The 83426-nt window shown below is 44.2% G+C and carries 79 protein-coding genes and 2 pseudogenes; 42 read left to right on the plus strand and 39 right to left on the minus strand.

Annotation, left to right across the window (positions count from 1 at the left end):
- Nucleotides 1–348: 348 nt before the first annotated feature.
- The gene (locus J7529_RS13960) at nt 349–1146 is read right to left on the minus strand and encodes a DUF2993 domain-containing protein (protein WP_318729460.1); all 798 of its coding nucleotides are present in this window, start codon (nt 1144–1146) and stop codon (nt 349–351) included.
- Nucleotides 1147–1507: 361 nt separating this feature from the next.
- Here J7529_RS13960 and J7529_RS13965 point away from each other — a divergent pair, with 361 nt between their 5' ends.
- From J7529_RS13965 to tadA, 6 genes are all read left to right on the plus strand, one after another.
- On the plus strand, nt 1508–1981 hold the full coding sequence (locus tag J7529_RS13965) for a hypothetical protein (RefSeq protein ID WP_318729461.1): 474 nt from the start codon (nt 1508–1510) through the stop codon (nt 1979–1981).
- 35 nt (nt 1982–2016) lie between these two features.
- A complete protein-coding gene (locus J7529_RS13970) occupies nt 2017–2733 on the plus strand; it encodes a phycobilisome rod-core linker polypeptide (RefSeq protein WP_318729462.1) in 717 nt (238 codons plus the stop codon).
- A gap of 138 nt (nt 2734–2871) precedes the next feature.
- Nucleotides 2872–4251 carry a CHAT domain-containing protein gene (locus tag J7529_RS13975; RefSeq protein WP_318729463.1) on the plus strand — a complete coding sequence of 460 codons (1380 nt, stop codon included), beginning with the start codon at nt 2872–2874 and terminating at the stop codon, nt 4249–4251.
- Between the two features lie 69 nt (nt 4252–4320).
- A complete protein-coding gene (locus J7529_RS13980; RefSeq protein ID WP_318729464.1) occupies nt 4321–4908 on the plus strand; it encodes a hypothetical protein in 588 nt (195 codons plus the stop codon).
- Nucleotides 4909–4993: 85 nt separating this feature from the next.
- Complete coding sequence (gene grxC / locus J7529_RS13985; protein ID WP_318729465.1) at nt 4994–5299, plus strand: glutaredoxin 3; 306 nt, start codon at nt 4994–4996, stop codon at nt 5297–5299.
- Nucleotides 5300–5342: 43 nt separating this feature from the next.
- Nucleotides 5343–5831: a tRNA adenosine(34) deaminase TadA gene (gene tadA / locus J7529_RS13990; protein WP_318729466.1), complete on the plus strand. Its 489-nt coding sequence runs from the start codon at nt 5343–5345 to the stop codon at nt 5829–5831.
- A gap of 80 nt (nt 5832–5911) precedes the next feature.
- Here the strand turns inward: tadA and J7529_RS13995 are convergent, their stop codons facing one another.
- Nucleotides 5912–7321 carry a HAMP domain-containing sensor histidine kinase gene (locus J7529_RS13995; protein WP_318729467.1) on the minus strand — a complete coding sequence of 470 codons (1410 nt, stop codon included), beginning with the start codon at nt 7319–7321 and terminating at the stop codon, nt 5912–5914.
- A 464-nt stretch (nt 7322–7785) separates the two neighbouring features.
- Between J7529_RS13995 and J7529_RS14000 the strand changes: the two genes are divergently transcribed.
- On the plus strand, nt 7786–7977 hold the full coding sequence (locus J7529_RS14000) for a hypothetical protein (RefSeq protein WP_271943807.1): 192 nt from the start codon (nt 7786–7788) through the stop codon (nt 7975–7977).
- Nucleotides 7978–8022: 45 nt separating this feature from the next.
- Here J7529_RS14000 and J7529_RS14005 read toward each other — a convergent pair whose 3' ends face one another.
- Together J7529_RS14005 and J7529_RS14010 are read right to left on the minus strand one after the other, a co-directional pair.
- The gene (locus J7529_RS14005) at nt 8023–8679 is read right to left on the minus strand and encodes a response regulator transcription factor (protein ID WP_318729468.1); all 657 of its coding nucleotides are present in this window, start codon (nt 8677–8679) and stop codon (nt 8023–8025) included.
- A gap of 49 nt (nt 8680–8728) precedes the next feature.
- Nucleotides 8729–9430, minus strand: a complete 702-nt coding sequence (locus J7529_RS14010; protein ID WP_271943800.1) for a ComF family protein — start codon at nt 9428–9430, stop codon at nt 8729–8731.
- A gap of 33 nt (nt 9431–9463) precedes the next feature.
- On the opposite strand from J7529_RS14010, the gene J7529_RS14015 reads away from it, so the two are divergent.
- Nucleotides 9464–9763 (plus strand): hypothetical protein, encoded by a 300-nt coding sequence (locus J7529_RS14015; protein WP_318729469.1) that lies wholly within the window; start codon nt 9464–9466, stop codon nt 9761–9763.
- Between the two features lie 26 nt (nt 9764–9789).
- Here J7529_RS14015 and J7529_RS14020 read toward each other — a convergent pair whose 3' ends face one another.
- The 3 genes from J7529_RS14020 to J7529_RS14030 form a co-directional block, all read right to left on the minus strand.
- Entirely contained in the window at nt 9790–10677 is an 888-nt protein-coding gene (locus J7529_RS14020; protein ID WP_318729470.1) for an oxaloacetate decarboxylase, read from the minus strand.
- Nucleotides 10678–10725: 48 nt separating this feature from the next.
- Nucleotides 10726–10911, minus strand: coding sequence for a hypothetical protein (locus tag J7529_RS14025; RefSeq protein ID WP_318729471.1), 186 nt, complete (start codon nt 10909–10911; stop codon nt 10726–10728).
- 220 nt (nt 10912–11131) lie between these two features.
- Nucleotides 11132–11347 carry a hypothetical protein gene (locus tag J7529_RS14030; protein WP_318729472.1) on the minus strand — a complete coding sequence of 72 codons (216 nt, stop codon included), beginning with the start codon at nt 11345–11347 and terminating at the stop codon, nt 11132–11134.
- Nucleotides 11348–11410: 63 nt separating this feature from the next.
- Between J7529_RS14030 and recF the strand changes: the two genes are divergently transcribed.
- The 8 genes and pseudogenes from recF (at nt 11411) to J7529_RS14070 (ending at nt 20498) form a co-directional block, all read left to right on the plus strand.
- Nucleotides 11411–12556, plus strand: coding sequence for a DNA replication/repair protein RecF (recF, locus tag J7529_RS14035; RefSeq protein WP_318729473.1), 1146 nt, complete (start codon nt 11411–11413; stop codon nt 12554–12556).
- Nucleotides 12557–12685: 129 nt separating this feature from the next.
- On the plus strand, nt 12686–13282 hold the full coding sequence (locus tag J7529_RS14040) for a hypothetical protein (RefSeq protein ID WP_318729474.1): 597 nt from the start codon (nt 12686–12688) through the stop codon (nt 13280–13282).
- Nucleotides 13283–13324: 42 nt separating this feature from the next.
- A complete protein-coding gene (locus J7529_RS14045; protein ID WP_318729475.1) occupies nt 13325–15706 on the plus strand; it encodes an OmpA family protein in 2382 nt (793 codons plus the stop codon).
- A 1-nt stretch (nt 15707) separates the two neighbouring features.
- A complete protein-coding gene (locus J7529_RS14050) occupies nt 15708–16223 on the plus strand; it encodes a Rab family GTPase (protein WP_271938037.1) in 516 nt (171 codons plus the stop codon).
- A gap of 396 nt (nt 16224–16619) precedes the next feature.
- Nucleotides 16620–17462: pseudogene (locus J7529_RS14055) on the plus strand (PP2C family protein-serine/threonine phosphatase); the annotation flags it as partial.
- Between the two features lie 79 nt (nt 17463–17541).
- Complete coding sequence (locus J7529_RS14060) at nt 17542–18123, plus strand: DUF6272 family protein (RefSeq protein ID WP_318729477.1); 582 nt, start codon at nt 17542–17544, stop codon at nt 18121–18123.
- Between the two features lie 38 nt (nt 18124–18161).
- Entirely contained in the window at nt 18162–18515 is a 354-nt protein-coding gene (locus J7529_RS14065) for a slr1659 superfamily regulator (RefSeq protein WP_318729479.1), read from the plus strand.
- A gap of 30 nt (nt 18516–18545) precedes the next feature.
- Nucleotides 18546–20498, plus strand: coding sequence for an adenylate/guanylate cyclase domain-containing protein (locus J7529_RS14070; protein WP_318729480.1), 1953 nt, complete (start codon nt 18546–18548; stop codon nt 20496–20498).
- 40 nt (nt 20499–20538) lie between these two features.
- Here J7529_RS14070 and J7529_RS14075 read toward each other — a convergent pair whose 3' ends face one another.
- The gene (locus J7529_RS14075) at nt 20539–20958 is read right to left on the minus strand and encodes a DUF2809 domain-containing protein (protein ID WP_271938027.1); all 420 of its coding nucleotides are present in this window, start codon (nt 20956–20958) and stop codon (nt 20539–20541) included.
- Nucleotides 20959–21540: 582 nt separating this feature from the next.
- Between J7529_RS14075 and ahcY the strand changes: the two genes are divergently transcribed.
- From ahcY to J7529_RS14115, 9 genes and pseudogenes are all read left to right on the plus strand, one after another.
- Nucleotides 21541–22818, plus strand: a complete 1278-nt coding sequence (ahcY, locus tag J7529_RS14080) for an adenosylhomocysteinase (RefSeq protein ID WP_271938023.1) — start codon at nt 21541–21543, stop codon at nt 22816–22818.
- A gap of 168 nt (nt 22819–22986) precedes the next feature.
- Nucleotides 22987–23595: an exopolysaccharide biosynthesis protein gene (locus J7529_RS14085; protein WP_318729482.1), complete on the plus strand. Its 609-nt coding sequence runs from the start codon at nt 22987–22989 to the stop codon at nt 23593–23595.
- A gap of 117 nt (nt 23596–23712) precedes the next feature.
- On the plus strand, nt 23713–24357 hold the full coding sequence (locus tag J7529_RS14090) for a hypothetical protein (RefSeq protein ID WP_318729483.1): 645 nt from the start codon (nt 23713–23715) through the stop codon (nt 24355–24357).
- Between the two features lie 94 nt (nt 24358–24451).
- Entirely contained in the window at nt 24452–26161 is a 1710-nt protein-coding gene (ureC, locus tag J7529_RS14095; RefSeq protein WP_318729484.1) for an urease subunit alpha, read from the plus strand.
- Between the two features lie 64 nt (nt 26162–26225).
- Nucleotides 26226–26519: a nucleotidyltransferase family protein gene (locus J7529_RS14100; RefSeq protein ID WP_318729485.1), complete on the plus strand. Its 294-nt coding sequence runs from the start codon at nt 26226–26228 to the stop codon at nt 26517–26519.
- 92 nt (nt 26520–26611) lie between these two features.
- A pseudogene (locus J7529_RS24740) lies at nt 26612–26728 on the plus strand (hypothetical protein); the annotation flags it as partial.
- A gap of 13 nt (nt 26729–26741) precedes the next feature.
- The gene (locus tag J7529_RS14105; protein ID WP_318729486.1) at nt 26742–27035 is read left to right on the plus strand and encodes a nucleotidyltransferase family protein; all 294 of its coding nucleotides are present in this window, start codon (nt 26742–26744) and stop codon (nt 27033–27035) included.
- Entirely contained in the window at nt 27032–27328 is a 297-nt protein-coding gene (locus J7529_RS14110) for a DUF86 domain-containing protein (RefSeq protein WP_318729487.1), read from the plus strand. The genes J7529_RS14105 and J7529_RS14110 overlap by 4 nt, the downstream gene beginning before the upstream one ends.
- 111 nt (nt 27329–27439) lie before the next feature.
- Nucleotides 27440–27976: a hypothetical protein gene (locus J7529_RS14115; RefSeq protein WP_318729488.1), complete on the plus strand. Its 537-nt coding sequence runs from the start codon at nt 27440–27442 to the stop codon at nt 27974–27976.
- A gap of 272 nt (nt 27977–28248) precedes the next feature.
- Here the strand turns inward: J7529_RS14115 and J7529_RS14120 are convergent, their stop codons facing one another.
- The 8 genes from J7529_RS14120 to J7529_RS14155 form a co-directional block, all read right to left on the minus strand.
- Nucleotides 28249–29562 (minus strand): aminopeptidase P N-terminal domain-containing protein, encoded by a 1314-nt coding sequence (locus tag J7529_RS14120; RefSeq protein ID WP_413038891.1) that lies wholly within the window; start codon nt 29560–29562, stop codon nt 28249–28251.
- Nucleotides 29563–29661: 99 nt separating this feature from the next.
- Nucleotides 29662–29877 (minus strand): hypothetical protein, encoded by a 216-nt coding sequence (locus tag J7529_RS14125; protein WP_318729490.1) that lies wholly within the window; start codon nt 29875–29877, stop codon nt 29662–29664.
- Nucleotides 29874–30287: a PIN domain-containing protein gene (locus J7529_RS14130; RefSeq protein ID WP_318729491.1), complete on the minus strand. Its 414-nt coding sequence runs from the start codon at nt 30285–30287 to the stop codon at nt 29874–29876. Before J7529_RS14130 ends, J7529_RS14125 begins: the two co-directional genes overlap by 4 nt.
- Nucleotides 30288–30393: 106 nt before the next feature.
- Entirely contained in the window at nt 30394–31158 is a 765-nt protein-coding gene (locus J7529_RS14135; RefSeq protein ID WP_318729492.1) for an MBL fold metallo-hydrolase, read from the minus strand.
- A gap of 53 nt (nt 31159–31211) precedes the next feature.
- Nucleotides 31212–31805: an anthranilate synthase component II gene (locus J7529_RS14140; protein ID WP_271937995.1), complete on the minus strand. Its 594-nt coding sequence runs from the start codon at nt 31803–31805 to the stop codon at nt 31212–31214.
- An 8-nt stretch (nt 31806–31813) separates the two neighbouring features.
- On the minus strand, nt 31814–32257 hold the full coding sequence (locus J7529_RS14145) for a diacylglycerol kinase family protein (protein ID WP_271937992.1): 444 nt from the start codon (nt 32255–32257) through the stop codon (nt 31814–31816).
- 124 nt (nt 32258–32381) lie between these two features.
- On the minus strand, nt 32382–32882 hold the full coding sequence (gene ybeY, locus J7529_RS14150; protein WP_271937990.1) for an rRNA maturation RNase YbeY: 501 nt from the start codon (nt 32880–32882) through the stop codon (nt 32382–32384).
- A 25-nt stretch (nt 32883–32907) separates the two neighbouring features.
- Nucleotides 32908–33117, minus strand: a complete 210-nt coding sequence (locus tag J7529_RS14155) for a DUF3285 domain-containing protein (protein ID WP_318729493.1) — start codon at nt 33115–33117, stop codon at nt 32908–32910.
- A gap of 575 nt (nt 33118–33692) precedes the next feature.
- On the opposite strand from J7529_RS14155, the gene J7529_RS14160 reads away from it, so the two are divergent.
- Complete coding sequence (locus J7529_RS14160; protein WP_318729494.1) at nt 33693–34601, plus strand: sulfotransferase family protein; 909 nt, start codon at nt 33693–33695, stop codon at nt 34599–34601.
- Here the strand turns inward: J7529_RS14160 and J7529_RS14165 are convergent.
- Nucleotides 34598–36652, minus strand: coding sequence for a DUF2264 domain-containing protein (locus J7529_RS14165; RefSeq protein WP_318729495.1), 2055 nt, complete (start codon nt 36650–36652; stop codon nt 34598–34600). The two genes, J7529_RS14160 and J7529_RS14165, sit on opposite strands and share 4 nt — an antisense overlap.
- A 69-nt stretch (nt 36653–36721) precedes the next feature.
- On the opposite strand from J7529_RS14165, the gene J7529_RS14170 reads away from it, so the two are divergent.
- On the plus strand, nt 36722–37705 hold the full coding sequence (locus J7529_RS14170) for a glycosyltransferase (protein WP_318729496.1): 984 nt from the start codon (nt 36722–36724) through the stop codon (nt 37703–37705).
- A 22-nt stretch (nt 37706–37727) separates the two neighbouring features.
- Here the strand turns inward: J7529_RS14170 and J7529_RS14175 are convergent, their stop codons facing one another.
- The 5 genes from J7529_RS14175 to J7529_RS14195 are packed head-to-tail and all read right to left on the minus strand — an operon-like array spanning nt 37728 to nt 45781.
- Complete coding sequence (locus tag J7529_RS14175) at nt 37728–38900, minus strand: glycosyltransferase family 4 protein (protein WP_318729497.1); 1173 nt, start codon at nt 38898–38900, stop codon at nt 37728–37730.
- Nucleotides 38897–40069 carry a glycosyltransferase family 4 protein gene (locus J7529_RS14180; RefSeq protein WP_318729498.1) on the minus strand — a complete coding sequence of 391 codons (1173 nt, stop codon included), beginning with the start codon at nt 40067–40069 and terminating at the stop codon, nt 38897–38899. Before J7529_RS14180 ends, J7529_RS14175 begins: the two co-directional genes overlap by 4 nt.
- Nucleotides 40070–40077: 8 nt before the next feature.
- Complete coding sequence (locus J7529_RS14185) at nt 40078–41244, minus strand: aminotransferase class V-fold PLP-dependent enzyme (protein WP_318729499.1); 1167 nt, start codon at nt 41242–41244, stop codon at nt 40078–40080.
- Between the two features lie 21 nt (nt 41245–41265).
- Nucleotides 41266–42915, minus strand: coding sequence for a class I SAM-dependent methyltransferase (locus tag J7529_RS14190; protein ID WP_318729501.1), 1650 nt, complete (start codon nt 42913–42915; stop codon nt 41266–41268).
- A gap of 16 nt (nt 42916–42931) precedes the next feature.
- Complete coding sequence (locus J7529_RS14195) at nt 42932–45781, minus strand: response regulator (RefSeq protein WP_318729502.1); 2850 nt, start codon at nt 45779–45781, stop codon at nt 42932–42934.
- Between the two features lie 153 nt (nt 45782–45934).
- Between J7529_RS14195 and J7529_RS14200 the strand changes: the two genes are divergently transcribed.
- The gene (locus J7529_RS14200; protein WP_318729503.1) at nt 45935–47497 is read left to right on the plus strand and encodes a TM0106 family RecB-like putative nuclease; all 1563 of its coding nucleotides are present in this window, start codon (nt 45935–45937) and stop codon (nt 47495–47497) included.
- On the opposite strand, the gene J7529_RS14205 is transcribed toward J7529_RS14200, so the two are convergent.
- Nucleotides 47381–47887, minus strand: a complete 507-nt coding sequence (locus J7529_RS14205) for a GNAT family N-acetyltransferase (RefSeq protein ID WP_318729504.1) — start codon at nt 47885–47887, stop codon at nt 47381–47383. The genes J7529_RS14200 and J7529_RS14205 overlap by 117 nt on opposite strands.
- 188 nt (nt 47888–48075) lie before the next feature.
- Between J7529_RS14205 and J7529_RS14210 the strand changes: the two genes are divergently transcribed.
- The 5 genes from J7529_RS14210 to murJ all read left to right on the plus strand — a co-directional run bounded on the left by J7529_RS14210 (nt 48076) and on the right by murJ (nt 56404).
- Nucleotides 48076–48399 carry a phasin family protein gene (locus J7529_RS14210; protein ID WP_271937968.1) on the plus strand — a complete coding sequence of 108 codons (324 nt, stop codon included), beginning with the start codon at nt 48076–48078 and terminating at the stop codon, nt 48397–48399.
- Nucleotides 48400–48439: 40 nt separating this feature from the next.
- The gene (locus tag J7529_RS14215; protein WP_318729505.1) at nt 48440–48988 is read left to right on the plus strand and encodes an FKBP-type peptidyl-prolyl cis-trans isomerase; all 549 of its coding nucleotides are present in this window, start codon (nt 48440–48442) and stop codon (nt 48986–48988) included.
- A gap of 192 nt (nt 48989–49180) precedes the next feature.
- Nucleotides 49181–53641, plus strand: a complete 4461-nt coding sequence (locus J7529_RS14220; protein WP_318729506.1) for a pentapeptide repeat-containing protein — start codon at nt 49181–49183, stop codon at nt 53639–53641.
- A gap of 87 nt (nt 53642–53728) precedes the next feature.
- Nucleotides 53729–54688, plus strand: a complete 960-nt coding sequence (locus tag J7529_RS14225; RefSeq protein WP_318729507.1) for a hypothetical protein — start codon at nt 53729–53731, stop codon at nt 54686–54688.
- A gap of 102 nt (nt 54689–54790) precedes the next feature.
- Nucleotides 54791–56404, plus strand: a complete 1614-nt coding sequence (gene murJ / locus J7529_RS14230) for a murein biosynthesis integral membrane protein MurJ (protein ID WP_318729509.1) — start codon at nt 54791–54793, stop codon at nt 56402–56404.
- A gap of 36 nt (nt 56405–56440) precedes the next feature.
- Here the strand turns inward: murJ and J7529_RS14235 are convergent, their stop codons facing one another.
- Nucleotides 56441–57526, minus strand: a complete 1086-nt coding sequence (locus J7529_RS14235) for a helix-turn-helix domain-containing protein (protein ID WP_318729510.1) — start codon at nt 57524–57526, stop codon at nt 56441–56443.
- A 321-nt stretch (nt 57527–57847) separates the two neighbouring features.
- Between J7529_RS14235 and J7529_RS24745 the strand changes: the two genes are divergently transcribed.
- Nucleotides 57848–58045 carry a tetratricopeptide repeat protein gene (locus J7529_RS24745; RefSeq protein WP_413038892.1) on the plus strand — a complete coding sequence of 66 codons (198 nt, stop codon included), beginning with the start codon at nt 57848–57850 and terminating at the stop codon, nt 58043–58045.
- A 307-nt stretch (nt 58046–58352) separates the two neighbouring features.
- Here the strand turns inward: J7529_RS24745 and J7529_RS14240 are convergent, their stop codons facing one another.
- From J7529_RS14240 to J7529_RS14265, 6 genes are all read right to left on the minus strand, one after another.
- Nucleotides 58353–59483, minus strand: a complete 1131-nt coding sequence (locus J7529_RS14240) for a glycosyltransferase family 1 protein (protein WP_318729512.1) — start codon at nt 59481–59483, stop codon at nt 58353–58355.
- 217 nt (nt 59484–59700) lie between these two features.
- On the minus strand, nt 59701–60855 hold the full coding sequence (locus J7529_RS14245; RefSeq protein WP_318729513.1) for a UDP-sulfoquinovose synthase: 1155 nt from the start codon (nt 60853–60855) through the stop codon (nt 59701–59703).
- A gap of 122 nt (nt 60856–60977) precedes the next feature.
- Nucleotides 60978–62750 (minus strand): N-acetylmuramoyl-L-alanine amidase, encoded by a 1773-nt coding sequence (locus J7529_RS14250; protein ID WP_318729514.1) that lies wholly within the window; start codon nt 62748–62750, stop codon nt 60978–60980.
- A 20-nt stretch (nt 62751–62770) separates the two neighbouring features.
- Nucleotides 62771–63499: a Uma2 family endonuclease gene (locus tag J7529_RS14255; protein ID WP_318729515.1), complete on the minus strand. Its 729-nt coding sequence runs from the start codon at nt 63497–63499 to the stop codon at nt 62771–62773.
- A gap of 158 nt (nt 63500–63657) precedes the next feature.
- Nucleotides 63658–68346, minus strand: a complete 4689-nt coding sequence (locus J7529_RS14260; protein WP_318729516.1) for an eIF2A-related protein — start codon at nt 68344–68346, stop codon at nt 63658–63660.
- A 94-nt stretch (nt 68347–68440) separates the two neighbouring features.
- A complete protein-coding gene (locus tag J7529_RS14265; protein WP_271937943.1) occupies nt 68441–69832 on the minus strand; it encodes a P-loop NTPase fold protein in 1392 nt (463 codons plus the stop codon).
- A 141-nt stretch (nt 69833–69973) separates the two neighbouring features.
- On the opposite strand from J7529_RS14265, the gene J7529_RS14270 reads away from it, so the two are divergent.
- Nucleotides 69974–70246 carry a hypothetical protein gene (locus J7529_RS14270; protein WP_318729517.1) on the plus strand — a complete coding sequence of 91 codons (273 nt, stop codon included), beginning with the start codon at nt 69974–69976 and terminating at the stop codon, nt 70244–70246.
- Nucleotides 70247–70462: 216 nt separating this feature from the next.
- On the opposite strand, the gene leuB is transcribed toward J7529_RS14270, so the two are convergent.
- The 3 genes from leuB to J7529_RS14285 all read right to left on the minus strand — a co-directional run bounded on the left by leuB (nt 70463) and on the right by J7529_RS14285 (nt 72927).
- Nucleotides 70463–71545, minus strand: coding sequence for a 3-isopropylmalate dehydrogenase (leuB, locus tag J7529_RS14275; protein WP_318729518.1), 1083 nt, complete (start codon nt 71543–71545; stop codon nt 70463–70465).
- A 161-nt stretch (nt 71546–71706) separates the two neighbouring features.
- The gene (locus tag J7529_RS14280; RefSeq protein WP_271937934.1) at nt 71707–72069 is read right to left on the minus strand and encodes a thioredoxin family protein; all 363 of its coding nucleotides are present in this window, start codon (nt 72067–72069) and stop codon (nt 71707–71709) included.
- A gap of 141 nt (nt 72070–72210) precedes the next feature.
- Nucleotides 72211–72927 (minus strand): NnrU family protein, encoded by a 717-nt coding sequence (locus J7529_RS14285; RefSeq protein WP_318729519.1) that lies wholly within the window; start codon nt 72925–72927, stop codon nt 72211–72213.
- 193 nt (nt 72928–73120) lie between these two features.
- Between J7529_RS14285 and J7529_RS14290 the strand changes: the two genes are divergently transcribed.
- The 3 genes from J7529_RS14290 to J7529_RS14300 all read left to right on the plus strand — a co-directional run bounded on the left by J7529_RS14290 (nt 73121) and on the right by J7529_RS14300 (nt 75087).
- Nucleotides 73121–73837: a Crp/Fnr family transcriptional regulator gene (locus J7529_RS14290; RefSeq protein ID WP_283766109.1), complete on the plus strand. Its 717-nt coding sequence runs from the start codon at nt 73121–73123 to the stop codon at nt 73835–73837.
- A gap of 384 nt (nt 73838–74221) precedes the next feature.
- Nucleotides 74222–74647 carry a thiol-disulfide oxidoreductase DCC family protein gene (locus J7529_RS14295; RefSeq protein WP_318729520.1) on the plus strand — a complete coding sequence of 142 codons (426 nt, stop codon included), beginning with the start codon at nt 74222–74224 and terminating at the stop codon, nt 74645–74647.
- A 53-nt stretch (nt 74648–74700) separates the two neighbouring features.
- A complete protein-coding gene (locus J7529_RS14300) occupies nt 74701–75087 on the plus strand; it encodes a histidine kinase (protein WP_271937926.1) in 387 nt (128 codons plus the stop codon).
- 71 nt (nt 75088–75158) lie between these two features.
- On the opposite strand, the gene apcD is transcribed toward J7529_RS14300, so the two are convergent.
- The gene (apcD, locus tag J7529_RS14305) at nt 75159–75644 is read right to left on the minus strand and encodes an allophycocyanin subunit alpha-B (protein ID WP_318729521.1); all 486 of its coding nucleotides are present in this window, start codon (nt 75642–75644) and stop codon (nt 75159–75161) included.
- 91 nt (nt 75645–75735) lie between these two features.
- Between apcD and rlmD the strand changes: the two genes are divergently transcribed.
- Together rlmD and argC are read left to right on the plus strand one after the other, a co-directional pair.
- Nucleotides 75736–77106 carry a 23S rRNA (uracil(1939)-C(5))-methyltransferase RlmD gene (gene rlmD / locus J7529_RS14310; protein WP_318729522.1) on the plus strand — a complete coding sequence of 457 codons (1371 nt, stop codon included), beginning with the start codon at nt 75736–75738 and terminating at the stop codon, nt 77104–77106.
- Between the two features lie 409 nt (nt 77107–77515).
- The gene (argC, locus tag J7529_RS14315; RefSeq protein ID WP_318729523.1) at nt 77516–78577 is read left to right on the plus strand and encodes an N-acetyl-gamma-glutamyl-phosphate reductase; all 1062 of its coding nucleotides are present in this window, start codon (nt 77516–77518) and stop codon (nt 78575–78577) included.
- A 149-nt stretch (nt 78578–78726) separates the two neighbouring features.
- On the opposite strand, the gene J7529_RS14320 is transcribed toward argC, so the two are convergent.
- The 3 genes from J7529_RS14320 to J7529_RS14330 all read right to left on the minus strand — a co-directional run bounded on the left by J7529_RS14320 (nt 78727) and on the right by J7529_RS14330 (nt 80217).
- A complete protein-coding gene (locus J7529_RS14320; protein ID WP_318729524.1) occupies nt 78727–78921 on the minus strand; it encodes a hypothetical protein in 195 nt (64 codons plus the stop codon).
- A gap of 106 nt (nt 78922–79027) precedes the next feature.
- Nucleotides 79028–79195: a hypothetical protein gene (locus J7529_RS14325; protein WP_318729525.1), complete on the minus strand. Its 168-nt coding sequence runs from the start codon at nt 79193–79195 to the stop codon at nt 79028–79030.
- 167 nt (nt 79196–79362) lie between these two features.
- Complete coding sequence (locus tag J7529_RS14330; RefSeq protein ID WP_318729527.1) at nt 79363–80217, minus strand: Uma2 family endonuclease; 855 nt, start codon at nt 80215–80217, stop codon at nt 79363–79365.
- A 73-nt stretch (nt 80218–80290) separates the two neighbouring features.
- On the opposite strand from J7529_RS14330, the gene J7529_RS14335 reads away from it, so the two are divergent.
- Entirely contained in the window at nt 80291–81064 is a 774-nt protein-coding gene (locus J7529_RS14335; RefSeq protein WP_318729528.1) for a class III extradiol ring-cleavage dioxygenase, read from the plus strand.
- 145 nt (nt 81065–81209) lie between these two features.
- Nucleotides 81210–81842 carry a YdcF family protein gene (locus tag J7529_RS14340; protein WP_318729529.1) on the plus strand — a complete coding sequence of 211 codons (633 nt, stop codon included), beginning with the start codon at nt 81210–81212 and terminating at the stop codon, nt 81840–81842.
- A gap of 10 nt (nt 81843–81852) precedes the next feature.
- On the opposite strand, the gene J7529_RS14345 is transcribed toward J7529_RS14340, so the two are convergent.
- Nucleotides 81853–82320 (minus strand): cupin domain-containing protein, encoded by a 468-nt coding sequence (locus J7529_RS14345; RefSeq protein ID WP_271943293.1) that lies wholly within the window; start codon nt 82318–82320, stop codon nt 81853–81855.
- 42 nt (nt 82321–82362) lie between these two features.
- Nucleotides 82363–83136: an isochorismatase family cysteine hydrolase gene (locus tag J7529_RS14350; protein WP_318729530.1), complete on the minus strand. Its 774-nt coding sequence runs from the start codon at nt 83134–83136 to the stop codon at nt 82363–82365.
- Between the last annotated feature and the right edge of the window lie 290 nt (nt 83137–83426).

Here is an 83426-nt window from a genome sequence, read left to right on the forward strand (position 1 = left end):
AGATGCCTACCTTTCCCTTTGTCCTTTTGGACGCAGTGCAGTCAGCCATTTTCACTGCTCTATAGTCATGAGGGTTCAACCGATAAGTTCGCTTTCGCTCACCATTGTTAGTTGGCTTGGGGAGCGACTTAACACTTTGGCTAGTGTTGGGTTCCCCTTTATACCCCGCTTCAATCCTGTGGTTATGAGTCACAAGATTGGGGGTATTGCCGTTGTCTACCCATGCAATTATGGGTGAAGTCCAGATATTCCAACCGATTTGGAACAGTCTCTCAGTTATCAAGGGGTATGAAACCCTTGCCAGTTCTACGCTTCAAGGTTTCCCTGTCCACTTTTGAACTGAACGAATCACACAGTATCGGGAAAATGATCGATTTGAGCATAGCCACTAAAGAGTAGGTTTTTGCCTTGAGTTTCCAGGCGATTAATCCGCAAGGTTACCCCATCTAGGTTAAATCGATCTAAATCAACCATATCATTCAAGATGTCAGCCAGCGCTTGGGTAAAGCTTTGAGCGCGATCGCACAATTCTGGGGGAATATTATCCGGTTCAAATTGAGCGTCACTAAACAGGATGCGCCGCCGACGTTCCACCACCAACGTTGCTCTCATGGCGATCGGAATTAAATCAGCATTGCCCACATCTGTTATCGCAAACAGTCGAATTTGGTTGTTGGGGAGCAACTCAACCGATACCTCCTTAAACGAAACAGGGTGTCCTCCAGATAACTCCGTCAAAGCCGGCTGCGTCAAATTCTCCAACCGTTTCGTCACCAATTTTGCCTGGAAGGACTGGTTAATACCAGACTCAGACAAGGTAATTTGGGCAACTGCTTGAGTCGGTTGCTTCAAGCGCAATTTCCCCCCCAGCAGAGCGCCAAAATCAAGGGCTACAGCATCTGTCTGAAAAGACATCTCTTCCATGGGAAAATCATTACGAATGACCAACCCCCGCCCTTGCATTTGCAAACCATCGATCGCCCCTTGTAGAAGTTTGCTGGATGGATAACAGCGAATAGACACCTCAATCGATTCACTACGGGTGAACAGATGACGAAGAGACTGGCTCGCCACGCTATTGAGGAGTTTCTCTCCCATATCTGTATTTCCAGGACTACCAAAGAAACCGGTGACACCAGTAAACATGCTGTTTTTGGGTTAGATACAAGTTCTACACTCGATTAATGTAACAAACTGTAAAGCAACCGACAACAGGCCACCCCTGAAGAAGGAGCAATCTGACTGAGAGGACAGGTTTTAGGATCGGGGAATACAGAACGTTGCACTCTGGTGACAAAGGAGTACAGCTTGAAGGCTTAGCTCCTAACCCATACAAGTCCCTATTATTGCCATAGATCAAAACAGGTCAAACATTTTATTAAGAATCAATTCAACAGCTTGAGAATAGTTTAAGGTTAAGGCAACCTAGTATAAGAGAAGTACGCAAGACTTCAGAAATTAATAGATAAGTCAAGCTTGATTCTAAGCATCTTCCGAGGTTATAACTATGCATACTTTAAATCACGATCTAGATACTAAATTGATAGAGGCAGATGGCCGATACCTCAATACGCAAGAACTTTATCCCTTAGAGCAGTATTTACAAAGCTATCAACTCCGGCTACAAACCTATCAGCTTCTGAGTGAAAACAGTGAAAAGCTGATTGTGAATACCCTCCGTAAATTTGCCCAAGCCTATCCAGAGTTGATTAAAAACCATGGCGCTCGATGCAAATATGATATGGGGTCTGTAATCCGTTATATTGCCTTGTCAATTTTGCGTAATGACGAGTTGTTCTTCAAAGAACAAATGATGTTTTGGTTAGACACTATTTTAGTGGCCTACAAGCGCACCAGTCATTGCACGAGGGTTTATGACTATTTGCACAAAGAAGTCGATCGTCTGTTACCCCCTAACTGTAGTAGTTTAGTGCATCCTTATATAAAACTTATTACGGTGATGTTGAACTCCCATGTTTAAGTAAATCTATCCTACTTGTGGAGGAGAATAAACCCATGAACTGCCCCCTTAAATCCATAACTGTCAGTCGCACTTCATCGCTTGAAGAACGGCAGCAGGCACTTGTTTCTATCTACTACCAAGTGTTGGAACGTCAGCCTTATCAATATGAGAACAAGGTTTTGAAGAAGGCAGAACATCAGTTTTTGCATGATAAAATTGGAGTCCGTCGATTTTTGAAAGAGCTAGGTCATTCTTCAGTTTATCTAGATTCTTTTTATCACCGTTACTCCAACGTGAAGTTCTTAGAAATCTGCTTAAAGCACTTCCTGGGGCGTGCGCCAAAAGATCAGGTAGAAATTCAACGCTATTCGCAGATTTTAACGACGAGAGGGGTCGATCAGTTAATCACCTCAATTCTTGATTCAGAAGAATACCGGAAGGTGTTTGGGTGTTTTACCATTCCCTATGCGCGATCGCTAAAATATTACGACTCTCCTAAATCTTACCTAGAAACCCAGTGGTTGAACGCCGAGCATATTGGACAACGGGGAACCTCCATACCGACTCGGTATTGGCATGACTTAGGCTTGGTGTGTGAAGCAGGGGTTTGTCATCCTGAAGCCGGTGAAATCCTCCATCCTCCAATTTCCAACGAGGTTGAACTCGCCGTTCAGCAGCTCGTTAGACTCATTGAATCTGAACAAGGAAAACAAGCGTTAGCCTCGATGGCACCTCAAAAACTGGAAAAACTACGGGCAGTGATTGGTTAATGATTCAGCCCTATTCGTTCTGTCTCCATAACTCAAACCTGCTTCAGCAGGTTTTTTGTTGTCTAGAGCAATTATGCCGTAGGAATCTTAAATTTGTTATCACAAAGGAGATTCTGTCCTATCTTAAAGATCAACCTTATGTTTGATCGTCATCTTATGCGTAAACGAGCAACCCGCTGGATCTCTCGCCTGCTCTTATTTGCGGTTGTATTCAGTTTCATCGTAGTCAACAACCATTTAAGCTGGAGTCTATCCCCTAAGACAAAAGAGTCTTCAGATCGACAAGAGTTAATCAAGCTCGTTAACCATATCGAGCAGGTATGGAAACAAGATTTTACCAATTACTTCCAATCCGATCCTAGAGATATCGAAGACCTACAAGCACCAGAAATTGCCCAATTTCTAGCTCAAAAGGAGAAAGAAACAGGACAAACTCCAGCCCTTGTGTATATCCATCCGATGCCGGATAACCTAGAATTACTGTTGATCACGCCGGAGGGTAATCTGACGTATCATCAGGTTCCAGAAGCATCGAGGAGTAACCTGGTGACTATAATGAATGAATTTCGCTCTACGGTTACGAATCCCCGATATCTCCGCACGACGCGATATAAAGCTTCAGCGCAACAACTCTATGAGTGGATTATCAGTCCGATAGAAGCCCAATTAGAGACAGAAGGGATTGACACCTTGTTGTTATGTACAGGAGTGGGATTAAGATCGGTTCCCTTTGCTGCTTTGTTTGATGGTGAGCAGTTTTTAGTGGAAAAATATAGTTTGGTGATGATCCCAGCGTTTAACTTAATGACGGTAGGTACAGAAAATACCCAAAAGACCCAACTTTTGGCTATGGGAGCTTCTGAATTTCAGGAGTTAGAACCTCTCCCCGCTGTTGCTCTAGAATTGGAATTGCTCCGTGATGGTGGGGTACAAGGGGAGAGAGCTTGGGAAAGTCGAGCCTTTTTCAATGAAGAATTTACCTTAGATAACTTACAAACCCAATTGCAATCCCAGGATTTTGATATTGTTCATTTAGCCACCCATGCTGAATTTCAACCAGGACAACCGCAGCAATCCTATATTCAATTTTGGGATAGTCAGCTCACGCTGGATCAGATTCGCCAACTGCCGTTGGACGATCCACCTTTGGATTTGCTGGTGCTGAGTGCTTGTCGAACAGCTATTGGCGATCCAGAGGCGGAGTTAGGATTTGCCGGGTTGGCGTTTGAAAGTGGGGTACAATCGGCATTAGCGAGTCTTTGGTATGTCAGTGATGGGGGAACGTTGGCGCTGATGAGTGAATTTTATCAGCAGTTACCCCGATCGCCGATTAAAGCGGAAGCCTTGCGCCAAGCGCAAATTTCCCTCCTGCGAGGACAGGTGAGTTTAAGAGATCGGCAATTACGGGGAAGTCGGGGAGCGGTAGACTTGCCTTCAGAGTTGGGGAATTTGGCGATCGAAAATTTGGCAGCCCCGTTTTATTGGGCGGCATTTACCCTAATTGGTTCTCCTTGGTAGAGGATAGGGGGATGGGGAGTGCAATACGCCAGAATGGGAAAAAATGAATCTGAATTGGAGGATATGCTGATGAGAGTTAGCTCTCAACGCAGACAATGGGTTGCGGTTGCTCTGGCAACCGTGCTGTTGGTATCCGGTTGTGCCGGTGGTACAGGAACATCGTCTTCAAGCAGTAGCCAGCGGAATACACCCACCCAAACGCAGCCCCAGAAGACTTCAGAAGATACCACTCAATCGTGGCAAAATACCCAACGGGAAACCACCCAACGCAATACTGCACCAGCAGTGAAGAAAGAAGCACTTCCGGGTTCTAGTTTTAACCGCTTTTTCCCGAAGTCTGGGGATGGGTATCAGGTGGTTGCGGCTCAGGAGAAAAAGGGATTTGCTGAGTATAAGCTCAAGAAGGGGGGCACGGATATGGCGGTTTTGTCGATTTCCGATACGATCAGTTTGCCTGCGGCTCGGAAAAAATATGAAAACACTACCCAGAGGATTGGAGGATTTCCGGCGGCGAGTCAGGGTAGCAATATTACGGGAGTTCTGGTGGCAGATCGGTTTCAAGTGAAGGCACAATCTCGCGATCAGTCGTTTACACAAAGCGATCGCCAAGCTTGGCTGCAAAAGTTTGATTTACAAGGGTTATCGAGACTACAATAAACTGAATTGTTGAAGACAAGAGGCTGGGCCCCTTGTCTTTCAAGACTTAATGGATACAAACTTTTAAGGATTATTTGATATTATCATGCTCGATTTTCTCAAGCCTTGGTTAGGTCGTTCTTCAGAGCCGATTAAAGCGAACGTTGAAATTTACACTTGGCAAACCTGCCCATTCTGTATCCGAGCCAAATTATTATTGTGGTGGAAAGGCATTTCCTATACAGAATATAAGATCGATGGAGATGAAGAGGCTCGAAACCAAATGGCAGAACGGGCACAAGGACGGCGCTCCGTTCCACAAATCTTTATTAACGATCGCCACATCGGAGGCTGTGATGAGCTGTATGCTTTAGACGAACAAGGAGAACTCAATCCTTTACTGATCCAATAAATCTGGGGGATGGGGGGATGGGGAGATAGGGGGTTTTAATCAAATGAAACAGCCTTGTTTAAATCACCCATTATATCAACACCATCACTACTGGATGACTCGCGCTCTGGAGCTGGCACAAACCGCAGGTGAAGCAGGGGAAGTGCCTGTGGGAGCGGTAATTGTGGATAGTGAGGGACATTTAATTGCAGAAGGAGCCAATCATAAAGAGTGCGATCGCGATCCGACTGCCCATGCTGAGATCTGTGCCATTCGTGCTGCGGGAGATCGCCTCAAATCTTCTTATTTAGAAGGCTGTACCCTCTATGTTACCTTGGAGCCTTGCCCCATGTGCGCTGGGGCTATTATTCATGCTCGTTTACAGCAGTTGGTTTATGGGGTTGATGACCCCAAAACCGGTGCGATTCGCACCGTATTAAATCTTCCTGATAGTCCCGCGTCTAACCATCGTCTTCAAGTCTTATCGGGTGTACTTGAATCTCCCTGTCGTCAGCAATTACAATCCTGGTTTGCTCAACGTAGAAGGGGGTAGGGCGAAGCACTAGAGAATAGGGAAGAAGGGACTAACGAAATAGTTAAGATGGCTTGATTCCCCTATTCCTACCCGTTTTATCAACCTTTTAACATCTGCATGGGTAACACAATAGTAAACGCAACAAACGGGATATCATTACCACTATTGACCTCAATTTTTCCGCCTAAACGCTCAGTCAATTTTTTCACTAAAGCCAGCCCTAAACCCGTTCCCCCTTGTTTCCAAGGATCGGCACTCGGAATCCGATAAAACTTATCGAAAATCCGATCTAATTCAGCTTGGGCAATTTCTACACCTGTATTTTTGACCTCAATCCATAGCTTAGGACGACTCATAATACCATCCTGATTGGCCGGTAAAAACTCTAGGGGTTCCTCTAACCAAGCCTTAAATTGAATCGATTCTTCTGGGGGCGTATATTTACAGGCATTATTCAATAACTCCGCAATGACTCGCTCTAAACTAAAGGTTTCCGAGAGAAAATCAGGAATATCATCCGCAATTTCAATCACAAGGTGTTGTTGACGATGGTGGGAACGATCGCGGAAAGAGGGTAGAACTTTTTCCATAAAGTCAACCAAATTAATCCGATCCAGTTCACTGGGAGCTTCCTGATTTTCCAATCGCTGGAGATCGAGCAAATCATTAATTAGATTGATTTCCCGCTCACATTCAGCCCCCAAAATTTGTAAGTAATGGGTCAATTTTTTCTCTAACCCTTCCCGTTGGGGATGGGGAGTTTCCGGTGGAGGATTAATTTCAGAAGTCATATATCGCTCTAAGGAGATATTGAGCATCCGAATCGCCATTTTCATATTTGAAACCGGAGTGCGCAGTTCATGGGAAACAGTACTGAGAAAATCATCCTTGAGATGATTGAGTTTTTCCAATTCCTTCACTTGAGCTTGTGAGGATTGAAACAAACGGGCTTGACGGATGGCGATCGCACATTGATTCGCCACTTGCTGCACCAATCGAAGTTCTAGCTCACTAAACTGATACTCCGCATGGTGGACCAGCCACAAATCCCCCAGCACTCCTTGATTGTCAAAAATAGGACAAGCTAACATTGCCGATCGCCCCCGTTCCGGATTGGGCAACAAGGAGCAAAATTGAAAATACTGCCCACGAAGCAGTTGTTGATACAACTCAGGAAACTTAGCTAATTTTGCCACCCGGCCATGAATTGCCGGAATAGTCGCCGCATATTCCGAGCAAATGGTAGACGTTCCCTTCTCTAAGTCATACAGAGAAGCATTACATCCCTTAATTCCCAACACTAACGTCAATTCGCGGACAGCAGTTTGCCAAATTTGGGTTTCATCTAAACTATCTCGAACTTTATCCGTAATCCGCTTGAGCATGGCCTCAAACTTTAGTGCTTGCTCAAGTTGACTGGTTCGCTGCTCAACCATAGAGTCAAGCTTGGGAGAGTCTGTTGTCGAAGGTAAGGAAGATGGATGGGAATTAGGAGGCTGAATGCTCATAGCTGTGGCTCAGTGCAAGTCGTTTAGAATCAAGATCGGTTTTAGCACAAGGTCTAAGAACTATTCCTTATCAGGGTATCGAACTTAAAGCGAGTAATCCGTTTAATCGAGGTCAAAATCCGATAAACTGGGGAATTTCTAATCAAACCTATAATGAAATTTAATATTTGTTAGGGCCATTTACACCGGAGTGGTAGAATTACCGAGAGTAAACCCCATATAGGTTAGGAGATGGCTCAGTTGCCCTCAAGTGACCCTTGGCAAACAGTTGGCCCACAGCTTACCCTCCGCCCATTTCCGCCTTTGTACTCTCTTCTGTGTCCCTCTACCGAGCTTATGCGTTCTATTGATTCTCATCAATGTTAATTCGCCTATCAGATGACAACATGCTGAAAAAGGCTTATCATTACTTAACATTAGATCCGTCACAATCCAATAGAATCGACAAAAAACTTAAAACCCTTATGAAACCCGAACTCCAAACCAAAGTTGCCCAAGGATTAGTTACTGGTGGTGCTGCCCTATTTTTAATTGGCGGTGTCTGCGTTGCTTCTGGACTGCTCTCTCTGAAAAGTGTCCCTCCTGGATTACCCGGTACAGCCCTACTGATGGAAGTAGCTGGCTTAGGATTAACGGAAAAAAACCGAGAAGCTTAGACTTAACTCAGATGGAAACAGACCAAGCAATAGGGACTCGCATCGCTACACCAGCCCTTCTCGCAGGGCTTTTACCGCTACTTGTACCCGGTCATCGACTGCTAACTTATTCATAATTCCCCGTACATGGGTTTTGACCGTATTCGGACTGAGGTAGAGTTGCTCGGCAATCTGAGGATTGCTATATCCTTCCACCATTAACTTCAGCACTTCTGATTCACGCTCTGATAAATTGGCAATATTGCCTTGGGGAGTGGGGGGTTTGAGATGACTAATCACTTGACGGGCAATTTGGGGATCGAGATAGGTTGCTCCTTCCTGAGCAGCAGAAATCGCGGCCAAGAGTCGGTCTACATTAGCCCCTTTAATACAATAGGCATCTGCTCCACTAGAGAGGGCGGCAATAATTTCATTTTCCGTGGTATGAGAGGTGAGCATGACGACCCGTGTATGGGGGAGTTCAGCTTTAATTTGTTGGGTGGCAGCAATACCATCTAGGCGAGGCAGACCAATATCCATGACAACTAAATCGGGTTTGAGTTGTTTGGCGGCTTGAACGCCAAGGTAACCATCTTCCGCTTGGCCGATAATTTCCAAGTGAGGGAATTCGGTTAGGGTTTGTTCTAAGCCCAGTTGCATCATGGGGTCATCTTCAACAATGAGAACCCTTAAGGGAGTCGGGTGTTCTGGGGAAGGAAACATAAAGTAATTGCGCTATGGAATTGGCGCTCATGAATAAACTTAGGAAAGATTAATTGGGAGGTTGGGTGGTGGAAGTCGTCGCGATCGCGACTACACCATAAACAGATATTCCCTGATAACGCAAGGCTTGGGTTGCAGATTGCACCGTTGCCCCTGTGGTATAGATATCGTCCAACAATAGCACAGGGGAGTGAGGATCACGGGAAATCCGAGCCGTGTTCACAGTAAAGGCATTTTTGAGATTTGCACGACGTTCGTCGGCTCTTTTACCAAATTGGGCTTCGGTTTCACGGGAGCGAATCAGACCATTGGTAGATAAGGGAAAACCTGTAACTTGGCAAAAACTGGCGGCTAGGCGTTCGGCTTGGTTAAATCCCCGTTGTTTGAGTTTTTCCGGATGGAGGGGAATGGGAATCACCAGAGGTGAAACTGGTTTGGTCGTATGGGTAGCGATCCAAGCTTCTCCTAACCATTGTCCCAGGGGGCGGGCAATTTCGGGATGGTTATCATATTTTAGGCGGGCGATCGCCCCTTTGAGCTGTCCTTGATATTTTCCCCAAACCCAAACGGGCATAGATTTTGACGCGCAAGTATAGAGTCGGCGATGGGAGGGGCAAAATTGCAATTGACGCAAGGCTCTCGAACAAGTTGAACACAACACCTCCTCATCCGTTGGGCGATCGCACATGGGGCAATTCGAGCGCAAAAACAGATTCAGAATACTATCCGTGACTTGAGTCCAAAATCCCATAATAATGAGTAATGAATCATTGAATTAATCTATATGATGCCTGTGACCCTTTCCTCGACTGCCATCCAAGTTATTAAAATTGGAGCAACCTTGCTCATGAGTGGGGCGATCGCCCTAGAATCCTATAATCTCATCCACCCCTTCATCAATGCATCCCTTCCCAGCCTCATTTTCGGGTTCATTATTCTAGCGCGAGTCGCTCTCATCATTCATGGGCTAGAGGCGATCGCTGCTGCCTATTTAGCCCGCTCTCACCAACAAAACCCCCTCAAAACCGCCATCTACACCTTTTTTGTTGGCACCATCGGGTTATGGGAAATCTTAAGGGAATAGGCAATAGGGAGTTGGAAGTGGGTCATTTAACTTGTAGTGGATTCCCTAGGGGTTTTAAACTGCTCTTCCAACTGGCGATATCGATCCACCTCAATAATTTCCTCAAATTCGGGGAACGAGAGATCCGCTTCTGTTCTTCCCGTAGTTCCCTCTGCCCTTAAGCGCTCGAAGCACTCTCGCATCGCCTGAGTAGCTGCAAACAAACCCGACAGCGCATACACCCCAACCTTAAAACCCAACGCCTGCAACTCAGAGCGCCTTAAACAAGGAGTTTTACCTCCCTCAATCAAATTGGCAAACAAATGGACATCCGTTCCAGCAAACGAATTAGAAATCTTCACCAACTCTTTCACAGACTGGGGCGCTTCAATAAAGATAATATCTGCTCCCGCTTCGGCATATAACCGCCCCCGATCGATCGCCTCATCTAACCCTAACGGCGCTCTCGCATCCGTGCGCCCCACAATCACCAAACCACTCTCGCCCCTTGCATGAACAGCCGCCTTAATTTTCTCCACCTGTTCAGCAGCCGAAATGACTTGTTTTCCCTGAAAATGACCGCACTTTTTCGGCCAAACTTGATCTTCAAGAATAATGCCAGATACGCCCGACCGAAGTGCCTCAGTCACCGTGCGCATCACATTGAGCGGATTGCCATAACCCGTATCGAGATCCGCCACCAAAGGAATAGAAATCGATTCAGCCATTTTGCCCACACTCTGGAGGGTTTCTGTCGCGGTGAGTAACCCATAATCCGGTAATCCCAGGGTAGAAGCAGAAATCCCAAACCCACTGGTAAACACAGCTTCAAAGCCCACTTGGGCAGCTAACTTCGCTCCCAGGCAGTCATAGACTCCAGGTAAAATAAGGGTTCCCGGTTGGTTCAGAAGGTATCGTAACTGATGCCCTGACATAAGACTTTAGATAAGCTTTCAATAGGTCTAGCCTAGCATTAGCAGCGCTCAGGAGTGACTTGACCAAGAGGTTTCCAGTTCTAGAGATTGGGGAGGAACAGAAAAGGTAGATTGAGGAGTCCGATCTTGGACTTGTAAAAGATGAATCCCCATAAATAAGAGGATAGGAAAGCTTAACCAGTTAACCCAATTCCAAATCGGGTGAATGTTGGAGGAGTGTTTTTTGGGATTCATGGAAGTTTCCTCAGTACGATCAAGGTTAGGAACCAATGGGAAGGGGATGATTGTTCTTAGAATGGCATAGATGGGATCAAAGCAGTGTGAGGGTTAATGCCAATTTTAAATTGAGTTGGGATCTATAATCGCAGAACCGATGAATTTCAGTAGCGGTTGAGTCAGGGGTAGAGTACGGTTAAGAAACTGGACGAGGGGAGATTGATGGCAGAGACGGAAGTTAGCCAGAGATCCAATTGAGGATAATTTGGGGTAAGTTAAGGATTTGTTGCCAAAGTTGGTTGGGGTTAACTCCAAAGAGTAGTTGCAGGATGAGGATAATTCCGGCAACAGTTAGGGCTGTGCCAACGGTTAACTTAACAATTTTCACTAGCCAGATAAAGACCAGCCAGGAAATGATCAAAGCAGCGATGAGTAGAATGAGGTCTGTGGGCATGAGTTTAATACTCTCGATAGAGTATTTTGAACGGTGGCGAAGGACGGTTAAGCAAGGGAACTGATGTATTTGAAGCACCTCTATCTTAAGCAATTTCGCAATTATGTGGAGCAGGCAGTGACGTTTAGCGCTCCGAAAATTATTTTGCTGGGGAATAATGCCCAGGGGAAGTCAAATTTATTAGAGGCGGTGGAACTGTTGTCTACATTACGATCGCATCGAGCAAAGGGCGATCGCGATTTGGTGTTTCAGTCTCCGGATCATCCTCCGTCTATCGGTCAAGTGAGCGCTCTTTTGGAGCGACAAACCGGCGAAATTGACCTGAAACTGGTTTTGCGAGCGAGTGGGAACCGGACATTAGTACTCAATCAGGAAGTCCAGCGACGACGGAGGGATTTTTTAGGGGCGCTCAATGTGGTGCAGTTTTCCAGTTTAGATTTAGATTTGGTGCGCGGATCTCCGGAAAACCGACGTTTGTGGCTCGATACACTCCTGACGCAACTCGAACCGGTCTACGATCCGATGTTACGCCAATATCAGCAGGTTTTGCGTCAACGCAATGCTCTACTGCGGCACTTTCAAGAGGCCGAGGGGCACGAAAATCCCCAAGAGTTAGCCCTCTGGGATGCCCAGTTAGTCTCTGTGGGCGTGCGTTTAATTCGCCGACGCGCTCGGGTGTTAGAGCGGCTTACGCCGATTGCCCAGGCATGGCATGACAGTATCAGTGGATCGACCGAAAAATTATCGATCGCCTATAATCCGAGTGTATTTTGGGATGGGGATTCTCGATCGCCGGTAGACGCTATTGAGGGGGCATTTTTCCAGAAACTAGCAGATCGAGCGATCGCTGAGAGCGCCCAAGGAAGCACTTTGGTTGGTCCCCATCGAGATGAGGTAGACTTCTATATTAACGGGACTCCTGCCCGTCAGTATGGCTCCCAAGGGCAACAGCGAACGCTCGTTTTAGCCTTGAAGTTAGCCGAATTAAAATTAATTTCTGAGGTAGTAGGAGAATCGCCTTTGTTATTGTTGGATGATGTCTTAGCGGAATTGGACTTAACGCGCCAAAATCAGCTTTTAGACGCGATCGCTGACCGGTTCCAAACCCTGATTACTACCACCCATTTAAGCGCATTTGAGCAAAATTGGTTACATTCTTCTCAGGTTTTTCGGGTTCAAGAAGGTCACATTTACTCTCAGCAAGATTAAAATTTTTAGTCTAAGCTTGTATCCGCTAAAAATTCCAGTAAGATCAAAGAGATTTGTTAAAGCACCAAGTTATGAGTTTTTAGCGCTCATAAGACATCTATTTCACACGAGTGTGAGAGGAAAACGACGATGAACGATCCAGGACAACCCAAAGATATGCGCGATCGCCTGGGAAATGTAGAGCAGATCCGGGACTTACTCTTTGGCGAACAGCAACGGGAACTCGATACCCGACTGGAGGTATTGGAGAGTACGATCAAGGATCTCAGGCAAGAGATGGGAGATCGTCTCAATCAGCTCAAAGAGCAGTTCTCGAATGAACTGCGATCGAATTCCTATGCCCTAGAGAAAAAAATTCAGTATGTGACCGTAACCCATACGGAAGACTTCACCGAATTCAAACAAGACCTAGAACGGACGCAGAAAAACTTTAATGAGCAAGTTAAAGGGTTAGATAAAATCTTACATAACCAGACAGAAAGTTTAGAGCAAAATATTCGCCATACCAAAGAATCTTTGCAAAAAGAACTGCATGACCTCACCGGGCAAATCCAAAACGAATTAAATAAATATGTCAATGGACTGCAAGATAACAAGATTTCCCGTGATGAATTCGCAGAAGTATTATTTGACCTGTGTATGAAAGTCAAGAAAACCGATTTGGTTCGAGAAATTGAAGGATCGGAAGTCAAGGCAGATTTGTTATTGCCTGAACAACACTCTTAGCAGTGTAAGTGCAAATGAGGGGATCGGAGATCGGGGTATACTATGGTTTTATCAGATCGACAGTCACAAGAGAAGCGTTCTCAATCCTCTTCTGAGCCTAGATTAGAATCGACGCTGGAGAGAGAGAACATCTTTAATTGGTTGAGTCCAGATCAGCCCGTTATAGAAATGGAGCCAACTAGACCAAACGCTTCTGTTTCATCTAGGCTCCCTGAAGCTCGACAGGGATGGGAGGATACCCTCGATTTATTATCCGATCTGCTGCTCGATCCGCAACCGGAATCTCGATCATCATCTGGATTTTCAGGAGAAAATTTACCTCCTTTAATCTTGAAAGCAGAATTGGAGGAAGAAAAAACTTCCCTCGATTCTGCCCTTCCTCAGAGTCCCCTTGAACCCAAAATTACCAACAGTCCATCCAAATCTGAACACAAAGACCAACACCAACAGGACGATATCTCTCTCCAAGTTATTCAAAGTCTATTGTTGCCTTCAGAATCTCCTGCGTCTAGCCAATCTTTGGCTGAATCTCGCTCATTATCCACTAATCTCTCGACCTTAAGCCCTGTATCTGATCTGAGTTTAGAGGAGCGATTAACCCAACTTGAACAGCAAACAGCACTGATTAATCCCCTACTGCCTTTAATCTCTGAACTCTTAGGGTTTGATTTAACGGTTTCTCATGAGCAAAGTATTCGGGTGCTAACTCCGATTATTGACAAAATTATTGAAAATCGCGCCCAACAGGATTCCGAAGCCATGAGTGGAGTATTGGCGGATTTGATTCCCGCGGCTATTGCCGAAGAAATCCGGCGATCGCCCCGTGAAGTCGCTAAAGCCTTAGCTCCAGAAGTGAGTCTAGCCATTGAAGAGCAAATTCGGATTGACCGCCACGCGATCGCCAAAGCCCTTGGTCCGGAAATGGGCCCCGCCATTAAAGAACAAATAGAATGTGAACGGGAAGCCATGGTTGATGCCCTCTATCCGGTTATTGGCAATACCATTGCTAAATATATGGGTGATGTCATCAAATCCATTAATCAAAAGGTAGAAAGTACCTTTACCTTAAAGGGAATTAAACGAAAAATTAAAGCCAGAGTGCAAGGAATTTCTGAAGCAGAACTGATTTTCCAAGAATCAATGCCCTTTACTATCCGAGCTATTCTTCTCATTCATAAAGCCTCGGGTCTAGTCATTAGTGAATACCAACCCTCAGAAGCCAACCCACTAGAATCGGACATGCTAGCTGGAATGCTCACCGCTATTCGGAGTTTTGTCAATGACTGTATCTCTTCTGATGAAATGGCCTCAGAAGTCAATGAAATTGAATATGATGATTGCAAAATCATGCTAGAAGTTGCTGGCTATTCCTATCTGGCTGTGATCATCAAAGGAGAACCCTCTAAAGCCTTCTTACAAAAAATCAGAGAAACCTATGCTTTCCTTTTGCAAAAATTTGGAGACCCCATCAGTGAATTTGATGGCGACCCCGACACCATCCCCGAACAAATCCCTGAACATTTAGAACAACTCTTTGCCCAGAGCGAGAAAAAACAGGAGGATGACTTCCCTTGGGCCTTAATCATCCTCATTTTAGGGGTGATCGGAGCAATTTCTATCCCTTGGATTTGGACTTCTCACCAATGGCAGAAAGCACATAACTTAGAAGTTCAAACCCGTCAAGCCTTGCTTTCATCTCCAGAACTCTCTGTTTATGCCATTACTCCCAATGTCAATCGGGAAACGATCCAATTAAACGGCAGAGTTCCCAATGAATATTTACGCTTAAAAGCCGGACAGATTGTATCAGAAATCATTCCAGATCTCACCTTAGATAACGATATTGTAGCGGTTAATCTTCCTCCTGATTTAGATGCAGCCGCTACAGAAGTGAATCGGATCGTTGAAATACTCAATCAACTCGATGGAGTCAGTATTACAGCTACCTATAGCCAAGGAAATGTCACTCTTTCAGGAACAGTCGTTGAAATTGCCGATCTAGAGAAAATATTAGACTCTTTAGAGGGGATTACCGGAGTAAGTAGTGTGTTTAGTCGCATTCAACTCCAAGCCTCTCCGTTGGAAACGAAGTTTTACTTTGAATCGGGTTCCAACAAACTGCATCCAGCGGATCGGACTGAAGGCATACCCAAGATTGCTCAATTTTTAAACCAATATCCAGAATTTGATTTAATGATTATAGGACATAGCGATAAGATCGGTGGTTGGGGTGAAAATCAAAAGCTCTCTTGGCAACGAGCAGAAGCGGTGAAAATGGCTTTACAACAACAAGGCATTTCAGCCCAACGCCTCAAAATCCAAGGAACGACAGAACCCCCACCCGGGATCAACTCTACGGATGCGCTGGCTTTAAGTCGCTGTGTTCGGTTTGAGTTATTTCGTCCGATTAAAGTAGGAAATTAAAATGGCTAAAATTTCTAAAAAAATTTGTATGGTTGGGGACTTCAGTGTGGGTAAAACCAGTCTGATTCGCCGCTTTGTTGACGGTCAATTTGATGATAAATATTTATCTACCGTGGGGGTGAAAATTTCCCGTAAAGAGGTGAATCTTCCTGAAGGAGCAGAGTTGCAATTGCTCATTTGGGATATTGAAGGACAAACTAAATTTAAGGCGATCGCTCCCAGCTATCTGCAAGGAGCAAAAGGAGCGATTATTGTCGGCGATGTTAGCCGACAAGAAACGATAGAGAACATCCCCACTCATCTCAATTTGTTCACGAAAGTTAACCCCAAGGGTAAAATGGTTGTTGCGCTCAATAAAGCGGACTTAGTCGATGACCAAAAACTAGAAGCCCTCTTGAAAAACAATCAATATCCTGACCAACCCGTGATTAAAATCTATGGAACGTCAGCCAAAAGTGGAGATAATGTTAATCAACTCTTCCAAGATTTAGCTCAGGCAATTCTGGCAATCAAGTAATTCATGTGTCAACTGATTGTTCCCCATCATATTGAATATTTAATTTTAAACCAAGAGTTGATTGTTCAGGACTATTCCGTGGGCGCAGAACGCTTTATTGGAGAGGAAACAGCATTAAGAACTGGGGAAATATTACATCAGTATTTTCCCGAAACCGTTGGTTTAGAAGATATCTTAGATTCAGTGCTGACTGGAGAACTCGATAGCTTTGATCTGAAGGCGATCGCGCGTTCTCCGAATTCAGACACTCAGTTGTATATCGACCTCTATTTTATCCCTAATCCTAAGCCTAGTGAGCATCACCGTCTCATTTTATTCCTCGAAGACGTGACGGCACAGATGGAATTGGAGCAGAGATTGGTGCAAGCGACGAATGAAAACGCGATCGTTATCTATCGACTACAAGAGAGAACCACAGAATTAGCCGCAGCGAACCAAGAAATTGATCACCTCAATCAACAACTTAAATCAGAAAATATACGCCTATCCGCAGAATTAGAAATTCTTGAGGAAATGCAGCAATTAATTCTGCCTAAACCCGAAGATTTAGCCAGTATCCCAGAACTGGATATTGCCGGATATATGCAACCGGCTGATGAAGTGGGAGGCGACTATTATGATGTCATTTCCATAGATGGCGTGATCACAATTGCCATTGGCGATGTTACTGGGCATGGCTTAGAAAGTGGTATTCTGATGCTCATGGCTCAAAGTGCTGTTCGTACTCTCAAGGAGATCCAAGAAAATGACCCCATTCCCTTTTTAGACTTCCTTAACCGAACCATTTATAAGAATGTAGAACGCATGGGGATAGATAAAAATTTAACCTTATGTCTGTTAAATTATGCCGATGGAGAATTAACGATCAGTGGACAACATGAAGAAGTAATTATTGTACGTCAAGGAGGAAAAATTGAACGGATTGATACAATAGACTTAGGGTTGCCGATTGGCTTAGATTACAACATTGCTGAATTTATTAGTTATACTAGAGTTACGCTAAATGCAGGAGATGGTGTGGTTCTATACACAGATGGTATTACAGAAGCAAGAAATAGGAGTAAGAAGCGTTATGGAATAGAAAGATTATGTCAAATAATTAGCCAGAACTGGCAAAATAACTCTAATCAAATCAAAGAAGCTATTATTGAAGATTTACATCAGTTTATTGGATCGGAGAAAATATGGGATGATATCACTTTCGTCATATTGAAACAAAAAGTTCAATCGGATTTGTGAAATAAAAACTAAGCTTCTTCTATCGGTTACTCATTAAATATAATTGGACGACTTATAACTCAGTATATAAACTCAGGATATGGAAAAAATTTTAGGTGATTTTATTAAAGAATTTCCCCCAGAACATGATTCTTTAGAATTGACATTTACTCCCAGTTCACAACCGCAAAAAAAACGATGGAAGAATAATCGGTTATCAGCATATTTTCTAGCTGACTATTTTTCCAGTTTTTTGCCTCTAGATGACGATCAGCGTCGAGTGACAGAAAGTAAAGCATCTGTGAGCTATATTGCCAATGAACTGCTGGAAAATGCCATTAAATTTCACGATCCATCTGTGAACTGTAAGGTGATGTTTGGAATTCATTTTATTCAACAGCAAGACCAGAGTATTGTTGCGGCCATTTTTGCTACTAATACAGTTCAGTCCCAAACTCTGATCTCTTTTGAAGAGTTTATCAATCAATTGTTGAACGCAGACTTAGAAGAATTGTATGTTGATCAAGTAGAAAAAAGTCTTGAAGAGGATAGTAATGCATCAGGCTTGGGATTAATTAGTATGATGAAAGATTATGGAGCTACTCTAGGATGGAAAATAACAGATTCTCGTGCAGGGAATAATTTTGTTAGCATTACTACTATGGCTAAAGTCAAAGTTTAAGTGCTTATAAATGTCAAAGAAGATTGAATGAGGTGAACATGGATTTTCAGCAGATCGATACTAAGGAATATCAGGTTTATTATGATCCAGAATCAACGACGATTGATTTTACAGGTGAACTGAGTCTGAATGGAGCATCCGAATACGATCCGATTAAGGCTTTTTTGGAGCAAATAGCGGATTCTGAACCTCCCCATTTAACTTTAAATTTAAAAGAGTTGAGTTTTTTGAATAGTTCAGGAATCAGCTTGATTACTAAATTCGTGATTGGATTACGAAAAAAACCAAAGATTCAATTGACGGTGAAAGGTTCTTTAGATGTTGCTTGGCAAAGTAAATCGCTCAAGAACTTGCAAAAGTTTTTGCCTAACTTGGAGTTAATTGTGGAATGAGAAACATAGTGATTTAACCCTAATAAAGATATGTCAAAAACCATGGTTCCCAAACATCTAGAATATGTGATATTAGATCGAGAGTTGATCATTTTAGACTTCTCCGATGATGCTGATCGATTGGTTGGTGGTGAAGACCCGTTAAAGACTGGGGAATCCTTTCAATTTTATTTTCCTGAAACCTATGGAATAGAAGAAATTCTAGAGTTGATTGTGTTGGGGGAACAAGATGGTTTTGATATTAAGGCAATTTCTCGTTCGTCTGATGTAGACTATCCTTTATACGTCGATCTCTATTTTATTGCCAATCCCCACAGTGAGGATTTTCAGGAATTAATTGTGTTCCTGGAAGATGTGACGGAACGGATGAATCTAGAGCAAAGTTTGGTGCAGGCAACGAATGAAAATAGCATTGTAATTAATGCTTTAGCAAAGTCTGAGAATTATATCCAGCAGCTTATTCACTCCATGGCAGAAGCGTTAATTGTGACGAATCATTTGGGAGAAATAAAAACGGTTAATCCTGCGGTATATGATTTGCTAGAATATAGTAAGGACGAGCTGATTGGTCAACCCATTCGAGATCTTTTGGGAGACCACCCGTTAAGTCATGAGTGGGTTTCCAATGAAGAGTTTTTGCAAGGGGAAGTTTTAACGGATATTGAGGTATTAATTCCCAATAAACGGGGGGAAAAACTCTCAATTGCCTTTTCTTGTGCGGCTTTGGATACGGATGTCCCGACTTTAAAGGATATCTTGTATGTGGGACGAGATATTACCAAAACTAAACAGGCGCAAAAACGGCTCTATATTCAGTATAGTGTGGCACGGGTATTGTCGCGATCGCTGATGCTTGATGAAGCCTTACCCAATATCCTGCGTGTGTTGGTGGAAAATTTAGAGTGGGATATGGGAGTTTATTGGATTCCCAAACAAATTAAGGATCGTAATGATAACTTGATCCCGACTAATAAACTGTTGCGCCAAACCCTATGGAAAATGCCTGAGGCTGAATTCCCCAGGTTATCTAAACTCACAGAAGCGACTCTCACTCTAGGGGAGGGATGGTTAGGGAAGATTTACCGAGATAATCAACCCCGATGGATTACCCATCTAGAATTGGAGAGAGAAACACTACAGAAAGAATTAGGGGCGATCGAGAAGGTTAACGCGATCGTGGGTTTTCCGGTTTCTAGTGATGAAGATAAGTTGGGAATGATTACTCTATTTAGTCAAGCAACGCAACCAATGGATGAAGAGTTGGTACAAATGTTGGCAGGGATCGGGAATCAACTGTGCCAATTTATTAAGCGTAAGAAAATAGAGATTTCTTTATTTTATCAGAAGAAACAAACGGAAAAACTGCTCCATAATATTCTGCCTGTGAGAATTGCGGAATTATTGAAACAGACGGCTGGAGCGATCGCCGAATATTTTGAAGAAGTAACGGTTCTGTTTGCCGATATTGTCGGCTTTACCAAACTCTCAGAAGAGAAAACTGCCTCTGAATTGGTCGCCTTACTCAATCGCATCTTTTCTAAATTCGACCAATTGACCGAAGACTATCGCCTAGAGAAAATCAAAACGATTGGTGATGCGTATATGGTGGTGGGGGGACTGCCAACACCGCGCCACGATCATGCTGAGGCGATCGCCAATATGGCTCTGAAGATGCAAGAGGCAATGGCTGAACTCAACCAAGATATGAACACCAATTTCCAAATCCGCATTGGCGTAAATAGCGGCCCTGTGGTCGCTGGAGTGATTGGTAAAAAGAAATTCAGCTATGATTTATGGGGCGATACGGTCAATACTGCTAGCCGCATGGAGTCCCATGGCATTCCCGGACAAATTCAGGTTACCCGCACGACCTATGAAGCGCTGAAGTTAACCTACTATCTTCAACATCGCGGCAAGATCAACATTAAAGGTAAAGGAGAAATGGACACTTATATGCTGACTGGGAAGCGACTGAATCCCTGATCGGGAACGATCGGTTTCTGATTTGAACATGCTATATAGATTAAGAATGAGTTAAGGCTTTTTGCAACCGATAGAGAGCGAGCCAACCGAGACCACAACCGATGGCATAGTGGGGAAAGTCCCACCCAACAAATGTGGTTCCTAGAATCAGTTTACCCAGAAGAGTTGAGCGCAGGGCTTGAAGTAGGGGAGGATGCCACAGTTGCAGGATTTCCAGAAACGACGTGAACAAAAAAACGGCGATCGCCACTTTCCAAAGCCGTAATTTTGGCCAAGCTAGGGCGACTAAAATCATCCACAGAATCTCATAGAGAATACCACCGGCATAATCATTAATCCACCATTCTCCCCAACCGCGATAAAACTTCGTGGCCATTCCCAACGGAACAATAACGATTAAACTCCCATAGAGCCAATACCGATAGACTTTGATATTCAATTGCATACTGGAACTTGACATTACCTAATTCCTTATTCCCTAGCACGAAGTACTACAGAGCTTCCGGGAAAAGCAATTTCCACACTGAAGCCCTACATACTCTCGAAAAAAGATCTGTAGCGGGTCAATCGAGATGATAGACTATTATATGGGAAATTTGCGCCTTGTACTTCAGTGTAGACTCAAGACAAGACTCGCAACATCACAATCCTGAGTAAGACCTGATCTTAAACGATCAGTCGAGGTATGGGTGGTAACAACTCAGACCCAAAACTGTATGCTTGCCATCAGTCTCAGGTCAATGATGCCCACCTAGCACTTTGCGCGTTCATACGATCCTAGTTAAGGAGAAATGCCTGCCCTTCTCGAACCGTAAACAGTCAGGCTTCCCGAAGGGCAAGTAATCGCAGGACGTTGAGCGTATAGAAGTCGATTGGTAGTACCTAAACAGCCAAAAAACAGTAGTCTGAAGTGAAAGCAACAGTGTAGAGGGTCGGTAGTAGAAATACTCTTTGACAGACCCTTTCAGGTACAGCCTGAAGAATCTGCGTGTATTCAGAGCGCAAAGTGTCAATTGTGAACCATTTATTTTCAGTAGATCTTATGATTGCAACAGCCGAAAAGCTCAATTACGACATCAAAGACATTTCCTTAGCCCCTTTAGGCAAACAGCGCATTGAATGGGCTGGACGGGAAATGCCAGTTCTCAAGCAAATTCGGGAGCGCTTTGCCAAAGAAAAACCCTTAGACGGAATTCGGCTAGTTGCCTGCTGTCACGTTACCACTGAAACTGCAAATTTGGCGATCGCCCTTCAAGCAGCCGGCGCAGACGCAATTTTAATTGCCAGTAACCCCCTCTCTACCCAAGATGATGTTGCCGCTTGCTTAGTGAAAGACTATGGCATTCGGGTTTATGCCCTTAAAGGGGAAGACACCGAAACCTACAAACGCCATGTACAAGTAGCCCTTGACCATCATCCCCAAATTATCATCGATGATGGTAGCGATGTAGTCGCTGAACTGGTTAAAGAACGTCAAGAACAAGTTCCTGAAATTATTGGTACAACCGAAGAAACCACCACCGGTATCGTGCGCTTGAAAGCCATGTTCAAAGATGGGGTATTAACCTTCCCCGCGATGAACGTGAATGATGCAGACACCAAGCACTTCTTTGATAACCGCTACGGAACCGGTCAATCTACCCTTGATGGTATCATCCGCGCCACCAACGTCCTGTTAGCGGGTAAAAACGTGGTTGTCGTGGGTTATGGCTGGTGTGGTAAAGGTGCCGCTCTGCGTGCCAAAGGTCTCGGTGCAAATGTAATTGTTACCGAAGTAGACTCTGTACGTGCCATTGAAGCCACCATGGACGGCTTCCGGGTCATGCCCATGGCAGAAGCTGCTCCCCAAGCTGACCTGTTTATTACCGTAACCGGGAATAAGCACGTGATCCGCAAAGAGCATTTTGAAGCCATGAAAGACGGAGCCATGGTATGTAACTCCGGTCACTTCGATATCGAAATTGACCTCGCTACCTTGGGTGAAATGGCCACCGAAGTTAAGGATGTGCGCCCCTTCACTCAACAATATGTTCTGCCCAGCGGCAAATCTGTAGTTGTTCTTGGTGAAGGTCGCTTAATTAACCTAGCTGCTGCGGAAGGTCACCCCAGTGCGGTAATGGATATGAGTTTCGCGAACCAAGCCATGGCTTGCGAATATCTGGTGAAAAACCACGGTAAACTCGAAGCCGGTATGCATTCTATTCCCCAAGAAATTGACCATGAAATTGCTCGCCTGAAGTTGGAAGCGATGGGTATTAGCATTGATACTCTGACCGAAGAGCAAGTGGAATACATGAATAGCTGGACGGTCGGAACCTAAGATTGTTAGGTTAGGGTAGCGTTCTCAATCATCCCTGAGAAAGAGCTGAGATGTTTGATTCTTGGCTCCAAAATGGATAGACGCGGGGACAGGAAGATAGAGGCTTTTAATCTTATATTGAAACCCCCATCCCCCCATCCCCCCATCCCCCTAACCTTTTCCCCCTTTATGGCTCAACTTTCGGTAGAATTCAAACGTTATTTTTGGCAAGAAAACCGCTCTTCTGAGGTGACTTTAGCAGAAATGCTGGAACTAGCAGGAGAGCGGGTTTTTGGTTTTTTATTTGTGTTGTTGTCGTTGCCTTCCGCTATACCCATCCCTGCACCGGGGTATTCGATTCCGTTTGGCATTGTAATGTTTTTACTTGCCATGCAGCTTATTTGGGGCGCGAAGCAGCCTTGGTTTCCAAAACGAGTTTTGAATGGAAAAATGCCGCTACAGAAGGTTCAGGGTGTTCTAGATGCAGGGATTCCGTGGCTTCAGAAGATTGAAGGGTTGACCAAACCTCGTCTGAGTGCAGTCTGTACCAGTTTACCGGGGCGAGTGGTTTTAGGGGTGGCGATCGCCCTGATGTCGATGTCGATGATGATTCCCATTCCTGGAACGAATACCTTACCGGCGATCGCCATTTTTGTCATCGGCTTTGGCTTATCGGAAGATGATGGCTTCATCAGTTTAGCCGGACTCGGACTCTCTCTAGCCGGAGCAACGGTTTCCGTGGGGATTATTTTCTTTGGTGTGAGTATTTTAAGTTGGCTCAAAGATCTAATATTCTAGCGGAACCCAGACTTTCTGTCTGGATTCCACTTGTGTATAGCTGTGAAATTTCAGTTCACAGCCTAGAGATTTAATTAGGGTTGAGTATAAGCTAAAGTAAGATTCTGGAGAATGCACATGAAACCTATTTACATTTTACTTAGTGTTATTGCACTAACAACGATCTCTTTGATTTTACCAGTCAAAGCAGAAGAAGAGCTAGATTGTCCAGATGATTTTTCGGGGATTGAGCTTACCAATCAACAACAATCAAAAATATGGCAACTAGAGGAACAATTAGATAATAAAATCGAGACTATTGTCCCTATTTCAGATGAACAAGAAGCCCAAATCGAGCAATTGGAAGAAGATTTCGAGCGTCAAGTTGAAGGATTGTTTTCATCAGAACAAAAACAAAAGATTGAGCAACTCGATCGCTGGGGAGAGGAACAAGTGAAAAAAATTGCACCTCAACTTTTTGAAGAAATTGATATTGAACCCAATCTCACGGTAGAACAAGAAGCAGAGTTAGAAGTAGTTGAGATAGAATATGAACGGCGTTTTGAAAATATATTAACTTCTCAACAGCGGCAAAAAATTGAAGAAATTGAGCACCAATTTGAGGATAATATAGAAGCTTTAATTCCTGAAATTAGTGCAAAACAAGAAGCCGAAATTGAGAGTGCAGAGGAAGAATTCGAGGCAAAAGTGATGCAAGTCCTTACTCCAGAACAACGCCAGCGATTGCAACAGAATATGGCTTGCGAGGTTCCAGACATTTAATGCTACGGGTTACCATAGAGACTTATAGTTACAGAAAAACCCAATATCTACAGTATCATAGGCTCTGTATGGGTAAGCTAGTCTGGAAAAGATTATGGGTTATCGGATGGATCGCCTCGCGTATGCACAAACCTATGGGCCGACAGTAGGCGATCGCCTGCGCTTGGCGGATACAGAGTTAATTATTGAAGTGGAACAGGATTACACCACTTACGGCGATGAAGTAAAATTTGGAGGTGGCAAGGTAATCCGGGATGGTATGGGCCAGTCTCCTATTGCCAATGCTGATGGCGCGGTAGATATGGTGATTACCAATGCACTCATTTTAGACTGGTGGGGAATTGTCAAAGCCGATATTGGTATCAAAGACGGCAAGATCGCCAAGATTGGGAAAGCTGGGAATCCCAATATTCAGAATAATGTGGATATTATTATCGGCCCCGGTACGGAAGCAGTGGCTGGAGAAGGCATGATTCTCACGGCTGGAGGCATTGATTCCCACATTCATTTTATCTGTCCCCAGCAAATCGAAACGGCGATCGCCTCCGGCATCACCACTATGATTGGCGGAGGAACTGGCCCCGCAACCGGAACCAATGCCACCACCTGCACCCCCGGCCCCTGGAATATGTACCGCATGTTACAAGCGGCTGAAGCATTTCCCATGAACTTGGGCTTTTTAGGTAAAGGCAATAGCTCCCAACCCGAAGCACTGCGGGAACAAGTGCTTGCAGGAGCTATGGGTTTAAAACTCCATGAAGATTGGGGCACTACTCCAGCGACCATTGATACCTGTTTATCCGTTGCCGATGAATATGATGTGCAAGTCGCCATTCACACCGATACCCTGAATGAAGCAGGATTTGTCGAAACCACCATTGAAGCGTTTAAAAATCGTGCCATTCATACCTATCACACCGAAGGCGCAGGAGGAGGACATGCACCGGATATTATTCGAGTTTGTGGTCTAGCTAATGTTCTCCCTTCCTCCACCAACCCCACCAGACCCTATACCCTCAATACCCTAGAAGAGCATCTCGATATGCTGATGGTTTGCCATCACCTTGACCGTTCTATTCCCGAAGATGTGGCCTTTGCCGAGTCCCGTATCCGTCGGGAAACGATCGCCGCCGAGGATATTCTGCACGATCTGGGCGCATTTAGCATGATCGCCTCCGACTCCCAAGCCATGGGCCGAGTTGGTGAAGTGATTATTCGCACCTGGCAAACCGGTCATAAAATGAAGGTACAGCGCGGTCCTTTACCGGAAGATAGCAGCCGCAATGATAATACCCGTGCCAAGCGCTATGTTGCTAAATATACAATCAATCCCGCCATCACCCATGGTATTGCCGAGCAAGTGGGGTCAGTGGAAGAAGGGAAATTAGCTGATTTATGTCTGTGGAAGGCGGCATTTTTCGGCGTAAAGCCGGAAATTGTCATCAAGGGGGGCGCGATCGCCTATGCTCAAATGGGAGATGCAAACGCCAGTATCCCCACCCCTCAACCCGTACATATGCGTCCCATGTTTGCCAGCTTTGGGTCTGCGCTCTCGGCAACCTCATTAACCTTTGTCTCGCAAGCATCCTTAGAGCGCGATATTGCTACCCAACTTGGTTTGCAAAAACCCACCATAGCCGTTGCTAATACCCGTCAACTGACCAAACAGGATCTCAAACTCAATGATGCCCTACCTGAAATTGAAGTTGACCCTCAAACCTACGAAGTCCGCGCAGACGGCGAACTGCTCACCTGCGAACCTGCCACCGTTTTACCCATGGCCCAACGGTATTTCCTGTTTTAACCTAGACAGGACTTACCCATTCACTCTATCTATAGTTTAAAGGAATAGAAGGGAGAATAGAAGAATGTCTTTACAGGGTTTATTAGTGGAAAAACGGGAACAAATTCTAGAAATTACTGCCAAGCATGGCGCTTTTAATGTCCGGGTGTTTGGCTCAGTAGCACGAGGAGAAGAGACAGAGGAGAGTGATATAGATTTTTTGATTGATTATGACCCAACCAGGACTACAGCTTGGTTTCCAGGAGGATTATTGATGGATTTACAGGATTTGTTAGGGCGGCGAGTTGATGTACTTACTGAAGATGGCGTTAGTGCTTTGATTAAGGATCGGATTTTGGCAGAGGCACAACCTTTATGAGTGGTGATAGGGATTTAATTTATTTGACTCATATTTTGGAATGTATCGAAGCAGTCGAGACATACACCGCTCAAGGATAGAATGTTTTAGTTCATGATTATTTGGGTGGGATTAATTTACAACGGGTTTGGGATGCTATTGAAAATAATTTGCCTGCTTTAAAGGGGCAAGTGGAACTAATGTTAAAAGATTTTGAAGAAGAAGATTGACTCTTGAATTGATATGTATCTAAAGAATTTATTACAAGAAAAACGAGAACAAATATTAGAACTCGCAGAAAAACATGGCGCGTTTAATGTGCGCGTGTTTGGCTCAGTAGCACGAGGAGAAGAGACAGAGGAAAGTGATATTGATTTCTTAATTGATTATGACCTAGAGCGGATTTCATCTTGGTTTCCTGTAGGTTTAATTCATGATTTACAGGATTTGTTGGGGTGTAAGATAGATGTAGTCACAGAAAGTGGCTTAAAACCTAGGGTTCGAGACAATGTGTTACAAGACTGTATTCAGCTATGAGAAGTGACTTAGAACGGATAAAGGATATGCACGAAAGTGTTGCCAATATTGAGCGATATGCTGCCAGGGGTAAGGATGCTTTCTTTGAGGATGAGTTGATACAAACATGGATGTTGTACCACTTACAAATTTTGGGTGAGGCAGCTAGAGCAATGTCTCAAGATCTGAAAGATCGATATCCCAATATTGAGTGGCACAAAATTATTGCTTTTCGTAACTTGGCAGTACATGAATATTTTCAGGTTGACTTGAATATCGTTTGCGCATTGTTGAACAAGAATTATCGCTTTTGAAACGGGATATTGAATCGATCCTTCTCTATTTTTCAGAGCATACAGAATGATTTTTTGAGCTTTGATTAAATTTCCCCTGACACACCCTACGATGATTTGTGAGCCAGAGCTATGTTGAAACGTAAGTATCGCTATTCCCTATTCCCTAGTCTAAAGCGGCGATCGCCCGTAATCCTCGTTACCCTCATTTTCCTCTGGTCGGTAACATTAGGATGGGGATTATCTACCCTCAATCAACCTGCCTTTTCCCAATCTTCCCTTAAATCAGTCGATCTTGTCCCCGAACAACATCAACTGGGAGAAGAACTTTATCAAGAAAAGTGTGGCAGTTGTCACCTCGCCCTTCCTCCTGCGGTGATGCCGACTGAAACCTGGCGACAACTGATTCAAGATGAACAGCATTATGGCATATTAATTGACCCTATCCTCAACCCCGGTCGGTTATTGGTTTGGAAATATATTCAAGTCTTTTCTCGTCCCTTACTTAAGGATGAATCAACTCCCTATCGCCTACGGAATTCCCGCTATTTTAAGGCCCTTCATCCACAAGTTGAGTTTCAAGAGAGAATTGAGTTGAGTCAATGTGTTTCTTGTCATCCTAGCGCCCAAGCGTTTAACTTTCGAGAATTAACCCCAGAGTGGGAATAATATCAAGTCCGGTTAATTGGCTATGATGATGCTTTATGTTGGGCAACAGGCAATGGTCTACCGGAACAATGTAGGACTGGAAATGCACTGTATAGTTGTTGTAATTAAGGATGGGACATGGTTGTAGGGGCAAACGGCCGTTCGCCCCTACAGATACCGTTGTTGTAGAGACTATACATAATAAAAGTGGAAAATGCTGTATCCGAAAGGATAAAAGGATTGAAATTGATTGACGGTGTTTATCAATAATCACAACCCGTTATCCTATCTCTCTATTTACTTTCTAATTCTTCGGGCATTTTAGGAATGCCAGCCGTCAGTACTTCATAGCCATTTTCGGTAACTAAAACATCATCTTCAATCCGCACGCCAATCCCTCGCCATTGGGGAGGGACTTCGGGTTGCTCTTCTGCGGGTTTGACCAAAGGAGCAATGTACATGCCCGGTTCTACGGTTAATACCTGACCCGGTTGTAGCACTTGCGACTCTTCCTCATTTTGTTTATAGGCTCCCACATCATGAACATCCAGACCGAGCCAATGACTGGTGCGATGCATATAATAGGGTTTATATTTTTCTTCTTTGATGAGTTCTTCTGGTTCTCCGACTAAAAACCCTAATTCGATCATGCCTTCGACGAGGACTTGAACAGCGGTATCATGAACAGCGCTAAAGGGATTACCGGGTTTGATTTGGGCGATCGCCTGCCGTTGGGCTTCGAGGACAATCTCATAAATCACCCGTTGTTCCATTCCATACTTTCCACCAACCGGATAAGTACGGGTAATATCACCATTGTAATAGCCATAGGAACACCCCGCATCAATGAGTAATAAATCTCCCGCTTCTAAGGCGCGGGAGTTCTCAATGTAGTGAAGAACACAGGCATTCGCACCAGAAGCAACAATCGAAGGATAAGCTGGGCCAACCCCTCCCCGACGACGGAAAAGGTACTCCATTTCTGCTTGAATTTCGTACTCATAAATTCCGGGTTTCGCCATATCCCAAGCTAAATGATGGGCTTCGACAGAAATAGCGATCGCCTTACGCATCAGCTCTAATTCCGTCTCACTCTTCACCAAGCGTAGCGGATGTAACAGAGTCATCGGGTCTTCCAGAGCCGTAGGGCCAAAGCCTTTTTTTGCGTATTGTCTGAGCAGAGACTGCCACTGCTTCAAAATCGTCTGATTAAACAGTTCATCAATACCAAAGTGATAATATAGGCGTTCGGCCTTCGACAAATACTGAGGTAATTTTTCTTCTAACTCGGCAATAGGATAGGCTTCATCCGCACCATAGATAGCCTTAGCATCTTCCACCCCTACCCGATAACCACTCCAAACTTCCTTCTCCCACTCCTTCGGTTGCACAAACAAAATAAACCGGTGTTCTTCATGGTGAGGTGCTAACACTGCCACCGCTTCCGGTTCATTAAACCCTGTCAGATAGAAAAAATCGCTATCCTGGCGAAAGGGATGCTCCACATCACGGTGCATAACTGCTAAGGAAGCGCTACGAAAAATCGCCGTACTTTTTGCCATTTTCGCCATTAATCTTTCCCGACGTTGGCGATATTCGTCTTTCAGTTGCCCCGAAACGGCCTTGGAGAGGGATGAAACCACGCTAATTGAACCTCCTTTGATAATTACATCAAATATTAATACTATGTTTTTGGCAGATATGGGCTAGTTGGTTTTGGACTGCTCAAAGACTTTGATTTTCTCAGCTAGGCTATCGATGTTTTCGTTGGCAAACCAGCCTTCTTTCTGGTCTAAATAGTTGCCACCATCTGACCACCAACGAGCAATCAAAACAACCATCTCCGATGGTTTCATCGCTTTATGAAGAATCTGGATCGCATCTTGGATAACTGCTTGTTCGTTAGGTAGACTGATTTTCATTCGGGGGACTCCGTTAGTTCTAGGATAAAATTTACTGGATTTATGGCTTTGATTGGCCCTTGATAACGTCGTAGCAGTCGATCATCACAGGTAAGGAAAACGTCACAACAGGCTTGTTCTGCTGATGCTAGATGAAGAGCATCAATAGGTTTGACTCCTGTTTGTTCTATAATGTCACCTCTCTCAATAATGTTGGGTTGAATAATTTGGTATTCTATGGCAAGTTCTAGGCACTGGTTAACCCAGTCCTGCCTAATGACATTGTTGTTTTTGTTGTTTTCATAATCCAGAATTGATGAGCTGATAAGGATTAATTGCTGGTTTTCGATCAGTTGTAAAATGGTTCGTAATGCTTGGGTTTGGTCATCAAATGGGCGGTTTAAAACGCTACTGTCTAAGTAAACTTTCATGGTTATTATATAAAATCCTTAAAGGTTTGCTATAGATAGAGCGGATAATATCAAGTCCCATCCGGCGATCAAAGCAATCTCTGTTATGAAAACTCATGAAAAAATTTTAGAGTGAGAGCACTTTAATTTGTGAACCTTCATTGGGCAGGCCATTGGCTTGAAGGGTCAGGCGATCGCCAGCTATTCTTTGCACAGCAGTACCATTCATCAGGGCTAGAAATTCATCCACCCTAGCCAAATCACAGACTTGAGGATCGGCCTGTTGGGTCTGGTAATGGGTAGGAATGACAATTTTAGCGTTCAGTATTTCTAGGGCAGCTTGTGCCTCTTCGGGGCTATAGGCCTTAGGGCCACCTCCAACGGGAATGAAGACGACATCCGGTCTACCGATGAGGATTTTCTGCTCTACGGTAATGGGAGAAGCCATCCCCCCTAAATGCAAAAGTTTTATTCCGGCTTGTTTCCAAACCCAAGACACATTACTCGGAAAGCGGCTTCCTGGCTGTTTCTCTAGCCGCTCGGCTACCATTCCCCGCACCTGCAAGCCACCATTGAGTTGATAATCTCCAGGTTCAAACAGAAGTCTGGGTTGGCCAGGAAGGTCTTCTACATAGCCTTCATCCAACAGTTGAGAACTGATTAATACCAGATCGGCTTCCACGTTGGGGGCGGGGTATTGGGCGGTGCAACCTAGGGGACGAAAGGGGTTGACTAAAATCTGATGGCCGCCCCCAGTAAACAGGAAGCAAGTATGACCAAGGCTCTGTATGGTTAATCCACTGGGGGTTTGGGCTGTTGCAGAATAGGCAGACGTGACGATAGTGGCGATCGCCATTGCCCCTGTAGTGCTGATAAAGTTGCGCCGTTTCATTGCTCAATTATTGGGTGATTCAGTCTTTATTATCCAGGGTTAGGGTTCGCTTCTCAAGAAGGGAGCGATCGCAGAAAGTTCCGCAATAGGTCTTTGCCTTTGCTGGTGAGAATACTTTCGGGATGGAATTGAACGCCTTGGATGTGGGGATATTGGCGATGGCGAACCCCCATAATTGTCCCATCTTCAACCCAAGCTGTAATTTCCAACTCTTCTGGACAACTGCTGCGGTCAATGGCCAAACTATGATAGCGAGTCGCATTTAAAGGATTATCCAGACCGGCAAAAATGCCCACACCGCTATGGTGAATGGGTGAAGTTTTACCATGCATGAGGACAGAGGCAGAGACAATTTTACCACCAAACACTTGACCAATACCTTGGTGGCCCAGACAAACCCCCAGAATGGGTAAGTTTGGGCCTAACTTCGCGATCGCCTCTAGGGAGACTCCGGAATCTTCCGGTCGTCCCGGCCCAGGAGAGATCACGATTCCATCCGGTTTAAGCTCTTGAATTTCTTCCCAGGAGATGCGATCGTTTCGATACACCTGAATGTCTTTGGCTTGGGGGAACTCTTGTCCTAATTCTGCCAAATACTGAACTAAATTGTAAGTAAAACTATCGTAGTTATCAATAACAATGATCATGGGAGCCGTTAGGAGAACAGGATAACCAGCTTAGGCAACAGCAGAATGATTCCTACTATAATGGAGGCGATCGCCGAGATCAACACCGCTCCAGCCGCGCAATCTTTAGCAATTTTGGCCAATTCATGATAGTTCTGTTCTACCGTTAAATCCACCACAGCTTCTAAAGCCGTATTCAGCAACTCTAGCACCAAAACCAAAGAAATCATCACCGCCAAAATCGCCGCTTCCACCGCATTAACCTGCAACAGAGATCCAACGACCATCACCAAACTTCCCGCAATTACATGGATGCGAAAATTCCGTTGCGTTCTAAACGCATAAGTTACTCCAGCCCAAGCATACTTAAAACTGGTGGGCAAATTCTCTGCTACCTGCCAAGAGCAGTTACGATGAGTAACCCTTGAGGAATGGGTTGATTCAACGGTTGAAATCGAAAGTTTACTAGACATAAGGTTCACCATAATTGAGAGCAAAGGTGGGGATCTATTGATATGAGCGTTCGTCGTCTTCCATTGTCTGTAGAGCAACCCAGACCATAAGCAGAAATTGAATTCACCATGAGGGTAACTCATATCATAGGATCTGACATCCCCCCGAGGTCCCCAACTCTAAACCCACTTGCACCAGTAGGGATTCTTGTTTGATCCACATCGCCTGTAAGCTCTCTTCATCGGGATGATCCCAACCCAACAAATGCAGTAAACCATGGGCACTGAGCCAAGCCAATTCCACAATTTCTGAATGACCTTGTTCTTTAGCTTGATCCCTAGCAATCTCCACTGAAATCATTAGATCTCCTAAATATAAGGGGTCTTCAGTCCCTGGCAGAAGAGGGGTTTCCGTCTCTAGAGCAGCAAAGGCTAAAACATCTGTCGGTCTGTCTTGTTGGCGATATTGGGCATTGAAGCTCTGAATCTCTTGGTTATCTGTTAAGCGTAAGCTCAATTCATAAGCAGACGCTGGAGGCAGATCGATACTCTTTAACCAAGTACAAAACCATTGATGTAATAGTTCTGATGTTACCGGAGGTTGAGCAATAGACGGGCTAATCTCAATATTGACTTCAACATCCATTGTGAATATCTCCTATCGAGTGAGGTTATCGAGTGAGGTAGGAAAGTCCCACCAGTACCCCCAAAAGACCGATAACGGTAAGGGTAAAGTGGATTAAGGATTTTCTCCCTTTACGCACCATGTTCCTCATCGCTAGTTTCACGTAACTCGCTTGCGGTTCTTGTGAAGCCGTTTGGGGCGTTTCAGGCGTTTCAGGTAGTTCAGAAGGGATAGGAGAGGTTTCAGATTCAGTCATAATTCATTAGGCAAAAGGCACTCTAGCAATAGGCAATAGACAATAGCTTGAATTACTTAGAGTCTAAGCCTTCAAGCTGCACTCCTCCAGAAGAGAGAATCGCTATAATTGCTTTTTGCAAGTGTAACAGAAATGTTACACTTTTATTTCAATCTTTTGGGTTGTCATTTCAGTTCTCTGTAAATCTACAGACTGACCGTATCGGGCTTTGAGCAAAGCTTTACAAAATCTTGTTGTAAATTGCATTAATCCTTACTGATTTTTTATATCCAATAGGATACCTGGAGAGGAGAGCAGAGTCTATCGCCTAGAGGAAGCCAGTACCATGAAGTCCCAACAATTTATCCTGGCTCTAATCCTGTTCTGTTTGCGATTATTGCTCACTGGTTGTACCGTTCGACCCGTAGTAAAGAACACTGGTATAACACCCGGACGACGTAAGTCTGCTCAGAAAATTTGTTTACCTGTTTTACAACCGTGCGCGATCACCTCTCAAAAAAACCTCATTAACCTACAAAATTGATAATCTGCTAAAATCCGAACGACCGTCCTAATCAAGTCATGGAGAAATAGCAATGACTATGCCCAATTTTCTACTTATCGGTGCGGCTAAATCAGGGACTAGCTCTGTTTACAGATATCTCTATGAACACCCTGAAATTTATATGAGCAAAAATAAAGAACCCAATTTTTTTGCTTATGAAGGATGGCAACCGGATTTCTGCGGCCCTGGAGATGCCGAAGCTACAACCAATGTCAAAACAGTCCCCTACTTAAAAGAGTATCAAGCTCTTTTTAAGAATATAAAAGATGAAAAATCAATTGGAGAAGCCTCGACTTTTTATCTTTATATTCCCGAAACAGCAGCACGGATTAAACACTATATTCCAGAGGTAAAGTTAATCGCTATTTTACGCCATCCTGTGGATCGAGCGTATTCTTTTTATTCCCACTTACGTCGAGATGGACGAGAGCCACTTAAAGATTTTCATCAAGCTTTTAAGGAAGAAGAACAGCGTAGAAAAAAACATTGGTCTCCTGTGTGGCGTTATCAAGATTTTGGTTTCTATGGTTTGCAACTGCAACGATATTTCGAGCGATTCGATCCCAAGCAAATCAAAGTCTATCTTTATGAAGATCTGCAAAAAGATGCTCAAAACATGATTAAAGATATTTTTCAGTTTCTAGAAGTGGATGATACTTTTACACCTAATTGTTCGGTTCGCTACAATAAATCAGAAGTCCCCAAAAATAGGATTTTACATAGTTTTATTAGCAATCAGAATATTGTCAAGAGCCTCATCCGACATTTGATTCCGGCAAAAATTCGTCAGCCGATGGCGGCAAAAGCCTACCGGAAAAATCTGGCAAGGCTGAAGCCACTGTCTCCAGAACTGCGACAAGAATTAATTCCCATCTTTCAAGCAGATATCTTAAAGCTACAAGATTTAATTGGGCGCGATCTGTCCCATTGGCTAGTCTAGTGTTGAACGATTTGACAAGTTTTTCCATCCCCCGAAACTCTAGCCATAATGATTTTACCCTCGATCGTCTTTCCATTAAGGGTAAGATTAAGGCGCTTGATTTTACCTAATTGCATCACGACTTGTTCGCCATCATAAAAGTGGAAGTTGATCAAGCCGTCAGCAATTTGAAAATTATGGACGAGTTGCATCAATTGATCGATGCTCTCATGGCCAATTTTTCCATAAACCATATTGGCCAAATAAAAAGACTTTTGGTTTTGATTTTCAAAGCCTAAAGCGGGAACCACACTTGATTTATATCTAATATTATTCTCAATCTCCTTAGAGATTAAAGCGTGGGCTGGAAATTGGCGATCGTAGCCATACAAGTTGCGAATAAAACTGATTTTACCGTCTTTATAGGCGACTTCTGCACCTTCTGTTGAGATAATCTCTGGTACACCTTCGTCAAACCCTAATGGATATCCCCCTTCTTTGAATTTCAAAAATTTCCGAGTGTTAATGTAATGGACATTAATCATAAAGTCATCTTTAACTAGAGTGTAAGTCCATCCCCAACCGAGGTTAGTATAGATTCGAGGTAACCAGTTAGTGGCCTGGCGTTTGAGAATTCGCAATGGATATTTAGACGCAATAAAGTTGGGTTTGCAATAGAGGGGTTGAATCTGCGATCGCTGCACATATCTACCGCCATCAGAAAAGGTCAGAGCATTGTCACACAGAGAACTGTCGCTATCGTATTTTTTTCTCATGGGGCCGATATCATAACCGAACACAGAAGAATAGGCAAAATTGGTATATTTGCTACTCAGCTCGGGATAACTATGATGAGATTTATGGTTCAGGAGCTGAACATGACCCGATGCGCGATCGCCAACAACCAAACAACCGGCTGACTCAATGGAAATGGAAAAGCTTTCTCTATCAATAGCTAGAGGCTTTTCCTCTGCTTGCCAAAAAGAGTGAGAGGCCGGTAATAAGAGTAGATTGAAGGCTTTTGCGGCCCAGTACGGAGACGCGGCACAGGAGTAAAATTCTAGTAGTCTGGGGGAATGACGGAGATATCCAGGAGTGAGAAGATTATCTTCTGTAAAGATTGCTCCACGGAGAAAAAATTTCAGGGAACGATTGCAAATACTCTTGAGTTCCCCCAAATCTTGCTCTAGACCATCCAAATATAACCCCAACGCAATGGGAGCAAGATAGGCAAACCGATAGGTGACCGATCGCCCGAAACATGGTACATTCCCTTCCCCAGAGAAGAAGTAGCGGAAAGTGTGCATATACTCTCGCATCCTTTGGAGATGCAGTTGGGCCATTTCCGGATGGCGATCGCCATCTAAAATAACCCATATCAAAAAATAGTAATGGAATCCCCAGGCATTGTAATAATCAATTTGCTTCGTCTTTCCATCTCGATACCAACCCTCTCCAAGGTACATCTTTTTACAAATCTCTAGATTTTTAAAGATCTCTTTTTTAGAAAAAGGCATCCCCAATTTTCCCAATACCGTATTAATAATAACCTTAAATAACAGCCAATTATTAGGATGGGCCTTAACCCCATTGCATTGCAGCAAATAATCAGCCACCTGTTGTTTTTCTCTGTCTGAATACTTATCCCAGATATGAGCTTGTGAAAGATACAGAGACCATGCCAGAGATCCGCATTCCACAATATTCTGAGAATAGTTCCCTATCTTACCCCAATATTCAGGATGCCCAGGATTCGTTCCCGCCAAAATGCCTTCCCGATAAAAATCAGCAACATCCACCGTTTGATTAGCAACGGAAACTTGAAAATCAGTATGACTTTTGAGCAATGGTGCAGCCATAATTAAAGACCGGGAAAATCCTTCCAATTCATCAGCCACTAAACCATTAGTACTCTCTACTCCTGGAATTTTAATCCTTGCTTTTCCCGGAGACGCATAGGCAAGAATTCCTTTAAGTAAAATTAAAACCACTTCTTCCCAGTGTCTTCTCGTTAATCCAGTTAAGGAAGCAGTTTGATAATCAAATGGGGTTGTCCATTGGAAATTTTTCATGATTGGATTGGCTTGCAGAAAGACTCCACACAGTATATACTAGGCGTGGTTCTACCTGGTTGACCAGATATGCCACTCATTTCCGTCATTATTCCAGCTTACAATAGCGAAAAAACTATTGGTGAAACGCTTGAATCTGTTCTCAAACAAACCTTTACAGATTTTGAGTTAATTGTTATTAATGATGGCTCAACAGACGGAACGCTAGAAGTATTATCGAGTATACAAGATCCTAGACTAAGGGTTTTCTCTTATCCTAATGCTGGATCTAACCCTAGTCGGAATCGCGGTTTCACACAGTCTTCTGGGGAATATATTGCCTTTCTAGATGCAGATGACTTGTGGACACCTGATAAGCTAGAGGCTCAATTCAATGCTTTACAAGATAATCCTGAAGCTGCTGTTGCCTATAGTTGGTGCGATCGCATTAATGAATCGAGTCAATTTGTTCGTCAAGGAGGTTATTTTACAGCTCATGGAGATATTTATCCCCAACTTTTACTGACCGATATTTTAGAAAATGGTTCTAACCCCTTGATCCGCCGAGAAGCATTGAGTCATGTAGGGGGATTTGATGAATCTCTACCGGCTGGACAAGATTGGGATTTATATCTACGGTTAGCCGCTCACTACAATTTTGTTAATGTACAACGTCCACAGATTTTGTATCGAATTTCTACAAATTCTCTCTCCTCAAATGTAGCAAAACTCGAATCAGGATGTTTGCAAGTGATTACGACAGCTTTTAATCACGCTCCTGAGTCTCTTCAATATCTTAAGCGAGATAGTCTGGCTAATCTCTATAAGTACCTCACTTACAAATCCCTCTTAGGAATCCCCGATAGCTCAAAATCTTTCTTCACCGCTAAGTTGATTCTGTTAGCCATTAACTATGATTACTCTCTTTTACGAAGACGAATTCTATGGAAGGCTTTATTAAAAATTACAATATCAGTTGTTTTGCCTCACAAACAGGCTCAGAATGTCATGACAAAAATGAAAAACCTAACTGATGTTACTACTTTAATGAGACTTTTACGATACGATCCTTAGATGGCACGATATGTAGATTGACTCACTGTATCAACTCCCTTAATAACTGATTCACGGTTTGACCCGCAACTGTCCAGTTTAAGCGAGTTTGATATTCGTTAAAGGAAGAAAGAGCTAGTTTTTCATATTTTTCGTAATTCGTCATTAACGAGATGATATAATCACAGTATTCTTCTATATCTGCATCTAAAGCAAACGTTTTGCCATTGGCATTATCTCTAATCACAGTAGGAATGCCTCCTACTTTCGTCGCTAAACAAGGAACTCCAAAGGAATTAGCCTCACAAAAAACGTGACCAAAGCATTCTGCTCGTGACGGTAAAATTAGAAAGTGCGATTCAGCTAATAACTGATTTAACTTGGCTAATCCTTCAGGTTTCGATTTATCGACAAATCCCACAGAATTGACATAATCAGGTAAAGGTTCGTCAGAAACTGGCTTGACTCCAACTACGTTTAATTCAGCCGATAGTCCAGTACGATTAAGTGATTTAACCACTTCCAAGGCAACATTCCCACCTTTGCGTATCCAATCTACTCCCAAAAAGAGTAATTTACAGTGGTTTGAAGGTCTGGATTTTATGATTGTATTGATATCATCTACTGTCCGATCGCACTCCAAATTTGCTCCATGAGGAACAACTTTAACTTTCGAGGGATCGATTTGATAGTGTTCAATGACAGTTTGAGCAGCCCATTCAGAGGCTAAGATAATAAGGCTACAGTTATTCAAGGCTAATGTATCTAGAGTTCTCAAATGCCGCAGGGATTCTTGACAGACATTGAAATAGGTGGGATAAAAATTAATCAACCCTGCATATATGGTATCAGTCCACAGCACAATAGGTTGTTTACACTTCACATAAGCAATAAGGTTAAGATCTGAAGTAAAAAGGATATCTACACCTAGATTAGATATCTTATTTTTAATTTGATCGGCATAATTTATACTAATAGCAGGTTCAGCCCAAGAATGGTAAATTTGCTTTAGTAGATTTTGATATATTTTGCGTTTTAATGGAGAAAGTATAATTTTTGTTTGCGTGAGAGTCTCTATGTACTGTACAGTTGTAGATTCAGTTTCAAGAGAATTTGCTATATACTCACAGTGACCCCAGTGACCAATTTCTTTTTTTGGACGGTTCCCCTTCCGAAAACTATCTAGATCAAAGTCCGTAATATATGCTATTTTCATGAGCTTATTATCTCCACCATCATTCTTTTTAAAGTCTGAGCTGCCATTGTCCAATTTAACCGAGATTCATATTCCTGGAAAGATGAAAAAGCTAGCTTTTTGTATTCTTCATAGTTATCCATTAGCGTGGTAATAAACTGGCAATAATCTGATATTTGGGCAGATAGAGAAAACTTCTTGCCATTTGAGCCATCTTGAATGACGGTGGTAATACCGCCAATATCTGATGCTATACAAGGGACTCCAAAGGAGTTGGCTTCACAAAAAACAAGACCATAAGTTTCAGCTTTGGTAGGTAAAATCAAAAAATGAGAGTTTGCTAAGATTTGATCGAGCTTATGTTTTCCTTCTGGGTGAGATTTGTCTATTTTTCCAATAATTTTAACAAAATCTGGGAGTTGCTCTTGATGAGGAGGTTTCGCGCCTACAACAATCAATTCTGTTTTGAAGCCATTTTTATTAAGCTGCTTGGTGACTTCTAAGGCAATATCACCTCCTTTTCTATGCCAATCAAATCCCAAGAATAGTAATTTACAAGGAGAAGGAGGTCTAGATTCTATAATTTTTTGAATATCATTCTTAGTGCGCTCGCACTCGATAGTGGCACCCCAAGGAACCACCTTAACTTTGGCTGGATTGATATTGTATAATTTAATTACTTGTTGAGCTGCCCAGTCGGAGGTGTAAATGACTAGCTCACAGTTATCAATCGCTTTCTTTTCCAAATCATACAGTTTATCGATGGTTTCTTGACACAGGTTACTCAGATAAGGATAAAAATTAAGTAAATTTCCAATACCGGCATCAGTGTAAAGGACAATGGGCTGTTTGGCTTTCAGATAAGCAATGGGAATGACGTTTTCAGGGGTTAATATGAGGTCTATATTGAGGGTAGATAGCTTTTTCTCGATTTGTTGGGCATAGTGTTTGAGGATAAAGGGTTCAGTCCAACTGTAGTAATCTTGATGATAGAGGTTACGATAATAAAGCCACTTGGCTCTGGTTATGGGCGATCGCTTTTTCTGTAGCGGGCCAATATAGTCTAAGGATAAGGATGCTGACTCTAACGACTTGGCCAAATAACGCCCTGCCGTAAACAATCCTGTATGTTCCTGATTCCATTGAGAAGAATCAAAAACATCATAGGTGGTAACGTAACCGATCCGCATTATGTTTCTTAAACCTTCGATGTAATGGTCACGATCGCCTCCACCAGTCGCTCGATTTCCCCAACTTCGGTAAAATAGTGAACACAAGCACGAATACAGTTGGGATGGCAGATGGTTCTCACCATCAGGTTTTGCGCTTCTAAAGCATTGACGAGTTGCCCGTGTTTACCACTTTCGAGTTGGAATGAAACTAAACCTGATTCCGGTGGTGTTGCTCGCAGTTGATGAACTTGGGGGATGTCTCCCAACTTGTCCCAAAGTATAGCACTGAGTTTACAGATGCGATCGTATCGCTGTTCAATCGTTCCCCAGGATTGATGAAAGGAAATAGCTTCTCGCAGTCCTGCCAGTAAAGGATAGGCAGAGGTGGCGACTTCATAGCGCTGGCCATCGGGTTTCCATCCTTTGGGTTGTCCGGTCATGGTCGTCAGAATGCCACGCCAACCAATATAGGTGGGATGCAGGGTTTCTAAGGCTTCGGGACGCACGTATAAGCCACCTAACCCTTCCGGACCGCACCACCATTTATGACCGGTAAAAGCATAAAAGTCAATGCCATCGTCGGTTAAGGTGAGGGGTAAAGAGCCGACCGATTGGGCAGCATCGACTAGGATTTGAGTATTGGGGTTTTGCGATCGCACTTGCTCCACAATTTCTTTTTGGCGTAGAACTTGACCCGTATTCCAGAGGATATGGCTGATAATCACCAATTTAGTGTTGGGTTGGACTCGACTGGCGATCGCCTCTACCGGATTGCCTTCGTTTAAAGTTTCTAAAATCGGACAAGTAGAAAGCTGAACGCCAAACCGACGACTAATTTCCTGTACTGTAGCAATAATACTGGGATGTTCGCAATCGGTTAATAAGAGTCCATCTCCAGCTTGCCAGGGAATTCCCCATAGGGCAATATTACATCCCGCAGACACATTTTCGGTGAGGCTAATTGTGCTGGCAGAAACCTTAAGTTCAGCAGCAATAACTTCCCGTGTTTGCTGCAATTCCTCAGTCACCCAATCCTTGGCACTCTGGGAAAAGGGGCCTAAATTTTGAATGTGGCGATAAGAATTGAAAATAGCTTGCAGTGCTAATTCCGGGAGAGGCCCTTGACCTCCATAATTAAAATACATTTTATTCTTCAGAGCAGTAAGTTGTTGCCGGTGTTGAGTGAGATTCATAGATGAATTGATTTTCTGCGCCTACTTTGATAATAGGGTAGCCAGGAGCCGATCGCAAACGGTATGGATTTCTCCTTGAGAATCGATGATTTTAATTTGCAGCCGATAAGGCTCTGCATCGCTGACGCGATCGCGCTCCGGTTGAATTTCTTCTTGTTGATAACACTCGGCAATCCACCCACTATAAATATAATTTGCTTTTCCCCAATATTGGGCGACATCGGGACGCACACAAGTGGGTAAACATCGCTGTTTGAGTATGCCATTGAGGGAAATTTGGATATCTTCAATGGTGATATCAGAATGTAAGACAACCACCCATCCTTCCAATTCTAAAATCACACCTTTGGAATTGGGAGCTGGTTTAAGGGTGGCACGGTCGAGATTGGCTTGAATATTATTAGACCAAATATTATCTAAAATTTTAGCTCGCCACCAATTCGATTGAGATTGAATCACCTGTTTCCAAGAGGTTTCGGCCACACCTTGGGTAGGGATTCCCTCTGGCAACAAAGTTTTCATCCAGTTTAAGACAATAATTCGTTCTTTCTGGCGATCGCTCACCGCCTTAATCATAATTACTGCTGTTTCTAAATCCACGTCTTCCGGTAAACTAAACACACACGACCAGCCGGATTTTTCCGTCCATTGAGGATCGATTCCCAAAACTTGCGCTGCTTTCTGGGAAGGAGTGGAAGGAATACATCTTTGTAGCAATCGGTTACCCCGTTTCCCTTTACACCACACTTGAATTTCTGCTACTCCATGATCCGGTTGTACGATCGCACTCCACCCCCGCAGAAAAAATCGCCCCCTATCATCCATAAAATAGTCCTCTAGAGCGCCTTTGGGAGTAAAATCGATTTTTAAATCAGAAAAATCGCAATTGGGGGTTTTAACCACCCCGTATAAATCTTGGAGTGTAAATGCTCTCGGAAAGCGAGTATAAGAGACTTCATCCCCCATAGAAGTGGCGATCGCTCTTTTGACAAAATCCTCCGTTACCCAACTTGAACCATATTCTGCCCGATCTAAAGATTGACTCTCGCTTTGCTCCACAAATAAAATCCCAGATTCCGGCATGGTATAACCTGGAGGTTGGACAGCTTGATCGTGAACACTAAAGAGCAATAACCCACCAGGTAGGAGTAAATCATATAAGCGACTTAACCATTGTCCAAACCGATCTTCTGGCAAATGGCTAAACAAAGAATAAACCAAAATACAATTAAATTTTTCATCACAGTGATAACGCTTCGGATCGACCACAGAATTAATCCCGTGAACGCCTAATTCTTTGGTCACAAAATTGACTGCATTAGGATAAATATCCGAAGCCCAAACTTTATCAGGAGCAAGTTTTTCCACCCAGAATCGAGTTAATCGTCCATACCCACAGGCAAACTCTAAAAAACGGTCTATATTCGTCCAACTCTTCTGATGCCATGCGATCGCCTGATCTACCCGATCCAGGATCTCCTGTGCTGATTTAAAATAGGCTAAAACTGCCTGCTCTTTTTTCCCTTGATAACTCTGTGCATCCAGTAAAAAAAGCAACATCTCATCTTGGAGATGAATCTGGGTATTCAGAGACGAAAGTCCCGAAAATCCATCGGTCAAGTAGTCCCGAACCAAAGGATAGGTAAATGCATCAATCGTTTGATCGTTCATTGATCCAACACCCGACTTATTGTTTCTGTTGTTCTAACACAGATTTAACTTGATTAAATTCTAATTCAATTTGGGCAATTCTCTGACCGATTTGTACCAAACTAGCCGTTTGAGCTTCTGCTTCTAAATCTCGACATAAATTCGCCAAAGCATTGGCACCAAATGTTCGAGAGCTACCCTTGAGCGTATGAGCTTTAATGGTTAAAGTTTCCGTATCTTCGGTTTGGGCAGACTGCTTCATGGCTTCTAGGATTTTTGGCACATCTCCCAAGAACTGATCGATTAAATCGGTAAAAAATTCTGGATCGTCATCACTTTCTAGCTCATCCCGTAGGCGATTAAAAATTTGCCAATCTAAACTTTCTTCTCTTCCAGGATTAATTGATAAATTCAACTTCACTGGAGCCGATACAGTGTGCAGTTCTTGTAATTTAGTTTTTGCCCTTTCTAGAGCAGCTTGCAGTGCTTCTACTTTCACTGGTTTACTCACATAATCATCCATCCCTGCTTCTAGACATTGCCACTGATTGCCATCGGCGGCTCCGGCAGTCATCGCGATAATATGGGGGCGCTGAGAACTTTGCCAAGTTTGACAGATATATCGAGTGGCTTCTAAGCCATCCATTTCTGGCATTTGCACATCCATTAAAATGATATGATAAACTTGCCTTTGCAGCGCCTCAATCACTTCTAAGCCATTGCTGACGACATCAACTCGATAGCCTAAACGGTCTAACATTCTAATCGCAACTTTTTGATTGACACTATTATCTTCAGCTAGAAGAATACGCAGAGAGTAAACTGAGGAATCTTCACTATGATTTTCCTGATTTACAGGTGGGGAACCTATACTTAAACATTCAGATTCACTCACAGGAGAGGGTGAAAATCGGGGTTGATGAGTAGAGTCTGAATCTTCTGCCTGATGAGTATCAGGAAGATTGGGCATCCATTCTGTTGTTGGTGAATGGGTTTCCACTGTCCGTCCAGCACAAAGACCCATTAAAATTCGGTAGAGTTGGGAGAGTTTAATGGGTTTAGAGAGGGTGGAATCAAATTTTTCTTGGCAGGATTTGTTTACTGTACCGCTAAAGGCGAGTAAAATTAAAGGTAGAGAGTCGCGATCGCAGTATTGGCGAATCCGATCGACTAAATCCTCTAAGGATTCATCCCCAGGTAGCGCTCCAATAATTCCCACATCAAAGGGGATAGAGCGTTTCATCCAGTTGGTAACCTCTTCTGCTGTACTCAACTCTAAACTATTCATTCCCCATCTTTGGGCATGATCTTTGAGAATTTTGCGATTCGTAGCGGATTGATCGACAATGAAAATCCTTTTTTCTCGTAACTGGGGCTGGCTATTACGTAAATGAATTGGAATCGGCGATCGCGCCCCTTCAGCGACAATGGTAAAATGAAACGCTGCCCCCTGTCCTTCTTCACTCTCCACCCACATTTTACCGCCCATTAATTCACTTAAGCGCTTGCAAATCGATAATCCTAAACCCGTTCCTCCATAGCGACGAGTGGTAGAGGTATCCACCTGGGAAAAAGACTGAAAGAGCTTATTTTGTAGATGCTTGGGAATCCCAATCCCCGTATCTTGAACCGTAAATTGGACTTCATAAGAGACGGCCTGTTCCGGATGAGGAAGGGGACTCGGAGAACCTCCCAGACGTGTTGATTTGACCGTTACCGAAACTTCCCCTTCTTTGGTGAATTTAATTCCATTACCAATTAAGTTCACCAGGATTTGCCGCAACCGGGTAATATCCCCAATTAAGCCATGGGGAGTTTGGGAATCGATTTCATAGGCTAAATTCAGACCTTTTTCAGAGGCATGGGCGCTTAGTAAATCTAAAGACTCTTCCACACATTCATAGAGGTCAAAGGGTTGAGTTTCTAACTCGAGTTTACCCGCTTCAATTTTCGAGAAATCTAAAATATCATTAATAATCGTCAATAAAGATTGACCGCTACTGCGGATAGTTTCCACATATTCTAATTGTTCTTCATCGAGTTCCGTATCAAATAATAAGCCACTCATGCCTAATACACCATTCATCGGAGTACGGATTTCATGACTCATGACGGCTAAAAAGTCAGATTTAAGCCGGGTGGCGGATTGGGCTTCTTGCAATGCTATATCGAGGGCCTTATTTTTGGCCTTGAGTTCATGGGTAATCTTGGTTTTTTCCTGTTCGACTAATTTGAGTGCTTTGATGTAATCTCGGATTTGGTGAAGTCCGGGATAAAAAATCAAGGCTCCTTCTAGGAAGAGAACAATTAGGGTTAATCCAAATAGGGCGAGTTGAACTTGGCTAGCCGTATTTAAATAGACGGGACTGAGATCGTACTCTTGGGTGAATATCTCTTCAATCTGGCGATCGCAACTTTTCCCTTGCTGCCATAACTGTTCCTCGGACACACCAGAGGGGTTTCCTACACTCACCAGACGTTCTGTCAGGCTCCACATCTTCCCATCACAGTCCTCTATCCCTTCCCAGGTTGTCTGTAAACTCTCAATCGATAACCCAAGCTGTAACTGTTTTTGTCTGAGCTTCTCGTAAAGACTTTTCCATTCTTGACGAACTCGAACTAAATCCTCCACTTCAGGGACTCGATCTGAAACTCTAGACTCCTGAGTAACAGCAACTGCTTCTTCGACAACCGTTGTAGTTAAGTGGCGATAATTCTCCATTAACTCCAAAAACCGGCTAGAGCGAATCTGTTGCTTTAGGGTTCGCTGAATCAAAATTTGACTTGACATCGACAATAGAGCCACAATCCCCAAAGACGCTAAGGAGAGAATGGCTAAACGCCGAATCGAAGGGCGAGAAATTTCCGAGCGTGAAGAATCATCCATGTTGGGATTCAAGAGATTTCAGAGTTAACCTAGGGCAATCTTTCAAGATCGAGGGACAATAGAAGGGAACTCTACCATGGGAGAACTTGATCCAACTGAGTCCTCTTTTCACCCCTTCCCACAATATGACAGGTTTTTGTTAGTCTAATCATTATGCTGCTGACTGCCCAATTATTACTAGATTACCAACGCTGTCATCGTCGAGCGTTTCTGGATATGTACGGAAACGATCGCCAACGAGACCCTCCGAGTGACTATCTGTTGAAATTAAGACAGGATAGTTCCGCCTACCAAAAAACGATCCTTGCCCATCATTCCTATGATAAACCAGAGTATGCCCACGGCAATTGGCAAGAAGGCACTTTAGCGACTCTAGCCCTCATGCAAGAAGGGGTAGAGACGATCTATCATGGGGTTCTTTGGCTTGGGGAAATGGATTTAGAGTTTCTGGATCTACCCCATTTTCTGCCTCAGCATTGGGCAAAATTCTCTTATCTGAGTCATCCGACCTTATGGGTAAAAACCCCTGGAGAGTCGAAATTTGGCCCCTGGAAATATACTCCGGTGGATATAAAATGGGGCAAACGCCCTAAGCGAGAATATCAAATGGTCTCGGTATTCCATGCTTGGATTTTAAGTCAGATCCAAGGAGAATGGCCCGATAAAGGAGAATTGGTGTTAAGGGAGCGATCGCCCTATACAGTAGATTTAGCCCGTCTTTGGCCAGACTTCCAAAGTCTGTTGACCGAAATGCTGACCATGCTCCTAGAATCGAACGAACCGGAAGTGTTCATCAGTCGGCAAAAATGCAGCCTTTGTCAATGGTTAACCGGTTGTCATCAAGTAGCTCAACAACAAAACCATCTCTCTTTGATTCCAGGAATTACCCCTAAACGCTATGAACGCCTCCAGGAATTGGGGTTAACGTCCCTAGAATCCTTAACTGCTGAACAGTTGCCCGATTTAGCTCCAGAATTTGGACAGCAGGTGAGTGTACAAATTATTCGCCAAGCTCAATCGAGTTTAGAACAACGGGCGATCCCACTCCACCCCTGGACTCCAGAAGATTTTCCCGTTACTCCCGTTGAACTCTATTTTGATATTGAAACAGAACCCGACTTAAATCTAGAATATCTGTTGGGGGTTTTGGTGATCGATCGCACGGCGCAACGCTCCCGCTTTTATCCCTTTTTAGCGCGATCGCCAGATGACCAAGAACGGATGTGGCAAGCTTTTCTGGAACTGGTCAACCGCTATCACCCAATGCCCATTTTCCATTTTTGCGAATATGAAGTCAAAGCCGTCAATACCTTAGGGCAACGGTTTGGTACACCCGCATCGGAATTAAAACCCCTGATCCGTCGGTTTGTCGATATCCACGAACGAGTCACCCGCTTTGTCACCCTACCCATTGAAAGTTATGCCCTCAAAACCATTGCCCGATGGATGGGGTTTGAATGGCGAGATGAGAATGCTAGTGGAGCGCAAACCGTCTATTGGTATGACCAATGGCTCAAAAGTGGCGATCACACCTTCTTAGACCGGATTATCTACTATAACGAAGATGACTGCCGAGCAACCTACCATGTCAAAGAATGGTTAGTGTCCTTTCTCCAACAAATGCCGCCCCCAAATCAACAAATCCCGCTTCAGTCCGTCCATATTGGCGATTTCGGGCAAATGACCCCAACAGTTAAATCCCTGTTTCTCGAATAGGGATATACTGGGTTCATTATGGGAGAAAATTAAGGCCACTAAGGTCGTTACGCCCAAACCCGGCCCGGAAGAGATCGCCTGGGTCAACAACTCCCGGCCAATCCCTTTACGGTGAAACCCCGGATCGATATAAATACTCACTTCTGCCGTAGCTTGATAGGCAGGACGACCATTTAAGAAATCATTCAAACTCAGCCACCCCACAATCTGGTCATTGATTTCCTTAACCCAAAGGGGTCGGGAATGAGGAGAATGGTCTTGATACCAAGGCAGACGACTTTCAACGGAAATCGGTCGCAGATCTGCCGTAGCCAAACGACAAGGAACAGAAGCATTATAAATTTCAACTATTTTCGTTAGATCGGCTTCACGGGAATATCTGATGGTCATGCCAAACAAGAATTTATATGAAATCCTTAAAGGTTTACTACGATTGAAGACAGGTGAAATGAGCAGTATAACCGATGGAGGGAAGTTCAAGGTTAAGATCAATACAGAATTAAATCCCAGGAGTCAGATCCAGACAACATCTAGGAACTGACCCCGTGTCAAACCATTCAATCCAACAACCCAACCCTATGGATAACAATAATTTGATTAATCAATTACTCATGCTTGGAGTCGGAACAACCTCAATTGTCGCTGAAAAGCTCAAAGAAGCCAGTGAAGAATGGGTGAAAAACGGCACGATCAACCCAGATCAGGCCAAAGACATGATGGATGACTTGGTAGACCAGCTTAAAACCGAGCAAGGCAGCTTCGATGAACACTTGCAACGCCAACTGCGGAATTTGTTGATGGACTGGGGGGTTCCCCGTCAGTCTGAGATGGATGAGTTGCGCGGAAGGCTAGACCGATTGGAGCGACAAGTGCGAGACTTGGAAAATAAACTGTGGCGTTAATGACGCTCTTGAATCGACGATCGCATTGAGGAAAAGTTACGTGAAAGAAATTTGGATTACCTTTGGGGTTATGGTGACCTGTGCCGTGATTTTGGTGGCCGCACAATTATTGGGTTCGCCCAGTGAGGCTAATGCTGCTAAGGTATCAGAGGTTTCCCCTGCGGAAATCACTCAAGTGACCAATCAAGGAGCAACTCAACTGATGGCTAGTGCCGAAAATAGCAGTGAAAATTTAGCCCCAGCAGAAGCAACAATGACCCCATCGGGTCTCAAGTATGTTGATGTGGTAGTGGGAGAAGGAAAAAGCCCAGAAAAAGGCAATAAAGTGACGGTTCACTATACGGGAACCTTAGAAGAAAATGGGAAAAAATTCGATAGTTCCCGCGATCGTAATCGCCCCTTTACCTTTACCATTGGCGTTGGCCAAGTGATCAAAGGCTGGGATGAGGGCGTAATGTCTATGAAAGTCGGCGGACGCAGAAAACTGACCATTCCCCCAAATTTAGGTTATGGCGAAAGAGGGGCAGGCGGTGTCATCCCCCCCAATGCGACCTTGGTTTTTGATGTGGAACTCTTGGATGTTAAATAACTCCCTAGTGGGCTGTATTAGGGCAAGTGTTTAGAAAATCTGTAGGGGCGAACGGCTGTTCGCCCCTACATGCCATTTGTTTCAGCGATGCTCCCCCCATTCCGCCACCTCCCTTGGACTTACTCACTCAACTGGCTGCTAATCTAAAGCGATTAAAATAAAAAGAGGAGATTCCAAGGGAAGAAAGCTGCCATGTCGGAACGGAAAAATACTGAAAATCCACGCCGTCGCCGCCGTCGCCGGAGTAGTCAGGAACCACAGAATCAGAACACTCAACCGAAGCGGAATCGCAGGTTTAGCAGTAGTCGCCCACCCGTCACCGAAGAACAACTCAAACCGGGGGCAAATTTATCGAGCGCGATTTTGAGCGATCGCAACCTAACAGGAAAAAATTTACAAAATGTTTCTTTCACTCATGCCGTTTTGCGAGGGGCAAACCTGGAAGATGCCGATTTGACGGGTGCAGATCTCAAGTGGGCACACCTTCACGACAGTCAAATTAACGAAAATACCCGCCTCGATCCGAAGTGGAAATTAGTTTGGGAATTGGTAAATTTGAGACATGAAAATCGGGACTGTTCCGGTGCTGATTTGTCATTCGCAATTTTAGACGAATCCGATTTACAAAGCATTAATTTTTCCGGTGCAAATTTATCCCAATGTCGCCTCAGTGATTCAAATTTGAGTGAAGCTAACTTTCAGGATACCAATTTGACTCAAGTTTTTGGCCGACAAGCCAATTTTAAATCGGCTAACTTTAACGAAGCCAAATTACATCGGCTTAACTGCGATCGCTGTGACTTTTCGGGGGCGAACTTTCAAGATGCCGATTTATCGGACGCATCCTTGCAAAACTCCAATTTTAAAGGGGCAGACTTTCGGGGCGCAAATTTGAGCCGCACTCGTTTGGAAAATTCTTGTTTGGAAGGGGTTGCGATCGACGATCGCACCCGTTTAGATGCGCGGAATTTGGTGCTGTGGAAACTCTTCAACCCCACCCATGCGGACGGCAATTTACAGGGTTTGTGGTTCCAAAAGGGAGAGCTGCGCGATCGCGACTTTCGAGGCTACAATTTCAGCAATGCTGTTCTCGGAAAAACCGATCTCAGAAATTGCGATTTTAGCGGTGCAAACTTAGCCAATGTCAGCTTGAACCGTGCAGATTTGCGGGGCGCTAATTTTCTCGGCGCGAACCTGACAGGAGCCGATCTACGACTCAGTATTATTGATGAAAATACCCAACTCGATCCGAAATGGAAATTATTTTGGCAGTTAGCGAATCAAGACACTCAATCCTTGCAACTCCAGGGGCGAGATTTGCAAGGATTGAAATTGATTGCTCTCGAATTAACCGATATTAACTTCAGGGGGGCTAATCTTAAAAATGGCAGTTTTAACAGCTCAACTTTAACTCGGATTGATTTTAGTCAAGCCGATCTAGAATCGGTGGATTTTACGGGGACAAAATTTGATTCGATTAATTTTTCGGGGGCAAACTTGACGGATGCCAAGATGTTTGATGCAGATTTGCATGACATGAACTTGCAGGGAGCAACATTGATTAAAGTCTCTCTTTGTAAAGGTAATCTCAGTTGCCAAAATTTACAAAATCAGAATCTCAGCCAAGCCAATTTTCGAGAAGCAAATTTGAGCAATGCAGGTTTATCGGGGGCTAATTTAAGCCAAGCTAACCTGAATCGCAGCGATCTCACGGGGGCTAATGTACGGGATGCCAATTTAGAAATGGCAGTCATTTCGGGAGCGGTTTGGGAGGGGACAACGTGCGATCGCGCCAATTTTTCGCTCATCTCCTGTACTCAAGTGAATTTGAGTCAAATTAGCTTGCAAGATGCGAATTTCCAAGCCGTTAACTTGCCAGATGCGAACTTTAGCCAAGCCAACCTATCCGGCGCAAACTGCGATCGCGCCAAACTGCCGAAGGGAAATTTTCAAGCGGCAATGTGTAACGGTGTTAATTTCCAAAATGCCGATTTAGAACACTCGGATTTCAGCCATTCGAGCTTGTGCGGTGCCGATCTCCGGGGGGCGAATCTGTGTGGAACTAACCTCAAAGATGCAGCGATCGATCGTTCAACTCAATTTGATCGCACGGGACGGATTTTGTGGGAATTGCAAAACCGAAGTTATGCGGGACAAGATCTCCAAGAAATGGATTTGAGGGATCTGGATTTCCAAGGGGTTAACTGGGATGGTGCAAACTTAGAAAATGCCAATTTGAGCAACTGTAATTTTGCCGCAGCGAGTTTGGTTGGGGCAAACTTAAAAGGGACAGCTCTATTTAAAACCAACTTCGATCGCGCCAATCTCAGCCATGCCAATTTAGAGGAAATGAGGAGCGATCATATGCTGTCATTTCGGCAAGCAAACCTCAGCCATGCCAATCTCCAACATCTCAATTTGTTGAATTTATCCGGTGCAAATCTCAGCCACGCAAACCTCACAGATACCAACTTAGCAGGAGCAAATTTGAATGATGCCGATCTGCGAAATGCCAATCTTAATCAAGCCAATTTAACCAGAACCGAAATTAATCAAAATACCCAACTCGATCCGAAATGGCGGTTGGTTTGGCAACTTCTCAATCAAGAAGATTTTGCCACAGAGTTGACGGATGTCGATCTGAGTCAAGCCTACTTAGCTAGAAGTGAATTTGTCGGGAAAAATTTAACAGGTGTCAATTTTACTCATACGAATTTAGAACAAGCCAATTTAAACCATGCCAATTTAGACGGCGCGAATTTGGATGGCGTGAATTTGGACGAAGCTAACTTAATTGGAACGGTGATTTCCAGAGCATTAAATGTGAGCGATCGCGTCCGAGAACTTTGGGAGATTGCCAACCCATCTTCGGATCGAAAAAATTACCAAAATGCCAATTTAGAAAATGCCAATTTTGCCGGGATGGATTTGCGGGAATGCAATTTCAGTTATGCCAACCTGACAGCCGCAAATCTGGAAAACGCAAACTTAGAGAATGCAAACCTGGAAGGGGCAAATTTAGAAGAAGCGAATCTAGAGAATGCCAATTTAAACGGCGCAAATTTAAAACAGCTTCAAGGCAACTATGCTAACTTTAACTGTGCCAGTTTTATCGGTGCAGATCTGAGTCATGCGGAATTTGACGATGCCAGCTTTTCCGAAGCCAATTTAGCTGGTGCAAACCTCAGTCATGCTACATTTCACGGTGCATATTTACATCAAGCCTGTCTGCGGGATGCGACACTCTGTCACGTTACATTTGATTGGAGTGATGATGGAACAAATTTAGAACACGCAGATTTAGAAAATGCCGATTTGGAAGGGGCAAATTTATTGGGTTCTTATCTGAGTAATGCCAATCTCCAAAATATCAATTGGACGGGGGCAAATTTAGAAAACTTACAGTTTCAAAGGGCAAACTTACAAGGTGCGGATTGGTCTCAAGTGGCACAGTGTGTCGAAGTAGAATTGCGGGATGCCAATTTGCAGAATGCCAACTTCCAGGGATTAAATTTATACCGAATAATTTTGCAAGGTGTCAATCTCAGTGGCGTTGATTTACGAGGGGCTAATTTACAGGGAGCCAATTTCAAAGAGTGTCAGATTGATGATTCGACTCAGTGGGACGAAAAATGGCAGGTGATTTGGGAAATTGTCAATCAAAACCGTCGGGTTGACTTACAGGGACAAGATTTGGAAGGTGCATATTTGGTGGGGGTGGATTGGCATGGTGTTAATTTACAAGCGACTAATTTGGCGGGAGCGATGTTACACAATGCCAATTTGGAAGGCGCTAATTTAGAGAACGCGAACTTGAATCGGGCGCATTTGGTACAGGCAAATTTGACGCAAGCGAACTTGAATGGTGCGGATTTACGAAATGCCAATTTAACCCAGGCGAATTTAACCCAGGCGCAGTTATTGGGGGCGCAGTTGGAAGGGGCAAATTTGAGTTCGGCAAAAACGCGAGATGCCAATTTTGGCGATCGCACTTCTGCTTCCATTGAACAAATCATCCAAACCGTCCGAGAATCGCGATCGCCCGGTTTATTAGAACAGTTAAAATTAGCGGGTTGGAATCCAAAAACTGATTTAGCCGGACAAGATTTGAGCAGACTGCAATTAAACAATATCAATTTATCCGGTTTTGACTTGCGGGGAGCAAAATTGATTCAAGCCAATTTAAGTGAAACTAATCTCAGTCAGTCAGACTTGACGGATGCAGATTTAACTGGAGCATTTTTAAGCCGAACCAATCTCGATCGCACCAATTTTACCCGTGCTAACTTCCAGGATGCTTCATTGCAAAATATCACAAAAATTTCAGAAGCAAACTTTACTGATGCCAATCTTTCTAAGGCATTAATCCAGAATGTTGATTTTCACAATAGCATGATGAGAAATGCGAATTTTACATCAGCTCGGTTGTATATGAGTCGGTTTAGCACTGCTGATCTGACGGGGGCAGATTTACGCAAAATGCAGATGAATTCTGGAAGTTTAGGTTCTCCAAATCTGACGGATGCGGACTTGCGGGGTGCTAAATTAAGTGTTTGTGGAAATGACATTAATTTAACCGGAACAAAAATTGATCAAAAGACTCAAACTGACGATCGCTTTATGGCATTGTGGAATCGAATGAATTCCAATTAAAGGTTATTATCGGAGGTGAATCAATAACCCACTCCTCTTGCTAACCTTACGAGGGTTGGCAACTACAATCGTTGAATCGGACTGGATATGACGCGCCAACCCCACGATCAATTCGCCAAACAATACCTCAAAGAACTCCTAGAACCCCTGGGAACCGTAGAAATTAGTCGAGAAATTCCCGGCGAAACCTTACAAATCGATCTATTTTTTCAGCCTGCACCTGAACCGCCAAGCAACCCACCTGCTTTGGGTTTGCTGAGGCAATTAGCTGCTACCCCATCTTTGTGGGAACCCTTCCGCAATTGTCCCACTAACCCAGAAATTCGCAATTGCATTCTTAAACTGTTCTATGTCCATGGAGAACTACAACGGCAAGCCAAACGCCAAAAGCAAACTCTTCAGGAAAGTGAATTACCGCAACTCTGGATACTAACGCCAACTCTTTCTGAACGAGTCATGGAATTCTGCGGCGCTCGCTCTAACTTAGAACAGTGGTGTTCTGGAGTATATTTACTTCCTGGGTTAATCAAAACGGGGATAATTGCCATTAACCAACTGCCAGAAACCCCAGAAACGCTATGGTTGAGACTGTTGGGAAAAGGGGGAACTCAGAAAAGAGCCATTCAAGAGGTGGTTGAATTGCCCCCAGATCATCCTCAACAGCGCAATATTTTGGAACTGATTGGGATTTGGCAGATTAATGTAGAAACTAGAATAGACTTAAATCCAGAAGATCGGGAGTTAATTATGGAATTATCACCAGCTTACATAAAATGGCGCGAAGATACGATTCAACTCGGACTTGAACGAGGAATTGAGCAAGGAATTGAGCAAGGAATTCAACAGGGACTGGAGCAGTTGCGGCAAACCCAACGTTTAATGATGGAAACGTTACTCAGGAATCGCTTTGGTTCTTTAGATGAGGAGTTAACGGCAATTATCGATCGCTTGCTGGAATTGTCTCCAGAAGAGGCAGTTTCGGTAAGTATGCAAAGTTCCCGCGAAGAGCTGTTAGCCCGGTTTAGTGAGCAGGGTGACGGGGAATAGAAGAATGGGGGGGGAAGACGTGGAGACGCGGTGATACACTATTACCCCAATTGTTTCGGCTGTCGCCGACATGAAAATTATTAATTGTTTAATTATTAGATTGTGTCAGAATCTTCTAAATCATCTCGCTCTTTAGCGGGAATTGCAGGGTTAGTGGCGATCGCCACTTTAGTCAGTAAAGTAGCCGGTTTAGTTCGCCAACAGGCGATCGCGGCGGCTTTTGGTGTGGGCCCGGCAGTAGATGCCTATACTTATGCCTATGTGATTCCCGGTTTTCTGCTCATCCTCCTAGGGGGAATTAATGGCCCGTTTCATAGTGCCATTGTCAGTGCTTTAGCCAAGCGCAAACCGGAAGAAGCTGCGCCTTTGGTGGAAACGATTACTACATTAATTAGTCTGATTTTACTGCCCGTGACCCTATTTCTGATGGTGGCAGCCGATCCCCTGATCAATTTGGTAGCTCCAGGACTCTTGCAAACGCCAGAAGGAATAGAGATTCATGCGATCGCCGTGGAACAACTGCGGATCATGGCTCCCCTGGCGCTCCTCGCCGGTTGGATTGGTATTGGATTTGGCACATTAAACGCGGGCGATCAGTATTTCCTCCCCTCCATTAGTCCCTTGTTTTCCAGTTTGACCATTTTAGCCAGTTTAGGCGCTCTCTTCCTGCAATTAGGCTCCGATATCATCAACCCCGAATATGCTCGCATCGGCGGTCAATTCCTAGCCTGGGGAACCCTGGGAGGTGCGGCGATCCAATGGTTAGCGCAACTGGTGGTGCAATGGCGATCGGGGTTGGGAACACTACGGCTCAGGTTTCAGTTTCGTCAACCGGGAGTGGGTCAAGTGTTGCGGGTTCTCGGCCCGGCAACCTTATCTTCGGGGATGATGCAAATTAACGTTTACACTGACCTGTTTTTTGCCTCGTTCATCCCCCAAACCGCCTCAGCGTTAGGATATGCGGGATTATTGGTGCAAACACCTTTGGGTATTCTCTCGAATATGCTTCTGGTTCCCCTGTTACCCGTTTTTTCTCGACTTACGGAACCGGAAAATTGGCCGGAACTGAAGCAGCGCATCCGCCAAGGGATGATTTTGACGGCGCTGACGATGTTACCATTGGGAGGGTTAATGATTGCCCTCAGTGATGCGATCGTGCGGGTGGTGTACGAGCGCGGAGCCTTTAACCCGCAAGCGTCCCAGTTTGTCTCAAGTTTACTCGTAGCCTATGGCATCGGCATGTTTGTCTACTTAGGCCGAGATGTATTGGTGCGTGTCTTTTATGCCCTCGGAGATGGTCAAACCCCATTTCGGATTAGCACGATCAGTATCGTCTTGAATGGGGTTTTAGATTATGTATTAATTCAGTCCTTTGGCGCACCCGGTTTAGTCTTAGCTACAGTTGGCGTTAACCTATTTTCCATGGTGGCGATGATTATTTTGCTCGATCGAAAGCTTCAGGGTTTACGCTGGCAAGGGTGGATCGTTCCGATACTGAGCTTGACGGTGGTGAGTGCGATCGCCTCCTCCCTAGCATGGTTCATCAACGACACCTTAGAACAACTCTGGACAACCCCCAGTTTCCTCTTCCATCTCCTGCAACTCTCCATTTCCGGCTCCATCGGTTTAGGCATTTTCGCCCTCCTCTGCCTCCCCCTGAAGTTACCGGAAACCGAAGCCTTTATCGCTCGTATCCGCCAAAAATTAGGACGGTAATATTTGGGTAGAGTGACAGAAGAGGGATATGTACCGTTATCTATTATTCGGATGAATTCCTGCGAATCCTGGCTTTAAGCTTTTAGTAAGTTTAGCCTCTGTAGGATAACGACCAGGAGAATAATTTTTGTAGTCGTCTTTATTAATAAGAAAGACTCGCCTGTAGTAATATTCTTCCCCTTCCCAATCCAACAAAGGAGTGCCAACCTTTACCTCTGAATAACCTACAATAATCATATCATCTCTTTGAACACAAGAGATGTCACGAGATAATCCTGCTCGCCATGGTATTGGTTCAGGCTCCCAGCAACGTACCCAGGGAAATTCATTAGTATCTTGAAGCCAAACTAAGTTCTCTTCGTATTTCAGATAATCTTCCACGTTCTTCTCTCTAACTTGATGGCATTTTTCCATTTTTCTTACCAAGCTTTGTTTAGGTACTAATTTTCTGGCTGGTGGTTCTCTTGGAGTATCTAAATCATCAATGCTGGGGTCTATTTTTACTGATGAAATAGAGCCATCTATCTGACAATTGTGGATATTGTGGTAATCCCAGGTCTTAAGTGCTTGATCTATACTTTCTTCAGCAGAATCTGTAAGGAAATGCATTCTTACATATCCTTTAATTGGAATACTAACCCTGTACATCTCTCTTTTCCCTTCCTCACTGTAAATATATTCTGGTACGTCGTACTTATTTTTAAGTACCCGTCGAATGGTTCGCTCGCTTGGAGGATCTGCTTCTCCTAGCTTTGTAGCCCTTTCTTGTACTTTTAAGGCAATCTCTTTTATACTTATCCGTCTGCCTTTGATCAGTTCCTCCATGTAGGTATCCTGAATAAATTCTTGCCACTCTTGAGAAATTCGATGCTTAGTTTTATCAGCTCTAGTGGTTGGAAAGAGGGCTGAAACTCCATTTTCTTTCCAGTCCTTCATCAATCGCTGCACAGTTCGCTTGGATTTACCAAGCTTCTGAGCAGCTTCCTCCAGCTTTTGCTTGTATGTCTTGCGATCACAAGGCTCAGACAAAGACTGAACTACCTCTAGCCGCAGCTTTTCCTCCTGGGACATTTGGCCATAGATCAGAGAGTATATATCCTCTCTACTCATATGTTCTTCCATACTTTCCTCTTCCTAAGTGGATTTGATCTTCAGTCTATACAATTCCAGATTATTCGTCAATATTTTTTTTAGAGTGACAGATTAAGTGTCACTCTTGCTGTAAAGTAGCTGCATTCCTGAAAAAACATTGGGTACAGGTTGTTCATCTTGCCCAGCAAGAAGCTCTCAAAACATTACAGAGCAAGGAATACATGGATTATAGTGATTCCAAATAAGAGACAGATATAGTGTAATACCATTTCTCTATGAAGTTGCGCTTAATAAGGCATCGACCAAGTAGTCCCATCCAGTAATCGAGGCGATGGTATCAAAGGAAAAGCACTGACTGGACTTGGCGAACTCTCTCGGCTCCAAAACGACTATGAAACCGCCTTCTCCTATCACACTCAAGCGATCGCAATCTTAGAGAAACTGAGGGTAAAATGTGACCTCGCTGAAGCGTATTATCAACTGGGATTAACCTATCAAGAAACCGGAGAACTTGCCCAGAGCCAAGATTACTTTAACCGAGCCATTTAACTCTGGGAAAAAATCAACGCGCCGAAACAAGTGGCATGGGTACGGGCATCCATGAAAAAGTAAACCTGATCCATCTTTTGTCACCCTGGGAAAACCCTTGTCTTGACTGAATTATAGAACTCTTGCCATGTTGGGCGATCGCTCAACATGACAGAAGGAAAGATACATCCCAAATCAGTTCTATAGCAGAGAAAGAGTCAGTTAGGACAAAGTTCAAGACTGAAACCTAGCTACTATTTCCTATTCCCTATTCCCCAGCGCACAGCGCTATATAAAACCCTCTCCTACCCACCTTTTTGAGTCAACTCTAAGCTGCCAGCGGTTGCCGGGAATTAACTACAGCTTGATAATAGCGGTGTAGTTGGCGAGTGGCAGAACTCCAACCCCAGCGCTCGGCTTCCTGACGAGCATTTTGGCGCAGAGTATCGCGCTCGGCTTGATTATCGAGTAATTTCTGGGTAGCGGAAATCGCACCTTGGGGATCGGTGGGATCGAAGAGGTAGCCGTTTACGCCATCGGTGACAATATCGGTGATGCCGCCGGTTCCCGCAGCGACGACGGGACAACCCGCAGCCATGGCTTCGAGGAGAACCAAGCCGAGGGTTTCGGTGCTGGAGGGGAAGATAAAGGCATCAGCCGAAGCGAAGGCAGAAGCAAGAGTTTGGCCGCGCAGATAACCGACAAAATGGGTGGAAGTACCGGCAAAATGTTCTTCTAAAATAGCTCGGTTGGGGCCATCACCCACCAGTGCTAACCGTGCATCGGGGATACTTTCAAGGACAGGTTTAATGCGATCGATTTCTTTTTCTGCGCCTAATCGTCCGACGTAGAGGAGGAGAGGACTATCCGGATGCCCTTGGGAAAGGCGATCGCGCATTTCTCTAGAAGCTAAACTGGGATGGAACAGTTCCGTATCGACACCTCGCTGCCATAAATCCACCCGTTCAATCTCATGGTTAACCAGTTCCTGTACCATCACACTAGAGGTACAGAGGTTGAGATCGGCTTGATTATGGGCCCCTTTAAGCAACTCCCATAACAAGGGTTCTAACATGCCTAACCCATAGTGTTGCAAGTATTGGGGCAGATGGGTATGGTAAGAAGCTACCAGGGGAATATCAAACTTCTTGCCATAATACAGTCCTGCTAAACCCAGGATTGCAGGATTAGCCACATGAATCAAATCGGGATTAAAATCGGCGATCGCCTCCCCAATTGCTGGTCGTGGAAATGCCATTTTCAACTCTGGATACCAAGGCAACGGCATTCCCGATACCCCATAGATGTTAGCACCCTTATATTCCGTCAGTCCTCCCTCCGGACAAACGATCAATACGCGATCGCCCAACCGTTGCAGATGATCGACCGTTTGGGTTAGACGAGTAACAATACCATCAATTTTGGGTAAAAACGTTTCTGTAAATAGAGCAATTCTCATAAAAAAGCACAATTCTAAAACAATATCGAAAAACCATCAATCGGGTAATGGGTGATATCATGCCCTCTTAAACCATTGTCATTGCGATCGGAGGGAAGCAATCGCCAAGATTACCAAAATTGGGAAGATTGCTTCATTCCTCTTCGCGACCTTCGCAATGACTTATCCTAACTGACTAGACGGATATGATATGACTAATAACGGGGGGCTGAACAAATTAATTCCGCCGCCAAGAGACTTTAGGAAGAATTTGACTCTCATCCACTCGACCTTTGTATGTTTGAGCCACATTAATCAAAGAATCAAGCAGGGACTCTTCTAAGTTATGCGGTTCTAAACCTAGATCTTTAAGCTTGGTGTTTTTCGCATTAAAATAATGCTCTTCCAATTCTACACGGGGATTATCCAGGTGGTTAATTTCTACCGATAATCCGAGGTGTTTACCTGCTTTAGCAACCATGACCGCTAAATCACTAATGCTAAACATTTCAGTGAACTGGTTAAAGACTCTAAATTCACCAGCATTGGCAGGATTATTTATCGCAATTTCAATACAGCGAACCGTATCGCGGATATCTAAAAAGCCTCTCGTTTGTCCACCTTTACCATAAACCGTGAGGGGATGACCGATCGCCGCTTGAATACAGAAGCGGTTGAGCGCGGTTCCGAATACACCATCATAATCGAGACGGTTGATCAGCAACTCGTCCCGTTTGGTTTGCTCCGTATACACGCCATAAACCACCCCTTGGTTCAAGTCTGTGGCTCGCAAACCCCAAATCTTGCAGGCAAAATGGATATTGTGGCTATCATGAACCTTCGAGAGATGATAGAAACTTCCCGGTTGCTTCGGATAGGGAAGGGTATCTTTTCGTCCATTATGGTTAATCTCGATATAGCCTTCTTCAATATCGATATTGGGCGTTCCATATTCACCCATAGTTCCCAATTTCACCAAATGGGTTTCAGGAAACTCCTCTTTCATTGCAAATAAAAGATTCAAGTTTCCAACTACATTATTCGTCTGAGTCATGACCGCATGTTCGCGGTCAATCATCGAAAATGGAGCCGATCGCTGTTCCCCAAAATGGACAATCGCCTCGGGTTGAAATTGACGCAAAGAGCGAATCAGGAAATCATAATCGTTGATATCGCCAATAAACAGATCGATGGTTTTGCCGGTTAATTCATGCCATTTACGTAACCGTTGCTGAATCGGTGCGATCGGTGTCAGGGTCTCAACACAAAGCTGTTGATCCCAATGACGACGCACGAGATTATCCAGAATCCCTACTTCATAACCATGGTCAGACAGATAAAGTGCGGTAGCCCACCCACAATAGCCGTCACCACCAATAACCAGGACTTTCATAACGTCACTCAATTCAAAATCATTTACCGATACTCGGTCAATGTATCAGGTTTGTGTCCCCTGTGACACATTTCTTAAAGAAATATTGCTATCGGAATTTTCCATCATATCTGCCGATCTCCCTAGGGCTTGTCGGTTTGAGTAACCCAAAGTGCAATACCATCAGCGAGAGTGTCTGCTAATTCTTGTTGGGACTTGGGATCGACGATCCACTCAAATTCTCGCGGGTTAATCATAAAGCCCAACTCTAACAGAATGGAAGGGGCGATCGCCGGACGAGTCAGAGCCAAATTGTTCCAAAACACCCCATAGGACGGCCGCTGGAGTTCATCCACCAAATATTGATGTAAAAACACCGCTAAACCATGGCTCTGGGGATGATACCAAAACGTGCCGATTCCAGCCGTATTCTCTGCATCTCCGGCATCGGGAAGGGCATTGTAATGGATGCTCAAGGCCAGATCTGGCTCCTGCGCTTCAATGATCTCCACCCGGTCATGGGGCCAGAGGTCATCATCCTCTTCGCGGGTCATCAACACCGTTGCCCCTCGTTTTTGCAGAGCGTCCCGCAGTAGCTTAGAGACCACCAAATTCACATCTTTTTCTGGATACCCGTTTGGCCCCCTTGCACCCAAGTCATTCTCGCTCCCATGGCCGGGATCGAGTAAAATCCTCATGCCCTGTAAGGGTTGAGAGGATGAGCGAGAAGGCTGGGGAGGATGACGCAAGGATAAAATTAGGGTCGTACCTTCATAGCGCAGCTTGTAGCCCCATTGTTGCTCGGTTTTGAGGGCAAATGTATAGTCAATGCGTGTCGGTGAAACCTGCTCCCAATCGAGGCGCTCAATTAAAGGGCCATCATTGAGATAAATAGTATCGGTTTGAGCGGTAGTATTGTGCAAACTCAGGGTTAAACTATTTTGGCGCTGCTGAATACTAACGGGAACTGGGACTTGCAGGGGAAATACAATTTCCGTCCATCCAGAGGTTTGACGACCCTGAATACTGCGAATGAGGGAAACAGGAGGAGCTGCACTAGAAAAGACTCGTGTTTCTTCTCGTTTGATCCATGCACCGTAGTCTAATCTGAGCCATTCCCCTTCTTCAGCCGTAATTGTGGCGCGGGTTCCTTGCGGAAGGGGTGTTAACCGGGAATAGTTGGTACTTGGACCCGTACGAGCGACTCCATTTTCAGCAGTCACTTCGGCAATTTCAAATTGCTTAGGAGAAAGAATAGATACGGTTCCCGGAGCTGCTTGGGTTAAGGTTTGGCCGTTGAGCGTGAGGGTAAATTGGGGTTGACCTAAATTTTGCGCCTCTGAGGTGAGGGGAAGCGTCGCACAGCCTTTATAGGTAGTACTTGCAACGGTTGTCGGTTGGTTTTCTCCGGTGAGAACTGCTGAATTCGGCGGCAGTTGGGGCAGGGTAGAGAGGGGGGTTAAGGGTAGGGTTTGTTGGCCGAGAGTAACTGTAACGGTAGCTGGGGTGGGAGCAACAGCGGAAAAACAAACTTGTTCTCCAGGAGGTTTAGCGATATTGACTCCCGGTGTTAGCGATCCCTGGGCAAAATTCAAACCCACGGGAGCAGGAGGAAGGGCAGATTTCCGGATCACAGAGATCTGTTTTTCCTGATTTCCATGGCGCAGGGTAAAGGTATTCTCTCCCATTTCCAAGGAAAAACTAGGGGCAAAATGCCCTTGAGGAGAACGAGAAATGACTTGACCATTCACCTTAACCTCTCCTCCAACGGGAGCTGTACCAATGAGGAAGATGCGATCGGCCGTGGTTTCATGGCGATCGCGAGGATAAGCAATAAAGATATCAGAGTTGGCAACAGTAGGAGCGGCGATCACCACGGCACTCAGAACGAGGATAGAAGATAAAGCAAATTTCACAGGATTATTAATACGATTAATTATTCGTTAATTTCAATACCGGCGGCTCGTAATTGGGCGGCTAGGCGATCGGCTCGCGATCGTTCAGCATCAGCTCGTTGACGTTCTTGCTCCACTTTTTCTTTACCCCACAGCAATAGATTGTCTTGTTCATCCCACCAGCGTAGCCAATAGCTCTCTAGGTTTTCTCGACAACCTTGCCACACTCCTAAGTATAAACCCATTTCGGGTATCCAAAATCGCCCTTCTGGATTCGGAGACTTCAGATTGTAGCGTTGGTGGTTACCTAAACGATAGAGTTCTAATTCTCCCGTTTTTGGGTCAAAAATCCCGTAATTGGGCACTTGTAGGATTTGCTCATAATAGAAATATTTGCCTGGAGGATAGGTCGCTTTTATCGAATATTCCCCTCCATCCGTATCCGATAAAAATTCTAGGACAATGACCGGTCGATCGCCTTGTAAGTTTGGGGTATAACTGCGGATCACCTCTGGACGCTCCACTCGGATTTGGGGAATATAGGCCCAATCAGGAGCTTTAACCACCATTTTGCCATTGACAGTGGCACAGATGCCATAGTTGGTTGGCGTTAGGGCACTTTCAGGTAATTTCCCAGCTTGGTCTAAACTCTCAGTTAGGGCAGCAGCTAGGGCGGGTTGATGAATATTATCCACAGGATCGTCAGGGAGTTGGAAGTCGTCCGGTAGTTTTTCCCAAGTAATTTTGTAGGCTGAAGAAGTGGCTAACATGGTTTCAGGTACTGGGAAGGGTCAATGTTGATTATTTTATCAGGTTGAGATGGGGAATAGGGAGATGCAGGAACGCGGAGAATGAGGTAATTCTAGGACAGTTCGGGCTATCAGAATTTATAGGGGACCATATCGCGATCGCCCATTCACTACATGGCTCAGGGATTTGCACACAAAGCAGCAGAACGGGAAGGCTGATGGTGCAAATAATCTTTTAGCCAGGCACAGCCACGATCGAACCAATAGTCTAAATCATAATTAAACCGCCAAAGTCTAACTGTACCATCATGGCTTGCAGAGGCAAGCCATTGACCATCAGGGCTAAAGCTAACTTCATTGAGCCAATCCGTATGGCCTTCTAATGTCATGATTTCTTCTCCATTAAGTCGGGAAATTTTTACGGTTTTATCATCACTGGCAGAAGCAATCATTTGACCATCTGGACTGAAGCTAACACTAATCACTGGCGCGGTATGATTTTCAAATGTATTGACTAATGTCCCATCTAATTTCCAGAGTTTCACCGTTTTATCTCGACTTCCGGAGGCTAGTAGATTGCCATCGGGACTAAATCTGACACTGAAAATTGTACTTTTATGACCTCTAAATGTTGCCAACTCCGAGCCATCTAATGTCCAAATTTTAATCAGATTTTCATTTCCGGCAGAAGCAATCAATTGCCCATTTGGACTAAAATGAACCGCTTGAACGCCATCACTATGACCCGACAATATGGCAAGATTATTCCCATTTAGATCCCATAATTTTACGGTTCGATCTAAGCTGGCAGAGGCAATAGTTTGACCATCTGGACTAGAATCGACATCAAGTACTATATCCTGATGACCTCTGAAGGCACGAGTCGTACCATCGTGGAGCGATCGCCATGTTATGGTTCCATCTCGACTGCCATAAACGATCCTCTGCCCATCTGAACTAACATCGAGTCCATAGATTCTTTCTTGCTCTTGCACTAAGGTGGCTAATTCCTTTCCTTCTTGGACACTCCATAACCGGATACTGCCATCAGCACTACTGGAGATGATGGACTGGCGATCGGGAGTAAATTGAGCGGTATAGACTTTATCTTGATGACCCTTAAAAATTCTTAAGTCACTCCCCTGAAGTTTCCATAACTTCACCATACCATCGGCACTCGCTGAGGCGAGGGTTTGGCCGTCAGGGCTAAATATGACACTATTGACCCAATCATTATGACCGGAAATAGTAGAAATCACTTCTCCTTTCATATTCCATATAATGATGCTTTTATCTCGACTTCCAGAAGCCAAAATTTGACCATCTGGACTAAAACTTAATCCTAAAACTGTATCCCGATGGCCTTTGAGCGTGGCGATCTCTTTACCCTGCAAATTCCAGAATTTAATCAATCCCTTTTCATCAGCAGAAGCGAGAAATTTGCCATCCGGACTAAACTGCACGAATGTGACGGCACTTTGATGACCTCGATAAGTAAGGCGGTGTTTGCCCGTTATTGTCCAAATGTTTACTGTATGATCGTTGCTGGCAGAGGCGAGTAATTGTCCATCTGGACTAAAGCTAATCGATTCTACAGAATCTTGATGACGACGATAGGTGAGGAGAGTTTTACCCTCTAAATTCCAAAGTTTAACGGTTCCATCTCGACTACTAGAGGCTATCAATTCACTATTCAGACTAAAGGTTACGTTATATATGCGGTCTTGGTGTCCGTGGAAAGTTTTAATTGCAGAAAAGTTAGCCAGATCCCAAAGTTTAATTGTGCCATCAATGCTGGCAGAAGCCATCCATTGACCATCGGGACTAAAACTGACCCAATAAACTCGATCTTGATGGTCTTTTAGAGTGGTCAATAGAGTACCATCTTGCTGCCAAATTTTGACTGCACCATTATTTTGAGCAGTGGCAATAAATTGGCCATTAGGACTAAAGTTGACATGATAAATAATGCTTTGGGTTTCTAAGCGATTGAATTCTTTGAGGTTGTAGATAGCGTTGGCGAGACTATTGATGACGTGATGAGTAATGTTGGCTGATTTTAAGCGGGGATGTTGGCCCAGTTGGGCGGCTGCTTCTAGGGCAGTGATGAGGGCTTCGAGTTGTTGTCCAGAAGTCGATCGCATTAAGGTTCTGGCGGTGGTGGATTGGGCGATGATACTTTGTTCTAGGGCAGAGATGGCGTTATTTTCGGCAATCTGACGTTGTTTGAAGGCTTCTTGTTGTTGGTAATGGGCAGTTCCAGCAAAGAGTATGGCGAGTCCGGTGAGAATCAGGGAAATAATGGTCGCGGCTCGCATTCCAACGAGGAAGCGGCGATCGCTTTTTTGCCGTTGTTGTCTCTCCCGTTCTAGATCAGCCAGCAGTTGCGCTCCTTTTTTATGGCGAATAAAGGGGACTAAATAATCGTGAACTAATTGATAATGATCGTCGAGTTCTCCAGATAGATGGAGGACTAAACCAGATTTGACAAAGATTTCTAAGACTAAGTTGAGGCGATCGCCTTTTTGCTCTAAGGCTTTTTCTAAGCTGGCTTTGGTTTTTAGGGGACGGGTATTGTCATCATCTGTTAACAGGTATAACACTAATTCGGCGATTTCCTCTTGTTCCGGGCCGCAATCGCGCACCACTTCATCTAAGTAGACATCGATTAATACTTCTTTGGGATGACTGCCGAGCCTTTGATAATCACGCAAAGTGGTAATGCTTTGATTTTCCAGTTGAGCGCCGATCAGTTGCAGTTCAATCGGGCGAATTTCTTCTTGTTCTGTGGTTAAGTCTTCAACCAGGCGATCGATTAAGGATGGCTCTAAGGGAGTGGAAGAGCGATGGGTAAGATATTCAATAATCGTCTTTGCTTCTAAAGGTGAAAAGTTACCCAAGTAATATAAAATATCTTCATAATTTTTATCTAATTCCCCCAAGTCAGTATATCGAGTTAATTCCAAGAGATAATAGATATAATCTTCTCGAATAGAAAGTACAATTTTTACATAGGCAATCTTCAGGCAAGCTTGGATGAAATCATAAAATTCTTGCCTTTCATTGCAGTCGGAATAATGGAGAAAAAATTCCTCCAATTGATCGAACAATAAAACTGGAATTTGATGGTGTTGAGTCATTTCCTCAACTCGCTGTAAAATAGCGCTAGAAGTAGGGCTAATAGCTCTAATTTGAAGACTACAATCTTCTTGCCAATGATGATAAACTTGAATAAAAATCGGGAAGTAATTATTCCCTTCAAAAGAACTCAGTTTGAGGGCCGTCACCAAACCCGCTTGTAGTAAGGAACTTTTGCCAACTCCAGAGGGGCCATAAATTACCGTGAGTTTACGGTCTCGTCGTTCCATCCGGGTCAACAAGTTATCAATATCTTCTTGTCTTCCAGAAGCCGCTACAATTTCGCGTGTTGTTTTGGTATTGTGTGAGGTAATATCTAAATGGGTAATTCTTTTCGGCTTAGGAAATCTACCCACTCCCATAAAAGATCGCAAACCATATTGGGCTTCAATTGAGCGTTTTTCTAGCTTAAAACTAAAGGATTTTAAGTATTTTTTGTCCTGCCAATAGAGCTTTATAGATTCCTCCAAAATCTCACTGTAAAGCTGGGTAGATAATTTGGGAATGCATTTTTTTTTCGCGACTTCGAGACGAGCGATCGCCCCTTGAAATTCTTCCAATTGAATTTGTGCTTTTGCCCTTAAAAAATAAAATCTAGACAGCTCATTTTTGAGAGTATTCCCTGGATTAGTATTGGATTCTAATGTCTGAATCGCTTGTTGCGCAAGAAGTTTTGCTTCCTGCCAACAGTGATTCTCTAAGGCCACTTGTGCTAAATAGCCATAATCTTGAGCAAGTTGTAAGCTCGATCCATACAATTGATGAATGCTCAGAGCTTGTTCAGTAATAGATTTGAGATTTTCCCAGTTTTCTAAACTCTGTAAAATGGTTTGTAAGTAGCTCAGAACTACTCCCATTAAGTCTGGCTGATTCACTGTCTTGAAACAGTCCAACGCTTGGCAAAAATATTCTTGGGATAATTTATAATCACACACTTTCTCCTTCGGACTTTTGACTTTAGATTTTTCTAAATACACTAATCCCAAATGAAATACGACAAACCCTTTTGCTCTAATATTCGATAATTGATGCCAAGACTTGAGACTTTGGCATAGGCTATCAATAGCCTGATCGAATTGAGATTTAGAGCACTGAAGTTGAGCGAGCATAAACTCAAATTTTGCTTGCAATTCCAGAGTTAGTGTAGGATAAATGCGTTGAATATCTTTACTGAGCAAGTCTAAATCCAGTTGATGTAAGGAAGAACAGCAATAGGAAGCTGGATAATGTAATGACTCAAATAAAGTATGGGATTCTTCAGATAAAAACTTGAGGATATCTGCTTCAGAAATTGTGAAGCGAATGGGTGGCGGATTCCAACTGTTGATATCTGAGGCTAATCTGCCTAGATGACGTAAAATACCATCGGTTACCCAGAGGACAATGGGAAAGACAAAGCTTTGGCGAATTTGATCCCGTTTTTGATTGGCCGAAATCAGCAGCTCAGAAATTGAGCTGACTGATTCTAGACCTAAAATCATTAAGGCATCGGGAGATTGTCCTTCAATGGCTTTCAGAACAGCGGTATGAAACCCGGTGGCGTGTTGGGGGAGGGTAATACTGAGAGTGTTAACCTGATATTCTTGGGTGAGTCGATGTAAGACTTGGGTGCGTAAGCTGACGGAATTACAGGAAGCTTGGATCAGAGTAAATTTGCCGCGCCGTAATTTTAAGGTACGAGCTAGAGTTTTGAGCGATCGCTCATTTTCTAGTTCTGGTGTATCCTGCATTAACTGCTGTTTTCAATCTAAGTCTGATACCATTTTTCTTTCATCGTGCTACGACAGATATCTTCCCCTTACCTCTTAACCCGTTGTCTTTGTCTTAAATTCTGCTGGCTTCTTGAGCTTGCCATTGCTTAAAGCGTTGGGTTTCTGCTAAGAGGGGATTGAGTCCAAACCAGCGACCGCGATGATCTTGATATTCAAATACAAATAAACTGCGCAGGAGGGTTTGATATTCCCGTTCTCCTTTGAGATTTTGTTCTTGAACCACTTGAAAGAGTAACTCCCATTCATGGTCATCAACGGCTAAAAGTAGGCGATCGCGGGCTTCGCGAATGGCCCGTTCGAGAACTATACTACTAATCGGAGGGTCTTCTTCTTGGATACAGCGATACAAAATCCCCAATAAGTTCCTCGCATGACCTCCACTTACCCAACAGAGGCGATCAAGGCTTGCCGGTTCTTCAAAGATTTGGGTGACGAGTTCTAGGCGATGTTGAGGGAAAACATCGGGAAAAGCTCTAGCAAGTACCATTTGCCGCAGTAATTCCATACCACTGGTGCATACAGTTCCATCTCGGTTACAGACGGGAACCATGGGTAAGACTTTGGGATCGAGTCCTCCCCCCAGGCGGTTTTTTAGGGTTTCACAGTCATTGGAGAAGACGAGGGAAAGGGGGAGGGTGTAGACTAAATGGCAGTTGAGTTTTCGCAGTTGTTCGCCGCGATCGACAAACAGGTATTCAGGGAGCAGTCGGCCGGACGTGGAAATTTCCCGGTTTTCCACCCGGTCAAGATTGTCAATAATGACGACCAGACCTTTATATCCCCGGTGTTTGAGTTGGGAGATCGCCACACTCAGGACTTCATCATTGATGAATTGTAAGATGCGGTTAGTTTGCGGTTCTAGATACTGTCTCAGTTGCGATCGTAACTTGGGACTATCCATGGCTCTAGCGGTAATTTTACCAATCCCCACCGGCAACGAAACCTCAAATTCCCCTTCTGTACTGGCTTTGACTCCTGCACCTAGAACTTCTGCTTCTCCAGAAACAATGACAGGGGTTTGTAAAAAATCCCAGATTTCATTGAGAAAGGACTTAAATCCTTTGGGTTGCAGTTCAATTTTTTGCTGTTCTAAAGTTTCACTCACCTGACGAGCAATCGCCAAGAGAATATCGGTAATATCGACATCATTTTCGTCTAAATCTTGGGTGGATTCAAAGTAAATGACATAAAATCCGTCGCCTTCAAGTTCCGATTGTAGGCGGGATAATTCTGTTGATTTACCACAGCCAATATGACCCGTAAAAAGCTGACAAGTGGGTTTATTGGGAGACAGGCGAATAATGGTTCGTTTGAGAGCTTCAATAATTTTCCCTCCGCGCACTGAACTAAAATCGATATAGTAGCGGCGATCGCTGATCCTGCCCATCATCAACGTTTTACTGGGATCGCAAGCATCAAAAAACTCTTGTAAATCGATGTTCATCCTAACTTTTTAGTTTTGAATAAAACACAGGATTTTTGGAAGAAAAATCGAGTTTTTGGCAAAACTCCTAAGTTCAGATCCTGAATCGACAAAAACTTTGCCTCCTGTCAACGCTAACATATCTTTACGCTGAGGATCGCTATGGGACTCACCCCTCATTTCCATAGCCTTGATTCAAAACCGGGGCAAAATGTCCCCCAGGGGAGCGAGAATGACTTCACCATTCACACGAACCTATCTACCAATGGCAGTTATGTCAATGAGGAAAATGCGATCGGCAGTGGTTTCATGGAGATCGTGACGATAAGTAATGCAGAAACAACTCATATTTTTGAGTTATATCCAAAAGATTGCGAGTTGTTCTTTCAACATTCAGGCGGGGAAGTTCTTGAGAAAAACATAACTTACTATTAACAGAGAAATTATGGATATTTATGCATATTCGTCTTACTTGCAAGGCTCACTTAAAACCTAAAGGAGTGTCAAGGAAATAGTGAGTTTTTACTTATCTAAACTTATTGGATTGAGTAACACAGGTCGGGGGAAATCTAGTGTGTGGATAGGGAAGATAGGGAGAAACGGAATTGTTTTTTTGTTGGGTTTTTATGCCTCCATTCCCCCCATCCCATCTCAGGATAGCGCTCTGAGCAAGGCTTCTCCCATTTCCCGACATCCAACTAATTTTTGTCCTTCAGACATGATGTCGCCCGTACGATAGCTTTGATTGAGAACCGTTTGTACCGCCTCTTCGATCGCCTCTGCTGCTTGAGGTTGGTTAAAGGCATAGCGTAACATCATCGCCCCACTGAGAACTTGAGCGAGGGGGTTAGCCTTATCTTGTCCAGCAATATCGGGGGCCGATCCATGAACGGGTTCAAATACTCCAGGGCCCGATGCGCCTAAACTAGCTGAGGGTAACATGCCAATACTACCGGTTAGCATGGCGGCGGCATCGGAGAGAATATCGCCAAATAAATTACCGGTAACGATAGTATCAAATTGTTTGGGCGCTCTCACCAGTTGCATCGCTGCGTTATCTACATAAAGGTGAGAGAGTTGGACATCGGGATAGTCAGAAGCCATAGCCGTCACGCGATCGCGCCAGAGCTGCGAAACTTCTAGGACATTGGCTTTATCCACAGAACAGAGTTGACTCTTCCGTTTTTGAGCAATTTCAAACGCTACTTTCGCAATGCGATCGATTTCCCCTTCAGTATAGGCCATGGTATTTACGCCCCGTTTTTGTCCCGTTTCGGTCTCAAAAAGGCCTTTGGGTTCGCCAAAATAGACTCCACCGGTTAATTCACGCACCACCATAATATCGACCCCTTCCACAACTTCTCGTTTCAGGGTGGAAGCATCAATCAGTTGGGGTAAAATAGTTGCCGGCCGCAGATTCGCAAACAACCCTAAACCCGATCGCAGAGCCAATAGCCCGGTTTCTGGTCGTTGAGAACGGGGCAAATTATCCCATTTATATCCTCCAATAGCTGCCAGCAACACGGCATCACTTTGACGACAAGTGTTGAGCGTTTCTTCTGGAAGGGGGCTACCCGTAGCATCAATCGCCGCACCACCGATAAGTGCTTCTTGAAAGTTAAACTCTAAATCAAACTTAGGGGCGATCGTCTTTAAGACATCCACCATCACAGCGATAATTTCGCTGCCAATGCCATCCCCTGGAAGTAACGTAATCCGGTAATGCTCAGTCATAAATGGGTTTTTCGTTGCTTAATACTTGTAACCTTCCAGTATAGCGCTCGTTTATTTACAAAAGGGTAAAAACACGGAATGTAGGGGTAAACGGCTGTTTGCCCCTACAGCAATATCTCATTTTAAAACGAATCCACTCGATCTCTACTCCAGAAAAGGAGTTAGCGACTGGTTTCAAGATCAATGGCATCAGCCACTCTGGTTCCAGATAAGCTGACTTCCAGTTGTCGGTATAAGTCTTCTGCACTATGGAAGCCTTCAATACGGTTTTGCACTCGACCCTGATTGAACAAAATTACCGTAGGTAATGTTCGCAGTCGGTAGGCATTGGCGAGTTTAAGGCTTTGATCGGCATTAATGGAAACCACTTTAATGGTTTGTCCCCATTCGGTTTGGAATCGATTTAAAACTGGGTTTAGCAGTCGGCAAATTCCACACCAGGGGGCCCAAAAGTTGACTAATACCGGGGTTTGAGCATCGAGGACTTCGTGACTAAAGGCGCGTTCACTGATTTGTACCACCATAATTATGCCGTTCTTAGTATCTGGATTTCTTATACTTGCTCTTGGGATCATGCTACACCGATTTGGGTTGGATTGAGCAAGACAGTTTGGGGAATGGGGAATGGGGAATAGGCAAATCCCCTCTATCCCCCGATCCCCAGATCAAATGGGAACCTTAAGGGTGGCTTGCATGAGCCAAGGATGGGCCCACCAGAGGAGGCTAATAAAGAGCAGTACGCCGAAGTAGGAAGGACGAAGAAATTCTTGGAGTTCTAAGGTTTGACGACCTTGGATAATCGCCACAAATGGCATCACAGAAGTACGCTCTTTGGCTTCTAGGAAGGCTTTCCCATAGCGGTTGTACAGACGGCGATCTCCATTCCAGACCGCAAAGAGATGATGGAGAATTAAACCTAGGGAGGTGATGAGGGTAAAGCTTGTGCCTAACCAGAGGGTATGGGCGATACACCAAATTACTTGACCAACCATTTGGGGATGTCGGGTGATGCGGATAATTCCGGTTTCGTAGAGATGAACTTCCGGTTTGGCGATCGCCGCAATTTCCAGTAAATTAAATGTGGCTGGATATAAAAATAGAAAAGAAATGGCTGACAACGTCCAAACGAGCGATCTCACTCCTGGCACGCCCTGCACTTGCCACAGTTGTATTCCATCATAGCGATGATTGAAAAAGTAAATAATCAACACCACTGCGAAGGGGATGCTCACTAGGGCAAAGCCTACCCGGTACAGCCTTGCACCAATTTTCTGTTCTCCCCAAGGTCTAAGGCTGGCGAGTCCGCTATGGGCGATCGCAAATCCGATCAGTAATCCTACCATTACCCAGTGGCTTGATGGCCAATTATCAATCATTACCATACATTTTTCTTACATCGATAAGGTTTTGATCATAAAAAAGTAGTTTTTGCTACCTTTATGATAAACTAGATAGCCAATAACAGAAACCATAGCCTCAGGCTAAAGCGTGATCATTTTTACTAGAAAAAGGGTATCCTTGAATCTAGCAACAAATCACTGGTTGTCTTTGTTATTCTTTCACAATTTCTAACCTATGTTTTCAGTGTCTCCAGAATCCGAATCTTCAACATCTCGTCCGTTTCTTACCTGGCAGCGAATTATTGATTGGGCGCAAGATCACTATCGCACCCGCACCTTTAACAAGGATGATAAAATTCCTGTCCGTCCTGGTTTGCTCTATCTGGTACAGCGTGGTTCTGTTCGCCTGGTCAGTGCCCAGATTAGTGCATCCACTAAAACACCCAGTTTAGTCGCTCGGTTGAGTGCCAATAACGATCCCGATAATCTCAGTCCAGATGAATCCTTTTTAGGGTTCGTGGGAGCAGGTCAACCGTTTGAAATTGTCTCCCAATCTCCCTTTACAATTTCCAGTTATGCCCATGTGGATAAAACCACGGTTTTGTGGATGTATTGGCATGATTTGGATAATTGGCCCCATTTCCGTCGTGAAGTAATGGAAGCTTTCCGTTATCAAAACCAGCGTAAACTATTGTGGCTCGGAACCATGGGTCAACGCCGCACAATTGATCGGCTGTTGGGCTTTTTGACCTTATTAATTGAGGAGTATGGTGAAGTTTGCGAACAGGGATATTATTTGCCTTGGACGCTCACTCATGCCCAAATTGGTAGTGCCATTGGTTCTACAAGGGTAACCGTTACTCGCTTAATGGGTAAGTTGCGCTCGAAAGGTCTGATTATTACGTTGGATGATAATTTGATTTGTCTTCCGCCTTCTAACCCCGATAGTTAGAAGATTAGGGCCAGACGCTCTAACTCGATCTAGAATTTCCTAACCCCTGTTCTACTCTTTTACAACTTGCCACCTCCGGGTTAGGAAATCATTTGGATTGAGGTTGGCTTTTGAGGACGCAGGATTAATCCAGGAGCTGGTTACAGGGTTTAATCGGGGTTTTGAGTCACAAAAAACACTTTTATGCTAATAGAGTGACCTCTCATTTAGCACAGAGAATTTATCAATTTAATACAATCACAACCCAATAGAGCGATCGCCGCGTCACTTTCTTCTACGGTAAAGTTGAGTAAGGGTTCTAGTTTGGGTTCATCATCTATTGGCTTAAGCTTGAGCCACCCATCTTGAAGTCAGATAACCCGGATAGTCACCGAAAAAGCGATTATGCAATATCAAGTTATTTACGATGGCAACTGTAATTTATGCTCATCCCTAGTTCAAGTGCTGGCGCAGTTTGACCAAGGACAACGATTGACCTATAGCCCGATGCAAGATGAAGAAGCCTTAGTCAAATGGGGTATTAGTTCCCAAGACTGTGAATTAGGAATGATTTTAATGGATACAGAAAATCCCGAGCGTCGATGGCAAGGGAGCGAAGCTGCCGAAGAAATTAGCCGTTTACTTCCTGGAGGTGAGGCGCTGATCGGAGTTTATCGGGGGATACCAGGGGTTAAGGTAATGGGAGATCTCCTTTACGAACAAATACGCGATCATCGTTATCAGTGGTTTGGTCAGCGAGAAACCCTATATTTGTGTAGTGGCAATCAAGGATGTTCAAGTAGCCGTTCAGAATTGGGTCAAGCAAAATGACCCAGACCAGCATATGATCGGATCGGACTTAAACACTAGATCACTGTAAATCTATGGCTGTCTCCTGTCACTTCATTGTTGAAGGTAACCCGGTAATTGTCTACGCTAGTCGCAACGGCAATCCGAAGAAAGTTTTACCCAAATTGCAACGATTTTTAGATACCTTTGGGCAAGAGCGCGCTACCATGGGGGAAACAGTTCATACTCCTGAATGCCTCGTCGCCCAAATTATTGTTCGCTTTGGTTTTGAATTGTGTGAAGATGATTTTTCTAATTTGCGAGTGGGTTTAAAGTACGATCCAGATGTGGATTATCTGTATAAAGTCGGGACTAATTTTAAGGTCACTGTCCTGGAACCATTAGACGCTTATCGCAAACAACCGGGTTTAGGGTTAGAAGGCTGTCAAGTTTTGACAGAAGAAACCGGATTGGCCCATTAAAGGTTTTCTTTAAAACTCACCCCTGCCTTCTCCTGGGAGAAAACAGGGGTTGAGCGATTGAGCTAATCCGATTAAGACATGGCTTGAATCAGAAAATCAAAATAAGGAGCGGTTTCCTGAGCTTCATCTACACTCAACAGAGCTAAAGACGCTTCCTTCAAACAGCGCATGGCTTCTGCCATACCTGCCAACGGTACGCCGAGAGAATTATACATTTCCCGCGCCCCTAACACACCAATCTGGTCAATGGTCTCGGTGCTACCATCAAGAACTCCATAGGTCACTAGACGCAAATACCAGCCATAATCACGGATACACTGGCTTCGTTCCCGTTGACCCGCAGCATTTCCACCAGGAGCGATGAAATCGGGTCGTCTGCGCCATAACTCTTGAGTGGCTTTATCTACGATCTTCTTTTCGTTTTCCGTGAGAGTAGACGCAATCCGAGTGCGTGTTTCTCCGGTAGTTAAGAAGGCTTGAATATTTTGCAGTTCGCCTGCGCTGGGATAGCGCAGTTCTTCGTCTGCATTGAGAATGATTTGAGTAACGACGCTCATGATTATGTTTGAGTCCCTATCGTAAACGGAATATCAATATCCTGTTAGTTTAACTATTGGGTGGGACACAAGGGAAGAGACCCCTAACAAGATGAAAACAGAATTTAACTGGAAACAAGGCCAAGTCGTAGAAATAGAGATTGCTTCCTTAAGCGATACAGGCGATGGAGTGGGACGGGTAGACAACCGGGTGGTGTTTGTGCCAAATACGGTTCCAGGCGATCGCCTGAATGTTCGGTTACTCTATGTTAAACCTCAATTTGCCAAAGGAGCGATCGAAGAACTCCTTGAACCTTCACCCCATGGCCTTCGTCCCGCTTGTATCGTTGCGGATAAATGCGGAGGATGTCAATGGCAACATATTCGCTACGACTTTCAACAACAAGCCAAACAAACCCTAGTCAGAGAAGCTTTAACCCGGATTGGCAAATTTGCCGATCCTCCCGTTACCCCCATTATCGGCTCTCCTCAATCCTTTGGCTATCGTAATAAAGTCTCCTATCCTCTCGAACTCTCGGACATCGGCATCTTCAAAGCCGGATATTACCAACAAGGAACCCATAAACTCATTAACCTTAATCAATGTCCGGTACAGGATGAGCGTTTAAATCCCCTATTGGCAACCCTCAAAGAAAACTTCGATCTGGCTCACTGGTCAGCCTATGATGAGGAGAACCACCAAGGACTCCTGCGCCATTTATGTCTTCGCATTGGTCAACGTACGGGAGAAATTCTCATTACCCTAGTCGCCACAAAACGCCGGTTACCCGGTTTAGCGACTCATAGCCAGAACTGGCTAACTCAATTTCCTGGGGTGGTTGGGGTTTGTCTAAATGTGAATCCTCATAAAACCAATCGCATTTTTGGAGACCAAACCTTCTCTATTGCCGGACAACCCTATGTGCGCGAGCAATTTGCTGGTTTAACCTTCCATTTGGGGGCAGATACCTTTTTTCAGGTCAATACAGAAGCTGCTGAAGCCTTGCTAGAGATGATTCTCGAGCATTTGAATTTGCAAGGTACAGAACAAGTCGTTGATGCCTATTGTGGCATTGGCACACTAACCTTACCTATTGCTCGTCAAGTGCAACAGGTTTTAGGTCTAGAAGTCCAACCCGAAGCGATTCAACGAGCCAGGGAAAATGCTCAGTTAAATCAGATTGAGAATGTAGCGTTTCAGGTGGGCAAAGTCGAGGATATTTTACCCCAATTAGACCATAAACCCGATATTGTCTTACTCGATCCGCCCCGTCAAGGCTGCAAACCTGAAGTGTTGCAAACCTTATTAAACCTCCGTCCGGCTCGTCTGGTTTATGTGAGTTGCAAACCAGCAACTTTAGCGCGAGATCTTCAAATTCTTTGTGAGTCTGGAAGCTATCGCCTGACACGAGTACAACCGGTTGATTTTTTCCCGCAAACGGCTCATGTGGAAGCGGTAGCATTTTTAGTGAATAATGAATAATTGAATACAGCAGTTTCCTCTTTTATAAGGTAGATTCAAGCCTATTGTTCTGGGAAACAGGAAGTGCAAGTTAAATCATTGATTAATACACGAGACAGTTAACCTATACTCAATAATAGTGCTTTGTGCTGCTATTGAGTATAGAGGCGAGTTCACCGAAATCTACACTGCGCACCGATCACCTTTCTGAACCTGTTCCTATTACCTATTCCCTATTCCCTAGCGCAAAGCGCTATATCTGTGTATAAAACCTTAATTTTTAATTTTTAATTTTTAATTTTTAATTGAATCTCCGCTTTGGTACTACAATGCAGCCAACCTTTAAACATTTATGGTTGCCTCACCTAGAACCATAAATTAGGATCTACACTCAATCACGTAAACTCAACATTCAAGTAAGGGTCACATCATGGGAGATAATGGGCGAACAACGGTTGGTATAGTTGGTGCTTCCGGTTATGGAGGTGTGCAATTGGTGCGGATGTTGTGCGAACATCCAAACGTGGATTTGGTTTATTTAGGAGGCGATAGTAGTGCGGGTAAATCCTATGGCGATATTTACCCTCATTTGGCTCATCGAGTTAATATGACGGTGGAACCCGTTAATATTGATACGATCGCCTCGCGCTGTGAGGTGGTATTTTTAGGATTGCCCAATGGGTTAGCGTGCAAAATAGCGCCCCAACTGCTGGAGAGAGGGTGTTTAGTTCTCGATTTATCCGCCGATTATCGGTTAACGGATATGGAGGTCTATAAGACTTGGTATGGGAGTGAAGACCGGGGTGATTATGAGGTATTATCGAAGGCGGTGTATGGTTTACCGGAAATCTACCGCGATCGCATCCCCCATACGAATCTGATCGCTTGTCCAGGATGCTATACAACCAGTAGTTTACTGGCGATCGCTCCCCTACTCAAACAAGGATTAATTGAACCCGATACCCTCATTGTTGATGCCAAGTCGGGAACATCCGGAGGGGGAAGACAAGGTAAAATTAATCTCCTTTTAGCAGAAGCAGATAGTTCTCTAGCCGCTTATGGGGTGACCCGTCACCGACATACCCCAGAACTCGAACAAGTGTGTAGTGATTTAGCCGGCCATGAGGTTAAGCTGCAATTTACCCCCCACCTGATTCCGATGGTACGAGGAATTTTAGCCACAGTTTACGCTACCCTCCGCGACCCTGGTTTAGTCCGAGAAGATATACGTACGATTTACAGTGTGTTCTATCAAAATTCCCCTTGGGTGCGGGTTCTGCCCAATGGAACTTATCCACAAACGAAGTGGGCTTGTGATACCAATCTTTGTTATCTCGGCTTAGAAGTCGATGCCCGGACGAATCGGGTGATTGTCATGTCAGCAATTGATAATCTGATTAAGGGTCAAGCAGGACAAGCCATTCAATGTCTGAATCTGATCAAGGGTTGGCAGGAAACCTTGGGTTTACCAAAATTAACCTTTTATCCCTAATGCCAATTTCTTCTTGAGAGGTAAGACCAGGCAAGGGGCTGGGGGCCCCTTGTTGAGCAACGGGTAACGGTTTGAGGGAGCCTGATCCACAATGGCTAGAGGATCTATTGCTAGAGTGCCTCAAACAATCACCTAACCTCGTTGCTATATTAATCAATTTCAATCGATTGAGGACCAGAAGTGGTATTGGTCTCAGTTTCTGGAGTACTGATTTGTTGATCGAGCCAGGTTTTAATGGGATCTTCAGATAAGTTGAGCTGTAACAGACCCGAACAGAATCCGCCAAAAAAGGCTACCGGTTGTTGGGTGAGTTCCTGAAAAATCGGCGTGAATTGATCAAACATGGTTCAAGAAGAATGGGCTGTATGGTGCTATTGGGATTTTAGCGTGTTGTTTACCAAAATTTACAAATTCCCACCCGAACTCATGACTTGGGGGTAGCACTATCCGTTATCTTTCTGATATACTTTCTAAGGAATTAACCAAATCTATGATGTAATTACGGTCTAAAATAAATTCCTGCGATCGCCCCCCTTCCTGTCTGCGACTGGTTCTTTGCCATAGAGAAGAAGAGCGGTTCGGTTTCGATTGGGTATGATTCGATGTTCTGCGAGCCATGATTGATCCTGAAGTCTTATGTTATAGGGGTATTTTGAACGAATGAGACTTCTTCGTTGAAAATCTGCCTATCTATTTAGTCTGACTGATTGGGGCTGTCAATGACCAAACTTGTAAAATAGGTTTACGAGATTGCAGGACTGATATCAGGGAAAACTAACAATTTTTCAAGATCTCAACTCATCGGGATCAATTCCTAACTGCTGTAAGCGCTCGCGTAAGTGTTCAATTACCTCTTCAGCGTCATTCGCTCGTTGTTGTTGGAGATCCCGCTCTAATTCAGCGTCATTCGCTCGTTGTTGTTGGAGATCCCGCTCTAATTCAGCATCATTCGCTCTTTGGCGTTCAAGTTCCTTATCGAGTCGCTCTCGTTCTGTTTCCAACCGTTGGCGTTCTGTTTCCAAACGTTGGAGATCCCGCTCTTTCACCACATCCAGATAGGTTCCTAAGCGCTCCCCATTAGCTGTTAATAACCGCAACTCTCCCGAAACGGTGGTAAAACTCACGCCTAACCTTGGACTTTTCCAGCCCTCCATTGGCATAATTTTCTCCAATACTTCCCCTCTTCTTAACCACCCTTCTAGTCTATTTCCTTTGGGGTTGTAAGTATAATACTCTTCTACTGCATGGGTTTGATAAAACTCAAACTTTTTAGTCATCGCTTCCTTGCTATTACTCGGGGATACGATCTCAAATACTACTTGAGGGGCAATGTTGTTCTCTTCCCACTGCATATAAGATGGACGGTCTTTTTTTTCGACTCCAAATACCACCATCACATCTGGCGCTTGTCTGGAGGGTTCTTCCTGATTCTCTATTTCCTCTGATGAGAGTTGCACGGGATACCAAAATAAATCTCCAGCTACAAACACATTGGGGATGTCTTTAAATAGAGCATCCAAACCCCCTTGGAGCATCATAATTAAACGAAATTGTATTGTATTTTCACCGACTGGCTGACCGTCACTTTCTGGATAGAGGGAATCTTCTTCAATGAATGGGGTTGCTTTTTTGTGTACCATTTCATGAGAGCCTCAAGCTTTTCTCTCCGTTTATTATACTAATTCTAGCGGAGTTTGATATAAGGATTGAATCATGATAAAAAGTTTATTTATTTCCCATGGCGCTCCCGATGTACTGTTACATCAGCTACCAGTTGTAGAGTTTTGGCGATCGCTCTCTGCGCAGATTTCCACTCCTAAAGCCATTGTAGTGGTTTCTGCCCACTGGACTACCTCTGAACCAGTGGTTAGTGCTGTACCCCATCCGGAAACGATATACGATTTTCGTGGATTTTCGCCCTCTTTATCCGAAATAGTTTATCCTGCTCCAGGCGCACCTAAACTAGCCCATCAGATTCTACAGAATTTGCATAAAGACGGTATCGCTTGTCAGATTAGCGAGCATAGAGGATTAGATCATGGAGCTTGGGTTCCCTTATCCTGCATAGTTCCAGAGGCTCAGATTCCGGTTACCCAACTCTCGATTCAACCCCACAGAGATCCAGCTTATCATCTGGCGATTGGGCGATCGCTCTCTTCTTTAAGATCTCAAGGCATTCTGATCATCGCTAGTGGCTCCATGACTCATAATTTAAGCTATTTTGGCCAATATCCTCTCGATGCTGAACCTCCCCTATGGGTACAAGACTTCGATCGGTGGATGGAAAAGACACTTCAAGAAGGAGATTTAGAGCGCTTAATTCATTATCGTCAACTGGCTCCCTATGCTGTTGAAAATCATCCCACTGACGAACATTTACTGCCCCTATTTGTCGCCCTAGGAGCAGCCGGTGAACCCCTGAGAGCTAAATCCTTACACTCTAGTTTTACCTATGGTGTTTTGAGTATGGCTGCCTTCAGTTTTTAAATAGGGAGAAAGATCAAAATCAGGCAGGGTTCAATAGGATGAGAAGCCGTTTTTTTGAAGAAAATGAGTACTGAGGAACATTTTCTATCTTGATGTGTCTCTAGAAGAGTGGACATCAGGTAAGGAGTTTGGCAAATTGAGACCCATGCCCCCCATTTTTACCAAAACAAATCTCAAAAAATCGGTCAGTATCGTATTGCTCTTATTGGGCGTTTATGTGACGGGATTAGGGATTTTGATTAAACTTCAAACCACATTAGCACTACGCAAATCTCCCCAACCGCAAGCCATTTTAATGTTGGGGGGAAATCATGATCGCGAACCCTTTACCGCTCAATTTGCTGCCGAGCAAGAGTATCCCTTGGAAATTTGGGTCTCTTCTGGTGTTGGGCGCAAAAAAGCAAGTCAAGCGTTCCAGGCTGCTGGTATTTCGGAAGAACGGGTTCATTTGGATTATCAAGCTGTGGATACCGTAACTAATTTTTCGACATTGGTGGATGATTTGAAGTCAGAAAATATTCACCATGTTTATCTGATTACGTCCGATTTTCATATGCCCCGCTCGAAGGCGATCGCGACGATTATTTTAGGGAGTCAAGGCATTACCTTTACGCCCATAGAAGTACCGTCTTCAGATGAGGGAGAATCGCCGCTTAGTCTTGCCAGAGATGTGAGCCGCTCGATCTTATGGACACTAACGGGGCGCACTGCGGCGACGCTTAATCCCCAATTCCATAAACTGCGTGCCCAGAATCTGAAACAAACTGAAGCACTATAACACTTAATGATTAATAATTGTTGACCAGGGCTTTGGTGCGATCGGAACGGCGTAAAACTTCAATATCTTCTGCATCTAATTCTACAGGAATTCCGCTGCGAATAAGTTCAGCAAAATTTTCATTGGGAATCATGATGCAAAGGGCATACATGCGTCCTTTTCCCGTGTTTTCAATCACATGAGTTCCGGTGGGCGGCACCATTAAACTATCGCCAGCTTGAATGCTTACTACTTTACCGTCACAATAGGCTAATCCTTCTCCTTTTAAGATAAAGAACATTTCTACAGCTAATTGATGGCGGTTGGGAGGCGTTTTGCCTCCTGGATCGAAAATTTCAATACAATAGGTTAAGGAAAAATCGGACATGGTGGGATCGAAGACGATCGCTAGTCGATTGCTGTCTTTCGGGCTAATGCGATAGGCTTGATACTCTGTGGGAGATTTGAAGACTGGAATCATGCAATGATGCTTATTCATAATCTTAGAGAAAATTAGGATAGAGATTGATATTATTTCTGTTTAAATATTTTCAATTCCCTCGATGAGCGCTGCACTCCCACAAACAAAGCCAAAACATTGTTTGACATTATAAAGGGTAGCGTCCCAACAATAGGAGGGCGAGGTGGTGGCAGTACAGTCTTGAACTAAAATACAGTCATAGCCCAGGAAATTGGCATCTTGTAAGGTACAGAGAACGCATTGATCGGCGTTGACTCCGGCAAAGAAGAGAGTGGTTTTCCCTAGGTTACGGAGAATACTGTCGAGGGGAGTATCCCAAAAACCACTCATACGATATTTAGCGATGTGAATATCTTCCGGTTGGGGTACGAGTTCGTCTACAATGGCGGCAGCCCAACTGCCTGCGGTGAGGACCTTTGCCTCTTTTTCAGGGAGACGATCGCCTAATCCAATGCCTTCTCCAGTAGGATTATACACATGCCTTAACCCAGCACTGATGTTCAATAAGTCTGGACGATTCCCCCAATTGAGCCAAATAATGGGGACTTGAGCGGTGCGTAAGAGGGGCAAAAGCTGATTTAATGGATCAATAGGCGATCTCGCTGGTGCAACATCGACTCCAATATGAGCTAACCAACCCTGGGGATGACAGAAGTCATTTTGCATATCAATCACCAATAGGGCAGATTTTGCCAAATCTAACCGTAAGGTTTTGGTTTCTGTAGTCAGGGTAATGGGTTGAGGAGGAACTGGAGAACGGGTAATATCAGCAGTATTAGCATTTACGTGCCAAGCGTTGGGTGGAGTTCCCAGAGGGTTGAGAGGCTGGTTCATTGGATGCTCCTGAATCAAATAAGGCTGCTTTATTTAAGCTTATGGAGCCAATGGGAAGCTACCCAGAAAACCTAAAGAAATGATAAAAGGGGATGAAAGATGACCGACAAACTAGAATTACCAGTAAACCTATAATGGGGGCTGTCACTCTGGAGTGGTGAAGTTTCAGGTGGTGGTACGGAAATGGGAGCGATCGACTGTAATTGCTCCATTTACCAGAAAAATTGGGTCTAGAGCAACGCCCTGGAAGGGCGGCTTTTTCCCGGCTCCTTGTGTTATAATAATATCAT

The organism is Roseofilum sp. Guam, from assembly GCF_017746735.1.
GTDB lineage: Bacteria > Cyanobacteriota > Cyanobacteriia > Cyanobacteriales > Desertifilaceae > Roseofilum > Roseofilum reptotaenium.

What these genes read in the sequence shown, in the direction of transcription:
- J7529_RS14290 (WP_283766109.1), top strand. Translation starts at nt 73,121, where the DNA reads ATGTTTTCAGTGTCTCCAGAATCCGAATCTTCAACATCTCGTCCGTTT.
- J7529_RS14155 (WP_318729493.1), bottom strand. Translation starts at nt 33,117, where the DNA reads ATGACTGAATCTGAAACCTCTCCTATCCCTTCTGAACTACCTGAAACG.
- J7529_RS14160 (WP_318729494.1), top strand. Translation starts at nt 33,693, where the DNA reads ATGACTATGCCCAATTTTCTACTTATCGGTGCGGCTAAATCAGGGACT.
- J7529_RS14050 (WP_271938037.1), top strand. Translation starts at nt 15,708, where the DNA reads ATGGCTAAAATTTCTAAAAAAATTTGTATGGTTGGGGACTTCAGTGTG.
- J7529_RS14020 (WP_318729470.1), bottom strand. Translation starts at nt 10,677, where the DNA reads ATGTCAGGGCATCAGTTACGATACCTTCTGAACCAACCGGGAACCCTT.
- tadA (WP_318729466.1), top strand. Translation starts at nt 5,343, where the DNA reads ATGAAACAGCCTTGTTTAAATCACCCATTATATCAACACCATCACTAC.
- leuB (WP_318729518.1), bottom strand. Translation starts at nt 71,545, where the DNA reads ATGACTGAGCATTACCGGATTACGTTACTTCCAGGGGATGGCATTGGC.
- argC (WP_318729523.1), top strand. Translation starts at nt 77,516, where the DNA reads ATGGGAGATAATGGGCGAACAACGGTTGGTATAGTTGGTGCTTCCGGT.
- J7529_RS14200 (WP_318729503.1), top strand. Translation starts at nt 45,935, where the DNA reads ATGCTGCTGACTGCCCAATTATTACTAGATTACCAACGCTGTCATCGT.
- J7529_RS14005 (WP_318729468.1), bottom strand. Translation starts at nt 8,679, where the DNA reads ATGTTTCCTTCCCCAGAACACCCGACTCCCTTAAGGGTTCTCATTGTT.
- J7529_RS14115 (WP_318729488.1), top strand. Translation starts at nt 27,440, where the DNA reads ATGTTGAAACGTAAGTATCGCTATTCCCTATTCCCTAGTCTAAAGCGG.
- J7529_RS14225 (WP_318729507.1), top strand. Translation starts at nt 53,729, where the DNA reads ATGACGCGCCAACCCCACGATCAATTCGCCAAACAATACCTCAAAGAA.
- J7529_RS14060 (WP_318729477.1), top strand. Translation starts at nt 17,542, where the DNA reads ATGGAAAAAATTTTAGGTGATTTTATTAAAGAATTTCCCCCAGAACAT.
- J7529_RS14350 (WP_318729530.1), bottom strand. Translation starts at nt 83,136, where the DNA reads ATGAACCAGCCTCTCAACCCTCTGGGAACTCCACCCAACGCTTGGCAC.
- J7529_RS14320 (WP_318729524.1), bottom strand. Translation starts at nt 78,921, where the DNA reads ATGTTTGATCAATTCACGCCGATTTTTCAGGAACTCACCCAACAACCG.
- J7529_RS14240 (WP_318729512.1), bottom strand. Translation starts at nt 59,483, where the DNA reads ATGAGAATTGCTCTATTTACAGAAACGTTTTTACCCAAAATTGATGGT.
- J7529_RS14145 (WP_271937992.1), bottom strand. Translation starts at nt 32,257, where the DNA reads ATGTCTAGTAAACTTTCGATTTCAACCGTTGAATCAACCCATTCCTCA.
- J7529_RS14245 (WP_318729513.1), bottom strand. Translation starts at nt 60,855, where the DNA reads ATGAAAGTCCTGGTTATTGGTGGTGACGGCTATTGTGGGTGGGCTACC.
- J7529_RS14040 (WP_318729474.1), top strand. Translation starts at nt 12,686, where the DNA reads ATGAACGATCCAGGACAACCCAAAGATATGCGCGATCGCCTGGGAAAT.
- J7529_RS14285 (WP_318729519.1), bottom strand. Translation starts at nt 72,927, where the DNA reads ATGGTAATGATTGATAATTGGCCATCAAGCCACTGGGTAATGGTAGGA.
- J7529_RS14340 (WP_318729529.1), top strand. Translation starts at nt 81,210, where the DNA reads ATGCCCCCCATTTTTACCAAAACAAATCTCAAAAAATCGGTCAGTATC.
- J7529_RS13975 (WP_318729463.1), top strand. Translation starts at nt 2,872, where the DNA reads ATGTTTGATCGTCATCTTATGCGTAAACGAGCAACCCGCTGGATCTCT.
- J7529_RS14195 (WP_318729502.1), bottom strand. Translation starts at nt 45,781, where the DNA reads ATGGATGATTCTTCACGCTCGGAAATTTCTCGCCCTTCGATTCGGCGT.
- J7529_RS14235 (WP_318729510.1), bottom strand. Translation starts at nt 57,526, where the DNA reads ATGGAAGAACATATGAGTAGAGAGGATATATACTCTCTGATCTATGGC.
- J7529_RS14110 (WP_318729487.1), top strand. Translation starts at nt 27,032, where the DNA reads ATGAGAAGTGACTTAGAACGGATAAAGGATATGCACGAAAGTGTTGCC.
- J7529_RS14260 (WP_318729516.1), bottom strand. Translation starts at nt 68,346, where the DNA reads ATGCAGGATACACCAGAACTAGAAAATGAGCGATCGCTCAAAACTCTA.
- J7529_RS14255 (WP_318729515.1), bottom strand. Translation starts at nt 63,499, where the DNA reads ATGTTAGCCACTTCTTCAGCCTACAAAATTACTTGGGAAAAACTACCG.
- J7529_RS14070 (WP_318729480.1), top strand. Translation starts at nt 18,546, where the DNA reads ATGTCAAAAACCATGGTTCCCAAACATCTAGAATATGTGATATTAGAT.
- J7529_RS14090 (WP_318729483.1), top strand. Translation starts at nt 23,713, where the DNA reads ATGAAACCTATTTACATTTTACTTAGTGTTATTGCACTAACAACGATC.
- J7529_RS14205 (WP_318729504.1), bottom strand. Translation starts at nt 47,887, where the DNA reads ATGACCATCAGATATTCCCGTGAAGCCGATCTAACGAAAATAGTTGAA.
- J7529_RS14085 (WP_318729482.1), top strand. Translation starts at nt 22,987, where the DNA reads ATGGCTCAACTTTCGGTAGAATTCAAACGTTATTTTTGGCAAGAAAAC.
- recF (WP_318729473.1), top strand. Translation starts at nt 11,411, where the DNA reads ATGTATTTGAAGCACCTCTATCTTAAGCAATTTCGCAATTATGTGGAG.
- J7529_RS14140 (WP_271937995.1), bottom strand. Translation starts at nt 31,805, where the DNA reads ATGATCATTGTTATTGATAACTACGATAGTTTTACTTACAATTTAGTT.
- J7529_RS14065 (WP_318729479.1), top strand. Translation starts at nt 18,162, where the DNA reads ATGGATTTTCAGCAGATCGATACTAAGGAATATCAGGTTTATTATGAT.
- J7529_RS13995 (WP_318729467.1), bottom strand. Translation starts at nt 7,321, where the DNA reads ATGAGCATTCAGCCTCCTAATTCCCATCCATCTTCCTTACCTTCGACA.
- J7529_RS14135 (WP_318729492.1), bottom strand. Translation starts at nt 31,158, where the DNA reads ATGAAACGGCGCAACTTTATCAGCACTACAGGGGCAATGGCGATCGCC.
- J7529_RS14330 (WP_318729527.1), bottom strand. Translation starts at nt 80,217, where the DNA reads ATGGTACACAAAAAAGCAACCCCATTCATTGAAGAAGATTCCCTCTAT.
- J7529_RS14025 (WP_318729471.1), bottom strand. Translation starts at nt 10,911, where the DNA reads ATGAATCCCAAAAAACACTCCTCCAACATTCACCCGATTTGGAATTGG.
- J7529_RS14000 (WP_271943807.1), top strand. Translation starts at nt 7,786, where the DNA reads ATGAAACCCGAACTCCAAACCAAAGTTGCCCAAGGATTAGTTACTGGT.
- J7529_RS14220 (WP_318729506.1), top strand. Translation starts at nt 49,181, where the DNA reads ATGTCGGAACGGAAAAATACTGAAAATCCACGCCGTCGCCGCCGTCGC.
- grxC (WP_318729465.1), top strand. Translation starts at nt 4,994, where the DNA reads ATGCTCGATTTTCTCAAGCCTTGGTTAGGTCGTTCTTCAGAGCCGATT.
- J7529_RS13980 (WP_318729464.1), top strand. Translation starts at nt 4,321, where the DNA reads ATGAGAGTTAGCTCTCAACGCAGACAATGGGTTGCGGTTGCTCTGGCA.
- J7529_RS14030 (WP_318729472.1), bottom strand. Translation starts at nt 11,347, where the DNA reads ATGCCCACAGACCTCATTCTACTCATCGCTGCTTTGATCATTTCCTGG.
- J7529_RS14175 (WP_318729497.1), bottom strand. Translation starts at nt 38,900, where the DNA reads ATGAAAATAGCATATATTACGGACTTTGATCTAGATAGTTTTCGGAAG.
- J7529_RS14075 (WP_271938027.1), bottom strand. Translation starts at nt 20,958, where the DNA reads ATGTCAAGTTCCAGTATGCAATTGAATATCAAAGTCTATCGGTATTGG.
- J7529_RS14280 (WP_271937934.1), bottom strand. Translation starts at nt 72,069, where the DNA reads ATGGTGGTACAAATCAGTGAACGCGCCTTTAGTCACGAAGTCCTCGAT.
- J7529_RS14105 (WP_318729486.1), top strand. Translation starts at nt 26,742, where the DNA reads ATGTATCTAAAGAATTTATTACAAGAAAAACGAGAACAAATATTAGAA.
- J7529_RS14265 (WP_271937943.1), bottom strand. Translation starts at nt 69,832, where the DNA reads ATGAACATCGATTTACAAGAGTTTTTTGATGCTTGCGATCCCAGTAAA.
- J7529_RS14015 (WP_318729469.1), top strand. Translation starts at nt 9,464, where the DNA reads ATGATGCCTGTGACCCTTTCCTCGACTGCCATCCAAGTTATTAAAATT.
- J7529_RS13960 (WP_318729460.1), bottom strand. Translation starts at nt 1,146, where the DNA reads ATGTTTACTGGTGTCACCGGTTTCTTTGGTAGTCCTGGAAATACAGAT.
- ahcY (WP_271938023.1), top strand. Translation starts at nt 21,541, where the DNA reads ATGATTGCAACAGCCGAAAAGCTCAATTACGACATCAAAGACATTTCC.
- J7529_RS14045 (WP_318729475.1), top strand. Translation starts at nt 13,325, where the DNA reads ATGGTTTTATCAGATCGACAGTCACAAGAGAAGCGTTCTCAATCCTCT.
- J7529_RS14345 (WP_271943293.1), bottom strand. Translation starts at nt 82,320, where the DNA reads ATGAATAAGCATCATTGCATGATTCCAGTCTTCAAATCTCCCACAGAG.
- J7529_RS14300 (WP_271937926.1), top strand. Translation starts at nt 74,701, where the DNA reads ATGGCTGTCTCCTGTCACTTCATTGTTGAAGGTAACCCGGTAATTGTC.
- J7529_RS14270 (WP_318729517.1), top strand. Translation starts at nt 69,974, where the DNA reads ATGGGACTCACCCCTCATTTCCATAGCCTTGATTCAAAACCGGGGCAA.
- J7529_RS14100 (WP_318729485.1), top strand. Translation starts at nt 26,226, where the DNA reads ATGTCTTTACAGGGTTTATTAGTGGAAAAACGGGAACAAATTCTAGAA.
- J7529_RS14335 (WP_318729528.1), top strand. Translation starts at nt 80,291, where the DNA reads ATGATAAAAAGTTTATTTATTTCCCATGGCGCTCCCGATGTACTGTTA.
- J7529_RS14185 (WP_318729499.1), bottom strand. Translation starts at nt 41,244, where the DNA reads ATGAATCTCACTCAACACCGGCAACAACTTACTGCTCTGAAGAATAAA.
- J7529_RS13970 (WP_318729462.1), top strand. Translation starts at nt 2,017, where the DNA reads ATGAACTGCCCCCTTAAATCCATAACTGTCAGTCGCACTTCATCGCTT.
- J7529_RS14295 (WP_318729520.1), top strand. Translation starts at nt 74,222, where the DNA reads ATGCAATATCAAGTTATTTACGATGGCAACTGTAATTTATGCTCATCC.
- J7529_RS14165 (WP_318729495.1), bottom strand. Translation starts at nt 36,652, where the DNA reads ATGAAAAATTTCCAATGGACAACCCCATTTGATTATCAAACTGCTTCC.
- J7529_RS13965 (WP_318729461.1), top strand. Translation starts at nt 1,508, where the DNA reads ATGCATACTTTAAATCACGATCTAGATACTAAATTGATAGAGGCAGAT.
- J7529_RS14010 (WP_271943800.1), bottom strand. Translation starts at nt 9,430, where the DNA reads ATGGGATTTTGGACTCAAGTCACGGATAGTATTCTGAATCTGTTTTTG.
- ybeY (WP_271937990.1), bottom strand. Translation starts at nt 32,882, where the DNA reads ATGGATGTTGAAGTCAATATTGAGATTAGCCCGTCTATTGCTCAACCT.
- J7529_RS14130 (WP_318729491.1), bottom strand. Translation starts at nt 30,287, where the DNA reads ATGAAAGTTTACTTAGACAGTAGCGTTTTAAACCGCCCATTTGATGAC.
- J7529_RS14170 (WP_318729496.1), top strand. Translation starts at nt 36,722, where the DNA reads ATGCCACTCATTTCCGTCATTATTCCAGCTTACAATAGCGAAAAAACT.
- J7529_RS14325 (WP_318729525.1), bottom strand. Translation starts at nt 79,195, where the DNA reads ATGGCTCGCAGAACATCGAATCATACCCAATCGAAACCGAACCGCTCT.
- apcD (WP_318729521.1), bottom strand. Translation starts at nt 75,644, where the DNA reads ATGAGCGTCGTTACTCAAATCATTCTCAATGCAGACGAAGAACTGCGC.
- J7529_RS14125 (WP_318729490.1), bottom strand. Translation starts at nt 29,877, where the DNA reads ATGAAAATCAGTCTACCTAACGAACAAGCAGTTATCCAAGATGCGATC.
- J7529_RS14190 (WP_318729501.1), bottom strand. Translation starts at nt 42,915, where the DNA reads ATGAACGATCAAACGATTGATGCATTTACCTATCCTTTGGTTCGGGAC.
- rlmD (WP_318729522.1), top strand. Translation starts at nt 75,736, where the DNA reads ATGAAAACAGAATTTAACTGGAAACAAGGCCAAGTCGTAGAAATAGAG.
- J7529_RS14210 (WP_271937968.1), top strand. Translation starts at nt 48,076, where the DNA reads ATGGATAACAATAATTTGATTAATCAATTACTCATGCTTGGAGTCGGA.
- J7529_RS14180 (WP_318729498.1), bottom strand. Translation starts at nt 40,069, where the DNA reads ATGCGGATCGGTTACGTTACCACCTATGATGTTTTTGATTCTTCTCAA.
- ureC (WP_318729484.1), top strand. Translation starts at nt 24,452, where the DNA reads ATGGGTTATCGGATGGATCGCCTCGCGTATGCACAAACCTATGGGCCG.